The sequence below is a fragment of the Pseudomonas sp. yb_9 genome (assembly GCF_043103635.1).
Lineage (GTDB): Bacteria > Pseudomonadota > Gammaproteobacteria > Pseudomonadales > Pseudomonadaceae > Aquipseudomonas > Aquipseudomonas monteilii.
Window position 1 is genome coordinate 1 of the sequence record NZ_JBICKA010000097.1, and the last position, 111748, is coordinate 111748.

Annotated in this window: 109 protein-coding genes and 2 pseudogenes (1 of these 111 cut by a window edge); 57 read left to right on the top strand and 54 right to left on the bottom strand. The window is 62.1% G+C overall.

The window, feature by feature from the left end:
* Positions 1 to 157: 157 nt before the first annotated feature.
* A complete protein-coding gene (locus tag ACF8MI_RS23865) occupies positions 158 to 1378 on the bottom strand; it encodes a CaiB/BaiF CoA-transferase family protein (protein ID WP_200928934.1) in 1221 nt (406 codons plus the stop codon).
* 14 nt (positions 1379 to 1392) lie between these two features.
* A complete protein-coding gene (locus ACF8MI_RS23870; protein WP_200928933.1) occupies positions 1393 to 2574 on the bottom strand; it encodes an acyl-CoA dehydrogenase in 1182 nt (393 codons plus the stop codon).
* Positions 2575 to 2735: 161 nt separating this feature from the next.
* On the opposite strand from ACF8MI_RS23870, the gene ACF8MI_RS23875 reads away from it, so the two are divergent.
* From ACF8MI_RS23875 to ACF8MI_RS23920, 10 genes are all read left to right on the top strand, one after another.
* Positions 2736 to 3635, top strand: coding sequence for a LysR family transcriptional regulator (locus tag ACF8MI_RS23875; protein ID WP_060499800.1), 900 nt, complete (start codon positions 2736 to 2738; stop codon positions 3633 to 3635).
* Positions 3636 to 4069: 434 nt separating this feature from the next.
* Positions 4070 to 5191, top strand: coding sequence for a Re/Si-specific NAD(P)(+) transhydrogenase subunit alpha (locus ACF8MI_RS23880; protein ID WP_028699520.1), 1122 nt, complete (start codon positions 4070 to 4072; stop codon positions 5189 to 5191).
* A gap of 11 nt (positions 5192 to 5202) precedes the next feature.
* On the top strand, positions 5203 to 5517 hold the full coding sequence (locus ACF8MI_RS23885; RefSeq protein WP_016484308.1) for an NAD(P) transhydrogenase subunit alpha: 315 nt from the start codon (positions 5203 to 5205) through the stop codon (positions 5515 to 5517).
* A 2-nt stretch (positions 5518 to 5519) separates the two neighbouring features.
* Positions 5520 to 6956 carry an NAD(P)(+) transhydrogenase (Re/Si-specific) subunit beta gene (locus tag ACF8MI_RS23890; protein WP_105947046.1) on the top strand — a complete coding sequence of 479 codons (1437 nt, stop codon included), beginning with the start codon at positions 5520 to 5522 and terminating at the stop codon, positions 6954 to 6956.
* A 186-nt stretch (positions 6957 to 7142) separates the two neighbouring features.
* Positions 7143 to 8636 carry an acetyl-CoA hydrolase/transferase family protein gene (locus ACF8MI_RS23895; protein ID WP_016712872.1) on the top strand — a complete coding sequence of 498 codons (1494 nt, stop codon included), beginning with the start codon at positions 7143 to 7145 and terminating at the stop codon, positions 8634 to 8636.
* Positions 8637 to 9039: 403 nt separating this feature from the next.
* A complete protein-coding gene (locus ACF8MI_RS23900; RefSeq protein ID WP_003256968.1) occupies positions 9040 to 9255 on the top strand; it encodes a DUF1127 domain-containing protein in 216 nt (71 codons plus the stop codon).
* Positions 9256 to 9559: 304 nt separating this feature from the next.
* The gene (locus tag ACF8MI_RS23905) at positions 9560 to 9877 is read left to right on the top strand and encodes a DUF2388 domain-containing protein (RefSeq protein ID WP_060499802.1); all 318 of its coding nucleotides are present in this window, start codon (positions 9560 to 9562) and stop codon (positions 9875 to 9877) included.
* Positions 9878 to 9964: 87 nt separating this feature from the next.
* Positions 9965 to 10258, top strand: a complete 294-nt coding sequence (locus ACF8MI_RS23910; protein ID WP_016712870.1) for a DUF2388 domain-containing protein — start codon at positions 9965 to 9967, stop codon at positions 10256 to 10258.
* Between the two features lie 36 nt (positions 10259 to 10294).
* Positions 10295 to 10615 carry a DUF2388 domain-containing protein gene (locus ACF8MI_RS23915; RefSeq protein WP_012316830.1) on the top strand — a complete coding sequence of 107 codons (321 nt, stop codon included), beginning with the start codon at positions 10295 to 10297 and terminating at the stop codon, positions 10613 to 10615.
* A complete protein-coding gene (locus tag ACF8MI_RS23920) occupies positions 10612 to 12567 on the top strand; it encodes a DUF4105 domain-containing protein (RefSeq protein WP_164524012.1) in 1956 nt (651 codons plus the stop codon). Before ACF8MI_RS23915 ends, ACF8MI_RS23920 begins: the two co-directional genes overlap by 4 nt.
* A 65-nt stretch (positions 12568 to 12632) precedes the next feature.
* Here the strand turns inward: ACF8MI_RS23920 and ACF8MI_RS23925 are convergent, their stop codons facing one another.
* Positions 12633 to 13034: a GFA family protein gene (locus ACF8MI_RS23925; RefSeq protein WP_060499804.1), complete on the bottom strand. Its 402-nt coding sequence runs from the start codon at positions 13032 to 13034 to the stop codon at positions 12633 to 12635.
* A gap of 267 nt (positions 13035 to 13301) precedes the next feature.
* Between ACF8MI_RS23925 and ACF8MI_RS23930 the strand changes: the two genes are divergently transcribed.
* The 9 genes from ACF8MI_RS23930 to ACF8MI_RS23970 all read left to right on the top strand — a co-directional run bounded on the left by ACF8MI_RS23930 (position 13302) and on the right by ACF8MI_RS23970 (position 23531).
* Positions 13302 to 14609, top strand: a complete 1308-nt coding sequence (locus ACF8MI_RS23930) for a CitMHS family transporter (RefSeq protein WP_164524010.1) — start codon at positions 13302 to 13304, stop codon at positions 14607 to 14609.
* Positions 14610 to 14680: 71 nt separating this feature from the next.
* Positions 14681 to 15451, top strand: a complete 771-nt coding sequence (locus tag ACF8MI_RS23935) for a TerC family protein (RefSeq protein ID WP_060499805.1) — start codon at positions 14681 to 14683, stop codon at positions 15449 to 15451.
* A 198-nt stretch (positions 15452 to 15649) separates the two neighbouring features.
* Entirely contained in the window at positions 15650 to 17308 is a 1659-nt protein-coding gene (locus ACF8MI_RS23940; RefSeq protein ID WP_060499806.1) for a Na/Pi cotransporter family protein, read from the top strand.
* A gap of 28 nt (positions 17309 to 17336) precedes the next feature.
* Positions 17337 to 18743, top strand: coding sequence for a pitrilysin family protein (locus ACF8MI_RS23945; RefSeq protein WP_200928932.1), 1407 nt, complete (start codon positions 17337 to 17339; stop codon positions 18741 to 18743).
* Between the two features lie 155 nt (positions 18744 to 18898).
* The gene (locus ACF8MI_RS23950) at positions 18899 to 19921 is read left to right on the top strand and encodes a DUF5924 family protein (RefSeq protein WP_104833646.1); all 1023 of its coding nucleotides are present in this window, start codon (positions 18899 to 18901) and stop codon (positions 19919 to 19921) included.
* Between the two features lie 114 nt (positions 19922 to 20035).
* Complete coding sequence (locus ACF8MI_RS23955; RefSeq protein ID WP_200928931.1) at positions 20036 to 21169, top strand: ABC transporter permease; 1134 nt, start codon at positions 20036 to 20038, stop codon at positions 21167 to 21169.
* Positions 21166 to 21957, top strand: a complete 792-nt coding sequence (locus tag ACF8MI_RS23960) for an ABC transporter ATP-binding protein (RefSeq protein ID WP_060499810.1) — start codon at positions 21166 to 21168, stop codon at positions 21955 to 21957. The genes ACF8MI_RS23955 and ACF8MI_RS23960 overlap by 4 nt, the downstream gene beginning before the upstream one ends.
* 3 nt (positions 21958 to 21960) lie before the next feature.
* Entirely contained in the window at positions 21961 to 22899 is a 939-nt protein-coding gene (locus tag ACF8MI_RS23965) for an MlaD family protein (RefSeq protein ID WP_060499811.1), read from the top strand.
* Positions 22896 to 23531 carry an ABC-type transport auxiliary lipoprotein family protein gene (locus ACF8MI_RS23970; protein ID WP_060499812.1) on the top strand — a complete coding sequence of 212 codons (636 nt, stop codon included), beginning with the start codon at positions 22896 to 22898 and terminating at the stop codon, positions 23529 to 23531. The genes ACF8MI_RS23965 and ACF8MI_RS23970 overlap by 4 nt, the downstream gene beginning before the upstream one ends.
* On the opposite strand, the gene ACF8MI_RS23975 is transcribed toward ACF8MI_RS23970, so the two are convergent.
* The 5 genes from ACF8MI_RS23975 to ACF8MI_RS23995 form a co-directional block, all read right to left on the bottom strand.
* Positions 23513 to 24742 (bottom strand): nucleoside recognition domain-containing protein, encoded by a 1230-nt coding sequence (locus ACF8MI_RS23975; protein WP_060499813.1) that lies wholly within the window; start codon positions 24740 to 24742, stop codon positions 23513 to 23515. The two genes, ACF8MI_RS23970 and ACF8MI_RS23975, sit on opposite strands and share 19 nt — an antisense overlap.
* A 153-nt stretch (positions 24743 to 24895) precedes the next feature.
* Complete coding sequence (gltP, locus tag ACF8MI_RS23980) at positions 24896 to 26224, bottom strand: glutamate/aspartate:proton symporter GltP (RefSeq protein WP_060499814.1); 1329 nt, start codon at positions 26222 to 26224, stop codon at positions 24896 to 24898.
* A 745-nt stretch (positions 26225 to 26969) separates the two neighbouring features.
* Positions 26970 to 27440, bottom strand: coding sequence for an inhibitor of vertebrate lysozyme family protein (locus ACF8MI_RS23985; protein ID WP_060499815.1), 471 nt, complete (start codon positions 27438 to 27440; stop codon positions 26970 to 26972).
* Between the two features lie 2 nt (positions 27441 to 27442).
* Positions 27443 to 27604, bottom strand: coding sequence for a DUF1328 domain-containing protein (locus tag ACF8MI_RS23990; protein ID WP_003252966.1), 162 nt, complete (start codon positions 27602 to 27604; stop codon positions 27443 to 27445).
* Between the two features lie 42 nt (positions 27605 to 27646).
* The gene (locus tag ACF8MI_RS23995) at positions 27647 to 27937 is read right to left on the bottom strand and encodes a hypothetical protein (protein WP_060499816.1); all 291 of its coding nucleotides are present in this window, start codon (positions 27935 to 27937) and stop codon (positions 27647 to 27649) included.
* Positions 27938 to 28358: 421 nt separating this feature from the next.
* Between ACF8MI_RS23995 and algB the strand changes: the two genes are divergently transcribed.
* Complete coding sequence (gene algB, locus ACF8MI_RS24000; protein WP_060499817.1) at positions 28359 to 29705, top strand: sigma-54-dependent response regulator transcription factor AlgB; 1347 nt, start codon at positions 28359 to 28361, stop codon at positions 29703 to 29705.
* Complete coding sequence (locus tag ACF8MI_RS24005; RefSeq protein ID WP_104833647.1) at positions 29702 to 31483, top strand: KinB sensor domain-containing domain; 1782 nt, start codon at positions 29702 to 29704, stop codon at positions 31481 to 31483. Before algB ends, ACF8MI_RS24005 begins: the two co-directional genes overlap by 4 nt.
* Positions 31484 to 31534: 51 nt before the next feature.
* On the opposite strand, the gene ACF8MI_RS24010 is transcribed toward ACF8MI_RS24005, so the two are convergent.
* The 7 genes and pseudogenes from ACF8MI_RS24010 to ACF8MI_RS24040 all read right to left on the bottom strand — a co-directional run bounded on the left by ACF8MI_RS24010 (position 31535) and on the right by ACF8MI_RS24040 (position 38646).
* Positions 31535 to 33139, bottom strand: a complete 1605-nt coding sequence (locus tag ACF8MI_RS24010; RefSeq protein WP_060499819.1) for an EAL domain-containing protein — start codon at positions 33137 to 33139, stop codon at positions 31535 to 31537.
* Between the two features lie 78 nt (positions 33140 to 33217).
* The gene (locus ACF8MI_RS24015; protein WP_060499820.1) at positions 33218 to 34006 is read right to left on the bottom strand and encodes an N-acetylmuramoyl-L-alanine amidase; all 789 of its coding nucleotides are present in this window, start codon (positions 34004 to 34006) and stop codon (positions 33218 to 33220) included.
* Positions 34007 to 34087: 81 nt separating this feature from the next.
* The gene (locus ACF8MI_RS24020; protein ID WP_104833648.1) at positions 34088 to 36016 is read right to left on the bottom strand and encodes a GGDEF domain-containing protein; all 1929 of its coding nucleotides are present in this window, start codon (positions 36014 to 36016) and stop codon (positions 34088 to 34090) included.
* A gap of 27 nt (positions 36017 to 36043) precedes the next feature.
* Positions 36044 to 36876: pseudogene (locus tag ACF8MI_RS24025) on the bottom strand (endonuclease/exonuclease/phosphatase family protein).
* 34 nt (positions 36877 to 36910) lie between these two features.
* The gene (dsbA, locus tag ACF8MI_RS24030; RefSeq protein ID WP_060499823.1) at positions 36911 to 37543 is read right to left on the bottom strand and encodes a thiol:disulfide interchange protein DsbA; all 633 of its coding nucleotides are present in this window, start codon (positions 37541 to 37543) and stop codon (positions 36911 to 36913) included.
* A gap of 151 nt (positions 37544 to 37694) precedes the next feature.
* Positions 37695 to 38312 carry a cytochrome c gene (locus ACF8MI_RS24035; protein WP_016712846.1) on the bottom strand — a complete coding sequence of 206 codons (618 nt, stop codon included), beginning with the start codon at positions 38310 to 38312 and terminating at the stop codon, positions 37695 to 37697.
* 31 nt (positions 38313 to 38343) lie between these two features.
* On the bottom strand, positions 38344 to 38646 hold the full coding sequence (locus tag ACF8MI_RS24040) for a cytochrome c5 family protein (protein ID WP_016712845.1): 303 nt from the start codon (positions 38644 to 38646) through the stop codon (positions 38344 to 38346).
* A 201-nt stretch (positions 38647 to 38847) separates the two neighbouring features.
* On the opposite strand from ACF8MI_RS24040, the gene yihA reads away from it, so the two are divergent.
* Positions 38848 to 39480, top strand: coding sequence for a ribosome biogenesis GTP-binding protein YihA/YsxC (gene yihA, locus ACF8MI_RS24045; protein WP_019099202.1), 633 nt, complete (start codon positions 38848 to 38850; stop codon positions 39478 to 39480).
* Between the two features lie 416 nt (positions 39481 to 39896).
* On the opposite strand, the gene polA is transcribed toward yihA, so the two are convergent.
* Positions 39897 to 42644, bottom strand: a complete 2748-nt coding sequence (gene polA / locus ACF8MI_RS24050) for a DNA polymerase I (protein ID WP_200928928.1) — start codon at positions 42642 to 42644, stop codon at positions 39897 to 39899.
* Between the two features lie 75 nt (positions 42645 to 42719).
* On the opposite strand from polA, the gene ACF8MI_RS24055 reads away from it, so the two are divergent.
* Positions 42720 to 43007 carry a DUF2782 domain-containing protein gene (locus ACF8MI_RS24055; protein WP_013970316.1) on the top strand — a complete coding sequence of 96 codons (288 nt, stop codon included), beginning with the start codon at positions 42720 to 42722 and terminating at the stop codon, positions 43005 to 43007.
* 69 nt (positions 43008 to 43076) lie between these two features.
* Positions 43077 to 44027 (top strand): homoserine kinase, encoded by a 951-nt coding sequence (locus tag ACF8MI_RS24060; RefSeq protein ID WP_060499825.1) that lies wholly within the window; start codon positions 43077 to 43079, stop codon positions 44025 to 44027.
* A gap of 48 nt (positions 44028 to 44075) precedes the next feature.
* On the opposite strand, the gene ACF8MI_RS24065 is transcribed toward ACF8MI_RS24060, so the two are convergent.
* A complete protein-coding gene (locus ACF8MI_RS24065; protein WP_060499826.1) occupies positions 44076 to 45032 on the bottom strand; it encodes a zinc ABC transporter substrate-binding protein in 957 nt (318 codons plus the stop codon).
* 18 nt (positions 45033 to 45050) lie between these two features.
* Between ACF8MI_RS24065 and zur the strand changes: the two genes are divergently transcribed.
* The 4 genes from zur to ACF8MI_RS24085 all read left to right on the top strand — a co-directional run bounded on the left by zur (position 45051) and on the right by ACF8MI_RS24085 (position 47916).
* Positions 45051 to 45536, top strand: a complete 486-nt coding sequence (gene zur, locus ACF8MI_RS24070; RefSeq protein ID WP_003253002.1) for a zinc uptake transcriptional repressor Zur — start codon at positions 45051 to 45053, stop codon at positions 45534 to 45536.
* Entirely contained in the window at positions 45533 to 46306 is a 774-nt protein-coding gene (gene znuC / locus ACF8MI_RS24075; RefSeq protein WP_200928927.1) for a zinc ABC transporter ATP-binding protein ZnuC, read from the top strand. Before zur ends, znuC begins: the two co-directional genes overlap by 4 nt.
* Complete coding sequence (gene znuB, locus ACF8MI_RS24080; protein WP_060499827.1) at positions 46299 to 47081, top strand: zinc ABC transporter permease subunit ZnuB; 783 nt, start codon at positions 46299 to 46301, stop codon at positions 47079 to 47081. The genes znuC and znuB overlap by 8 nt, the downstream gene beginning before the upstream one ends.
* A 127-nt stretch (positions 47082 to 47208) precedes the next feature.
* On the top strand, positions 47209 to 47916 hold the full coding sequence (locus tag ACF8MI_RS24085) for a PA5502 family lipoprotein (RefSeq protein ID WP_200928926.1): 708 nt from the start codon (positions 47209 to 47211) through the stop codon (positions 47914 to 47916).
* Between the two features lie 78 nt (positions 47917 to 47994).
* On the opposite strand, the gene katE is transcribed toward ACF8MI_RS24085, so the two are convergent.
* Complete coding sequence (katE, locus tag ACF8MI_RS24090; RefSeq protein ID WP_200928925.1) at positions 47995 to 50130, bottom strand: catalase HPII; 2136 nt, start codon at positions 50128 to 50130, stop codon at positions 47995 to 47997.
* A 226-nt stretch (positions 50131 to 50356) separates the two neighbouring features.
* On the opposite strand from katE, the gene ACF8MI_RS24095 reads away from it, so the two are divergent.
* The 3 genes from ACF8MI_RS24095 (at position 50357) to ACF8MI_RS24105 (ending at position 52870) form a co-directional block, all read left to right on the top strand.
* Entirely contained in the window at positions 50357 to 51364 is a 1008-nt protein-coding gene (locus tag ACF8MI_RS24095) for a methionine ABC transporter ATP-binding protein (RefSeq protein ID WP_060499830.1), read from the top strand.
* Positions 51364 to 52035 (top strand): methionine ABC transporter permease, encoded by a 672-nt coding sequence (locus tag ACF8MI_RS24100; RefSeq protein WP_010951513.1) that lies wholly within the window; start codon positions 51364 to 51366, stop codon positions 52033 to 52035. The genes ACF8MI_RS24095 and ACF8MI_RS24100 overlap by 1 nt, the downstream gene beginning before the upstream one ends.
* Before the next feature lie 64 nt (positions 52036 to 52099).
* Entirely contained in the window at positions 52100 to 52870 is a 771-nt protein-coding gene (locus tag ACF8MI_RS24105) for a MetQ/NlpA family ABC transporter substrate-binding protein (RefSeq protein ID WP_016712836.1), read from the top strand.
* Between the two features lie 92 nt (positions 52871 to 52962).
* Here ACF8MI_RS24105 and ACF8MI_RS24110 read toward each other — a convergent pair whose 3' ends face one another.
* From ACF8MI_RS24110 to ACF8MI_RS24130, 5 genes are read right to left on the bottom strand one after another with little or no spacing between them, the layout of a single operon-like run.
* A complete protein-coding gene (locus ACF8MI_RS24110) occupies positions 52963 to 53595 on the bottom strand; it encodes an SCO family protein (RefSeq protein WP_060499831.1) in 633 nt (210 codons plus the stop codon).
* Positions 53592 to 54485, bottom strand: coding sequence for a heme o synthase (cyoE, locus tag ACF8MI_RS24115; protein ID WP_060499832.1), 894 nt, complete (start codon positions 54483 to 54485; stop codon positions 53592 to 53594). Before cyoE ends, ACF8MI_RS24110 begins: the two co-directional genes overlap by 4 nt.
* Entirely contained in the window at positions 54470 to 55549 is a 1080-nt protein-coding gene (locus ACF8MI_RS24120; protein ID WP_060499833.1) for a heme A synthase, read from the bottom strand. Before ACF8MI_RS24120 ends, cyoE begins: the two co-directional genes overlap by 16 nt.
* 9 nt (positions 55550 to 55558) lie before the next feature.
* Entirely contained in the window at positions 55559 to 56140 is a 582-nt protein-coding gene (locus tag ACF8MI_RS24125; protein WP_200928924.1) for a hypothetical protein, read from the bottom strand.
* Positions 56109 to 56846 (bottom strand): SURF1 family protein, encoded by a 738-nt coding sequence (locus ACF8MI_RS24130; RefSeq protein ID WP_182408723.1) that lies wholly within the window; start codon positions 56844 to 56846, stop codon positions 56109 to 56111. The genes ACF8MI_RS24125 and ACF8MI_RS24130 overlap by 32 nt, the downstream gene beginning before the upstream one ends.
* A 51-nt stretch (positions 56847 to 56897) precedes the next feature.
* Here ACF8MI_RS24130 and ACF8MI_RS24135 point away from each other — a divergent pair, with 51 nt between their 5' ends.
* The gene (locus ACF8MI_RS24135) at positions 56898 to 57101 is read left to right on the top strand and encodes a twin transmembrane helix small protein (protein WP_003258925.1); all 204 of its coding nucleotides are present in this window, start codon (positions 56898 to 56900) and stop codon (positions 57099 to 57101) included.
* A gap of 80 nt (positions 57102 to 57181) precedes the next feature.
* On the opposite strand, the gene ACF8MI_RS24140 is transcribed toward ACF8MI_RS24135, so the two are convergent.
* Genes ACF8MI_RS24140 through coxB form a run of 4 tightly spaced genes read right to left on the bottom strand, consistent with a single transcriptional unit; the run spans position 57182 to position 61423 of the window.
* Positions 57182 to 58069, bottom strand: a complete 888-nt coding sequence (locus ACF8MI_RS24140) for a cytochrome c oxidase subunit 3 (RefSeq protein WP_060499836.1) — start codon at positions 58067 to 58069, stop codon at positions 57182 to 57184.
* A gap of 16 nt (positions 58070 to 58085) precedes the next feature.
* Positions 58086 to 58652 carry a cytochrome c oxidase assembly protein gene (locus ACF8MI_RS24145; RefSeq protein WP_016712829.1) on the bottom strand — a complete coding sequence of 189 codons (567 nt, stop codon included), beginning with the start codon at positions 58650 to 58652 and terminating at the stop codon, positions 58086 to 58088.
* A 10-nt stretch (positions 58653 to 58662) separates the two neighbouring features.
* Positions 58663 to 60252: a cytochrome c oxidase subunit I gene (gene ctaD, locus ACF8MI_RS24150; RefSeq protein ID WP_104833654.1), complete on the bottom strand. Its 1590-nt coding sequence runs from the start codon at positions 60250 to 60252 to the stop codon at positions 58663 to 58665.
* Positions 60253 to 60295: 43 nt separating this feature from the next.
* Positions 60296 to 61423 (bottom strand): cytochrome c oxidase subunit II, encoded by a 1128-nt coding sequence (gene coxB / locus ACF8MI_RS24155; RefSeq protein ID WP_200928923.1) that lies wholly within the window; start codon positions 61421 to 61423, stop codon positions 60296 to 60298.
* A 369-nt stretch (positions 61424 to 61792) separates the two neighbouring features.
* Between coxB and ACF8MI_RS24160 the strand changes: the two genes are divergently transcribed.
* A complete protein-coding gene (locus tag ACF8MI_RS24160; protein ID WP_060499839.1) occupies positions 61793 to 62434 on the top strand; it encodes a hypothetical protein in 642 nt (213 codons plus the stop codon).
* Positions 62435 to 62564: 130 nt separating this feature from the next.
* On the opposite strand, the gene ACF8MI_RS24165 is transcribed toward ACF8MI_RS24160, so the two are convergent.
* From ACF8MI_RS24165 to prlC, 7 genes and pseudogenes are all read right to left on the bottom strand, one after another.
* Positions 62565 to 64097 carry a SulP family inorganic anion transporter gene (locus ACF8MI_RS24165; protein WP_392517921.1) on the bottom strand — a complete coding sequence of 511 codons (1533 nt, stop codon included), beginning with the start codon at positions 64095 to 64097 and terminating at the stop codon, positions 62565 to 62567.
* Positions 64098 to 64287: 190 nt separating this feature from the next.
* The gene (locus ACF8MI_RS24170) at positions 64288 to 65007 is read right to left on the bottom strand and encodes a carbonic anhydrase (RefSeq protein ID WP_060499841.1); all 720 of its coding nucleotides are present in this window, start codon (positions 65005 to 65007) and stop codon (positions 64288 to 64290) included.
* Between the two features lie 273 nt (positions 65008 to 65280).
* A complete protein-coding gene (locus ACF8MI_RS24175) occupies positions 65281 to 66339 on the bottom strand; it encodes a PA0069 family radical SAM protein (protein ID WP_104833657.1) in 1059 nt (352 codons plus the stop codon).
* Between the two features lie 70 nt (positions 66340 to 66409).
* Positions 66410 to 66655: pseudogene (locus tag ACF8MI_RS24180) on the bottom strand (M3 family metallopeptidase); the annotation flags it as partial.
* Positions 66637 to 66786 carry a hypothetical protein gene (locus tag ACF8MI_RS24185; protein ID WP_156342164.1) on the bottom strand — a complete coding sequence of 50 codons (150 nt, stop codon included), beginning with the start codon at positions 66784 to 66786 and terminating at the stop codon, positions 66637 to 66639. The pseudogene ACF8MI_RS24180 and the gene ACF8MI_RS24185, both read right to left, overlap by 19 nt.
* A gap of 110 nt (positions 66787 to 66896) precedes the next feature.
* The gene (locus tag ACF8MI_RS24190; RefSeq protein ID WP_060499843.1) at positions 66897 to 67178 is read right to left on the bottom strand and encodes a YheV family putative zinc ribbon protein; all 282 of its coding nucleotides are present in this window, start codon (positions 67176 to 67178) and stop codon (positions 66897 to 66899) included.
* Positions 67175 to 69226 carry an oligopeptidase A gene (gene prlC / locus ACF8MI_RS24195; RefSeq protein WP_223625205.1) on the bottom strand — a complete coding sequence of 684 codons (2052 nt, stop codon included), beginning with the start codon at positions 69224 to 69226 and terminating at the stop codon, positions 67175 to 67177. The genes ACF8MI_RS24190 and prlC overlap by 4 nt, the downstream gene beginning before the upstream one ends.
* A 102-nt stretch (positions 69227 to 69328) precedes the next feature.
* Here prlC and ACF8MI_RS24200 point away from each other — a divergent pair, with 102 nt between their 5' ends.
* Positions 69329 to 69877 (top strand): gamma carbonic anhydrase family protein, encoded by a 549-nt coding sequence (locus tag ACF8MI_RS24200; protein WP_016712820.1) that lies wholly within the window; start codon positions 69329 to 69331, stop codon positions 69875 to 69877.
* 20 nt (positions 69878 to 69897) lie between these two features.
* The gene (locus tag ACF8MI_RS24205; RefSeq protein ID WP_060499873.1) at positions 69898 to 70548 is read left to right on the top strand and encodes an HAD family hydrolase; all 651 of its coding nucleotides are present in this window, start codon (positions 69898 to 69900) and stop codon (positions 70546 to 70548) included.
* A 43-nt stretch (positions 70549 to 70591) separates the two neighbouring features.
* On the opposite strand, the gene ACF8MI_RS24210 is transcribed toward ACF8MI_RS24205, so the two are convergent.
* The gene (locus tag ACF8MI_RS24210) at positions 70592 to 71665 is read right to left on the bottom strand and encodes an aminopeptidase (protein WP_392517925.1); all 1074 of its coding nucleotides are present in this window, start codon (positions 71663 to 71665) and stop codon (positions 70592 to 70594) included.
* Positions 71666 to 71750: 85 nt separating this feature from the next.
* Here ACF8MI_RS24210 and ACF8MI_RS24215 point away from each other — a divergent pair, with 85 nt between their 5' ends.
* Together ACF8MI_RS24215 and ACF8MI_RS24220 are read left to right on the top strand one after the other, a co-directional pair.
* The gene (locus ACF8MI_RS24215; protein ID WP_104833660.1) at positions 71751 to 72164 is read left to right on the top strand and encodes a hypothetical protein; all 414 of its coding nucleotides are present in this window, start codon (positions 71751 to 71753) and stop codon (positions 72162 to 72164) included.
* 55 nt (positions 72165 to 72219) lie between these two features.
* A complete protein-coding gene (locus ACF8MI_RS24220; protein WP_104833661.1) occupies positions 72220 to 72633 on the top strand; it encodes a hypothetical protein in 414 nt (137 codons plus the stop codon).
* Between the two features lie 35 nt (positions 72634 to 72668).
* On the opposite strand, the gene ACF8MI_RS24225 is transcribed toward ACF8MI_RS24220, so the two are convergent.
* Together ACF8MI_RS24225 and ACF8MI_RS24230 are read right to left on the bottom strand one after the other, a co-directional pair.
* Complete coding sequence (locus ACF8MI_RS24225; RefSeq protein ID WP_060499848.1) at positions 72669 to 72902, bottom strand: DUF1161 domain-containing protein; 234 nt, start codon at positions 72900 to 72902, stop codon at positions 72669 to 72671.
* 73 nt (positions 72903 to 72975) lie between these two features.
* On the bottom strand, positions 72976 to 73401 hold the full coding sequence (locus tag ACF8MI_RS24230) for an OsmC family protein (protein WP_016712814.1): 426 nt from the start codon (positions 73399 to 73401) through the stop codon (positions 72976 to 72978).
* A gap of 154 nt (positions 73402 to 73555) precedes the next feature.
* Here ACF8MI_RS24230 and ACF8MI_RS24235 point away from each other — a divergent pair, with 154 nt between their 5' ends.
* The gene (locus tag ACF8MI_RS24235) at positions 73556 to 74560 is read left to right on the top strand and encodes an LLM class flavin-dependent oxidoreductase (protein WP_392517927.1); all 1005 of its coding nucleotides are present in this window, start codon (positions 73556 to 73558) and stop codon (positions 74558 to 74560) included.
* Positions 74561 to 74598: 38 nt separating this feature from the next.
* Here ACF8MI_RS24235 and ACF8MI_RS24240 read toward each other — a convergent pair whose 3' ends face one another.
* Both ACF8MI_RS24240 and ACF8MI_RS24245 read right to left on the bottom strand, forming a co-directional pair.
* Positions 74599 to 74820, bottom strand: a complete 222-nt coding sequence (locus tag ACF8MI_RS24240; RefSeq protein ID WP_019098081.1) for a DUF1161 domain-containing protein — start codon at positions 74818 to 74820, stop codon at positions 74599 to 74601.
* A 101-nt stretch (positions 74821 to 74921) separates the two neighbouring features.
* Positions 74922 to 75137, bottom strand: a complete 216-nt coding sequence (locus ACF8MI_RS24245) for a dodecin (RefSeq protein WP_003253076.1) — start codon at positions 75135 to 75137, stop codon at positions 74922 to 74924.
* A gap of 150 nt (positions 75138 to 75287) precedes the next feature.
* On the opposite strand from ACF8MI_RS24245, the gene ACF8MI_RS24250 reads away from it, so the two are divergent.
* On the top strand, positions 75288 to 75611 hold the full coding sequence (locus tag ACF8MI_RS24250) for a YqjD family protein (protein WP_016712811.1): 324 nt from the start codon (positions 75288 to 75290) through the stop codon (positions 75609 to 75611).
* Here ACF8MI_RS24250 and ACF8MI_RS24255 read toward each other — a convergent pair.
* Positions 75608 to 76504: a LysR family transcriptional regulator gene (locus ACF8MI_RS24255; RefSeq protein ID WP_060499850.1), complete on the bottom strand. Its 897-nt coding sequence runs from the start codon at positions 76502 to 76504 to the stop codon at positions 75608 to 75610. The genes ACF8MI_RS24250 and ACF8MI_RS24255 overlap by 4 nt on opposite strands.
* Positions 76505 to 76614: 110 nt before the next feature.
* On the opposite strand from ACF8MI_RS24255, the gene trpB reads away from it, so the two are divergent.
* Together trpB and trpA are read left to right on the top strand one after the other, a co-directional pair.
* The gene (gene trpB / locus ACF8MI_RS24260) at positions 76615 to 77832 is read left to right on the top strand and encodes a tryptophan synthase subunit beta (protein WP_015268451.1); all 1218 of its coding nucleotides are present in this window, start codon (positions 76615 to 76617) and stop codon (positions 77830 to 77832) included.
* Positions 77829 to 78638, top strand: coding sequence for a tryptophan synthase subunit alpha (gene trpA / locus ACF8MI_RS24265; RefSeq protein WP_060499851.1), 810 nt, complete (start codon positions 77829 to 77831; stop codon positions 78636 to 78638). The genes trpB and trpA overlap by 4 nt, the downstream gene beginning before the upstream one ends.
* A gap of 120 nt (positions 78639 to 78758) precedes the next feature.
* Here the strand turns inward: trpA and ACF8MI_RS24270 are convergent, their stop codons facing one another.
* On the bottom strand, positions 78759 to 79091 hold the full coding sequence (locus ACF8MI_RS24270; RefSeq protein WP_392517929.1) for a DOPA 4,5-dioxygenase family protein: 333 nt from the start codon (positions 79089 to 79091) through the stop codon (positions 78759 to 78761).
* Positions 79092 to 79114: 23 nt separating this feature from the next.
* The gene (locus ACF8MI_RS24275; protein WP_164523997.1) at positions 79115 to 80014 is read right to left on the bottom strand and encodes a choline sulfate utilization transcriptional regulator; all 900 of its coding nucleotides are present in this window, start codon (positions 80012 to 80014) and stop codon (positions 79115 to 79117) included.
* A gap of 108 nt (positions 80015 to 80122) precedes the next feature.
* On the opposite strand from ACF8MI_RS24275, the gene betC reads away from it, so the two are divergent.
* The 3 genes from betC to ACF8MI_RS24290 all read left to right on the top strand — a co-directional run bounded on the left by betC (position 80123) and on the right by ACF8MI_RS24290 (position 84261).
* The gene (gene betC, locus ACF8MI_RS24280) at positions 80123 to 81640 is read left to right on the top strand and encodes a choline-sulfatase (protein ID WP_104833663.1); all 1518 of its coding nucleotides are present in this window, start codon (positions 80123 to 80125) and stop codon (positions 81638 to 81640) included.
* 14 nt (positions 81641 to 81654) lie between these two features.
* On the top strand, positions 81655 to 82578 hold the full coding sequence (choX, locus tag ACF8MI_RS24285; RefSeq protein ID WP_200928921.1) for a choline ABC transporter substrate-binding protein: 924 nt from the start codon (positions 81655 to 81657) through the stop codon (positions 82576 to 82578).
* Between the two features lie 117 nt (positions 82579 to 82695).
* Positions 82696 to 84261 (top strand): SulP family inorganic anion transporter, encoded by a 1566-nt coding sequence (locus ACF8MI_RS24290; RefSeq protein ID WP_060499856.1) that lies wholly within the window; start codon positions 82696 to 82698, stop codon positions 84259 to 84261.
* A gap of 43 nt (positions 84262 to 84304) precedes the next feature.
* Here the strand turns inward: ACF8MI_RS24290 and aroE are convergent, their stop codons facing one another.
* A complete protein-coding gene (gene aroE, locus ACF8MI_RS24295; protein ID WP_200928920.1) occupies positions 84305 to 85129 on the bottom strand; it encodes a shikimate dehydrogenase in 825 nt (274 codons plus the stop codon).
* A 25-nt stretch (positions 85130 to 85154) separates the two neighbouring features.
* Positions 85155 to 86066, bottom strand: coding sequence for an oxygen-dependent coproporphyrinogen oxidase (hemF, locus tag ACF8MI_RS24300; RefSeq protein ID WP_019098072.1), 912 nt, complete (start codon positions 86064 to 86066; stop codon positions 85155 to 85157).
* Between the two features lie 135 nt (positions 86067 to 86201).
* On the opposite strand from hemF, the gene ACF8MI_RS24305 reads away from it, so the two are divergent.
* A complete protein-coding gene (locus tag ACF8MI_RS24305; protein WP_200928919.1) occupies positions 86202 to 87179 on the top strand; it encodes an NADPH:quinone reductase in 978 nt (325 codons plus the stop codon).
* 127 nt (positions 87180 to 87306) lie between these two features.
* Here the strand turns inward: ACF8MI_RS24305 and ACF8MI_RS24310 are convergent, their stop codons facing one another.
* On the bottom strand, positions 87307 to 87864 hold the full coding sequence (locus tag ACF8MI_RS24310) for an L-threonylcarbamoyladenylate synthase (RefSeq protein WP_060499858.1): 558 nt from the start codon (positions 87862 to 87864) through the stop codon (positions 87307 to 87309).
* A gap of 42 nt (positions 87865 to 87906) precedes the next feature.
* Positions 87907 to 89004 (bottom strand): DNA-processing protein DprA, encoded by a 1098-nt coding sequence (gene dprA / locus ACF8MI_RS24315; RefSeq protein WP_200928918.1) that lies wholly within the window; start codon positions 89002 to 89004, stop codon positions 87907 to 87909.
* Positions 89005 to 89210: 206 nt separating this feature from the next.
* Here dprA and def point away from each other — a divergent pair, with 206 nt between their 5' ends.
* Genes def through ACF8MI_RS24340 form a run of 5 tightly spaced genes read left to right on the top strand, consistent with a single transcriptional unit; the run spans position 89211 to position 93733 of the window.
* Positions 89211 to 89717, top strand: a complete 507-nt coding sequence (gene def, locus ACF8MI_RS24320) for a peptide deformylase (protein ID WP_016712797.1) — start codon at positions 89211 to 89213, stop codon at positions 89715 to 89717.
* Between the two features lie 59 nt (positions 89718 to 89776).
* Positions 89777 to 90709: a methionyl-tRNA formyltransferase gene (gene fmt / locus ACF8MI_RS24325; protein WP_060499861.1), complete on the top strand. Its 933-nt coding sequence runs from the start codon at positions 89777 to 89779 to the stop codon at positions 90707 to 90709.
* Positions 90706 to 92016 carry a 16S rRNA (cytosine(967)-C(5))-methyltransferase RsmB gene (rsmB, locus tag ACF8MI_RS24330; protein ID WP_200928917.1) on the top strand — a complete coding sequence of 437 codons (1311 nt, stop codon included), beginning with the start codon at positions 90706 to 90708 and terminating at the stop codon, positions 92014 to 92016. The genes fmt and rsmB overlap by 4 nt, the downstream gene beginning before the upstream one ends.
* Positions 92017 to 92039: 23 nt before the next feature.
* The gene (gene trkA / locus ACF8MI_RS24335) at positions 92040 to 93413 is read left to right on the top strand and encodes a Trk system potassium transporter TrkA (protein ID WP_016712794.1); all 1374 of its coding nucleotides are present in this window, start codon (positions 92040 to 92042) and stop codon (positions 93411 to 93413) included.
* A gap of 11 nt (positions 93414 to 93424) precedes the next feature.
* Positions 93425 to 93733 (top strand): tetratricopeptide repeat protein, encoded by a 309-nt coding sequence (locus ACF8MI_RS24340; protein ID WP_060499863.1) that lies wholly within the window; start codon positions 93425 to 93427, stop codon positions 93731 to 93733.
* 120 nt (positions 93734 to 93853) lie between these two features.
* Here ACF8MI_RS24340 and ACF8MI_RS24345 read toward each other — a convergent pair whose 3' ends face one another.
* Both ACF8MI_RS24345 and ACF8MI_RS24350 read right to left on the bottom strand, forming a co-directional pair.
* A complete protein-coding gene (locus tag ACF8MI_RS24345; RefSeq protein WP_003253121.1) occupies positions 93854 to 94741 on the bottom strand; it encodes a lysophospholipid acyltransferase in 888 nt (295 codons plus the stop codon).
* Positions 94742 to 94782: 41 nt separating this feature from the next.
* Complete coding sequence (locus ACF8MI_RS24350) at positions 94783 to 95334, bottom strand: DNA-3-methyladenine glycosylase I (RefSeq protein WP_060499864.1); 552 nt, start codon at positions 95332 to 95334, stop codon at positions 94783 to 94785.
* 83 nt (positions 95335 to 95417) lie between these two features.
* On the opposite strand from ACF8MI_RS24350, the gene glyQ reads away from it, so the two are divergent.
* Genes glyQ through ACF8MI_RS24370 form a run of 4 tightly spaced genes read left to right on the top strand, consistent with a single transcriptional unit; the run spans position 95418 to position 99775 of the window.
* Positions 95418 to 96365 carry a glycine--tRNA ligase subunit alpha gene (gene glyQ / locus ACF8MI_RS24355; RefSeq protein WP_003253126.1) on the top strand — a complete coding sequence of 316 codons (948 nt, stop codon included), beginning with the start codon at positions 95418 to 95420 and terminating at the stop codon, positions 96363 to 96365.
* Entirely contained in the window at positions 96362 to 98413 is a 2052-nt protein-coding gene (gene glyS, locus ACF8MI_RS24360) for a glycine--tRNA ligase subunit beta (protein WP_016712790.1), read from the top strand. The genes glyQ and glyS overlap by 4 nt, the downstream gene beginning before the upstream one ends.
* 3 nt (positions 98414 to 98416) lie before the next feature.
* Entirely contained in the window at positions 98417 to 98944 is a 528-nt protein-coding gene (gene gmhB, locus ACF8MI_RS24365; RefSeq protein ID WP_060499865.1) for a D-glycero-beta-D-manno-heptose 1,7-bisphosphate 7-phosphatase, read from the top strand.
* Between the two features lie 45 nt (positions 98945 to 98989).
* Positions 98990 to 99775, top strand: a complete 786-nt coding sequence (locus ACF8MI_RS24370) for a 1-acyl-sn-glycerol-3-phosphate acyltransferase (RefSeq protein WP_019099404.1) — start codon at positions 98990 to 98992, stop codon at positions 99773 to 99775.
* Positions 99776 to 99952: 177 nt separating this feature from the next.
* Here ACF8MI_RS24370 and ACF8MI_RS24375 read toward each other — a convergent pair whose 3' ends face one another.
* Complete coding sequence (locus tag ACF8MI_RS24375; RefSeq protein ID WP_028699544.1) at positions 99953 to 101572, bottom strand: MFS transporter; 1620 nt, start codon at positions 101570 to 101572, stop codon at positions 99953 to 99955.
* Between the two features lie 96 nt (positions 101573 to 101668).
* Entirely contained in the window at positions 101669 to 103315 is a 1647-nt protein-coding gene (locus ACF8MI_RS24380; RefSeq protein ID WP_060499866.1) for a GMC family oxidoreductase, read from the bottom strand.
* A gap of 219 nt (positions 103316 to 103534) precedes the next feature.
* On the opposite strand from ACF8MI_RS24380, the gene ACF8MI_RS24385 reads away from it, so the two are divergent.
* Positions 103535 to 104422, top strand: coding sequence for a LysR family transcriptional regulator (locus tag ACF8MI_RS24385; RefSeq protein WP_200928916.1), 888 nt, complete (start codon positions 103535 to 103537; stop codon positions 104420 to 104422).
* Here ACF8MI_RS24385 and ACF8MI_RS24390 read toward each other — a convergent pair.
* Genes ACF8MI_RS24390 through ACF8MI_RS24400 form a run of 3 tightly spaced genes read right to left on the bottom strand, consistent with a single transcriptional unit; the run spans position 104411 to position 107421 of the window.
* Positions 104411 to 105229, bottom strand: a complete 819-nt coding sequence (locus ACF8MI_RS24390) for a sulfite exporter TauE/SafE family protein (protein ID WP_060499868.1) — start codon at positions 105227 to 105229, stop codon at positions 104411 to 104413. The two genes, ACF8MI_RS24385 and ACF8MI_RS24390, sit on opposite strands and share 12 nt — an antisense overlap.
* Complete coding sequence (locus ACF8MI_RS24395; RefSeq protein ID WP_164523992.1) at positions 105226 to 106497, bottom strand: FAD/NAD(P)-binding oxidoreductase; 1272 nt, start codon at positions 106495 to 106497, stop codon at positions 105226 to 105228. Before ACF8MI_RS24395 ends, ACF8MI_RS24390 begins: the two co-directional genes overlap by 4 nt.
* A 39-nt stretch (positions 106498 to 106536) precedes the next feature.
* Positions 106537 to 107421 (bottom strand): MBL fold metallo-hydrolase, encoded by an 885-nt coding sequence (locus ACF8MI_RS24400; RefSeq protein WP_060499870.1) that lies wholly within the window; start codon positions 107419 to 107421, stop codon positions 106537 to 106539.
* Positions 107422 to 107643: 222 nt separating this feature from the next.
* On the opposite strand from ACF8MI_RS24400, the gene ACF8MI_RS24405 reads away from it, so the two are divergent.
* Positions 107644 to 108936: a sigma-54-dependent Fis family transcriptional regulator gene (locus tag ACF8MI_RS24405; protein ID WP_060499871.1), complete on the top strand. Its 1293-nt coding sequence runs from the start codon at positions 107644 to 107646 to the stop codon at positions 108934 to 108936.
* Positions 108937 to 109065: 129 nt separating this feature from the next.
* Positions 109066 to 109473: an RcnB family protein gene (locus ACF8MI_RS24410; RefSeq protein ID WP_060499872.1), complete on the top strand. Its 408-nt coding sequence runs from the start codon at positions 109066 to 109068 to the stop codon at positions 109471 to 109473.
* A gap of 61 nt (positions 109474 to 109534) precedes the next feature.
* Here ACF8MI_RS24410 and gyrB read toward each other — a convergent pair whose 3' ends face one another.
* Positions 109535 to 111748: the 3' portion of a DNA topoisomerase (ATP-hydrolyzing) subunit B gene (gene gyrB, locus ACF8MI_RS24415; RefSeq protein WP_060499730.1), read on the bottom strand. Its footprint extends 207 nt past the window's final position; only the last 2214 of its 2421 coding nucleotides appear in the window; its start codon lies beyond the right edge, outside the window; it ends in the stop codon at positions 109535 to 109537.

Sequence of the window (111748 nt, forward strand, 5' to 3'; positions counted from 1 at the left end):
TCAAGGAGTTTTTCGTTCCGATGTCGCTGGAAGTGGGGCGCATTATAAGGGGATTCGAAAGCGCGTCAACCCTTAATTTCAAGAAACCTTAACATCGCTGAAAAGCAAAGCGGGGCGGCCTGGCGGCCACCCCGCTTTTCAATAGCATCACGCGCCTCTAGAGCACGCCTGCATCGCGCAAACGTTGCACCTCACCCGCTTCCAGCCCCAATACCTCCTCAAGCACCACCTCAGTGTGCTCACCCAGCAGCGGAGGAGCCCGTCGATACTCCACTGGCGTCTCCGACAACCTTATAGGGCTGGCCACCTGCGGCACGCTACCCGCCAGCGGATGCGCAATGCTCACCGCAAGCCCCCGCGCCAGCACCTGGGGATCCTGGAACATCTGCGCCAGATCATTGATAGGCCCGCACGGCACGCCGGCAGCCTCCAACTGGCTAACCCATTCGGCTGTTGTCTTGAATACCGTGGCCTGGCGGATCAGTGGAATCAGCTCAGCCCGGTTGGCCACCCGCTGCTTGTTGGTCACGAAGCGTGGATCGTCCGCCCATTGCGGCTGCCCAGCCACCTCTGCAAACTTGCGAAACTGGCCATCGTTGCCCACGGTAAGAATGAAGTCGCCATCCGCCGTTGGGAAATCCTGGTAAGGCACGATATTAGGATGCGCATTGCCCAAGCGGCGAGGCGGGTTACCCGTCGTCAGGTAATTCATGGCCTGGTTCGCCAGGCAGGCCACCTGTACATCGAGCAGCGCCATGTCGACATGCTGCCCCACCCCGGCCTGATCCCGGTGGGCGAGGGCAGCGAGCATCGCCACCGTGGAATACAGCCCGGTAAGGATGTCGGTTAGCGCCACACCCACCTTGACCGGCCCTGCACCTTCCTCGCCCTCCGGGCGGCCGGTCAGGCTCATCAGCCCGCCCAGCCCCTGGATCATGAAATCGTAACCCGCACGCTTGGCGTAGGGCCCGGTCTGGCCAAACCCCGTGATGGAGCAATAGATAAGCTGTGGATTAACCGCCTTCAGGCTCTGGTAGTCCAAACCATAAGCAGCCAGACGGCCCACCTTGAAGTTCTCGATGACGATATCGGACTTGGCTGCCAGCTCACGCACCAGGCGCTGCCCCTCAGGCTGGGTGAAGTCGATGGTCACCGAGCGCTTGTTGCGGTTAGCCGACAGGTAATAAGCCGCCTCGCTGGTATTGTCACCCGCAGCATCCCTCAGGAAGGGCGGGCCCCACGCGCGCGTATCGTCACCACTGCCTGGACGCTCGACCTTGATCACGTCAGCGCCCAGGTCAGCGAGAATCTGGCCAGACCAAGGGCCGGCCAACACGCGCGAAAGGTCCAGCACCCGCAGATGTGATAGCGCGCCCATGGGCTGGCTCCTTATTAATAGAAGGCCTGGATACCGGTTTGCGCACGCCCCAGGATCAATGCATGCACATCGTGCGTGCCTTCGTAGGTGTTGACCACCTCCAGGTTGACCAAATGACGGGCCACGCCGAACTCGTCGGAGATGCCATTACCACCCAGCATGTCACGCGCCATGCGGGCAATATCCAGCGCCTTGCCGCAGGAGTTGCGCTTCATGATCGAAGTGATCTCCACCGCAGCCGTCCCTTCGTCCTTCATGCGCCCCAAGCGCAGGCAGCCCTGCAGTGCCAGGGTGATTTCGGTCTGCATGTCGGCCAGCTTCTTCTGGATCAGCTGATTGGCAGCCAGCGGGCGACCGAATTGCTGGCGATCCAGCGTGTACTGACGCGCAGTGTGCCAGCAGGCTTCCGCAGCACCCAGCGCCCCCCAGGAGATGCCATAACGGGCTGAGTTCAGGCAGGTGAACGGACCTTTAAGGCCGCGCACATCCGGGAAGATGTTCTCTTCGGGCACGAACACATTGTCCATGACGATTTCACCGGTGATCGAGGCGCGCAGGCCAACCTTGCCATGGATAGCCGGCGCACTCAGGCCTTCCCAGCCCTTTTCCAGCACAAAGCCGCGGATATCACCGGCATCGTCCTTGGCCCAGACCACAAACACATCAGCGATCGGGCTGTTGGTGATCCACATCTTGCTGCCGGTCAGCCGATAGCCGCCATCGACCTTCCTGGCGCGGGTAATCATCGACCCTGGGTCAGAGCCGTGGTTAGGCTCAGTCAGGCCGAAACAACCGATCCACTCACCACTGGCCAGCTTGGGCAGGTATTTCTGCTTTTGTGCTTCGGTACCGAACTCATTGATCGGGACCATGACCAGCGACGACTGCACACTCATCATCGAGCGGTAGCCCGAGTCGATACGCTCCACTTCACGCGCAATCAGGCCATAGCACACGTAGTTCAGGCCGCTGCCACCATACTGCTCCGGGATGGTGGCCCCCAGCAGGCCGACTTCACCCATCTCGCGGAAGATCGCCGGGTCAGTCTGCTCGTGGCGGAACGCTTCAAGTACACGAGGGGCCAGCTTGTCCTGGGCGAACTGATAAGCGCTGTCACGCACCATGCGCTCTTCTTCAGTGAGCTGCTGATCCAGCAGCAGCGGGTCGATCCAGTTGAAGCTTGCGTTACCGGCCATGAGCGAAATCCTCGAAATAGGGGGCAGTTTCTTGTGCCTTTGAGCCTAGGCCTGATCGGCCGCCGGGACAAACGAGGATTGCGCACCAATTAGTGATAGTTTGTCACTTCGTAAATCGGCAAAACGCCATATTGACAGCCTTACAAGTGAGGTTGACGTACATGCGCCGCAAGATCCCCAGTACCGCTGCCCTGGTTTGCTTCGAGGCGGCAGCACGCAACGAGAGCTTTACCAAGGCCGCCCAGGAACTGGCCCTGACCCAGGGCGCCGTTTGTCGCCAAGTTGGCGGCCTGGAGGCCTTTCTCAATGTGGAACTGTTCCGCCGCTCGCGCCGCGGCGTGAAGCTGACCGAAGCCGGCCTTTCCTACAGCCGTCAGGTTGCCGCCCAACTGGACGCCGTGGAGCGCGATACCTTGTCTGTGATGGGCCAGCAGGGGGCCAGCGTAATCGAACTGGCGGTGGTGCCTACATTCGGCACTCAATGGCTGCTTCCGCGCCTCAAGGACTTCCAGCAACGCCAACCGGAGGTCACGGTCAACCTCACCAACCGAACCCGGCCATTCCTGTTCGCCGACACTTCGTTCGATGCCGCGATCTATTTCGGTGATGCCGACTGGTCCGGCACCCAGTCTCACCGGCTGATGGGGGAAAACCCGGTCCCCGTCTGCAGCCCGGCATTGCTGGCCGGGCAGGGCATGCTTGAAGCACAGCGCGTCGCCCAACTACCCCTGTTGCAGCAAAGCACGCGCCCCTATGCCTGGCGGCAATGGTTCGGCAGCTTGGGGATGAATGTGGAGCGCGACATGACAGGCCCGCGTTATGAACTATTCTCGATGCTCGCCCAGGCGGCCATCCATGAAATGGGGATCGCGCTGATTCCGCCGTTCCTGATCCAGCGCGAACTGGAGGAGGGTAGGCTGGTGGTCGCTAACAGGCATGCCCTCGATAGCGACAAGGCCTACTATCTGATGATTCCTGAGCGCAAGGTGGAGTCGGCATCACTACGCGCCTTCCGGGACTGGCTGGTAAGCCAGGCCCACGCCTACACCGCAAGAAAATGAGCAATGCGACAAGTTGACCCTGTAGTCAATTATTTTAAACACCTACAGATGTATGTATTTGTCGCATATGCGTAAACTGTTATGCAAGCCAGAAAATACCCTTTAACCCTGCTAAGCACGCGGGCTTGCGGGTTATTTTGCGACACTTACCGTGCCGTAAGCGAAATGACCGAAAAATTTTTGTTTTTTTCTCCTAATCTGCCAATAGCCCATGTTTGACGGGCTACAGCCTTATTACTGCGACAAGCGGTCACAGGGTGACTTGTAGTTTTAACTTCGTTTCGCTCCAGAACCGGTTGAAGGCCCCTTGGTTCGTCTGCAAAATGCTTCGCCCGCCCGGGAACTGGCGGATCGGCGCTCCACAGCCGCCCCAGCGCACCATCCGAAGTGTGCTGGCTTTTACAAAGACAAAAGGTCACCGCAGGAGAAAAGTCGTGCACATAGGTGTTCCTCTCGAGACGCAGACCGGTGAGACAAGGGTCGCTGCGACCCCGGAAACCATCAAGAAACTGATTGGCCAGGGCCATCAGGTCACCGTCCAACGGGGGGCAGGGCTTAACGCCGCCATTCCGGACAGTGCCTATGAGGCCGTGGGTGCTTCCATGGGGAATGCCGCCGACGCCTACGGCGCCCAATTGGTACTCAAAGTGGTCGCCCCCAACGACCAGGAACTGGCCCTGATCAACAGTGGCAGCCTTCTGGTGGGCATGCTCAACCCCTTCAACAGCGAACTCATCGGCAAAATGGCCGAACGCGGCATTACCGCCTTCGCCCTGGAAGCCGCACCGCGTACATCGCGGGCGCAAAGCCTGGACGTGCTGTCGTCGCAAGCCAACATCGCCGGTTACAAGGCTGTGTTACTGGCGGCCCATCACTACCCGCGCTTCATGCCCATGCTGATGACCGCTGCCGGTACCGTTAAGGCCGCGCGCGTGTTGATTCTGGGTGCGGGCGTTGCCGGCCTGCAGGCCATTGCCACGGCCAAGCGCCTGGGCGCAGTGATCGAAGCGTCCGACGTACGCCCGGCGGTGAAAGAGCAGATCGAGTCGCTGGGCGCCAAGTTCATCGACGTGCCCTACGAGACCGATGAGGAGCGCGAATGCGCCGAAGGGGTGGGTGGTTACGCCCGCCCGATGCCGGCCAGCTGGATGCAACGCCAGGCCCAGGCCGTGCATGAGCGCGCGAAGCAGGCGGATATCGTCATCACCACCGCACTAATCCCCGGCCGCAAGGCGCCGACCTTGCTCAGCGCCGAAACCGTCGCGCAGATGAAGCCCGGCTCGGTGGTCATCGACCTCGCTGCTGCCCAGGGCGGCAACTGTCCGCTGACGGTTGCTGACCAAGTGGTGCAGGAAAACGGCGTGACCATTGTCGGCCCGACCAACCTGCCAGCCCAGGTGGGTGCCGATGCCTCGGCGCTGTATGCACGCAACCTGCTGGACTTCATGAAGCTGCTGTTCGACAAGGACGGCGCACTGGTCATCAACCTCGAAGACGACATCGTCGCGGCCTGCCTCATGTGCCGCGATGGCCAGGTCGTCCGCAAGAACGGCTAAGGAGCACGACAATGGAAGATATGCTGATTTCCCACGGCATCTACAACCTGATCATCTTCGTGCTGGCCATCTATGTGGGCTACCACGTGGTCTGGAACGTCACCCCGGCACTGCACACCCCATTAATGGCGGTCACCAACGCCATCTCGGCAATCGTTATCGTCGGCGCCATGCTGGCCGCGGCCCTGACCGTTACCCCGGCAGGCAAGCTGATGGGCACCCTGGCCGTGGCCCTGGCTGCGGTCAACGTGTTCGGTGGCTTCCTGGTCACCCGCCGCATGCTTGAGATGTTCAAGAAGAAAGCCAAGAACGAGGGGCAGAAGTAAGCATGAGCATGAATCTGGTAACACTTCTGTACCTGGTTGCGTCGATCTGCTTCATCCAGGCGCTCAAGGGCCTGTCGCACCCGACCACTTCGCGGCGCGGCAACCTGTTCGGCATGATCGGCATGGGGATCGCCATCCTCACAACCGTCGGCCTTATCTATAAGCTGGGGGCAGAGCTTGCTACTGCCGGCATCGGCTACGTAATCGTCGGCCTGCTGGTTGGTGGTACCGCCGGTTCGATCATGGCCAAGCGCGTCGAAATGACCAAGATGCCGGAGCTGGTCGCCTTCATGCACAGCATGATCGGCCTGGCTGCGGTGTTCATTGCCATCGCCGCCGTGTTGGAGCCGCAGTCGATGGGCATCGTTGCCGCCATCAGCGACCCTATCCCTACCGGCAACCGCCTGGAGCTGTTCCTGGGTGCTGCAATCGGTGCCATTACCTTCTCCGGTTCGGTAATCGCCTTTGGCAAACTGTCGGGCAAGTACAAGTTCCGCCTGTTCCAGGGCGCACCGGTACAGTTCGCCGGCCAGCATAAGCTGAACCTGATCCTCGGCCTGACCACCATTGCCCTGGGCCTGCTGTTCACCTTCACCGGCCACTACAGTGCCTTCACCCTGATGCTGGTTCTGGCCTTCATCATGGGTGTGCTGATCATTATTCCGATCGGTGGCGCCGACATGCCGGTGGTGGTGTCGATGCTCAACAGCTACTCGGGCTGGGCTGCGGCCGGCATCGGTTTCTCGCTGAACAACTCGATGCTGATCATTGCAGGTTCGCTGGTCGGTTCGTCCGGTGCCATCCTTTCGTACATCATGTGCAAGGCGATGAACCGTTCGTTCTTCAACGTCATCCTTGGCGGCTTCGGCGGGGACACCGATACGGGTGCGGCGCAAGGCTCCAAAGAGCAGCGCCCGGTGAAGTCCGGCTCGGCCGACGACGCCACTTTCCTGCTCAGCAACGCCGACAGCGTGATCATCGTGCCGGGTTACGGCCTGGCGGTGGCCCGTGCCCAGCACGCGCTGAAGGAGCTGACCGAAAAGCTGACCCACAACGGCGTAACCGTGAAGTACGCGATCCACCCAGTGGCAGGCCGCATGCCCGGGCACATGAACGTACTGCTGGCCGAGGCCGAAGTACCTTACGACCAAGTGTTCGAAATGGAAGACATCAACGCCGAGTTCGGTCAGGCCGACGTGGTGTTGGTGCTGGGTGCCAACGACGTGGTCAACCCGGCGGCGAAGAACGATCCGAAATCGCCCATTGCCGGCATGCCGATCCTCGAAGCCTTCAAGGCCAAGACCATCATCGTCAACAAACGCTCCATGGCCAGCGGCTACGCCGGCCTGGACAACGAACTGTTCTACCTGGACAAGACCATGATGGTGTTCGGTGACGCCAAGAAAGTGATCGAAGACATGGTCAAGGCGGTGGACTGATACCCACGGCTGAAAACCAGCTGATATAAAGGAAGCCCCGGTCAGAATCTGCCGGGGCTTTTCTTTTATTGATCCGGATCAACGGCTCTACTTCAAGCCTTCTCATACGACCATGGTCGTGGGACGGCAATGGGCGAAATCTCTAGACTGCGCTGCAGTAGTTTCAGTAGCCCGAGATAACAATCCATGTACCGTGATCGTATCCGCTTGTCCTCCCTGCACAGCAAGGTAATGAGTGCGGCTGATGCCGCTGGTCTGATCGAGGACGGCATGACCGTCGGCATGAGCGGTTTCACCCGCGCCGGCGAAGCCAAAGCCGTACCGCATGCACTGGCCGAACGTGCCAAGCAGTCGCCACTGAAAATCAGCCTGATGACCGGCGCCAGCCTGGGCAACGACCTGGACAAGCAACTGACCGAGGCCGGCGTGCTGGCTCGCCGCATGCCATTCCAGGTCGACAGCACCCTGCGCAAGGCCATCAACGACGGCCAGGTGATGTTCATCGACCAGCACCTGTCGGAAACCGTCGAGCAACTGCGCAACCAGCAGCTGAAACTGCCGGACATCGCCGTCATCGAAGCCGTGGCCATTACCGAGCAAGGCCACATCGTGCCAACCACATCGGTAGGCAACTCGGCCAGCTTCGCGATCTTCGCCAAGCAGGTGATTGTCGAGATCAACCTCTCGCACAACCCCAACCTGGAAGGCCTGCACGACATCTATATCCCGACCTACCGCCCGACCCGCACGCCAATCCCGCTGGTCAAGGTCGACGACCGTATCGGCAGCACCGCCATCCCGATCGACCCGGCCAAGATCGTCGGCATCGTCATCAGCGACCAGCCGGACTCCCCATCCACCGTGCTGCCGCCGGATGACGAAACCCAGGGCATTGCCGACCACCTGATCAACTTCCTCAAAAAAGAAGTTGAAGCTGGCCGCATGACCAACAAGCTCGGCCCGCTGCAGGCCGGTATCGGCAGCATTGCCAACGCCGTAATGTGCGGCCTGATCGAATCGCCGTTCGAAGACCTGACCATGTACTCCGAAGTACTGCAGGACTCCACCTTCGACCTGATCGATGCCGGCAAACTGAGCTTCGCTTCGGGCAGCTCGATCACCTTGTCCACTCGCCGTAATGCCGACGTATTCGGCAACTTGGAGCGCTACAAGGACAAGCTGGTGCTGCGCCCGCAAGAAATCTCCAACCACCCGGAAGTGGTGCGTCGCTTGGGCATCATCGGTATCAACACCGCACTGGAGTTCGATATCTACGGCAACGTCAACTCCACCCACGTGTGCGGCACCAAAATGATGAACGGGATTGGTGGCTCGGGTGACTTCGCCCGTAACGCCCACCTGGCTGTGTTCGTCACCAAGTCGATTGCCAAAGGCGGCGCGATTTCCAGCGTGGTGCCGATGGTCAGCCATGTCGACCACACCGAGCACGACGTGGACATCCTGGTCACCGAGCAGGGCCTGGCCGACCTGCGTGGCTTGGCACCACGTGAGCGGGCACGGGCGATCATCGACAACTGTGTGCACCCAGACTACCGCGCTGCGCTGAACGATTACTTCGATCGTGCCTGCCAGCGTGGCGGCCATACCCCGCACATTTTGCGTGAAGCGCTGAGCTGGCACGAAAACCTGGAAGAAACCGGGCGCATGCTGGCGAGCTGATCAATTCGTGATCCGGAACAGCGTGTGCTGTTCCGGTCACGCTCCCTGTAGGAGCGGCTCTAGCCGCGAATACCGGCACAGCCGGTGCCATCCTGCTTGTCGCCTGATTCGCGGGCAAGCCCGCTGCCGCAACACTCTCACAATCATCATTAAAAACTGTTCTACTGTACTGGTATTTCTGCCAGCCCCTTCCTCGTGAAATCATCCTGTCAGCCAAAAATGCACCAATACCGTGCAGACCAGTACAGTTGCGCTTGTTTCGGGTGCAACAGTAGGGTTACACAGTTAACTGAGCCATCGTCTTTCAACTGAACTGTATCTACTGTTATGGACGACAGAGGAGGATCATTGGCATCAGTTAAATCACTACCTAATCCCGCCATAAGCGGAAGGATGAAGCATCATGGAACGTACCCTCAGTTCCGGTCTGGTTTTTGAAAGCAACGCCCAGCAATCCAACGCCTCGCTGCCGCTGCGCGCACTGTCTACCCTGCTGCTGTGGCAGCGCCGTATGGCTAGCCGCCGTCAACTGGCTCGCCTGGACGCCCGTCTGCTGGCCGACGCTGGTATCAGCGAGTCGCAACGTTACGAAGAGCTGAGCAAGCCTTTCTGGCGCTAAGCACCGGCTTGCCGGCTTCGGCCGGCACCGCGAATTCCCAAAACCCGTTGCAGGTAACTGCAACGGGTTTTTTGCATCCAGGCCGCATGCTAGAGCTTCTCTCAAACGAACAGGTACAGTTTTGATAATCCAAAAAACATATAGGTACAGTTTGTTGGCGCGCTTTTCATTAACATCCGGAAACACCGGCGCGTGATACGCTTGGCTTCACAGTCTGGTAGAACCCACTGTTAAAGTACCGTGACGAGCTGTGCGAGCGTCCGATAAGCAGAACCACCCGACCCTAGTCCAGGAGTCCACGATCATGTCCCGTAAATACCTGATTGGCGCCGCCCTGATGCTGAGCCTGGCCGGCACCGCAAACGCCACCAGCTTCGTTGTCACCACCGACGCCGTCGTTGGCGCGGTAGCCGCGTCCACCGATGCAACTTCCGATATTTCCTCCTCGTTCAAAGACGACAAGATCGTCAAGGCCGCCCGCGACGATGCCGCTGCCTTTGTTGGCAGCCATGGCGACATCCGCGGTGCCAAACTGGAAAGCGCCTTCTTGCACATCCGCTCGCAAGCACCCGCGTTGCAGGCCAGCGATGCCCAACTGGCCCAGGCCATCCTGGCTCTCTGACGCCAGCTGAGCCCTCTGGCTGTGCTGGTCACTACCAGCACAGTCATCCAGCCTTTGCGCCCCATCTTTCCAGCTGTTGTAGAGCCCATGCGTTATCTGTTGCCGCTGCTGTTTTCCGTTGCAGGCATGGCCAGCGCCCATGCCATGGATACCACCACGCAAAGCCTGGTCATTACCGGCTATGTCACCAGCCAGGTCACCACTGCACCCTTCGATCGCAAACTGGTCCGCCAGGCGCGCGACGATGCAGCGGCCTTCGTGGCCAGCGACGGCCAGATCCGCGGTGTGCGGCTGGAAGCTGCGCTGGAATCATTACGCCACAATTGTGCACGGCACGCCGTCGGCGATCTGGAACTGGCGCAGGCAATTCTCGTCCAATAACTACATCTGACTCCCTGTATTTTTCGGAGATGCTCCATGCGTAAACCGCTGATTGCCGCTACCCTCGGCATGCTGCTGCTGGCCGACCTGGCCCAGGCACAGACCCTGGTGGCCACCAGCAATATCATCGTGCGTGCCTTTGGCCGCTCGATCGACTTCACCTCGGACACCACCACCTCGATTCGCGACTCCAAAGTGGTGCGCGAAGCCCATGACGACGCTGCCAGCTTCGTCGCCAGCAACGGTGACATTCGCGGCGCCCAGCTTGAGGCGGCCTTCAACACCTTGCGCGAGCGCGTGCCAGAAGCGCGTGGCGCCAGCGACCAGGTACTGGCCGAAGCCATCCTCGCACTGTGAAACGCGTGCGTGCCTGGCTGCTCGGCTGCGCCCTGACGCTGCCCGGCACGCCCGTATTGGCCGACCTGCAGCTTCAGCTGCAGGCAACCGGCCTGGACCCGCAGCAAACCCAAGCCACCCAGGCCCTGCTCGATGAGGCCTTGGGCAAGCTGCCTCCCCGATTCAAGCAGCAGCTGGACCGCCGCGTGCGGGTCAGCTGGAGCGACAGCATGCCGGCGGATGCCTACGGCCAGGCATCGCTGGTGTCCACCCTTGAGCTCAATCGACACCTGCTGCCCGGACTCACCGACGGCAGTGCTGCTACCGAACGCACCCACCGCCCCCATGGCACAGTGCGCGAAGAATTGCTGGCCACCGTGCTGCACGAGCTTACCCATATCTACGACCGTGCCCGCCTGTGGCCCACTGCCGAGCATTCGCTGATTGCCCGCTGCAAGCGCCAGCAAGGCACGCTGGGCAAAATCGGCCTGCCCGAAGCGTGCCGGGGCCAGGCCGAGCGCCGCTTCACCCTTAGCGACGACCCGCGCTTGCTCGACCTGGCGGGTTGGCAACAGTACGTAGGCCGTCGTGGCGAGCGCGAGCAGCACAATGGTCAGTTCGTGCGCAGCCCAGACAGTTATGAGCTGAGCAGCCCCAAGGAGTTTATCGCGGTCAACATGGAGTACTTCCTCCTCGACCCGAGCTACGGTTGCCGCCGCCCGGCGCTGAACCAGTACCTGCGCGAGCACTTCGGCTGGGCACCGCAACAGGACACCTGCGCCAAGGGCCTGCCGTTCATCAATGCCGGCAGCGACTTTGCCCGCCAGCCGCTGGGTGAAATCGACCCTGAGCGGGTCTATGAAGTGGACTACCTGCTGGCTGAAGCCAACCAGAACCTGGTCAGCCGCTGGGGCCACAGCATGCTGCGCCTGGTGATCTGCAAGCCGGGCCGCCCGCGCGGGCCGGACTGCCGCCTGGACCTCGACCAGAGCCTGGTGCTGTCGTACCGCGCCTTCGTCAACGATGTACAGCTGTCCAGCTGGGACGGCCTGGTCGGCAACTACCCCTCGCGGCTATTCGTGTTGCCGCTGGGCCAGGTAATCGACGAATACACCAAGACCGAGTTGCGCAGCCTTGCCTCAGTACCGTTGAAGCTCAGCCGCAACGAAATCGAGGAGCTGGTACGCCAGGCCGCCGAAATGCACTGGAGCTATGACGGCAACTACTGGTTCCTGTCCAACAACTGTGCCGTGGAGTCTTTGAAATTGCTGCGCAGCGGTACCGCCAACCCACGCCTCAACGACCTCGACAGCATCATGCCCAACGGCTTGCTGGCGGTGCTCAAGGGCAGGGGACTGGCAGACACCAGCGTGCTGGATGACCCGCGTGAGGCGCTGCGCCTGGGCTACCGGTTCGATTCCTATCGCGACCGCTACCAGGCCATGTTCGAGGTGCTGCGCAAACAGCTGCCGATCAAGCAGGCCCTGGTCGAAGACTGGCTGGCACTGGATGCCGAGCAGCGCCGCCCATGGTTTGCCAAAGCCGACCTGCGCACCAGCGCCGCGTTACTGCTGCTCGAACAGGCCAGCTTGCGCCGGCAACTGCTGCTGGCCCAGGACGAGGTCAAGCAGCGCTACCTGAATGCCGCTGCCTTGAAAGATGGCAGCGTCAGCAAGGCCGATGCGACCCTCAAGCAGATGCTCGCCAACAGCGGCTTTCTCAGCCGCCCGGCAGAACTGCTCGATGCCAAGGGCTACGGGCTGCCGCAGCCCGAGGAGCGCAAGCACCTTGAGCAGGTGAGCAGCGAACGCCAGGCACAGTTGTTGCGTTTGAGCACCAGCCTGGACAAAGAGGTGAGGGCGCTGCTGGAGCCGTCGCGAGCCAAGGAAATTGCGGCTGTCGAGGCCAACGTGAAGCAGATTGGCGAACATTTGCGGGCACTGCACAAGGCTGCGGGTGGCCTGCAGTTGTAAGTGTTGTCTCTACGGGCCTCTTCGCGGGCAAGCCCGCGAAGAGGCCCGCACAGGCTACACAAGGCCTAGAGATTTTCCTCTGCCTCCGAAGGCAAATCCTCATCCAGATGCAACCAAGGCAACCGGCTACCCACCCAGATATGCCGGTTGGCCCTGACCCGCTCCGGGTGATCCAGCGTCGCCACCGTCACATCGACCGTTTCCGGGCTATGGGTAGTCATCAGCGCCACATGCGCCCCGCACTGCCCACAGAAGTACCGGCTGCAACTGGCCGGCGCCACATAGCAGCTCGGCTCACCCGCCAACCACTGAAACCCGGAGCGGGGCAGGGTGAGCCAGGTCACTACCAACCCTCCGCTTACCCGCCGGCAAATCGAACAATGGCAGTGGGCGATGTCTGTCAGGTCACCCACCAGCCGGTAACGCAAGGCGCCACAATGGCAGCCCCCTTCGGTTACATACTGCATCACCTACCTCTCGTCGCCTTTGCTTCGGCGAAAGCTGGCTGAAAGCTTGCGCTCATAGGATAGCCCCCACTACCGGCACAAGACCGGTCAGCCAGGGCACCCGGTAATTGCCGAGCCCGGCCCAATCAACAACAACAATGGTGATTCTGATGTATTCCTGTGCCCGCCTTTCTGTAGCTCCCCTCCGCATGCTCCCTGCGCAGCGCCCGACGCGCTGATCCGCCCGAATCGACATTCCTTTCGCCGCGCCACGCCTGGAGTATTGCCATGCTGACCTTCCTCGGCTTTGCCATGGTCATCACCTTCATGTACCTGATCATGACCAAGCGCCTGTCGGCCTTGATCGCGCTGATTCTGGTACCGATCCTGTTCGCCGTGTTCGGCGGTTTCTCCGCCAAGATCGGCCCCATGATGCTAGAGGGCATCAGCAAGCTCGCGCCAACCGGTGTGATGCTGATGTTCGCCATCCTCTATTTCGCCTTGATGATCGACTCCGGCCTGTTCGACCCGGCCGTACGCAAGATCCTCAAACTGGTCAAGGGCGACCCGCTCAAAGTTTCTGTCGGTACCGCCGTGCTGGCCCTGGTGGTCTCGCTCGACGGTGATGGCGCCACCACCTACATGATCTGCTGCGCCGCCATGCTGCCGATGTACAGCCGCCTGGGTATGAGCCCGCGGATCATGGCCGGCCTGATCATCCTGGCCGGTGGGGTGATGAACATGACCCCGTGGGGTGGCCCGACCGCCCGCGCCGCCAGTGCCCTGCACGTAGACCCGTCGGACATTTTCGTACCGATGATCCCGGCCATGCTGTTCGGCGTGCTGGCAATTCTGGCCATCGCCTACATGTACGGTAAACGTGAACGTGCCCGCCTGGGTGAACTGCACCTGCCAACTGACGACATCGACCACAGCGAAATCACCGTTTCGCAGTACCCTGACGCGCGCCGGCCCAAGCTGCTGTACTTCAACGGTGCCCTGACTGCTGCCCTGATGGTCGCACTGATTGCCGGTGTGCTGCCGCTGCCCGTGCTGTTCATGATTGCCTTCAGCATCGCGATGATCGTCAACTACCCGTGCCTGCAGCAGCAAAAGGATCGCATCGCCGCCCACGCTGGCAGCGTGCTGGCCGTGACCGGGCTGATCTTCGCCGCCGGTATCTTTACTGGCATCCTGTCGGGTACCGGCATGGTGGATGCCATGTCCAAGAGCCTGCTGGCCGTCATCCCGGAAGCACTGGGCCCTTACCTGGCGGTGATCACCGCGATCGTGAGCATGCCGTTCACCTTCTTCATGTCCAACGACGCGTTTTACTATGGCGTGCTGCCGGTACTGGCCGAAGCCGCCAGCCACTACGGCATCACCCCGGTGGAAATGGCCCGTGCATCGATCGTCGGGCAACCGGTACACCTGCTTAGCCCCTTGGTGCCGTCGACCTACCTGCTGGTGGCCCTGGCCGGCATCGAGTTTGGCGATCATCAGCGCTTCACGCTCAAGTGGGCAGTGCTGGTATGCCTGTGCATAATGTTCGCCGCGCTGCTGATGGGCATTTTCCCGCTGTTCAGTAGTCTTTAATAAACACGTATTAGTCTGACGCGACGCGCCTCGACAGGGGCGCGTCGCCTTTATCGTTCGAAGGAAAACACATGGAATGGCTGACCAGCCCGGAAATCTGGGTTGCCTTTTTCACCCTTACCGCGCTTGAGATCGTCCTCGGTATCGACAACATCATCATGATCTCGATTCTGGTCAGCCGCATGCCCAAGCACATGCAGCCGCGCACCCGGATCTTCGGCCTGGCCCTGGCCATGGTCACCCGTATCATGCTGCTGCTATCGATTACCTGGGTCATGCGCCTTACCGCCGACCTGTTCGTGGTATTCGGCCAAGGCATCTCCGGACGTGACCTGATCCTGTTCTTCGGTGGCCTGTTCCTGCTGTGGAAAAGCTCGCAAGAGATCTACCACGGCCTGGAAGGCGAGGACGAAAACGCCGAGGAGCCGAAAGGTGCGGGCGGCAAATTCTTCTACACCATCATCCAGATCGCCATCATCGACATCGTGTTCTCGCTGGACTCGGTCATTACTGCGGTGGGTATGGTTTCCCACGTACCGGTGATGATTGCCGCCATCGTCGTTGCCGTGCTGGTGATGATGTTGTGCGCCGGCGCCATCAGCGATTTCATCGACAAGCACCCGTCGCTGAAGATGCTCGCGCTGTCATTCCTGATCGTGGTCGGTACCGTGCTGATCGCCGAAGCATTCGACGTGCATGTGCCAAAGGGCTACGTCTACTTCGCCATGGCCTTCTCGCTGGCGGTGGAGGCCATCAACATCCGCATGCGCACCGCCCTGGCCCGCAAGGAAGGCAAAGAGCATGACCCGGTGAAACTGCGCAAGGACATTCCGGGTCAATAAGACCAGGAAGCGCAAAACACAAAGGGCCCTTCGCAGGGCCCTTTTTCATGTCTGATCGGTTTCAAACACATGACAGCCATGCGAAGCTGGCGACAGCTGCGCAAAACAACTAAAGCTTTGAGTGAGCACCGAAAATTCTTCAAACGCTCACGTTTCTTTTCTTGGCCCACTGGGCCAGTGCAACAGGGGGCTTTCGCCATGCTGACCCTGCTCAACCTACTCTCGGCCGTGACGCTTCTGGTCTGGGGCACCCACATCGTACGTACTGGCATTCTGCGCGTGTTCGGCTCAAACCTGCGGCGCATCATCAGCCAGAACATGGACAAGCGCCCGCTGGCGTTCATTGCCGGCATACTGGTCACGGCCATGGTGCAGAGCAGTAACGCCACGGCCATGTTGGTCACGTCCTTCGTCGGCCAGGGCCTGATGGCCATGACCCCGGCCCTGGCGATCATGCTGGGTGCCGATGTGGGTACCGCGCTGATGGCCCGGGTACTCACTTTCGACCTGTCCTGGCTATCACCCTTGCTGATATTCCTGGGTGTGATCTTCTTCCTCTCGCGCAAGCAGACACGGGCTGGCCAGCTGGGCCGTGTCGGTATTGGGCTTGGCCTGATCATCCTGGCACTGGAGCTGATCGTGCAGGCAGCTGCGCCAATCACTCACGCCCAAGGCGTTAAAGTGCTGTTTGCTTCGCTGACCGGCGACATCATGCTCGACGCCCTGGTCGGCGCCATGTTCGCCATGATTTCCTATTCCAGCCTCGCCGCCGTGCTGCTTACCGCAACATTGGCCGGTGCCGAGGTCATCAGCCTGCCAGTGGCCATCGGCCTGGTGGTCGGTGCCAACATCGGTAGCGGGTTACTGGCCTTTATCAGCACCAGCATGCAGAACGCTGCCGGGCGCCGCGTGGCGTTGGGCAGCTTGCTCTACAAGCTGATCGGCCTGCTGCTGATCATCCCTGTGCTGCACCCCTTGGTGGAGTGGATGGACTCGCTCAGCTTCAGCCCGCAAGAGCTGGTCATCGGCTTCCATCTGCTCTACAACACCCTGCGCTGCCTGCTCATGCTGCCCACGGTCAAACTGATGGGCCGGCTGTGCAACAGCCTGCTGCCCGAGCGGGAAAACGGCAACGGCCAGATCCGCCCGCGCCACCTCGACGCCTCGGCGCTGGAAACACCCAGCCTGGCGCTTGCCAACGCTGCCCGCGAAACCCTGCGCCTGGGCGATATCGTCGACAGCCTGCTTGAAGCCATGCTGGGTGCCCTGCGCGGCACCCAGACCGCCTTGCCACAGCAGGTTCGCGCCCTGGGTGAAGATGCCGAGGCCCTTTATAGCGCCATCAAGCTCTACCTTGCGCAGATGTCGCGCGAAGACCTCAGCGAGCAGGACAACCGTCGCTGGGCCGAGATCATCGAGCTGGCCATCAACCTCAAGCTCGCCTGCGACCTCATCGAGCGCATGTTGCGCAAGGTCCAGCAGCAGAAAACCAGCCAGCGCCGGGAGTTTTCCCAGGTGGGGCTGGAAGAACTGACCGGGCTGCAAGAGCAATTGTTAGCCAACCTGCGCCTTGGCCTGTCGGTATTCCTTAGCGCCGACCCGGAAAGCGCCCGTTTGCTACTCAAGGAAAAACGCCGTTTTCGCGCCCAGGAACGGCGCCTGGCGCATGCCCACGTCAGCCGCTTGCAGCGTAAGGTGGTGCAAAGCATCGAAACCAGTTCGCTACACTTGGAGCTGATCGCCGACATGAAGCGGTTGAACTCTTTGTTCTGCAGCAGTGCCTATGTGGTACTGGGCGGCTCCGACACCGGCGGGCTGATGCTCGACAGCGTGCCGGACGAAGCCCGTCTGCCGTGAATGCCTACCTGAGGACCGAAGCTCGCCCATGCGTTGCCTGATGTTCGTTTGCCTGCTGATCTGCAGCCTGCCCTCATTGGCCCTCGACCGCTCGCGGGTTGAGGGCTACCTGCTGCCCAACGGCCTGCAGGTCATTCTGAAAAACGGCTACGAACGCGACCATGTGGCGATTCGCCTGGTGGTCGGGGTGGGCCTGGACGACTTCGATTGCGAACAGAAAGAGCTGCCGCATCTGCTTGAGCACCTGCTGTTCAGCGGCATCGACGAAACCGGCGAGGGCGGCCTGGAAGAGCGCCTGCAATCGCTCGGCGGCGAGTGGAATGCCTACACCAGCAGCGCCGACACCACGTTTGTCATCGAAGCCCCCGCACGCAACCAGCGCAAAGTGCTCGACCTGCTGCTGGCGGTAATCCGCGACACCCGTATCGATGCCAAAGCCCTGGCCACCGCCAAGCGCATCATCGAGCGCGAGGATGGCGGCCACTATGGGCACCTGCAGCGCTGGCTCGACCGCCAGGATATCGGCCACCCTGCCAGTGACCAGCTGGCGACCGAGCTGGGCCTGAAATGCCCCGAGCGCTCCAATATCGACGACATGACCCTGGAGCAGGTACAAGCCTTGCGTGACCGCTGGTACGCCGCCAACAACATGACCCTGATCATGGTCGGCGGCCTCGATCGCTTGCTGCCAGCCTACCTGGAACGCACCTTTGGCGAACTGCCAGCCACCGAGCCGGAGGAACGCCGCAACCTGGAAAGCATCACCCATCAGGCCGAGCAGCGCCGCGACCTGACCCGGGGCTGGTTGGGCGATAGCGTCAAGCTGCATTGGCTGTTCATCGAGCCGGTGCTGGACAACGACCACCAGGCCACGCTCGACCTGCTGTCACGTTACATGGACTCGGCGCTGTACGACCAGCTACGCCTGCGCAACGGGCTGTCCTACGGGCCATCGGTGCAGCGTGAAAGCTTTGGCGATACCGGCCTGCTCAGCCTCAATGCCGACCTGGAACGCGATGACATCGACAAGGCGGTGAAGGTGATGCAGGCATTGTTCGAGCACCTGCGCAAGGAAGGCCTCGACCCGGACACCTTCGCCCGCGTCAAGGACGCCAGCGTTGCCAAGGAAAGCTGGAGCACCCAGGGCAACAGCGCCTTGGCCGACTACTACTGGGGGGCACTGAACGACTACACCGACGGGCGCTTTGCCAACCCGGTGCGCAAGTTGCGGCAGGTTAGCCTGGAGCAGGCCAATGAGGCGCTGAAGGCGTTGCTGAAGGAAGAGGGTTACTTGCGTATCGAGAAGCCATTGCTCGGCTATGACGAGCTGTACGGGCTGGCCGCCTTGCTGATGGGCCTGGTCCTGGCGGCGGGTCTGCTGCGTTGGCGACGGCATGGCCCTGAACGGCCCAGTGGTGCTACACGACAGCGGTGAATCGGCGGTATCCTTTTGCCAGTACCGGCCCTTTCGCGGGTAAACCCGCTCCCACAGGATCACCACAACCTCAAAACCTGTGGAGACTCTGTGGGAGCGGGTTTACCCGCGAAGAGGCCGGCACAGCCACCTAATCCTCTCCTGTTGCAGACCCAATGCCCCAAATCCCCCATATCGTCCAACGCATCATCGAACTGCTCAAACGCTACCCCGGCATCATCGCGCTCTGTGGTTTCCTCTCTGGTATCGGCAGTTTCATCCTGGTCGACCGCCAGGCCGGCCTGGCCAGCTGGGTAGCTGTGCTCATGCTGGTCAGCTGGGTCTGGCTGATGCTGGAGAACACCCTGACCGGCCTCTTCGCCCGCACCTTCAATCGCGAAATCCCGCAGCCGCTGCTGCGCTACGCGACGCAGATGATCCACCAGGAAACGCTGTTCTTCGTGCTGCCATTCTTCTTCATCACCACCACCTGGAACAGCGGCCAGCTGGTGTTTACCGGTTTGCTCGGCGCCGCAGGCCTGATTTCGATCACCGACCCGCTGTACTACAAGTGGCTGGCGCCTCGGCGCTGGCTGTTCCTGGCGCTGCATACCCTGACATTGTTTGCCGCCCTGCTGACCGCGCTGCCGATCATCCTGCACCTGACCACCGCGCAAAGCTTCAAGCTGGCGCTGATCGCCGCCATGGCCCTGTCGTTCCCCAGCCTGGCCAGCAGCTTCCCGATCAACACCTGGCGGCGTGGCATCGCCCTGGTGCTGGTTACCCTGTCCGTGGGTGCCGGGGGCTGGCTGCTGCGTTCCTGGGTACCGCCGGCCACCCTGTGGATGACCGAAGTGGCGGTGAGCACCGAAGTGCTGAATCGCCAACCGGGCGACTCGCTGGACGAAATTGCTGCCAGCCGCATTCGCAACAGCGGCCTGTACGCCTACACCGCCATCAACGCACCACGCGGCCTGAACGAGCGGATTTACCACGTGTGGCAAAAAGATGGCAAAGAGGTCGACCGCATTGCCCTGGACATCCACGGCGGACGCAAGGAAGGCTACCGAGCCTGGACCCACAAGCAGAACTTCCCGCCAAACCCGGTGGGCAAATGGCAGGTGCGGGTGCTGACCGAGGATGGCCAGGTGATTGGCGTGCTGCGCTTCAAGGTGGTCGATGACGCACCGGCACAGTGATTGAAAGGGGGCCGCTTTGCGGCCTCCAAACCCAACAGACAGCACATAATCACCAAACAGCCCATGCCTGCTGCGCTATGATCAGCCCCTAAGCCTTAGCGCCGAGTCAATTGCATGGAGCCTATGACCCCCCCCAGCGCCACCCTGGACGCCAGCAGCCAACCGCCCTGCCTGCGCATAACCGGTGACTGGACCCTGGCGCACTACGCCAGCCTCAGGCGCGAGAGCGAGCAACTGCGCGCGCAATACCCTGCCGACACCGTCGCCGACCTCAGCCAGCTGGGCCGCCTGGACACTGCGGGCGCCTCGTTGCTGGCCGAACTGCTGGGTTCCGAGCGCCTGTCCCACTGCACCCAAGACCTGCCCGAAGCCAGCCGTGCGCTGGTCAAGAACGTTTACTGCTCGGTGCAGGACTACTGCATCCCGGTCAAGGAACCCGAGCGCAATGTGCTGATGTTGCTGCTGGAACGCATCGGCTGCGCCGTCGGCACGTTGTGGCAGGACAGCATGCAATTGCTGGGCTTTGTCGGCGTAATCCTCGAAACCTTGCTGCGTCGTGCCCTGCAACCACACCGCTGGCGCATTACCCCGGTTGTGGCCCACATCGAGCAGACCGGCCTGGACGCGGCTCCTATCGTCGCCTTGCTGACCTTCCTGGTGGGGGCGGTGGTGGCCTTTCTCGGCGCCACGGTGCTGGCCGACTTCGGTGCAACGGTCTTCACGGTCGACCTGGTGGCATTCTCGTTCCTGCGCGAGTTCGCCGTGCTGCTCACCGCCATCCTCATGGCCGGCCGCACCGCCAGCGCGTTCACCGCGCAGATCGGCTCGATGAAGGCCAACGAGGAAATCGACGCCATCCGCACCCTGGGCCTGAACCCGATGGAACTGCTGGTGGTTCCAAGGGTACTTGCACTGCTGATCTCACTGCCACTGCTCACCTTCGTCGCGATGATTTGCGGCATTGTCGGTGGCGCAGTGGTATGCGCCCTGACGCTGGATATCTCACCGGCCATGTTCCTGTCACTGCTGCAAAGCGACATCGGCGTGCAGCACTTCCTGGTGGGCCTGGCCAAGGCGCCGTTCTTCGCCTTCCTTATTGCGGCCATCGGCTGCCTGGAAGGCTTCAAGGTCAGTGGCAGCGCCGAGTCGGTAGGCGCGCATACAACATCGGCAGTGGTGCAGTCGATTTTCGTGGTCATCGTGCTGGACGCGGTGGCTGCCCTGTTCTTCATGGAGATGGGCTGGTGAGTGGCCAGGAAACCGTTATCGAGGCGCGCGGCATCTGCAACCGCTTCGGCCGCCAGGGGGTGCATGAAAACCTCGACCTGGACCTGTACCGCGGCGAAATCCTCGCCGTGGTAGGCGGTTCGGGCAGTGGCAAGTCGGTGCTGCTGCGCAGCATCATTGGCCTGCGCCGGCCCAATGAAGGGCAGATCAAGGTGTTTGGCCAGGACCTCGCCGGCCTGCGTGAAGAGGAACGCTCTCTGGTCGAGCGGCGCTTTGGCGTGTTGTTCCAGAAGGGCGCACTGTTCTCTTCGCTGACCGTTACCGAGAACGTGGCCTTGCCGCTGATCGAGCACGCCGGGCTGTCCCGCGCCGACGCCGAACACCTGGCCGGCGTGAAGCTGGCCCTGGCCGGGCTGCCGATATCCGCCGCCGACAAGTACCCGTCTTCGTTATCGGGAGGCATGATCAAACGTGCCGCGCTGGCCCGAGCCCTGGCACTGGACCCTGACATCCTGTTCCTCGATGAACCCACCGCAGGCCTGGACCCGATCGGCGCTGCCGCGTTCGACCAGCTGATCCTTACCCTGCGCGATGCCCTTGGCCTGTCGGTGTTCCTCATCACGCACGACCTCGACACCCTGTACACCATCACCGACCGCATCGCGGTGCTGTCACAAAAGAAGGTTTTGGTGGCCGGCCCGCTGGCTGAAGTCGAGCAGACCAACGACGCCTGGATTCAAGAATACTTTCATGGCCCCCGCGGGCGTGCAGCCGAGCAGGCCGCCACCCGTGCCGGGCAGGAGCGCTGAGCAATGGAAACCCGAGCCCATCACGTACTAATCGGCCTGGTCACCGTCCTGGTGGTAGCCGGCGCCATGTTGTTTGGCCTGTGGCTGACCAAGTCCAGTGTCGACGACGCGTTCAAGGACTACGAAGTGGTGTTCAACGAGGCCGTTTCCGGCCTGTCCCGTGGCAGCCCGGTGCAGTACAACGGCATCAAGGTGGGCGATGTGTCCACCTTGCGCCTGGACCCGAAAGACCCGCGCCGGGTACTGGCCCGCGTTCGCCTGAGCGGGGATACCCCGGTGAAGGAAGACACCCAGGCCAAGCTGACCCTGGCCGGCGTGACCGGCAACGCGTTCATCCAGCTCAGTGGCGGTACGCCACAGAGCCCCGAGCTGAAGGGCAAGGACGGCAAGCTGCCGGTCATCATCGCCTCGCCGTCGCCCATCTCGCGCCTGCTCAATGACAGCAGCGACCTGGTCACCAACATCAACATGCTGTTGCACAACGCCAACCAGATGTTCTCCGAAGACAATATCGGCCACCTCAGCAGCACCTTGGCCAACCTCGACAAGACCACCGGTGCCTTCGCCGGCCAGCACGGCAGCATCGCCGAGGCCATCGAGCAACTGGTGCAGGTGGGCAAGCAGGCCAGCGCCACCCTGGCCGAAACGCAGGCGCTGATGCGCAATGCCAACGGCCTGCTGGGCAGCGAAGGCAAACAGGCGATCGGCAGCGCCGAGCAGGCCATGCAGTCGCTGGCCGAAAGCACTGCCACCATCAACAATCTGCTGAAAAACAACAGCGAGGCTATCGGCGACGGCGCCCAGGGCCTGAACCAGCTCACCCCTGCCATTCGCGAACTGCGCGAAACCCTTAACGCACTCAAAGGTATTTCCCGGCAACTGGAGGCCGACCCCAGCGGCTACCTGCTCGGCCGCGACAACAACAAGGAGTTCCAGCCATGAAACCGTCGCTGCGCCTGCTGGCCCTGGCGGCCGCGCTGAGCCTGGCCAGTGCCTGCTCGATCCTGCCCAAGAGCGAACCCGTCGACCTCTATCGCTTGCCGGTTAACCAGCCCAGCCGCACGGCAGCGCCGCTGGACTGGTCATTGCGGCTGAACAAGCCGCTGGCCAGTGAGGTGCTGGCCGGCCCGCGCATTGCCGTGATTCCACAGGGCGATGTGGTCAGCAGCTACAAAGGTGCGCGCTGGAGCGATGCGGCCCCGGTGCTGCTGCGCAACCGCTTGCTCGATGGTTTCCAGCGTGATGGCCAGGTACAGCGCCTGAGCGCCGACGACAGCAACCTGCAGGCCGACTACGAGCTGGCTGGCGAGCTGCAGGCATTCCAGAGTGAGTACCGCCCGGGCGGCGCGGTGGAGGTGGTGATTCGCTATGACGCTCGGCTGGTTCAGGGCCGCAACCAGCGTATCCTCGCCAGCAAGCGTTTCGAGATCCGCCAGCCGCTGGCCGACAAGCAGGTGTCAGCGGTGGTCGCCGGTTTCGGCCAGGCCAGCGACCAGCTGGTGGGGCAGATTGTGACCTGGACCGTCGACCAGGCCAGCCAGGCACAACGCAAGGTTCAGGCGAAGAACCAGTAGCAGACGAAGATCGCAGCGACCACGCCTGAGAACTCGGCCAGCAGTGCGCAACCGACCGCGTGGCGCACGCGCTGGATACCCACCGCGCCAAAGTACACGGCCAGCACGTAGAAGGTCGTTTCAGTACTGCCCTGGATGGTCGCCGCCACCAGGGCCGGGAAGCTGTCTACACCCTGCGTCTGCATGGTCTCGATCAGCATGGCCCGCGCTGCGCTGCCAGAGAACGGCTTGACCAGGGCTGTGGGCAGGCCCTCGACGAAGCGGGTGTCCAGGCCCAGCCAGTTCACCGCATGGCGGATACCGTCCAGGGCCAGCTCCAAGGCGCCTGAAGCACGCAGTACACCCACCGCCACCAGCATCGCCACCAGGTAGGGCAGCAGGTTCTTGGCCACATCGAAGCCTTCCTTGGCCCCTTCGACAAAGGCTTCATACACCTTCACCCGCTTCAGTGCGCCAATCACCAGGAACAGCATGATCACGCCAAACAGTGTGAGGTTGCCCAGGACCGACGACAGGCTGGCCAGCGCGGCGGCCGACAGGGTGCCGAGAAACGCCATGAAGCCTCCCAGCAGCAACGCGCCGGGAATGAAGTAGGCGAGCACCACCGGGTCCCACAGGCGCAGGCGCTGCATCACCGCCACCGACAGCAGGCCGACCAGGGTCGAGACACTGGTGGCCAGCAGGATGGGCAGGAACACCATGGTCGGGTCTGGCGCGCCTTGCTGGGCCCGGTACATGAAGATGGTCACCGGCAGCAGCGTCAGCGACGAGGCGTTGAGCACCAGAAACAGGATCTGCGCGTTGCTGGCTGTGGTGCTACTGGGGTTGAGCTCCTGCAGCGCGCGCATGGCCTTCAGGCCAATCGGCGTAGCGGCATTGTCCAGCCCCAGGCCGTTGGCCGCGAAGTTCATGGTGATCAGGCCCAGGGCAGGGTGGCCGGGCGGCACTTCCGGCATCAGGCGGGCGAACAGCGGGCCTAGCATTTTGGCCAGCCATTCGACGATACCGGCCTTTTCGGCGATCTTGAGAAAGCCCAGCCACAGGGTCAGTGTGCCGAACAGCAGCACCATCACCTCGACCGACAGCTTGGCCATGGCGAAGATGCTTTCGACCATTGCCGCGAAGATCCCGGCATTACCACCCACCAGCCATTGGGCCAGGGCGGACACTGCCGCCACCAGGAAAAAGCCAAGCCAAAGGCCGTTGAGCATCCGCGTATTCCCCCTGAAAAATGCCCGAATGATAGCGGAAGTTGCCTGGACCGGCCTCATTGCCGGCGATGAGGCCGGTGCAGGTGCCCGCGATCCTTACAGACAGCAAAAAGCCCCGACAAGTCGGGGCTCTTCGTCATACAGCTATCAGGCTTAGCGCTTGGCGGCTTCGCCAACCACTGCGGCTTCCTGCTTGTTGGCCATCAGCGAGGCGTAGTACTTCTCGCCCTTGGCGGCATCGTACATGCCTTCCCAACGCGCGATGACCAGTGCTGCCAGGGCGTTGCCTACAACGTTCAGCGCGGTACGGGCCATGTCCATGATGCGGTCGACACCGGCGATGAAGGCCAGGCCTTCCAGCGGGATACCCACGCTGCCCAGGGTGGCCAGCAGCACCACGAACGATACGCCCGGCACACCAGCGATGCCTTTGGAGGTGACCATCAGGGTCAGCACCAGCAGCAGCTGCTGGCTCCACGACAGGTCGATACCGTAGAGCTGGGCGATGAAGATGGCCGCGATGCTCTGGTACAGGGTCGAACCGTCGAGGTTGAAGGAGTAGCCGGTCGGTACCACGAACGAGCAGATCGACTTCGGCGCACCATACTTCTCCATCTTCTCGATCACGCGCGGCAGCACGGTTTCGGAGCTGGAGGTGGAGTAGGCCAGAATCAGCTCATCTTTCATGATGCGCATGATCTTGATCACCGAGAAGCCGAACACGCGGGCAACCAGGCCCAGCACCATGAAGGCGAAGAAGGCGATGGCGAAGTACACCAGCAGTACCAGCTTGGCCAGTGGCAGCAGCGAGCTGAAGCCGAAGTTGGCCACGGTCACGGCGATCAGGGCGAACACGCCGATCGGGGCGTAGTTCATGATCATGTGGGTGACCTTGAACATGGTTTCCGATACGGCCTGGAAGGTGCGTACCAGTGGGTCGCGCAGCTCGGCCTGCAGGCTCGACAGCCCCAGGCCGAACATGACCGAGAAGAAGATGATCGGCAGCATTTCGCCACGCATCAGCGCTGCGAAGATGTTCGACGGAATGAGGTTCAGCAGGGTCTCGATGAACGCGTGCTCATGCTGCACCTCGGCCGCAGTGGCCTGGTACTTGGAGATGTCCACGGTACCCAGGGTGCTCATGTCGATGCCGGCGCCCGGGTGGAACAGGTTGGCCAACACCAGGCCCACGACGATGGCGATGGTGGTCACCACTTCGAAGTAGATGATGGTCTTAAGGCCGATGCTGCCGAGTTTCTTCGCATCGCCAACCCCGGCGATACCCACGATCAACGACGAAATCACGATCGGGACGACGATCATCTTGATCAGGCGAATGAAGATGTCACCGGCGGGCTGGAGGACGTTGCTGATCCACCATGCCTTTTCTGCACTGAAATGATTCAGTAGCGCGCCGATTGCAACGCCCAGGACCAGACCGATGACGATCTGCCAGGCGAGGCTAAGTTTTGCCTTCTTCATGTCTTTACCCTTTGTTCTAGTGGTCATGGCACCCGACGAAAACACGCGTAACAGAGCCATTGGCAAGGCCTCTGGCTTCAAGCGCACCCGTCTGGCGACTTCATGTAAGGACACCGCAGGCGAGCGACAGGGCGCTCTGACCAGCGAAAAAGGCGGCAACTATTGCGATGGGAAAGGGGGAAATCTAATGCCGGAAGCGCATGCCCCATACCGATTATGCATAATATTTCATGCCAAAACAGAGGGTTCGCAAGTGCTTGATTTATAACGTTCGGAATCCCGAACAAGACCAAACCGCCATATTTCGGCAGATTTGACGGTACACAAAGGGCATGAAAGATGGCTTGTTCGACAATCCGAATGGCCGAAATGCCACTTGAAGAAGGACCCGCAAGGCCGAAAAAAATTTGATGTACGGTCGAGACAAAATGTGTCTCAGGGATGAAATCGCGCAAGGAAGAGGGCGATTCCTACATGGCTCCTCGGAAGTCAGGTCTGGTCAGGTATCCCTGTGACACCGCCGACCTGATACTTCCGATTCCGCCTTTCCTGACCCGGCCCATCGCTGGAGGCACTCCCTGTACCCCTAGGCCACTCCGATCCTGCAACAATCAGAACAGCCCGGCCCCTTGGTCATGTGCTGCCCCTCCTCGGGGCGGCGCATCATAGAAGGCTGAAATATAGAAAGGTTCAGCTTCTATTACGTGACAGTCGATGACCTTTCATCCTTACCGGCAATAAATGCTCAGTACCAGTTCGGGTCACGCTTTAGCTGCTCCTGCAGCATTGCCTTCATGCCGTCGTCAGGGTCGCCCAGCCAGCGATATTGCGCATGGCGTGTAGGCGACTTGTCGCTCGGCAAGCCTTCGGGTACCTCCACGAGCATCCCGTAGGCATCCTCCTTGTCCCAGCTGAACGCAACGATCAGCCGCTTGTACGTGCAGTTGTCCTGCGCCTCGCACAACGGGCCGACCAGGTACTTGTCACCATCTTCGGTAGTGGCGGACATCTGGTGCTGGGCACTGCCGGTGAGATTAACCACCCAATCGGGCAGGCGTTCCTCGCCTTTGATCGTGTCCTGCCAGGTTTCCCGGTACTCCGGGTCCGAGCCGAGCAACTGGTCGACCCGGACCTGGCCGTCATTGGCCGCCATCGCCGCCGCACTGCCGCCCAACAACAGGGCGGCAGCCAGGGCTGTACAAAGCTTCCTGCCCATCTTCAACCTCGTCCACGTCCAAAGAAGAAGGAGGCTACGAACAACACTAGGAAGACAATGAACAGGATCTTCGCGATACCCGTTGCAGCGCCCGCGATACCACCGAAGCCCAGTACGGCAGCGACAATGGCGATGATGAGGAAAGTGATAGCCCAGCTCAGCATGGTGGTTCTCCTTTCTTTTTCAGAATCGGTGCGGCCGGCAGGTCAGAAGACCCAACGGTCCTGGGGTACGACATTTTCCAGGGTGGCCGGTGAGGCAGAGGCCTGGCCGGCCGGCAATGGGTCAGCTGCCTTGACCAGGGTATTGGCACGGGTTGCCTGAATCTGCGTCAACAGCGCAGTCTGCGCGGCCACTTGCTCAGCCAAGCGCGCGGTCTGCCAGCTGTAATAGAAGAGGCCAGCGGCCAAGGTCAGCAGCAGCGCCATGCCGACAGACAACATCTGGCGCAGGGGCAGGGCGACGTTCTGCGAGCGGTTGACGGATTGGCGGTTCATGCCGGCTCCTCCTGCTGTAATTGTTGTTCAAACCTGAACAGGTAATTGCAGCCTGCATGCCAGCCTTTGGATTTTAAAAAATACCTTTAAAATCAATAAGTTAGTAGTTACATAACCGTTCGACAGGGACGTATCCTGCACGATGCCGCCTGTATGGTCGTGCGAATTGCACGATCGGCCCTGGAAGTCAGCATCACGGGCGGAACAAAGCGAGAGGCCGTTTTTTGTAGGCAAAAACAAAAAACCTCCGCAACCAATGTGCCATCCCGTGCCTCTAAGCAAATCATCGGGTTAACGCAGCTTCCACGCGTCAATCGGCCATTGGCTAGCATGCAGAGGACAGAATCCTTCAGAATCGACCATGCAACTTGCCCGATTTTTCCCACACTAAATGAAGATCTATCCCTAAGGAGCGTAGGAAATGGAATCAGCCCAGGACAACCAAGGCCGCATTCTGCTGGTGGATGACGAGTCCGCGATCCTGCGCACCTTCCGCTACTGCCTGGAAGACGAAGGCTACAGCGTGGCCACAGCCAACAGCGCCGCCCAGGCCGAAACGCTGTTGCAGCGCCAGGTGTTCGACCTTTGCTTCCTGGATTTGCGCCTGGGCGAGGACAACGGCCTGGACGTACTGGCGCAGATGCGCATTCAGGCACCCTGGATGCGCGTGGTGATCGTGACCGCGCATTCGGCAATCGATACAGCGGTGGATGCCATCCAGGCCGGCGCCGCCGACTACCTGGTCAAGCCATGCAGCCCCGATCAGTTGCGCCTGGCCACCGCCAAGCAGCTGGAAGTGCGCCAGCTTTCAGCACGCCTGGAGGCCCTGGAAGGCGAAATGCGCAAACCCAAGGACGGCCTGGACTCGCACAGCCCGGCCATGATGGCGGTGCTGGAAACTGCCCGCCAGGTCGCCACCACCGATGCCAACATCCTCATTCTTGGCGAGTCCGGTACGGGTAAAGGCGAGTTGGCCCGGGCCATCCATGGCTGGAGCAAACGTGCCCGCAAAGCCTGCGTGACCATCAACTGCCCGTCGCTGAACGCCGAGCTGATGGAAAGCGAACTGTTCGGCCACACCCGCGGCGCCTTTACCGGTGCCAGCGAAAGCACGTTGGGGCGGGTCAGCCAGGCTGATGGGGGTACGTTGTTCCTCGACGAGATCGGCGACTTCCCGCTGACCCTGCAACCCAAGTTGCTGCGGTTCATTCAGGACAAGGAATACGAGCGCGTGGGCGACCCCGTGACACGGCGTGCAGATGTGCGCATCCTGGCCGCCACCAACCTAAACCTCGAAGAAATGGTGCGCGAAAGCCGCTTCCGCGAAGACCTGCTATACCGCCTGAACGTCATCACTCTGCACCTGCCGCCCCTGCGCGAGCGCAGTGAAGACATCCTGACCCTGGCCGACCGTTTCCTTGCCCGCTTCGTCAAGGAATACTCCCGCCCCGCCCGGGGCTTCAGCGACGAAGCGCGCACCGCCCTGCTCAACTACCGCTGGCCCGGCAACATTCGCGAACTGCGTAACGTAGTAGAGCGGGCCAGTATCATCTGCCCGCAGGAGCGCGTGGAAATCAGCCACCTCGGGATGGGCGAACAGCCGGCTGGCAACGCCCCGCGCGTGGGTGCCGCGCTAAGCCTGGACGAGCTGGAGCGCGCCCACATCGGCGCGGTGCTGGCTGCCAGCGACACCCTCGACCAGGCCGCCAAAACCTTGGGCATCGACGCCTCCACCCTGTACCGCAAGCGCAAGCAGTACAACCTATGAAGGGGCCGCCCATGAAGCTGCGCACGCGGCTTTTCTTGAGTATCTCGGCACTGGTCACGGTGGCCTTGCTCGGGCTGCTGCTGGGCCTGGTCAGCGTGCTGCAGATGGCAACCGTGCAACAGCAGCTGGTGCGTGACACCACCCACGCCCTAGAAGTGGGGCTGAAGTTGCGGCAGAACCTTGGCGAACAGTTGACCCTGATCCTTGATGAAGACACGGCCCCGGAAAACCTGCGGCTGCTGCAAGAAAATTTCCAGGCCTTGCTGAACCAGGGCCTGGAACAAGGCGGAGAGCGCACTGGCTTCAGCAAGGCCGGCAGTAACTACCAGGCGTTCCTGCAAGCCTACCGTGACAGCCCCGCGCCCGCGCGTAGCATGGGTGTCGACCAACCCTTGGGGGCCGCCTTCAACCAGGTGCGTACCGACCTGATCGATTCCCACAAGCAGACGCTGGACCTCATCACCCGCAGCGAGGAATACAGCCGTGACCGCGCCCTGCTGGTCAGCGGCGTGCTTGGCCTGACGGGCCTGGTGGTGCTGGTGCTGGGCTTCATTACTGCACACAACATCGCCCGACGTTTTGGCCAACCGATCGAAGCCTTGGCCAAAGCAGCCGACCAGCTGGGCAAGGGCAACTTTGACGTCACCCTGCCAGTCACCCAGGCCACCGAGCTGAACCAGCTGACCCGCCGCTTTGGCCTCATGGCCGATGCCTTGCGCAAGCACCAGGCCACCAACGTCGACGAATTGCTGGCCGGGCAGCAGCGCCTGCAGGCCGTGCTCGACAGCATCGACGATGGCCTGCTGATCATCGACCGCCAAGGTCGCCTGGAACACCTCAACCCGGTAGCGCAGCGCCAGCTCGGCTGGAATGATAGCCGCGTGGGCAGCAGCCTGGCCGAAGCCCTGCGGCGGCCGGAGCTGGAGCAGCAGCTGCGTCAGGTGCTGCGCGGTGGCAGTTTGGACCGCCCGCCGGAAGACCTGACCATGGAGGTGGATGAAGAAACGCGCCTGCTGACTTACAGCCTGACCCCGGTGAGCCATCCGCAAGGGCCGATCCTTGGCGCGGTGATGGTGCTGCACGATGTGACCGAGCAACGGGCCTTCGAACGCGTGCGCAGTGAGTTCGTGCTACGCGCGTCCCACGAACTGCGCACCCCGGTAACCGGCATGCACATGGCCTTCGGGCTGTTGCGCGAGCGGGTCAAGTTTCCGCCTGAGGCACGCGAGAATGACTTGCTGGACACCATCGGCGAAGAAATGCAGCGGCTTACCCAGCTGATCAACGACCTGCTCAACTTCTCTCGTTACCAGAGCGGGCTGCAGAAACTCGACCTGGCCCCCTGTGCCATCGACGAATTGCTGGAGCGCGCACAACTGCGTTTTGCCGAACAGGCAGCAAACAAGCAGGTTGAACTGATTAAGGCACTCGAACCACCGCTCCCACGTATTCAGGCCGACGTTGCGCAACTTGATCGGGTGCTGGACAACCTGCTGCACAACGCCATCCGCCATACCGCCAACGGCGGGCGTATCCGCCTGCATGCGCGGCGGCATGCGGAGCGGGTGATCATCAGCGTCGAAGACACAGGCGAAGGGATTGCCTATGGGCAGCAGGGTCGCATTTTCGAACCGTTTGTGCAGGTAGGGCGCAAGAAGGGCGGTGCAGGGCTAGGATTGGCGCTGTGCAAGGAAATCGTGCAACTGCATGGTGGGCGCATGGGGGTGTTTTCCCGGCCGGGGCAGGGGACACAGTTCTACATGGCGCTGCCAGTTTGAGTATCGCCTGTACAGGCCTCATCGCCGGCGATGTGGCCGGGGCAGGATCACTCAGTGCTCCACCCGCCGGGGCAGCTGCCCCCGGGTTACCAGCTCGGCAAACTGCCGGGCGTTTAGCGGTCGGGCAAACAGCCAGCCCTGGCCGTAATTGACCCCTTCACTGTTCAGCAACACCGCCTGGTCCTCGCATTCGATGCCTTCGGCAATCACCCGCAGGTGCAGGTCATGCGCCATGCGGATGATGTGCGGGGCAACGCCGCTGCTAGCGGCATCATGGCCCAGCGCATCGATGAAGGCCTTGTCGATCTTCAGGCAGTCCACCGGCAGGGTTTGCAGATAGGCCAGGCTGCAATAGCCGGTACCGAAGTCGTCGATCAGCACCTGATGCCCCACGGCGCGCAGCGCCTGCAGGTTGTCACGAGCCACCACCACGTCGATCAAACCGCGCTCGGTCACCTCGAACGCAATCTGGCTAGCGGCCACCCGGTGCAGGGCCAGCAGGCGTGCCGCCACCCGGCCAATACGCGGCACCATCACATCGCAGGCGGCGAGGTTCACCGATATGTACAGTTTGGGGTGCGAGCGCAGAAGCTGCCCCAGCTGTTCAAGGACGCGCTGCAGAACAAAGTCAGTGATCTGGCGTATCTGCCCGGTATTTTCCGCCAACGGGATAAACAGGTCCGGGCTGGTCAGCGTGCCATCCGGGCGGCGCCAGCGCACCAGGGCCTCGGCGCCTACACAGCGCCGTGTGTCGAGCTCGAAGATCGGCTGGTAGAGCACCTGCAGCTCTCCACGGCGCAAGGCATTCTGCAACTCCGAGCTCATCGACCGCCGTTGCAGGATCAACTGCAGCACCAGCCAGCCGATGCAGCAGGCAGCCAACACGCTGCCAGGGAACAGCAGCCAGAGCATGCCATTCATTCTCAGCGGAAGGCTGGCCCGTGGGGCAATCAGCACCAGTTGGTAATCCGGCGACTTGGTGGGCATGCGGTAGATTAGCCGGTCACTGAGTTGGAGCAATGACTTGTGGCTGGTCGACCAGGCCGAGGGCGGCGGCCACACCTGTGGCGGGCCGAGCACGGGTATGGCCCGGGCACCGTTGTCCAGCACCACCACCAGGCTGCCGCCCGGTGGCAGGTCGACCACGTCGGTCAGGTGCCCACGCGAGGTGGAGACCACGAATTTGCCCCGGCCCAGCATCAACGCAGCCAGGTTCTCGTTCGGCTCGGTCGTGGTGTTCAACCAGTAGCTGTAGGTCGGCCCCTGGATGTCGGGTGCCCGCAAAGGCTCGAATGCCCGCTCATCGCCACGGTTGGAGCAGGCGACGTCACCATCCACATAGGCCGCTTCATAAATGAACCGCGAACTCAGGCCAACCTGCTGCAACGCCGCCAACATCGCCGGGCTGCAGCCACGCAAGGGCTGAGCCTGCAGCAGGTCGACCCCTTCGCGCAGCTGGCCGAAAACCTGCTCGAGGCGGTCGAGAAAACGCTCGCCCTGGGCGTTCATCTGTTCGCTCTCGCTTTGCTTCATCTGCTGCAGGGCAATGCCGATGCTGGCAGTGAGCAAAAGTGCTGCGCTGGCCAATGCTGCCAAGGTGGCCAGCATCCAGGGACGGTAAAAAAATTGGCGCAGCGTAGAAATGAGAGCTGACATCGAAGGCATCCAGTTGATTACCAAGGTATAGCAACTGGATCAAAAATCATCCTCGCCGTTTAGCGCCTCGCTGCAGGCTCAACGCATCCGGTTGAGCACCTGCAGCATCGCCGCCGTCTGCGCATCGGGCATGCCGTCGAAACGCTGCGGACGGAAGCGCATCTGGAACGCAGCAATCACGTGGCGGGTGGCGACATCCAGCACCCCGGTCTGCTCGACTTGATAGCCAAACCGCGCCAGTTCCTGCTGGTACCAGCCAACGCTTGGCGGGTTGACGCTGAAGTAGGCCTGTTGGCGTGCCACGGCATTGGCATCAGGCCAGATACCCAGCCCGGCATCGGCCAGGCGCTTCCACGGGAACAGCGGGCCCGGGTCCAGCTTGCGTGATGGTGCGATATCACTGTGGCCAATGATGTGCCGAGGCTCGATGTTGTTACGTTTGACGATGTCCTTGAGCAGCGCGATCAGCGACTGGACCTGCGCTTCGCTGTAAGGGTGCCAGACCCGGCCATTCGGCGTGTCGGTGAAGCCCGGGTTGACGATCTCGATCCCGATGGACGACGAGTTCAGCCAGGTGCGCCCCTGCCACTGGCTGTCGCCGGCATGCCAGGCACGACGGTTTTCATCCACCAGTTGATACACCGTGGCCGGGCCGTCGCCGATCAGGTAATGGCTGCTCACCTCACCCTGGGTAAGCAACGCCAGGGAGCGCTCCAGGGATGCATTGGTGTAATGCAGTACAACGAACTGGATGCGGTTATCCTGGTTGGCCGAGGGGTGGCTGCGGTCGATGCGCAACCCCGTCGAACATCCGGCAACAGACAACAGCAAAAAGGAAATCAGCGTTATTTTAAGCGTGGAAAGCACGTCAATGGCCTCAGTTAATGAGCGCTACAGTATAACGTGCTCCCCATGGCCGCGCTTATCGTGAGTCAGTGTCAGCAAACGCTAGCTCTGCTCGACGCGGTTACGTCCCAGCGCCTTGGCCCGGTACAGCGCCGCATCGGCGCGTTTGAGCACCTGGTCGCCACGCTCGCCAGAGCGAAACGCCCCCAGGCCGATCGAAGTGGTGATCACCACCCGCTCACCCTTGAAGTGGAACGGGCAGGCCTCCACGGTGGCGCGCAGTACTTCCGCCATTTGGGCCGCTGCCGCGGGTGACGTCTGCGGCAGCAACAGGACAAACTCCTCGCCCCCGAAACGGGCAATGAAGTCACGACCACGCAGGCGTTTGCTCAGCTGGTCAGCGACAATCTTGAGTACCTTGTCCCCGGCCAGGTGCCCATAGCTATCGTTTATGCGCTTGAAGTGGTCCAGGTCGAGAATCGCCATGGCCAGATGGCCGCCGGCCTCTTGCCATTCAAGTATTTCGCGTTCTACCCGCTCGCTCCAGGCCGCACGATTGGGCAAGCCGGTGAGCGGGTCGAGCAGGGCTTTCTGCCGTTGCTCTTCCAGGTGTTCACGGTAACCGAGCGCTTCATGCTCCATGTTCGCCACCCGCTCCGACAAGCCTTGCAGGCGGCCTGCCAGCTCCTGCTCGCGGCGATCACGCTCAAGCTTGTGCTCGTCCATGGTGACCAACAGGCCTTCCAGCCGGTTTTCCAGGATGTGCTTGAGGCTGTCCACATCGGCGGCGCCTTGCACACTGCTTTGCAAGCCGTCGACGTGCTCGCGCAGCTGGGTATCCAGTTCACGGGCAGCACTGCTGTTGTCGGCATGGCCGGCGCTGGCCTCCTGCAGGTGGCTCTGGAAGCCTTCCAGGCGTTCGTTGAGCTGTTGCAGGTAGGTTTCGAATTCGTGCTGGCCGCTGTCGGTTATTGCCAGCATCAGCACAGCCAGGTCATCCAGCACCGGGATCAGCTCGTACCAGTTCAGGCCACGGGCAACCCGCTCGCGCATTTCCAGCGCCTGGGCCTTGTGCCGCTCGGGCAGGCTGAGGTCATCAAGCAGCCCGATCAGGGTCTGCTCGATGTGGGAGGCAACCTGGCTGTAGGGGGGTTCGACGGCATAGGGCAGGGCATAAGGGCCGTCTTCGCCGAACGTCTCTTCGAGCGTGGGTGTCGATTGTGCTGCTGCCACGGGTTCGCTGGCGGTCGCGTCGGGCTCCGACACGTTTTCCTGCAGCGGTTGCTGGGCGGCGGGTGTTTCAGCCGTTTCGATCAGCGCTGGGCCCTGTAGCTCCGGCTCGGGTTCGACCGCTGCGCTCGCTTCAGGGACAAGGGCCGGCAACGGTTGCAGCGCATCCATATCGTCGGGCTGCGGGGCTTCGAGAGGGGGCTGCGCAACCTGAGGCGGCGCTTCGGCAGCAGGCACTGGCACCGGCTCAGGTATTGGCTCGCCTTGCGGGTCATCCTCGCGGCTACCGAACAAGCGCTGCAAGAAACCGGGCCGGGCCTCATCCTCCGGCTTACCAAGCGCCGACAGGGCGCGGCCCTGCAAGCCACTCAACTCGCCCAGCAGCGGCGGCAGATCGCGGGACTGGGCAACGCCACCCTCGAGCTTCTTCGCCAGTTTTTTCAGCGCACGCGAGATATCGCTGGGCAACGACAGGCCTTGCAATTGGCCAACCAGCGCGGCGAGCGCATCACTGACCTGGTTCATGCGGGTTTCACGGCGCTGTTCGGAGTCCAGCACCGCCTTTTCAAGGCGCGGGATCAAACCGGCGAGGCCGGCGTCCATGTTGTCACTGCGGATGACTTCGCGCATTTCCTTCATGCACGCGTCCACCACCTTGTCACTGCCTTCTGCAGCCAGGCTGCTGCGCACCAGGCCACGACGAAGCAGGTCGAGACGGGCGTCCCACCGGCGTTCGAGCTTTTCTTGCTGCTCGATGCTTTTAAGGTATTTTTCTTTCCAGCGCTCAGCGTCTTCAGTCATGCCCGGGTCCGCAAACGGTGATGGCAATTAGCTCAAGACCGGCAGCGTATCCACAGTCAATGCATCAGGCAATCGAATCTCGACTGCAACGGGAAGGTGGTCGGAAATTGGCCGTGCCAGCACCTCGACACGCTCCAGCGTGAGGCTTGGGCTGAGCAGGATATGGTCCAGGCAACGCTGTGGTCGCCAGCTGGGGAAGGTGGCCTCGACTTGCGGGGCAATCAGGCCCAGGTCGCGCAGCGGCGAGTGTTCCAGCAGGTCGGTGGCATGGGTGTTCATGTCGCCCATCAGCACCTGATGACGATAACCACCAATCAGCTCGCGGATATAACCCAGTTGCAGGGCTCGCGTCTTGGCGCCGAGCGCCAGGTGCATCATCACCACGACCAGCGCATCTTCGCCTTCGCCAAAGCGCACAAGAATCGCCCCGCGACCGGCCGGGCCAGGCAACGGGTGGTCTTCGAGCACCTGCGGCTTCAGGCGGCTGAGGACGCCATTGCTGTGCTGGGCGAGACGCCCGAGGTTGCGGTTGAGCTGCTGGTACCAGTAGGGAAAGGCCCCCAATTGCGCCAGGTGCTCGACCTGGTTGATGTAACCCGAGCGCAGGCTGCCACCGTCGGCTTCCTGCAAGGCCACCAGGTCGAAGTCGCCCAGCAGTTCGCCGATTTTCTGCAGGTTGCCGGCCCGACCATTGTGCGGCAGCAAGTGCTGCCAGCTGCGGGTCAGGTAATGCCGGTAGCGCTCGGTGCTGATGCCGACCTGAATATTGAAACTGAGCAGCCGCAGCCGACCATCCTCGGGCAGGCCAGAAGCCTGCAAGTGATGCTCGTTGACCTGCGGCTGGTGCAGGCCAATGCCACGCGTGGCTCGGAAGCGGGGCATGGGTTACGCCGCTTACTTAGCGGCGCGCTCCTTGGCGATCAGTTGGTCGGCAACGTTCAGCACGCCTTCCGGCCCGCCAGCGGTGCCCAGGTCGAAGCGGTACTTGCCGTTGACCACCATGCTCGGTACGCCGGTGATTTCGTACTTTTTCGCCAGTTCTTTGGCCTGGTTGACCTGGCCCTTGATGGCGAACGAGTTGAAGGTGGCGAGGAACTTGTCCTTGTCCACGCCTTGGGTGGCGAGGAAGTCGGCCATGTCGTTAGGGTCGGTCAGGCGCTTGCGCTGGTTCTGGATGGCATCGAACACTGCCGCGTGAACATTGTGCTCGACGCCCATGGCTTCGAGGGTGAGGAACATCTGGCCGTGTGCGTCCCATGGGCCGCCGAACATGGCCGGTACGCGCTTGAAGTTGACGTCCTTGGGCAGTTTTTCGACCCATGGATTGATGACCGGCTCGAAGTGGTAGCAATGTGGGCAGCCGTACCAGAACAGCTCGACCACTTCGACTTTGCCAGGCACGGAAACCGGAACAGGGTTGCTCAGCTCGATGTATTCCTTGCCGGCGACAGGCTCGGCGGCCTGGACGGCTGTCATACCGAACACGCTGGCGGCGACCAGCGCAGCGCTGAGAATCAGTTTACGCATGCTTTACTCCTGAGCAGTCATGGGTCGCCACGACGCGACCTGCAATAGGACAGGCCGGGAAGGGCTCGAGTTCTGTAGTGTAACGGCTGCGGACTGAAAAAAGGGCGGCCCGGCCGCCCTTTCATCATTGGCCTACAACATTAACTGAAAGTTAATGCAGGCCCTGGATGTAGCTGGCCAACGCTTCGATGTCGTGGTTGCTCAGCTTGCCGGCGATGGTGCGCATGGTCATCGCATCGCCATCGTTGGTGCGGTTGCCTTCGCGGAAGTCCGTGAGCTGCTTGGTCACGTACTGCGAATGCTGCCCGCCCAGGTGCGGGAAGCCAGCCAGGGCGATGCCCGCGCCATTCGGCGAGTGACAGCCTGTGCAGGCCGGCATTCCTTTTTCCAGGTCGCCGCCGTTGAACAGCGCACGGCCACGCTCGACCAGCTTGGGATCGGCGGCCCCCACGCTGCCTTTCTGGCTGGCGAAGTAGGCGGCAATGTCAGCCAGGTCCTGGTCGCTGAACGCGGCCAGCATGCCGGTCATTTCCAGCACGGTGCGCTTGCCCGACTTGATGTCGTGCAGTTGTTTTTCCAGGTAACGCTGGCCCTGGCCGGCCAATTTGGGGAAGTTCGGTGCCAGGCTGTTGCCGTCGGGGTTGTGGCAGGCGCCACAAACGGCGGTCTTGGCCTGGCCGGCGGCGGCATCGCCTTTGATAGGTTGCGCAGCAGTGGCCGCACCTGCGACACCCAGGGTCAACAGCAGACTCACGACTAGTTTGTTCATCAGCTAATCCAACACGGCTAAGGGTGAAATGTTATGTATCGGGACTGCCGCTCATCCAAAGGATGACCAAACGGTAGTCCTCGGCACTGCAGTCCATGCACAATCCACGCGGCGGCATAGCCTTGAAACCCTGGGTCACGTGCTTCACCAGTACCTCCATGCCTTGCGCCAGCCTTGGCTCCCATGCTGCCCGGTCACCCCGTCTGGGTGCCTGTGGCAACTGCCCGGTGTGACAGGCCGCACACGTGCGGTTGTACAACACCTCGGGATCCTGTGTAGCCTGTGCGCTGAAAACCGGCAGGAACATACCGACAGCAAGCAGCCATTTCGCCATGCGGAACGACCTTCAGGGTTGGGGGCCGCGCTGCGTTCTGTTGCGCGAGCTATTGTTCGACACCCCATGCTCCTTCCCCTTCGCTGGGAGAATGAGCACACAAAAACTGGGGCATTATATACTTCCGCCATCCAAACGGAAACGACACCGCTTGCCAGGCTCGGGCCTTCAGAGTCAGGCAACACCCACATCGGATATCCCATGCAAGTCAAGAACCCCATCCTCGGCCTCTGCCAGAAAGCCAAATTCGCCCTCAGCGCAGCCAAGGTCGAACAATGCCCGGACGACCAGGGTTACGAGGTGGCTTTCGCCGGCCGCTCCAACGCCGGCAAATCCAGCGCCCTCAACACCCTGACTCATGCCAGCCTGGCGCGTACCTCGAAAACCCCCGGGCGCACCCAGCTGTTGAATTTCTTCAGTCTGGACGATGAACGGCGTTTGGTCGACCTGCCGGGCTACGGTTATGCAAAAGTGCCGATCCCGCTCAAGCAGCACTGGCAGAAACACCTGGAAGCCTACCTGGGCAGCCGTGAGTGCCTGCGTGGCGTGATCCTGATGATGGACGTGCGCCACCCAATGACCGACTTCGACAAAATGATGCTCGACTGGGCCAAGGCCAGCAGCATGCCGATGCACATCCTGCTGACCAAGGCCGACAAGCTGACCCACGGCGCGGGCAAGAACACCCTGCTGAAAGTGCAGTCGGAAATCCGCAAGGGCTGGGGTGATGGCGTGACCATCCAGCTGTTCTCGGCGCCCAAGCGCCTGGGCGTGGAAGACGCCTACCGGGTGCTGGCGGATTGGATGGAGCTGGAAGACAAGCCGGTAGCCTGAAGGCGAGGGCGACCACCCTGTGGGAGCGGGCGTGCCCGCGAAGAATCCAGCGCGGAGCATGGCCTGGGCTTCGCCCAGGTTCGCGGGCACGCCCGCTCCCACAGGGTTCTTCACCAGGCCTAGGTCAAATTCCGGGCAAAAAAAACCCCGGACTTCGTATGGGGAGGGGGAAGTTCGGGGTCCAAGTCCGGACCGCTAGGGCGGGGTCCAGATATCTGCCAACACTTAACACAACATAGGAGCATCGAAGGGCTTCACCAGCCATTCAGTTACTCTGAGTTCCGGTTCACCGGTTTAGTTCCAAATCCCTGAAAACTATTTGCGATAGTTTCATGAAACTTCAGCACCAATGGCACTGAGCAGTGCCAGGATCCGCGTCACTCCGCCGCAGATCCTACACAGCTTTCCCCGCTCAATCAGTGAGCTTCGTCCCAATTCGCGCCAATTCCTGCTTCCACCAGCAGCGGCACATCCAGTTCCGCCGCCTTGCTCATGTGCTGGCGAATTTCATCTTTCACCTGCTGAACCAGGTCCTCACGCACCTCAAGTACCAGTTCGTCGTGTACCTGCAGGATCACCCGGGCATCCAGCCCGCTCTCGCTCAGCCAGTTGTCCACATTGACCATGGCCCGCTTGATGATGTCGGCTGCGGTACCCTGCATCGGTGCGTTGATCGCCGTGCGCTCGGCGCCTTTGCGCAGGGCCGGGTTCTTGGCGTTGATGTCCGGCAGGTACAGCCTGCGGCCGAACAGGGTTTCGACAAAGCCTTGCTCGGCAGCCTGGGCGCGGGTGCGCTCCATGTAGGCCAGTACGCCCGGGTAGCGGGCGAAGTAACGGTCGATGTAGTCCTGCGATTGCTTGCGGTCGACACCAATCTGCTTGGCCAGACCAAAGGCGCTCATGCCATAGATCAGGCCGAAGTTGATGGCCTTGGCCTTGCGGCGTTGGTCGGTTGTGACGTCTTCCAGGGCCACACCGAACACTTCCGCCGCCGTGGCGCGGTGTACGTCCAGGTCATTGCGGAAGGCATGCAACAAGCCTTCGTCCTTGGCCAGGTGGGCCATGATGCGCAGCTCGATCTGCGAGTAGTCCGCCGCCAGCAGCTTGTAGCCCGGGCTGGCAATGAACGCCTGGCGGATGCGGCGGCCTTCGGCGGTGCGGATCGGGATGTTCTGCAGGTTCGGGTCGCTCGACGACAGCCGGCCAGTGGCTGCCACTGCCTGCTGGTAGGAGGTGTGGATACGCCCGGTGCGCGGGTTGATCTGGCCCGGCAGCTTGTCGGTGTAGGTGCTCTTGAGCTTGCTCAGGCTGCGGTACTGCATCAGCACCTCAGGCAGCGGGTAGCCTTGCTCGGCCAACTCGTCGAGTACAGCTTCGGCGGTGGATGGCTGGCCTTTGGCCGTCTTGCTCAGTACCGGCATGCCCAGCTTGTCGTAAAGGATCGAGCCCAGCTGCTTGGGCGAGCCGAGGTTGAATTCCTCACCGGCCAGCTCATAGGCGCGCTGTTCAAGTTCGGCCATCTTCACACCCAGCTCACCACTTTGTACCTGCAGCAGTGCGGCATCGACCAACGCCCCCTGGCGCTCGATCTTGGCCAGCACCGGCACCAGCGGCATTTCGATGTCCATCAGCACCGGCTGCACACTCGGCGTCTGCGCCAGACGGGCTTGCAGTGCGTGATGCAGGCGCAGGGTGATGTCGGCATCTTCGGCGGCATAGGGGCCGGCCTTGTCCAGGTGGATCTGGTTGAAGGTGAGCTGCTTGGCACCTTTGCCGGCGATGTCCTCGAAGGCGATGGTGGTGTGATCGAGGTACTTCTGCGCCAGGCTGTCCATGTCGTGGCGGGTAGCCGTGGAGTTCAGCACATACGACTCGAGCATGGTGTCGTAGGCCACGCCGCGCATCTCGATGGCAGGCGAGCCGTTAGCCAGAATGTTGATGTCGTACTTGGCGTTCTGCCCGACCTTGGCCTTGGCCGGGTCTTCCAGCAACGGCTTCAGGGCCAGCAGCACGGCCTCGCGGTCCAGCTGGGCCGGCGCGCCTTCGTAATCGTGGGTCAAGGGCACATAGGCTGCTTCATGTGGCTCGACGGCGAACGACAGGCCAACCAGCTGCGCCTGCTGGGCGTCCAGGCCGGTGGTCTCGGTGTCGAAGGCAAACAGCGGCGCCTGGCGCAGCTTTTCCAGCCAGGCATCGAAACGGGCCTGGTCGAGGATGGTTTCGTACTTGGGTTCGGCCTTGGCGGCTGGCACCTCGACCGGTGCCACGTCATCACCGGCCTTGGCCGCGTCACGCTGCACCTCGGCGACCCAGCTCTTGAACTCCATCTCGGTGTACAGCGCAAGCAGCGCTTCACGGTCCGGCTCGCCACACACCAGTGCATCCACTTCGACATCCAGCGGCACGTCGACCTTGATGGTGGCCAGCTCATAGGACAGAAACGCCGCATCGCGGTGCTCTTCCAGCTTGTTCGGCAAGGTCTTGGCGCCCCGAATGGCCAGCGCCGGCACCTTGTCCAGGTTGGCGTACAAGTCGCTGAGGCCACCACCGATGCCGGTCAGCAGGCCCACGGCGGTCTTTTCGCCCACGCCCGGCACGCCAGGAATGTTGTCGACCTTGTCGCCCATCAGGGCCAGGAAGTCGATGATATGTTCCGGGCCGACGCCAAATTTCTCGTGCACGCCAGCCACGTCCAGCACACTTCCGGTCATGGTGTTGACCAAGGTAATGTGCCCGTCCACCAGCTGTGCCATGTCCTTGTCACCGGTCGAGATGATCACCGGGCGCCCTTGTGCGGCGCTGCTGCGGGCCAGGGTGCCGATGACGTCGTCAGCCTCGACACCCTCGACGCACAGCAACGGGTAGCCCAGCGCCTTCACGCTGGCATGCAGCGGCTCGACCTGCACCCGAAGGTCGTCCGGCATGCTGGGGCGGTTGGCCTTGTACTCGGCGAACATGGCATCGCGGAAAGTGCCGCCTTTGGCGTCGAACACCACCGCGAACAGGCTGTCGGGGTATTGCCTGCGCAGGCTCTTGAGCATGTTCAGCACACCCTTCACCGCACCGGTCGGCATGCCCTTGGACGTGGTCAGCGGCGGCAGCGCGTGGAAGGCGCGGTACAGGTAGGAGGAACCGTCCACCAGGACGAGGGGCGCTTGGCTCATGAGCAGAATCAACCTTTTCGACGGGTCCGGCGCTAGAATAGCCAGAATCATTGACGACAAAGGGACTAGGTTATCATGCGTACACTCAATCGCCTGTTACTACTCGGCCTGTTGGCAACCATGCCTGTCGTTACCCTGGCGGCGGACGACGCCCCCTCGGCCGATCCCGAGGTGACCATTCGCACGGAAGGCGACAAAACCATCCAGGAATACCGGCAGAACGGCTTCCTGTATGCGATCAAGATCACGCCGAAAAACGGCAAGCCTTATTTCCTGGTACGCGCCGATGGCTCTGATGGCAATTTCATTCGTTCCGACCAGCCGGACATGCTGATTCCGTCCTGGAAGATCTTCGAGTGGTAATCTGACGCGCACCGTTCACATCAACCCGGCACTTCCCGGCGGAAGTGCCCGTATGGGCAATTTTTCATCATGTCAGTCTTCACCCCCGTGACCCGGCCTGAGCTGGAAACCTTTCTGGCGCCGTACGAGCTGGGCCGTCTGCTCGACTTCCAGGGCATTGCCGCCGGCACCGAGAACAGCAATTTCTTCGTCAGCCTCGAACAGGGGGAGTTCGTCCTGACGCTGATCGAGCGTGGGCCGAGCGAAGACATGCCGTTCTTCATCGAGCTGCTCGACACCCTGCACGCTGCCGACATGCCGGTGCCCTATGCCCTTCGTGACCGCGACGGCAACGGCCTGCGCGAACTGTGTGGCAAGCCTGCGCTGTTGCAGCCACGGTTGTCGGGCAAGCACATCAAGGCGCCGAACAACCAGCACTGCGCCCAGGTAGGCGAACTGCTGGCGCATATTCACCTGGCCACCCGCGAGCACATCATCGAGCGCCGCACCGACCGGGGCCTGGACTGGATGCTGGCCTCGGGTGCCGAGCTGCTGCCACGCCTGACTGCCCAACAAGCCGCACTGCTGCAGCCGGCACTGGATGAGATAACCGCGCACAAGGCGCAGATCCTGGCCTTGCCACGGGCCAACCTGCATGCCGACCTGTTCCGCGACAACGTGATGTTCGAAGGCACCCACCTGACCGGTGTGATCGACTTCTACAACGCCTGCTCCGGCCCGATGCTGTATGACATCGCCATTACCGTGAACGACTGGTGCCTGGATGAACACGGCGCGATCGATGTGCCACGCGCACAGGCGCTGCTGGCGGCCTATGCGGCGCTGCGGCCGTTCACGGCGGCCGAGGCCGAGCTGTGGCCGGAGATGTTGCGGGTAGGGTGTGTGCGCTTCTGGCTGTCGCGCTTGATTGCGGCGGAATCGTTTGCCGGGATGGATGTGATGATCCATGACCCGAGCGAGTTCGAGGTGCGTCTGGCGCAGCGCCAGCAGGTGGCTTTGCACCTGCCGTTCGCTCTCTAGACCGCGTCTGCTTCTTCGCGAGCTTGCTCGCGAAGGGCCGGAACAGGCTTACAACTGCTCCAGACACCCAGCCAGGTCACCACCCAGCTTCTCCAGCAAGCGCTCATAGCCCTTGCCATCCACCGGGTCTGTCCCGCCCAGCGCATCCAGCTCGGCCAGGCGTACCGGCAACCCGGCGGTCAGGGTCTCGGCCAGCCGCGGCCGCAGCGGCGGTTCGCTGAACACACAAGTTTTACCCACTTCCTGCAAGCGCTTACGCATAGCAGCAACATGTTGCGCGCCAGGCTGTACCTCGGAGGCCACGCTGAACACGCCCGTGTGTTTCAGGCCGTACTCGGCCTCGAAGTAGTCGAACGCTTCGTGGAAAACGAAGTACGGTTTGTCGGTGATACCCGCCACACGGGCCTTGATACGACCATCCAGCGCATCCAGGCGCTCATCGAACGCCTTGAGGTTACTCTGATAGCGGGCAGCGTTGGCCGGGTCTACCTGAGCCAGGTCCGCAGCCATTTTCGCCGCGATTACCCGCGCATTGACCGACGACAGCCACAAATGTGCATCGAGACTACCTGGGCGGTGATCGTGGTCATGATCGTCGTGATCCTCTTCCTCATGGGAGTGGCTGTCCTCGCCAAAATGACGCAACTTCATGCCCGTCAGCGACTGCACCGCCACCGTGGGCTTGCTGCGGCTGCCCAGCACCCGCGGCAGGAAGTTCTCCATGTCCGGGCCGACCCAGTACAGCAGGTCGGCATCGCCTACCCGCCGCACATCGGAAGGGCGCAGCGCGTAGTGGTGGGGTGAAGCGCCTGGCGGCAACAGCACATCAGGGCTGCCAACGCCATCCTGCACAGCGGCGGCAATCTGCTGCAGGGGCTTGATACTGGTGAGCACACGCACATCGGCCTGAGCGGAAAATGCGATGAAAGCGACAAACAGAGCTAGGAATCGGGACACGGTGGATACTCGAGTCGTCAGAAACAGGTAACATAATAACGTCTCCATCCAGAACCGTCGCTGCCCATGTCCATCACGCCGCTGGCCAACCGTCCTCACGATCACTCCCATTGCGTACACAGCGCACTGGCTGAAGCCGACGCCTTGTGCACCCGCCAGGGCCTGCGCCTGACCGCGCTGCGCCGCCGTGTGCTGGAGCTAGTGTGGCAAAGCCACAAGCCGCTGGGCGCCTACGACATCCTCGCCGTGCTCAGCGAGCAGGACGGCCGCCGCGCCGCCCCGCCTACGGTATACCGCGCGCTGGACTTCCTGCTGGAAAACGGCCTGGTGCACCGCATCGCCTCGCTCAACGCCTTCATCGGCTGCAGCCACCCCGAGCACGTGCACCAGGGCCAGTTCCTGATCTGCCGGGCCTGCCATGTGGCCATCGAGCTGGAGCAAAGCAGCATCAGCGAAGCCATCATCAACAGCGCCAAGGGCGTGGGCTTCACGGTCGAGACCCAGACCGTGGAAGTGGTCGGCCTGTGCGGCAATTGCCGGAGCGCGGCATGAGCGATGCGCTGATCCGCCTGGAACAGGTGGGCGTTACCTTTGGCAGCGAGGCAGTGCTCGACAGCATCGACCTGTCGGTCGCACCGGGCCAGATCGTCACCCTGATCGGCCCCAACGGGGCGGGCAAAACCACCCTGGTGCGCGCCGTGCTAGGGTTGCTCAAGCCGCACCGCGGCAAGGTATGGCGCAAGCCGAAACTGCGCATTGGCTACATGCCGCAGAAGATCCAGGTCGACGCCACGCTACCGCTGTCGGTGCTGCGCTTCCTGCGCCTGGTGCCCGGCGTGGACCGCGCGGCAGCCTTGTCGGCGTTGCAGGAAGTGGGCGCGGAGCAGGTCATTGACAGCCCGATCCAGACCATTTCCGGTGGCGAGATGCAGCGCGTGCTGCTGGCCCGTGCTTTGCTGCGCGAACCTCAATTACTGGTACTCGACGAGCCGGTGCAGGGCGTGGACGTGGTCGGCCAGACCGAGCTGTACAACCTCATCACCCGCCTGCGCGACCGCCACGGCTGCGGCGTGCTGATGGTGTCCCACGACCTGCACCTGGTGATGAGCGCCACCGACCAGGTGGTGTGCCTGAACCGCCATGTGTGCTGCTCGGGCCACCCTGAGCAAGTCAGCAACGACCCGGCCTTCGTCGAACTGTTCGGCCAGAACGCCCCGAGCCTGGCCGTTTACCACCACCATCACGACCACAGCCACGACCTGCACGGCTCGGTCGTCGCCCCCGGCACCCATGTTCACGGAGAGCACTGCAAGCATGGCTGATTTTCTTCTTTACGCCTTGCTTGCGGGATTGTCCCTGGCAGTAGTTGCGGGCCCACTCGGTTCTTTCGTGGTGTGGCGGCGCATGGCGTATTTTGGCGATACCCTGTCCCACGCCGCGTTGCTGGGCGTGGCAATGGGTTTCGTGCTGGACGTGAGCCCAGCCTTGGCGGTAACCGTCGGCTGCCTGCTGCTGGCGATCCTGCTGGTGACCCTGCAGCAACGCCAACCGCTGGCCTCCGACACCCTGCTCGGCATCCTCGCCCCCAGCACCCTGTCGCTGGGCCTGGTGGTACTGAGCTTCATGCACGATGTGCGCATCGACCTGATGGCCTACCTGTTCGGCGACTTGCTGGCCATCAGCAGCACAGACCTGGCCTGGATTCTCGGCGGCAGTGCGCTGGTCCTGCTACTGCTCGCCGTGCTGTGGCGGCCGCTGCTGGCGGTCACCGTGCACGAGGAACTGGCCATGGTCGAAGGCCTGCCCGTTGCCGGCCTGCGCATGGCATTGATGCTGCTGATCGCAGTGGTCATTGCCGTGGCCATGAAGATCGTCGGCGTGTTGCTGATCACTTCGCTGCTGATCATCCCCGCCGCTGCGGCGCAACGTCACGCCCGCTCCCCCGAGCAGATGGCCCTGGGCGCCAGCCTACTGGGCGTCACCGCCGTCTGCGGTGGCCTGGCCATGTCCTGGTTCAAGGATACCCCCGCCGGCCCGTCGATCGTGGTCTGCGCGGCGGTGCTATTCTTGCTGAGCCTGGCCCTGCCAAAACGCTGAAAGACAGGGCGTGTGATGGCACGCCTTGCAACCTTTTGCCGGGTAAAGGGTTTGTAAGACCTGTTTTCGAGCGTGCGCACCTGGGTGTAGACTTGCTCGCTTTTTGCGCAAATAGAGAGTCGCAGGAATGAAGCCGTTCGCCTCCCGTTATCTGCTTGTTGCCGCGTTTTCCCTGTTCCTGGCTGCCTGCTCCAGCGCGCCGGTCGAACAGGCCGCGGTACCTGCCCAAGCCGATGCATGGCAGCAGTTGCAACAAAACATCGCCAGCAATGAGCTGGCCACCGCCGAAGACCAGCTGGCAGCGCTGCAGGCCCAGTCGCCTGATGACGCGCGCCTGGAGCAATACCAGCGTCAGCTGGCCGAAGCCTATCTGCAACGCAGCCAAATCGTCCTGCAAAAGGGCGATGTGAACGCAGCAGCTACCGCCCTGGCTCGCGCCCGCGCATTGATGCCACAAGCCCCGGCAGTAACCGGTGGCGACCCACTGTCCCAGGCACGCAAGGCCGAACTGGAGAAGGCAGAGGCTGCCTTGAAAGCCGCCGAAGCCAGGCCCAAGGCACGCATCATCGACCCGACAGCGCCAAGCACGGTGGTGGCCTTGAAAACCACCGATAGCCGGGCCATGCGCCGCCAACTCGATGACATTGCGGCCGATGTTGTGAGCTATGACTGCGAGGTGGTGTTCCAGGTACCGCGCATCGGCGACGCGCCGTGGCTGAAGACCTTGCTGGAGAAGCGCGTGCGCAAGATCGACAGCGAGTACGAGCTGAAGCAGAAACATGAAATCCAGCGTTCGCTGCCGGCCCAAGTGGTGTTGGTACCGCACCAGCAGTAAAAAACTTCGCGGGTAAACCCGCTCCTACAGGGTTAGCGTTATCCCTGTAGGAGCGGGTTTACCCGCGAAAGGACCCTATCAGGCAGGAATAGATTCCGCAGCTGCCTCCCGCTCCCAGACCCGATGCCCCTCAACGGCTTTGACAAAGGCATCCACGGCTTTCTGGTCATCCCCCAGCAGCAACCCCTTGTCCTCCTTGAGCCCCAGACCAGTCGCCAGCTCTTTGGTCAACACCAGCGCCTTCAGGTGCTTGTAGCCTTCCAGCAAGAAGTGCTTGGCAAGCCCGCTAGCTGCCAAGGCATCCGTCGAAGCCTTACCTGATGGCACGACAATCCCGTCGAACATGATCGATGGCATCCCCTCCATCGATGCATCCACCGGCAGTTGCTTGCCATCCGTCGCCGTTACCGGCGCCGAGGTCGGCCCCAACAGCATCGGCCGGGCACTGCGCGCCTCCAGGGCTTTGACCAATTTGTCCACGCTTGCAGCGTCCACGCCATTAGCCACCAGCACGGCAATCTTGCGCCCCTTGATACCCACTGAACCTGGGTGGTTCATCTGGCTCAAGGCCGGTGATTGCGCCAGCTGGCTGCCCTTCACCTGCACCGTACCCGCTTTCGGCGCAGGCAGGCCCAGGTTCGCTGCAACCGCCGCCGCCAGCTTCAAATCGATATTGGCGAGAATTTCATTCACTTCCCGGGCGCGGATATGTTCGCGCTCCACTTTGCCCAACTCGAAGCTGTAAGCCTTGATGATGTGCTGCTGCTCGGTCGGGCTCATGCTCTGGAAGAACAACCGGGCTTGCGAGAAGTGATCACCGAACGACTCGCTGCGCTGACGGATCTTGTGCGCATCGATACGCTCCTGGTAGCTCTCGAAACCCCCGTCCTGCGCCGCTGCCGGGGTTTCCTTTGGCCAACCACCGTCGATCGAGTTTGGCTCGTAGGACGCCCGCCCCTTGTGCACGACATGCTGGTGCAGGGCATCACGCTGGTTGTTGTGGTTAGGCGCTACCGGGCGGTTGATCGGGATCTGATGGAAGTTCGGCCCGCCCAGGCGGCTGATCTGGGTATCGGTGTACGAGAACAGCCGGCCCTGTAGCAATGGGTCATTGGTAAAGTCGATTCCCGGCACGATATGGCCTGGGCAGAACGCCACCTGTTCGACCTCGGCAAAGAAATTGTCCGGGTTACGGTTCAGCACCATCTTGCCCAAGGGCGTTACGGGCACCAGCTCTTCCGGGATGATCTTGGTAGGGTCCAACAAGTCGAAGTCAAACTTGTGCTCGTCGGCCTCCGGCACGATCTGCACGCCGAGTTCCCATTCCGGATAATCGCCGGTATCGATCGCCTCCCACAAGTCACGGCGCTGGAAGTCAGTGTCCTTGCCCGCCAGTTTCTGCGCCTCGTCCCACAGCAGTGAATGCACGCCCTGGCGCGGCTTCCAGTGGAACTTGACGAAACTGGCCACGCCCTCGGCGTTGATCAGCCGGAAGGTATGCACCCCAAAGCCTTCCATCATGCGCAAGCTGCGCGGGATAGCCCGGTCTGACATGGCCCACATCACCATGTGGGCCGATTCCGGCACCAGTGAAACGAAATCCCAGAACGTATCGTGGGCCGAGCCACCGGTAGGAATCTCGTTATGCGGTTCGGGTTTGACCGCATGCACAAAATCGGGGAACTTGATGGCGTCCTGGATGAAGAACACCGGCATGTTGTTGCCGACCAGGTCGAAATTGCCCTCGTCGGTATAGAACTTGACCGCGAAGCCGCGCACATCACGCACGGTATCCCCCGAACCACGGGGCCCCTGCACGGTGGAAAAGCGTACAAACACGGGTGTGATCTTGTCGGGGTCTTGCAGGAAACCGGCTTTGGTCAGATCCGCATGCTTGCCATAACTCTGGAAGTAGCCGTGCGCCCCGGTACCACGGGCATGCACGATGCGCTCCGGAATGCGCTCATGGTCGAAGTGGGTGATCTTCTCGCGCATGATGAAGTCTTCGAGCAGCGAAGGCCCGCGTGCGCCAGCCTTGAGGCTGTTCTGGTTGTCGGCAATCTTCACCCCCTGGTTGGTGCGCAGGGCCTGGCCGGTAGCGTCGCTGCGGAAAGTTTCCAGGCTCTGCAACTTGGCATTGGTATTGGCCCGGTCCGGGGTCTGGGTGCCAGCGGCTTCACTCTGCTTGGGCGCGTCCGTTTTCTTGCTGGGCATGGTCGGCTCTCCTCATCAGTCTTCAGGCGTGCCCGTTGCGGGCGTGTTCAACTAGTGACTGGCAGGCTTTGCCGAGCGTTCAATCAGGATTACCGGTTGTCGCGATATGCCCGATGGATTGGTGCATTACGAAATAAATGCTAAGAACAGCTATGGGAAAAGGCTAAAATGCGCGACCCCAGCTAACCGCTGACCCAAATTTCATGCGCCCCACAAGGTTCGCTACGTGATCGAGTTCCAACAGGTACATAAAACCTACCGCGTTGCCGGTAGGGAAATCCCCGCACTGAATCCGACCAGCCTGACCATCGAAGATGGCCAGGTGTTCGGCCTGATCGGCCATTCCGGCGCTGGCAAAAGCACCATGCTGCGCCTGATCAACCGCCTGGAAGAACCTTCCGGCGGCAAGATCATCGTCGACGGCGAAGACGTCACCGCGTTCAACGCCAGCCAGCTGCGCGGCTTCCGCCAGCAGGTCGGGATGATTTTCCAGCACTTCAACCTGCTGGCCTCCAAGACGGTCGCCGACAACGTCGCCCTGCCACTGACCCTGGCCGGCGAGCTGTCGCGCAGCGCAATCGACAAACGCGTGACCGAGCTGCTGGCCCGTGTCGGCCTGCAAGACCACGCCAAAAAGTACCCGGCGCAGTTGTCTGGCGGCCAGAAGCAGCGTGTCGGCATCGCCCGCGCCCTGTCCACCAACCCGAAGATCCTGCTGTGCGACGAGGCCACCAGTGCCCTCGACCCGCAAACCACGGCCTCGGTCCTGCAATTGCTGGCCGAGATCAACCGTGAGCTGAAGCTGACCATCGTGCTGATCACCCATGAAATGGACGTGATCCGCCGTGTCTGCGACCGCGTGGCAGTGATGGACGCCGGCCAGATCGTCGAGCAAGGCTCGGTGGCCGATGTGTTCCTGCACCCGCAGCACCCCACCACCAAGCGCTTTGTCCAGGAAGACGAGCAAGTCGACGAAGGCGAGCAGCGCGACGACTTCGCTCACGTACCGGGCCGCATCGTGCGCCTGACCTTCCAGGGCGACGCCACCTACGCGCCGCTGCTGGGCACCGTAGCCCGCGAAACCGGTGTGGACTACAGCATCCTCGCCGGGCGTATCGACCGCATCAAGGATGTCCCCTATGGCCAGCTCACCCTCGCCCTGATCGGCGGTGACATGGAAGCGGCATTCGCCCGCTTCAAGGCAGCTGACGTACATATGGAGGTACTGCGTTGATGGACGCCCTGAATTTCTTTGCCAACGTCGACTGGGCCGAAATCTGGCTGGCCACCGTCGATACCATGATCATGCTGTTCGGCTCGCTGTTCTTCACCGTGCTGCTGGGCCTCCCGCTGGGCGTGCTGCTGTTCCTCTGCGGGCCTAAGCAGATGTTCGAGCAAAAGGGCGTGTATGCATTGCTGTCGCTGGTGGTGAACATCCTGCGTTCGCTGCCGTTCATCATCCTGCTGATCGTGATGATCCCGTTCACCGTGCTGATCACCGGCACCTCGCTGGGCGTTGCCGGCGCCATTCCGCCGCTGGTGGTAGGTGCCACGCCGTTCTTCGCGCGCCTGGTGGAAACCGCCCTGCGTGAAGTGGACCGCGGCATCATCGAGGCTACCCAGTCGATGGGCGCCACTACCCGCCAGATCATCACCAGCGCGCTGCTGCCCGAGGCCCGCCCGGGCATCTTCGCGGCCATCACCGTCACCGCCATCACCCTGGTGTCGTACACCGCCATGGCCGGTGTGGTCGGTGCCGGTGGCCTGGGCGACCTGGCCATCCGCTTCGGTTACCAGCGCTTCCAGACCGATGTAATGGTGGTGACCGTGGTACTGCTGCTGGTACTGGTTCAAGTACTGCAGAGCGTGGGCGACAAACTGGTCGTGCATTTTTCCCGTAAGTAACCCCAATGGGGTCGGCCCGGCCGACCCGTTCGGGGGCCGTCGCGGCCCTCACAAGGAGTGATTGATGAAGAAGCTGCTTGCTGTTGCTGCCGCTGTCGCGGCCTTCTCGGCCCACGCCGATACCCTGACCGTTGCCGCCACACCGGTGCCGCACGCCGAGATCCTCAACTTCGTCAAACCACAGCTGGCGAAAGAGGGCGTGGAGCTGAAGGTGAAGGAGTTCACCGACTACATCCAGCCGAACGTGCAGGTGGCCGAAAAGCGCCTGGACGCCAACTTCTTCCAGCACCAGCCGTACCTGGATGAGTTCAACAAGGCCAAGGGTACCCAACTGGTGAGCGTAGCCGGCGTGCACATCGAGCCGCTGGGCGTGTACTCGACCAAGATCAAGAAGCTGGACGAGCTGTCTTCCGGCGCCACCGTGGTCATCCCCAATGACGCCACCAACGGCGGCCGCGCCCTGTTGCTGCTGGACAAGGCCGGTGTGATCAAGCTGAAGGACAACAAGAACATCCTGTCCACCGTGAAGGATGTGGCCGAGAACCCGAAAAGCATCAAGTTCCGTGAGCTGGAAGCGGCCACCATCCCGCGCGTGCTGACCCAGGTCGATGCCGCCCTGATCAACACCAACTACGCGCTGGAAGCCAAGCTGAACCCGGAGAAGGACGCGCTGGCCATCGAAGGCAGCGACTCGCCTTACGTGAATATCCTGGTTGCCCGCCCGGACAACAAGGACTCGGAAGACATGAAGAAGCTGGCAGCTGCGCTGCACTCGCCTGAGGTGAAGCAGTTCATCGTCGAGAAGTACAAGGGCGCTGTGGTTCCGGCGTTCTAAGCCGAACATCGCGCTGGATTCTTCGCGGGTAAACCCGCTCCTACACAAATCGTTGTAGGAGCGGGTTTACCCGCGAAGCTTTTGGGGCTCACTCAATCCCGCTTCACAAGCCCGGGCAACTGCGCCACCAGCTTCTGGTTGTTGAACGGCGCACGAATGAACCCGCGCTGACGCCCATCCGGCCCCACAACCGCCAGGTTACCGCTGTGATCCACGGTATACCCCGGCTTGCTGGTATCCGCCGGAATGAATGGAATGCTCAAGGCATTGGCCAACTTCTGGGTATCCTCGATCGACCCGGCCACGCCGACAAAATCCTTGTCGAAATAGCCCAGGTACTGCTTCAGCTGGTTCGGCGTGTCGCGGTTCGGGTCCACACTCACCAATACCACCTGCAGCCGGTCAACGGCTTCCTTGGGCAGCTCGCTCTTCACCTGGCGCAACTGGGCCAAGGTAGTCGGGCAGATGTCCGGGCAGTAGGTGTAGCCGAAGAACAGCAGCGACCATTTGCCCTTCAGGTCATCCAGTTGCACTGGCTGGCCATCCTGGTTGGTCATGGTCACATCCGCCACGGTACGGCTCTGCGGCAGCAGGATGATGCCGGCGTCGATCAGCTCGGTAGGGTTGGGCTGGTCGCGGCCATTGAGCACCTTGTTGACGGTCAGGCCCATGATCAGCGCGACCAGGGCAACGAGGATGAAGACGGTTTTCTGGGTTCGGGTCATAGGTTCAGCAACAGGTAGTGGTCGAGGAGCAACGCGATGAACAGCACGAACAGGTAGCCGATAGAGTACTTGAAGGTGCCGATCGCCGCGTGCGGCCGGCTGCCACGGTACAACACCCAGGCCCATTGCAGGAAGCGCAGGCCCAGTGCCAGGGCACAGGCCAGGTACAGCGGGCCGCTCATGTGGATGGCATACGGCAACAGGCTGACCGCCAGCAATACCAGGGTATACAGCAGGATATGCAACTTGGTGTAGCGCTCGCCGTGGGTCACCGGCAGCATCGGGATATCGGCTTTGGCGTATTCTTCCTTGCGGTGGATGGCCAAGGCCCAGAAGTGCGGTGGCGTCCAGGCGAAGATGATTAGCACCAGCAGCAAGGGTTCGGCGCTGACATGGCCGCTCACGGCCACCCAGCCGAGCAGCGGCGGGGCGGCGCCGGCCAAGCCACCGATAACGATGTTCTGTGGCGTGGCACGCTTGAGAAAGCCGGTATAGAGCACCGCATAGCCGAGCAAGGACGCCAGGGTAAGCCAGGCGGTCAGGGCGTTGGTGAACACCAGCAGCAGCGCCATGCCCAGCAGTGCCAGCGCCAAGGCGAACGACAGTGCGGGCAGTGGCTCGACCCGGCCCTGGGCCAGCGGCCGCTTGTGGGTGCGGGCCATCAGCGCATCGATGCGCCGATCCACCACATGGTTGACCACCGCTGCACCACCTGCACACAAGCCGATGCCCAGGTTGCCGAACAGCAGCACGCTCCAGCTCACGCCCGCGCGGGTGGCTAGGAACATGCCAGCCAGCGAGGTAATCAGCATCAGCACCACCACCTTGGGCTTGGTCAGCTCCAGGTAATCGCGCCAGCTGGCCCGCCGTGCGCTCAGAAGCGTCGCCACGAATCATTCCTCATGTGATGGGAAGTGCCCACGCCGGCCACCGGCCGCAGGCGCCAGCCGTGGCCGACACCCACGCGCACCTTGTCGACCACGCGAATGCGGTAATTCACCAGCACCATGCTCAACAGCAAGAGCGCCCCACCCGCGTTGTGTGCCACGGCCACCGCCAGCGGCAGGTGGAACAACACGTTGCTGATGCCCAGGCCCACTTGCAAGGCCAGCGCCAGCAGCACCAGCCGCGCCAGGCCGGGAAGGCCACAGCGGTACAGCTTCCAGCTCAGCATCAAAAGCACGCAAGTCACCAACAATGCCCCCAGCCGGTGGCTGATGTGGATGGCCGTGCGTGCATCACTGTCCAGTTGCCCGCCCAGGTAGTTGGGGCCCACATGCTGGGTCAGGTGAAAGCCGTTGCTGAAGTCCGCCGCCGGCCACCACTGGCCATGACAAGTGGGCAGGTCAATGCAGGCGACCGCTGCGTAGTTGGCACTGACCCAACCGCCCAAGGCGATCTGGCCGATCACTACCAGCAGGGCCAATGCAGCGATCCGGCGCAAGCTCAACGGCAACTTGGGCAATGGCGCAAAAGCCCGGGATAGACGCAGGGATAGCAGGAACAGCAGGCTCAACGTGGTGAACCCGCCGAGCAAGTGCGCGGTGACCACCTGTGGCCACAGCTTCAGGGTAACCGTCCACATGCCGAAAGCCGCCTGGGCAAGCACCACACCCAATAGCAACACAGGCAAGCGATAGGGCTGGCCATCGCGGGCATGCCGGCGCACCGCCTGGAAGGCGAGCAGGGCAATCACCACGGCCAGCGTGCCGGCGAAGTAGCGGTGGACCATCTCGGCCCAGCCCTTGGCCTCTTCCACGGGGTGATCAGGGAAGTGCAACTCGGCATGGGCCAACTGGGCCTCGCTCTTGGGCACGCTGATGAAGCCGTAGCAACCCGGCCAGTCCGGGCAGCCCAGGCCAGCGTGGGTCAGGCGGGTATAGGCGCCGAGCAGGACGACCAGCAGTGCCAGAAGGGTGGCGAATACAGCCAAGCGGAATCCAGGTCTGGCCATGGCAGGCTCCTAGCCGATGTTGGACAGCTTGAGCAGGTGGCGCAGGTCGTCCAGCACATGCTTGCCGTTGACCTTGCCGTCGTAGCGCAGCACCAGGTTGCCGTGCGGGTCGACGATCCACAGCTGCGGGCCAGGCTCGCCAACCTTCTGCGAGTAGTGCCGGACATCCAGCGGGTAACGTTGCAGTTGCGGGTACTCACGGCCAAGCAGCGCCTGGTAGTCGGCGCTCAGCGGCTGGGCGGCGGCCAACGCATGGCTGGCGCGGCTGGCATCGCGGCCCAGGCCGACCTGGATCTGCCGGGCCAGGTACACCAGGCGCTGGCAGTCTTCGGCGCAGGCCTCGGGCGCGCTGACCAGCAGCTGCCAGCGCTCGTCTTCACCTGCCACGCCGATATCGGCACGGCTTTCACCATTGCCGATCATGGCGCCGTGGTAGCTGCGGCCTTCCGGTACCCAGAACTTGAGCTTGTACATGCTGGTGGCCAGAATCATCGGCCCGAGCACCACCAGCAAAATCAGCAATAGCTGCAAACGCCCGCGGGCTCTGGGTTTGCCACGTTCAGGCACGTCCAGTGGAGTGGCGGTGGCCATGGCGTTTCTCCTTGTTGTGGTGCCAGCCGAAGTAGAGGTAAAGCAGAACCAGCGCAGTCGCCAGGGCAAACCACTGCACGGCGTACCCCAGGTGTTTTTCCGGGCCCATGGCAACCACCGGCCATTCCAGCCGGTAGGTTGCCGGGCCGGGCTCCAGGCGCAACTCATGGGCATAGCCTTCGCGGCCTAGCTGTGGCCATAGCTGCGCGGCATCAACGGCAGTAAGCAGATGGGGCCATTGGCCACCTTCAGGGTCGGGATGCAGCTGAAACGTGCTGCCGGGTGATACGTAGACTGAAGCGTCCAGTGCCAAGGCGTTGGAGGGGGTATCGAAATGCACCGGCACGCGACGGTCTGGCCATGGCAGCCAGCCGCGATTGACCAACAGCCACAGGCCGCTGGGCTGGTCATGGAAGGGTTGCAGCAGTTCGACACCGGCCTGGCCGTCGCGCATGCGGTTGTCCAGCAGCAGGCTGTGTTCGGCGTCGAAGCGGCCAAAGAGGTGCACGCGGCGGAAGGCGTTGTCTTCGTTCGATGCCAGCTGAGCCGTGGCGATTGGCGCGTCGACCCGCCGCTCGGCATAGGTGGCCAGCAGCACGCGCTTTTCCTCGGCGCGGCCCAGTTGCCAGCAGCCAAGCGCAATCAGGCCCGGCAGCAGCGCAAGCACCACCAGGGTCGGTACCCAACCTGGGCGAAACGGCCTCACGGGCGCCTCGCTATACTTATCCACATCACCGCATCCCCCCGGAGTAGCGCCATGCTCAAGGCCGCGATTGTCCTGATGCTGTTGGCCACGATTGCCAGCCTGTTCAGTGGCCTGGTGTTTCTGGTCAAGGACGATGAAAACTCGACCCGTTTGCTGAAAGCGCTGACCGTGCGGGTGACCCTGGCGGCCCTGACCATCGGCCTAGTGGCCTGGGGCTTTATCAGTGGTCAGCTGGTTTCACATGCTCCCTTCTGACATTCACATCTAACCCTGTGGGAGCCACTGTCTTGCACAAACCTAAAAGCTGACGCTCCCACAGGGTTCTCTATTCGCCTTCAAAGCACATATACAAAGATGAACAACCCCACCCACACCACATCGACGAAGTGCCAGTACCAACTGGCCGCCTCGAAGCCGAAGTGTTTATCCGGGTTGAAATGCCCACGCAAAATGCGCACGAACATCACGATCAGGATGATCGTGCCCAACGTCACGTGGGCGCCGTGGAAGCCGGTCAGCATGAAGAACGTCGCCCCGTAGATCCCCGAACCCAGCGTCAGCCCCAGCTTGGTATAGGCCTCGTGGTACTCGTAGGCCTGCAACGTAATGAAGCTGATACCCAGAAGAATGGTCAGCGTCATCCAGAATTTCAGCGGTCCTCGGTGATCACGGCGCAGCGCATGGTGCGCGATGGTGATGGTCACACTGGAACTGACCAGCAGGATGGTGTTGATCAGCGGCAGGTGCCACGGGTCGATCACTTCCTTGGGCGGCGGGAACAGTTTCGGGTCGGGCGTGTGCAGCAGCGGCCAGGTGAATTCGAAGGTCGGCCACAGCATGTGCGCAACCCCTTTGGCCCCTTCGCCCCCCAGCCAAGGCCCGGCCAGCACTCGCACGTAGAACAGCGCACCGAAAAAGGCCAGGAAGAACATCACCTCGGAGAAGATGAACCAGCTCATGCCCCAGCGGAACGAGCGGTCCAGCTGCGGGCTGTACAACCCCGCGCGGCTCTCCTTAACCACAGCGCCGAACCAGCCGAACAGCATGTAGGCCAGGAACAATGCACCCACGAAGAAAATCAGCGGCCCGTGCGATTCCGGGTGGCCGGCCTTCATGTCATTGAACCAGGTGCCCAGGCCGAACACCGTGATGAACATGCCGATGGTGGCGATGATCGGCCACTTGCTCTGCGCCGGGACGTAGTAGTGCTCATGACTTGCCATTGCTGTTCTCCTTCCCTTAACGGGCGCCCTGGACGTCCTGGGCCGCAACATGCGCGACCGGCGGGTGGCGAGCGGTGATGTCGAACAAGGTGTAGGCCAGTGTCAGGTGCTTCACGCTGGCCGGCAGGTCGCGGTCGACGATGAAGCGCACCGGCATCTCGATGCGTTCGCCGGGCTGCAGCACCTGCTGGGTAAAGCAGAAGCACTCGGTCTTGTGGAAATACGCCGCGGCCTCGGCCGGGGTAATGCTGGGTATCGCCTGCGCACTCATCGGCCGGTCGGTCGGGTTGTGGGCAATGAAAATCATCTGGTTTACCGCACCCGGGTTGACCTCCAACTGGTCAGCCGTTGAGTAGAAGTCCCAGACCATGTCGCTGGCATTGGTCGACATGAACTGCACCCGCACCGAACGCGACGGGTCGCTGACCTGGCTGCCTTCGTATTGCCCGCCAGTCTTGCCGTTGATGCCAAACGCCTTGCACATCACGTCGTAGATCGGCACCAGGGCGAAGCCGAAGGCGAACATCACCACCGTCAGCATCAGCAGGCGCGTTACCAGGCGTTTGAGCGACAGGCCGTTCATGGCGGGCTTCCTATTTCACTTCCGGTGGCGTCTGGAAGGTGTGGTAGGGCGCAGGCGAGGGGATCGACCACTCCAGGCCCTCGGCACCATCCCAAGGCTTGGCCGGTGCCGGCGCGCCGCCACGGATGCACTTGATGACGATGAACAGGAAGAAGATCTGCGTGGCGCCGAACATGAAGGCCCCGATCGACGACACCATGTTGAAGTCGGCGAACTGCAGGTTGTAGTCCGGAATGCGCCGTGGCATGCCGGCCAGCCCCACGAAGTGCATCGGGAAGAAGGCCATGTTCATGCCGATGAACGATAGCCAGAAGTGCAGCTTGCCGAGGGTTTCGTCGTACATGTGGCCGGTCCATTTCGGCAGCCAGTAGTAGGCCGAGGCAAAGATGCCAAAGATCGCCCCGGGCACCAGCACGTAGTGGAAGTGTGCGACCACAAAGTAGGTGTCGTGGTACTGGAAGTCTGCCGGGGCGATGGCCAGCATCAAGCCGGAGAAGCCGCCGATGGTGAACAGGATGACGAAGGCGATGGCAAACAGCATCGGCGTCTCGAAGGTGAGCGAGCCTTCCCACATGGTGCTGACCCAGTTGAACACCTTCACCCCGGTGGGCACGGCGATCAGCATGGTGGCGTACATGAAGAACAGTTCGCCCACCACCGGGATGCCGACCACGAACATGTGGTGGGCCCAGACGATGAACGACAGGAAGGCAATCGCGCCGGTGGCGTACACCATCGAGGTGTAGCCGAACAGCGGCTTGCGCGAGAACGCCGGGATGATCGAGCTGACCGCACCGAAGGCCGGCAGGATCATGATGTACACCTCGGGGTGGCCGAAGAACCAGAACACATGCTGGAACAGCACCGGGTCACCGCCGCCAGCGGCACTGAAGAAGCTGGTGCCGAAATGGATGTCCATCAGCATCATGGTCACCACACCCGCCAGCACCGGCATCACCGCAATCAGCAGGAACGCGGTAATCAGCCAGGTCCAGACGAACAGTGGCATCTTCATCAGGGTCATGCCGGGGGCACGCAGGTTGAGGATGGTGGCGATCACGTTGATCGCGCCCATGATCGAGCTGATGCCCATCAGGTGGATGGCAAAGATGAAGAAGGTGACGCTGGCCGGTGCATAGGTGGTGGACAGCGGGGCGTAGAAGGTCCAGCCAAAATTCGGCCCGCCGCCAGGGCTGAACAGGGTCGACACCAGCAACAGAAACGCCGCCGGCAACAACCAGAAGCTGAAGTTGTTCATGCGTGGCAGGGCCATGTCGGGCGCGCCGATCATCAACGGGATCATCCAGTTAGCCAGGCCGACGAAGGCCGGCATCACCGCACCGAACACCATGATCAGGCCATGCATGGTGGTCATCTGGTTGAAGAACGCCGGCTCCACGATTTGCAGCCCGGGCTGGAACAGCTCGGCGCGGATCACCATGGCGAACGAGCCGCCAAGCAGGAACATGAGGAAGGCAAACCACAGGTACATCGTGCCGATGTCTTTGTGGTTGGTGGTCAGCACCCAGCGCATCAGGCCCTTGGCCGGGCCGTGCGCATGGTCATGGCCGTGGGCGTGGTCGTCGATCACTGTGCTCATGTCCTGTCTCCTGCAACCCATTGATTGCCGCGAGTAACCCGGTTCACTTGGCTTCTGCCTGCTTCAGCGCCAGCACGTCCTTCGGCGTGACCATGTCGCCCTTGTTGTTGCCCCAGGCGTTGCGCTCGTAGGTCACCACGGCGGCAATGTCCACTTCCGAGAGCTGCTTGCCGAACGCCGCCATGGCGGTGCCTGGCTTGCCGTGGAAGACGATGCTCAAGTGGCCTTCCTTCGGCCCGGTTGCGATCTTCGAGCCCTTTAGCGCCGGGAACATCGGCGGCAGACCCTGGCCTTCGGCCTGGTGACAGGCCACGCAAGTGGTGTGGTAGACCTTGTCGCCACGCTCTACCAGTTCTTCCAGGGTCCATTCCTTGCTGGTCAGCTCCTTGAGCTTGGCGGCTTCGGCTTTGCGCTCACCCAGCCAGGTGTCGTAGTCGGCCTTGGATTTCACCTCGACCACCACCGGCATGAAACCGTGATCCTTACCGCACAGCTCGGTGCACTGGCCACGGTAGATGCCGGGCTTTTCGATACGGGTCCAGGCTTCGTTGACGAAGCCGGGGATGGCATCGCGCTTGACCGCAAAAGCCGGCACCCACCAGGAGTGGATAACGTCGGCGGCTGTTACCAGGAAGCGCACTTTGACACCTACCGGCAGCACCAGCGGTTGGTCGACTTCGAGCAGGTAGTGCTCGTCTTTGGGGGCCTTGTTGTGAATCTGGTCAGCGGGGGTGGCCAGGTTGCTGAAGAACTCCACGTCCTGGCCCAGGTATTTGTAGTGCCACTTCCACTGGTAGCCGGTGACCTGAATGTCGATGTCCGACTCGCTGGCGTCGTAGATGTCGATCAGGGTCTTGGTGGCCGGGATGGCCATGGCCACCAGAATCAGGAAGGGCACCACGGTCCAGAGGATTTCCACCCAGGTATGCTCGTGGAAATGCGCGGCCTGCTGGCCGGTGGAACGGCGGTGGATGACCATCGACCAGAACATCGCGCCGAATACCACGATGCCGATGATCACGCAGATCCAGAAGATGGTCATGTGCAAGTCGAAGACGGCGTTGGAGACATCCGTCGCCCCCGGGTGCATGTTCACGGTCCAGGCCGCATTGGCCTGACCAAAAACCGACCACAACAGGAGGCCCATCCAGACATGTGGATGTCGCATCATTGCGGGTTCCCCTTCTAATTCTTGTTGTCCCGGAGGCGTGGCCTGCGGCAAGAGGGAACGGCGGTCAAGACTGCCTGGCTTCGACGACCGAGCCCCTGCTAAAAGCAGTCGGGCCTCATCAACGAATCACGTTCACCGGGAGTATAGACAGCGACCAATGGCACGCAATGAAGCCTGTGAAATGAAGTTCACGAAATGGCCAAATTGCCTGAAAACCGCACGCTTGAGAGGGTATGGCGCAATAATGGCACCTTGATATACCTGAGAGCGCACACGTTTGCGAAATTTATAACAAATAGGTCTTAGGTATTCTGTATACCGAGCTAATTTAGTGTCTTCCGTTTGAAACGTAATGTCCCTGGAGTTGTCATGAACATCGCTGCTGTACGCGAGCAGGTAAGCCAAGCCCATCAACACGAAGGCCAGACTGGCCAATTGAAACAGCGTCTCGAGCTGCAACTGCCCCACCTGCACCCCTCGATCCAGCTGCCCGAGCAGGACGCCCAGGGTACTTTGGCGCGCTTCGTCAGCGCCTACATCGACCAGGTACCGGAACTGCTGGAGGCCGCACATGCGGTTGCCCGCGAGGCCGGGATCGAGTCGCAGATCAAACCGGTACTGAAAATTGCCGAAGCCTACTTCCTGCAGCCGCCCAGTGTGATGGAAGGGCATGTGGGCCTGGACTGCCTGCTGGACGAGGCCTATCTGGCGCACCGGCTGGTGGAGGAAGTGAATGACTTGTACATCCGTCACTTCCAGCAGCCGCTGATCCCGGTCGACACCACCGTCGCCAACCTGATTGCCCACCAGTTGATCGGCGAGGAATTTGCCAACCAGCTGGATGAAGTGGTGCATCACTCGGTTGACGAAATGCTCAATGACGAGAGTTTTGCGGTGGAGTCAGTGGAGGCTTATCGCGAGAAGCTAAGCAGCCCGGCGACCGGCGAGGCGTGGAAGCGCTGGCCGTGCCTGTCTCGGCAGCTGGGTGTCGAGCTCGGCCAACCGGCCTGATTATCCTGTTCCGGCCTCTTCGCGGGCACGCCCGCTCCCACAGGTTCTGCGCTGGTTTGAGCTAAAGCGCAATCCTGTGGGAACGGGCGTGCCCGCGAAAGGGCCAGATCAGACAACTAATCCCTCGGCTCTATGCCCCAACCCCCGCAGTAGTGCGCAATCGCCCCTCGATCCGCCGCTTCAACCGCCGCTGTTCTATCAGCAACCGCGACCCATTGGCCGCATTACTGCGGTTCCAGTCCTCCAGCAGCTCAAGGCACGAATGGTCGATGTAGCTCAGGTTACCCAACGGCACATGCAACGTAGTGCCCGCCGGTACGGTATCCAGCACCTGGGTCAGCGCCGGCACCTTCAGGAACGTTGCCGCACCACTTAACCGCAGCTCCATATGCCCAGCCTTCTCCAGGCCCACCAAGTTGATCTTCAGCCGCGCCGCCTTGAACGCCAGTTTCAGCAAAGTCAGGGCAAAGCCCAGCAGCACGCCGGTCAGCAGGTCGGTAAAGATGATCGCCAGCGCTGTCGCCGCGTAGGTAAACATCGGCATGCGGCCATAACGGCCCAAACCTCGAAACGCCTTGAAATCAACCAGCTTGACCCCGGTGAACACCAGCACACCCGCCAGACTCGCCACCGGAATCTGCTGCAGCACGCTGCTCAACACCACCACGAACGCCAGTAGCCACAAGCCATGGAAGATCGCCGATGCCCGTGTCTGTGCCCCCGCCTGCACATTGGCCGAGCTGCGCACGATCACACCCGTCATCGGCAAAGCACCCAACACACCGCAGAGCATGTTGCCGATCCCCTGGGCCGACAACTCACGGTTGAAGTCCGAGCGCTGGCCGCTGTGCATGCGGTCCACCGCCGCAGCCGACAGCAGGGTTTCCGCACTGGCAATGAAGGCCAGGGCGAAGGCAGCGACCAGCAGGGTAGGGTCGGCCAGCTGCATCAGGTCATCCGGGCGGATCCAGTCGATGGCCTGGGAAAGGTCTGCCGGTACTTGCACTCGGTTGACCGGCAAGGCCAGCCACATACTGATGCCGGTCATCGCCGCAACACCCAGCAGGGCACCCGGGACGAAGCGCAGCCGCTGCGGCCGCAAGCGCTCCCAGCCCCACATGATGGCGATGGTACCCAGGCCCAGCGCACCGGCCATCCAGCCGGTACCGGCGCTTTCCTGTGGCAGGGCTGCGGCCACGGTTGCCGGGAACTCCACCAGGTTCTGCATACCGGAAGGCTGGGGCGCGGTGTCGAACATGACATGCACTTGCGACAGCACGATCAGCACGCCAATCCCCGCCAGCATGCCGTACACCACCGCTGGCGCAGTAACGCGGAACCAGCACCCCAGGCGCAGGCGCCCGGCCAGCAGCTGCAGCACCCCGGCCAACAGCAAAATCGGCCCAAGCATGGCCATGCCATGTTGGCGCACCAGCTCGAACACCAGCACTGCCAGGCCGGCAGCCGGGCCGCTGACTTGCAGCGGCGAACCGGCGAGGAAACCCACGACAATGCCGCCGATAATGCCGGTAATCAGGCCTTTGGCCGGCGGCATGCCCGAGGCGATCGCAATGCCCATACACAACGGCAAGGCCACCAGAAAGACCACCACCGACGCCAACAACTCACGCGGCAGGGCCGCTTTCAACTGTGTAATGTTCACCGTGTTTCTCCATTCTCAGTCACACGGCCATTCCCCTGGCCGTGGGCACGTTTGCCCCTGACGAGCGCGCAGGCGCGGGCCGCCAGCGAGCGTGCCGGCAGGGCAGTCAGGGAATTCAAGGCAGCAGAAGGCCGTGCCACACCCTGAAGGGTGCAGCCGGCTATCAAGGTTCTAGCGGTGGATGGGTCGCTTAGTAGCGGCCTCTCGGGGTAGCGCAGGGGACCGGCTCGCCAGCAGCCAGGGGCAGGAAGCTGTCGCTGGCGGCATCGTAAGCTTCGATCTTGCTGGTCTCGATGTCGTAGACCCAGCCATGGATGTACAGCTCACCGGCTGCCAGGCGCGAGGCAACCGAAGGGTGGGTACGCAAGTGATGCAATTGGGCGATGACGTTTTCCTTGGTCAGTACCTGCATCGTCTCGTGTTCGCTACCGCACGAGCAGTTGTTCTCGACCACGGTACGCGCCACTTCTGCATGGCGTAACCAGGCGGAAACGGTTGGCATCTTGGTCAGCGATTGCGGGTTCAGTACCGCACGCATTGCGCCGCAGTCGGAGTGGCCACACACGATGATGTGGTGCACTTTCAGTGCAAGTACGGCGTACTCGATCGCACTCGATACACCACCATTCATCTGGCCATAAGGCGGTACCACGTTACCGACGTTACGGGTCACGAACAGGTCGCCTGGCGAGCTCTGGGTGATCAGCTCGGGGACGATGCGCGAGTCGGCACAGGTGATGAACATGGCGCGTGGCGTTTGCGCGGTGGCGAGCTTCTTGAACAGCTCTTGCTGCTCGGGGAAGACGTCATGGTGAAAGCGCAGGAAGCCGTCGACGATGTGCTTCAGGGCAGCATCGGCGCTTTCCGCGGGGACCTGCGGGACGACCTTGGATGGGTCCTTGACGGGCATGATTCATCCTCTTGACGGTGTGTAGGTAAATCCATTTTACCGGTGAAAGATTCTGGCTATGCAGGGATTTAGATGACACGCACGGGCCATTGATCACAGTCGGTGTGGACTGATTTACTACGCTAGCGGGGAAACCTTAACTGAAACTTAATTCGAAGGCTCTAGAACGGGCGTTCCAGACAAGAAAGGCGGGATCTGGATAATAGCAAAAAAGCATCAGTTGCCAATATGGATTAGCAAAATTATTGGGTGTTATTAGCTGAGTTGCAGCCATCAGAACAACGCCATCTGGCCCCCCGGTGGGCAGAATGCCGAGCAATCCAGTGCCTGCGCTTCCCGCCCCTCAAAGTTCAGCCGCTTCATGGCCTTGGCAAAACGCTGGGCCAACAGCTCGGCAAACACCCCTTCACCGCGCATGCGGGTACCAAACCGGCTGTCGTACAGCTCGCCGCCCCGGCTCTGGCGGATCAGGCTCAGTACATGCGCCGCCCGTTGCGGGTAATGGTCCTGCAGCCACTGCTCGAACAGTGGCGCCACTTCCAGCGGCAGGCGCAGCATCATGTAGGCCGCGCTCTGCGCGCCGGCTTCCCTGGCAGCCTCCAACAGGCGTTCCAGTTCGCTGTCGTTGATCATCGGAATCATCGGCGAACACAACACACCCACCGGCACACCCGCTTCGCGCAATACCCGGATGGCCCTCAACCGGGCGCCGGGAGAGGCCGCGCGTGGCTCCAGCACCCGCTTGAGATCATCGTCCAGCGTGGTCAGGCTGATCATTACCCGCGCCAGGCGCTGGCGGGCCAGCTCGGCCAGCAGGTCGAGGTCACGCAACACCAGCGAACCCTTGGTGACAATGGTCACCGGATGGCGAAAACGCAGCAATACCTCAAGCAGGCGCCGGGTGAGCATGTGCTCCCGCTCGATCGGTTGGTAAGGATCGGTATTGGAGCCCAGGTTGATCGGCGCGCACACGTAGCCCGGTTTGCTCAATTGTTGCGCAAGCACCTCGGCGGCGTTGGTCTTGGCAATCAGCTTGGTCTCGAAATCGAGGCCGGGGGAAAGGTCCCAATAGGCGTGCGAGGGGCGGGCATAGCAGTAGATGCAACCATGCTCGCAGCCACGGTAAGGGTTGATGGAACGATCGAAGGGCAGGTCTGGCGAGGTGTTACGACTGATCACCGACTTGGCGGTCTCGACCCGCACTTCAGTGCCTTGCGTCTGTGGCACTTCCTGGTACCAACCATCATCCACTGCCACCGAATGGCTCGGGGCAAAGCGGTTATGGGGGTTGTGCGCCGTGCCACGGCCCTTTTGCGGTGCTGGCGGAATCATGGCTCACCTCTATACTGTATCTATATACAGTATAATGCGCGCCAGAATCTTTCCAGCACCTCTGGTCTGGCTACTTCAGGCCATGCCAGCTCAGGTACGCTGCCTGGTCAGATTGCCGACCAAGGAACACCTTGATGCCTTCGCGCAATGGGCGCGATGCGCCTGGGGATAACAGCGCATCCTGCAGGGCCTGGCCCGTGGTCCGGTTCAGCAGGCCCTCGGCCTCGAAGCGCGTGAACACGTCAAAGGCATGCACATCCGACCACAGGTAGGCGTAGTAACCCGCATCGTAACCATTCACCAGGTGGTCGAAGGATCACGGATCATGCGCTCGATCCCTTGCTCATGCGCCAGTAGCACATGGTCGAAAGCCGCACGCATGTTTTCAAGGGTGACGGAAGGGTAATCGACGGGGATGTGGCTAGCTTGCAGCAGGGGGTTGTCCATGGCGCGTCACTTTGCTCGTGGAAAGGAGCAAGAGAGCGTGCATGGCCAGCGTAGGCCAGCAGGCCTGACTATCTACCACCCGGGCCTTGCACCCGGGTGGCACCACAGCATTACTCAGCCGGTTTCTTCAGCTTCGGATTCGGGAAGAACTGCACCGTCTGTACCTTGGCCGGCGAAGCCTTCGGCGCCAGGTGATTAACCCGGGTGCCAAGCTCCTTGGGCACCGAAAGCCCCTGCTCGTTGAGGGTATCGGTGAAGCCACAGGCAACACACTCGCGGTGCGGGGTGTCGTCTTCGCTCCACATCATCAGCTTGTCAGGCTCGCTGCACGCCGGGCATACCGCCCCAGCAATGAAGCGTTTCTTGGTCTTGATCACGGCTACCTCGCTCATGCTGCAGCGCTCTCGGTGAGGCCACTGTGGCGCAGCAACGCATCGATGGAAGGCTCACGCCCACGGAAGTCGACAAACAGCTCCATTGGCTCGCGCGAACCACCACGGGCCAGGATCGCCTCACGGAACGCGCGGCCAGTTTCGGCATTCAGCACGCCTTCTTCCTCGAAACGCGAGAAGGCGTCGGCCGACAGCACTTCAGCCCACTTATAGCTGTAGTAGCCGGCTGCGTAACCGCCCGCGAAAATGTGCGCAAAGCTGTTAGGGAAGCGGTTGTACGCCGGTGGGCGCATCACCGACACCTCGTCGCGCACCCCTTCGAGCACCTGCAGCACACTGCGGCCGTCGCCATGGGTGGCATGCAGTTCGAAGTCGAACAGCGAGAACTCCAGCTGGCGCACCATCATCATGCCCGACTGGAAGTTCTTCGCCGCCAGCATCTTGTCCAGCAGGTCCTGGGGCAGGGGGGCGCCGGTTTCGTAGTGGGCGGAGATCAGCGCCAGGCCTTCCGGCTCCCAGCACCAGTTTTCCATGAACTGGCTCGGCAGCTCGACCGCGTCCCAGGCCACGCCGTTGATGCCGGAGACACCGGCATGCTCGATGCGGGTCAGCATGTGGTGCAGGCCATGGCCGAACTCGTGGAACAGGGTGGTGACTTCATCGTGGGTCAGCAGTGCCGGCTTGCCGGGTGCGGCCGGGGTGAAGTTGCACACCAGGTTGGCCACCGGGCTCTGCAAATCACCAGCGGCAGTGCGACGACGGTCACGGGCGCCGTCCATCCAGGCGCCGCCGCGCTTGTTGGCGCGGGCGTACAGGTCGAAGAAGAAGCGACCGACGTGCTGGCCGTTTTCCTTGATCTCGAACAGGCGCACATCCGGGTGCCAGCTGTCGAAGCCCTTGAGCTCCGCGATTTCGATGCCATACAGGCACTGCACGATACTGAACAGGCCGTTCAGCACCTTGTCGATCGGGAAGTAAGCACGCAGGGCTTCCTGCGACACGCTGTAGCGTTGCTCGCGCAGCTTCTCGCCAAAGTAGCCGGCGTCCCAGCTGGCCAGCTCAGGGCAGCCTTGATCGGCGGCGTAGGCCTTCAGCTGTTCCAGGTCCTGGGCGGCAAACGGCTTGGAACGCTTGGCCAGGTCACGCAGGAAGTTCAGCACCTGGTCGCTGGACTCGGCCATCTTGGTGGCCAGGCTCAGCTCGGCGTAGTTCTTGTAGCCCAGCAGCTCGGCCAGCTCCTGGCGCAGGCCGAGGATTTCCTGCATCACCGGGCCGTTGTCGAACTGGCCGGCGTTCGGGCCCTGGTCCGAGGCGCGGGTGCAGTAGGCGGCGTACAGCTCTTCGCGCAAAGCGCGGTCGCTGGCGTAGGTCATGACTGCGTAGTAGCTGGGGAATTCCAGGGTGATCAGCCAGCCGTCGAGGCCCTTGGCCTGGGCCGCGGCGGCCATCTGCGCCTTGGCCGAGTCGGTCAGGCCAGCCAGCGCGGCTTCGTCGGTGACATGCTTGGTCCAGGCCTGGGTAGCATCGAGCAGCTGGTTGGAGAAGCGGCTACCCAGCTCGCTGAGCTTGCTCTGCACTTCGGCGTAACGCTGCTGCTTGTCTGCCGGCAGGTCGATACCCGACAGGCGGAAGTCACGCAGGGCGTGCTCGAGGATAGTCTTCTGCGCCACGTCGAAGCTTGCGGCTTGCGGGCTGTCGATCAAGGCCTGGTAGGCTTCGAACAGCGCACGGTTCTGGCCCAGTTCGGTCGAGTAGGCGCTCAACGCCGGCAGGCATGACTCATAGGCCTCGCGCAGTTCAGCGCTGTTGCACACCGCATTCAGGTGGCTGACCGGGCTCCAGGCTGCGCCCAGGCGGTCGTTCAGTTCATCCATGGCCAGCACCAGGCCAGCCCAGGTGGGGTGCTTGCCCTGTTTTTCGAGGATCTCGGCAATGGCTTTACGGTTGTCGGCCAGGATCGCTTCGATCGCCGGCAACACGTGTTCGGCACGGATTTGCGAGAAGGGCGGCAGATCGTGGGATTGCAGAAGCGGGTTGTTCGCAGTCACGGTTTGGATACCTTGGCAGAAGAAACACTGCCCCATCTTAATTACAATCGACGCCGACCGCAGCAGGCAGCCTGCCTATCGGCACAGATGAGAGACGCTATCATGGCCATCCGAAGCTTCCAGCAACACACTCCGAAAGTTGGATCACGGGCCTTTATCGACCGTTCGGCGGTAGTGCTGGGCGATGTGGAGATTGGCGAAGACAGCTCGGTCTGGCCGTTGACCGTGGTGCGCGGCGACATGCACCGCATCCGCATCGGCGCACGCACCAGCGTGCAGGATGGCAGCGTGCTGCACATCACCCATGCCGGCCCTTTCAACCCGGACGGTTTCCCGCTGATCATCGGCGACGAAGTGACCATCGGCCACAAAGTGATGCTGCACGGCTGCACCCTGGGCAACCGCATCCTGGTCGGCATGGGCAGCACCATCATGGACGGCGCCATCGTCGAGGACGAAGTGATCATCGGCGCCGGCAGCCTGGTGCCGCCCGGCAAACGCCTGGTCAGTGGCTACCTGTACATGGGCAGCCCGGTGAAACAGGCGCGCCTGCTGAATGACAACGAGCGCGCCTTCTTCTCCTACAGCGCCGGCAACTACGTGAAGCTCAAGGACCAGCACCTGGCCGAAGGCTACGACCAACCGGAATGATCCCGATTACCGAGACGAACATGTACCAGCAAAACATCCTTTTCGACCTCGACGGCACCCTGACCGACCCACGCCTGGGCATCACCCGCTCGATCCAGTACGCCCTGGCCAAGCTGGGTATCGATGAACCGGACCTGACCCGCCTGGAGCACTTCATTGGCCCACCCTTGCTGCAAGCCTTCATGCAGTTCTACGGCTTCGACGAAGCCAAGGCCTGGGAGGCGGTGAACTTCTACCGGGAGCGCTTCCGCGTCACCGGCCTGTACGAGAACCTGGTGTTCCAGGGTGTGCCGGAGTTGCTTGAAGCCCTGAACGGGCAAGGCCGCACGCTGTACATCGCCACCTCCAAACCCTGGGAGTTCGCCCGTGAAATCGCCCGGCACTTCGCCTTCGACCACCACTTCAAGGTGATCTACGGCAGCGAGCTGGACGGCACCCGCACCAACAAGGTCGAGCTGATTCGCCACCTGCTGGACGAAGAAGGGCTGGACCCGGCACAGACGCTGATGATCGGCGACCGCAAGCATGACCTGATTGGCGCGCGCAGCAATGGCGTGCAGGCCGTGGCAGTAGGGTATGGGTTTGGTAGCCAAGAGGAGTTGAAGGCGGAAGAACCGGCCTACCACTTTGCGACCTTGGCCGAAATGCATCAGGCATTTCTCAAGGCTTGATGGCCCTGGGGGCTGCTTTGCAGCCCATCGCGGCCCCAAAATCTCACTGGTTAACCATCAAGCGCTGCAACGCCGCCTTCCTGTCAGCAATCGGCAACCGCCCCAGTTGCTCGACCCGCTCATAAAACCGCCCCCAATCCCTGCCCACCTCGCGGAACAGCGCCTCAAACGCCGGCACCCATTGGTCATAAAGCCCGAACGGCAACAATTTGGCATTGTTCAGCGGCCCATACACCCAGACGTCATAGCGTTTGTCACCCCCCCACTGGCCATCACGCACCTGCCGGTACTCGCGCCTCAAGCGCTCGAACTCGGCCCGCTTGGCCTGCCGCTTGTGCGCTTCATCCAATGGGCCAGCATAGATCGCCTGCAGCCGGTCACGGCTGGCCAGCACCAGCCGGATGAACTGCTCACGCGGCTGTCCCTGATCCCCGCCAATGGCGGCAAGCCCACGCGCCACGCGCCATTGCCGCGTGCCTTCCTGCTCGACGAAGGAGGCAAACGACTCGTTGAACTCGGTGTCGTTCTGCACATAAAAGCGCTGGTGAGCCAGTTCATGGAAGATCAGCGTGGCCAGGCGCTCGTCGCCCCAGCCCACCATCGAAGAGAGAATCGGGTCATCGAACCACCCCAGCGTCGAGTACGCCTCCACACCGCCAACGTACACATCCAGCCCGTCTTGCCGCATCAGCGCCGCCGCCCCACGGGCCGCGCCTTGCTGGTAGTAGCCGCGATACGCCACGCACCCCGCAATCGGGAAGCAGTGCGTAACAGGCTGCAACGACAACTCGGGCGTGGCAAAGACGTTCCACACCACATAAGGCCGGCCAATGTCGGCGTACACCCGGTAGCTTCGGTTATCCGGCAGCTTCAGCTGCTGGCTGGCGAAGACCCGCGCCTGTTCAGCGTGCGCCAGGTGCGTTCGTAATTGCGGGGGCGTCGCCGGGTCGGCTATCACCTGCGCGACAGGCTGTCGTGCACGCAGCAATTGCCACTGCCCCTCAGCCAACTGCCCATAGTAGGCAACGCTGCTGCAACCGTTCAGCAGGAGCGCGGCCAGCAGGGGAACCAAACGAATGAAAACGCGGTCGAGTGCCCCAGGGCCTGAGCGCTGCATAGGAAAAAGTCGAAGCATCCGGGACTGTCTGACTCGCTCAAGGCCGATTCACTCCAAGACTATCTCGCCAAGGGGGAGTTTCGCCATGCGTGCATTGTTGGTCGCCGGTTCACTGTTGCTGCTTTGTGCCTGTTCAACGTTGCCAGACCCGGACCCGAACCAGGCCTGGATCGACCTCACCCCCTACGACAACACGTCGCTGCACGCCGTGCAGGTCGACGAACGAGAGTGGGTCGACAGCCGCTATTTTGAGGTACCACCTGGCAGCCACGAGCTGACCGTGCGCTACCAGTTTCCGGTTACCCCCAGCAATATCGGCCCGGTCGATGAGCCGCTGTGGCGCGATTGCCAGGTCAAGCTGACCTTCAAGGACTTCAGCGCCGGGCAGCGCTACCAGCTGCAAGCCGGCAGCATTGGCTTCCGCCCCTGGATCAAGCTTTACGACCAGCAGCAAAAACTGCTCGGCCAAGGCCTGCCTGCAGGCTGCCAACGCACCTGAACCCCGCAAACGGCGCTATGCTTGTACCGTGTACATCGCAAGTGGGAGTCTTGCCATGCGCCAGCCCATGATGCTGATCGCCCTCAGTGCACTGGGGGCTTGCGCCAGCCCCTTGCCGCCCGTCGACCCCAAGCAGGCCTGGGTCGACCTCTACACCATGACCCCCGGCCGGGTGATCATGGCCGACCGCCTGGACGGAAAACGCCTGGAGGATGGCCGTTACTTCCAGGTAACGCCCGGCAAGCACGAACTGGTGGTGCGCTTCGACTATGAGATCTACTCCGGCGGCATCATGAGCCAGCCCCGGGACCGCACCTGCTACCTGACCGTGCGCTTTGACAACTTCAAGGCCGGCGAGCGCTATCGCCTGGAGGCACGGGCTCCGGTGATGGAGCCGCAGGTGCTGCTGTACGACGCCAGCCGCAAGGTGCTGGTGAACGAGCCTAGCGAAGTGTTCTGTATTCCGTGAAAGCCGGGGCTGCCAGGCAGCCCCGGGTCTCAAAGCTACTGGTCATTCTTTTGGTAGATGATCTTCTTCGTCCCGCCATCGCAGGTCCCGACCACCATATTCGGGTCCTTGACCTCGCTGTTGGGCACGATCTCCAAGGTGTAGGAAGGCACGCCCTGCGCCTGGATCTTGGCCTCGATCTCGGCTTTCAGCTCCTCGCACGGTTTCACTGCCGCCAACGTGGAGGTGGCAACCAGGGAAGCCAACACGGCGATTGCTACGCGAATCATGGAACGGCTCCTGAAGAGGCAGCGTGCTGCCGACGCTGGTTAGACTACAGCAAACCGCCACCGTTGCGCCGCTTCAGCCAACCAGCGCGGCATCCAGGCTGATCTTCGCGTTCAGCACCTTGGACACGGGGCACCCTTCCTTGGCCTTGTTGGCTATCTCCAGAAACTGCGCTTCGCTTGCACCAGGCACCTTCGCCCTGAGCACCAGATGCACGGCGGTAATGGCAAACCCATCGGGCAGCTTGTCGAGCGTCACTTCGGCAGCGGTGTCGATCCGGTCGGCAGTAAGCCCGGCTTCGCCCAGCATCATCGACAATGCCATCGAAAAACAGCCCGCATGCGCTGCACCAATCAACTCTTCCGGGTTGGTGCCCGGCGAGCCTTCAAAACGGGTATTGAAGCCGTAAGGGTTCTGCTTGAGCGCGCCGCTTTCGGTAGAAAGCAGGCCGGTGCCGTCCTTCAGGCCACCTTGCCAGATCGCTGATGCTGTCTTTTTCATGCTGCCTCCTAGTCTTTCGGTTACGAGCTTATGGGTTCAGAGGCCTGTCGCCTGCAGCAAGTTCAGACCAATCGCACGGCAAGCATTGAATCCCCCGAATGTGCCCATACAGAGTTGAAAAGGCCGCTGGCCAACCACCTTTGCGGAGGCTCCAATGACGCAGCTGCGTGACCTGAAGATTTCCACCCTCGACCTGGTGCCCGTGCGCGCCGACGCCGGCCCGGCGCAATCGCTGCGCAATTCGCTGGACCTGGCGCAACACGTCGAGCGCTTTGGCTACAACCGCTTCTGGGTGGCCGAGCACCACAACATGGACGGCATCGCCAGTTCGGCCACCTCGGTGCTGATCGGTTACCTGGCCGGGGGGACGTCGACCATTCGCGTGGGCTCAGGTGGAGTGATGCTGCCCAACCACGCGCCACTGGTAATCGCCGAGCAGTTCGGCACCCTGGCCAGCCTGTACCCCGGGCGAATCGACCTGGGACTGGGCCGTGCACCAGGTTCCGACCAGATGACGGCTTACGCCTTGCGCCGCGACCGCGCCGGTGGCCCGGACGACTTCCCTGACGATGTCGAGGAGCTGTCGCGCTACCTCGGCCCACGCACCGATGATCAAAAAGTGATCGCCGTACCGGGGCATGACACCGACGTACCCCTGTGGTTGCTGGGCTCCAGCCTGTTCAGCGCCCAGCTGGCCGGGATGCGCGGCATGCCCTATGCCTTCGCCTCGCACTTCGCACCGCGCTACATGCACGAGGCCATCCGCGTTTACCGCAACCACTTCAAACCATCGACCACGCTGGACAAGCCGTATGTGATGCTGGGCATCCCCATGGTGGTGGCCGAAACCGATGAAAAGGCCGAGTACCTGGCTACCTCGGTTTACCAGCGCATTCTGGCGCTGATTCGCGGGCAGAGCCTGATGCAAAAGCCGCCGGTCGAAAGCATGGATGGATTGTGGCTGCCCCATGAGCGGGATGCTGTGGGCAGCTTCCTGGGCCTGGCGATGATCGGCAGCCCGCAGAAGGTACGGGCCAAGGTGGAGGTGCTGCTGCAGCAAACCGGAGCGGATGAGCTGATCTTTACCTGTGACCTGTATGAACATGCAGACCGGGTGAGATCTTATGAGCTGTTGGCGCAGGCCTTGAAGACCGCATGAACTTCTTCGCGGGCTTGCCCGCGAAGAATCCAGCACAGTTAGCCGCGGCGGTACACAATCTCCTTGGTACCGGCCTCGCAGCTACCAATTACCTTGCCCGCCGGGTCCCCCTTGTTGACGATCTCCAGGGTGTACCCCTTCACGCCCTTGGCATCGAGCTTGGCCGCAATCTCCGCCTTCAGCTCTTCGCACGGCTTGCCCGCCGCCATGGCACCGCCAGCCAGGGTCATCAGGCCCAGGGCCAGAATCAGTTTGTTCATCGATCGCTTTCCTTGTGCAGATGAAATCAGAAAGGGCGCCCGCCAAGGCGCCCCCTTCCTAAATACCCCATCAAGACGGGATCATCTACCCCGGCGCAACATCAGCTGTTGGCGATACGGAAACCGACTTTCAGCGTGACCTGGAAGTGCGCGGCCTTGTTATCGCGGATATGGCCACGGGTATCGACCACCTCGAACCACTCCAGGTGCTTGATGCTCTTGCCCGCTTCGGCCAGGGCATTGTTGATCGCCTCTTCGATGCTGGTAGGCGAAGACCCCACCAGTTCGATCTTCTTGTACGTGTGATGATCGGTCATGAGCGCTCTCCTTGGGTGACGATGAAATTGAGCCTAGCAGCGCAGGCCTGGTTTATCTGCGAACCGTCACCCATGCACAAAGTTCGATCGCACTTTCACGCAAGCCAACGGTCGCACTTCTTACAGCCCATACTGCAAAGGAGAGTCAACATGCACCGTAATTCGCTGCGTAAAACGTCCCTGGAAAGCATGGAAGCGGAGATCGAGAGCCTTCTGAAAAGCCTGGAGAACCTCAAGCACGATGCGTCGGAAGAGTCCCAGAAGTCGGTGAAGGCAATCCGCAGCAACGCTGAAAGTGCCCTTCGTCATTCGCGCAGCCTGCTGAGCGATGCCTACGAAGAGGTGAAACAGCGCACCCGTCAGACCGGCATCGCCACCCGCGACTACGCCCAGGAACACCCGTACACCACCGCTGGCGTGGCCATTGGCGCACTGGGCCTGCTGGCGGCCTACCTGATGTGCAAACGCAACTAGGCGCTCTGCCGCGCCAATTCGGCACGTAGCCACTGCGCCAACTGCTCGGCGCGCCCGTCTGCGGCGCGCCTGGGCACCCACAGCGCCAGCGCGGCAGGCGTAGGGGAAAAGCCCCACGGCGCACTCAAGCGGCCCGCACGCAGGTCATCAGCGACCAATGGCTGTGGCGCAATCGCCACACCCAAACCTGCCACAGCGGCTTCCAGCAAGTAATACAGGTGCTCGAACGCCTGGCCATAGTGAATGGTTGCAGGGTCCAGCCTCTGTTCCAGCGCCCAGGTGGGCCAGGCCTGCGGGCGCGAGGTGGTGTGCAGCAGAGCTTCACCCAGCAACGCCTTGGCGGGCGCCCCCTGCAAGCGTTCAAAGCCGGCGTAATGGGGGCTCACCACTGGCCCGATACGTTCCTCGGCCAGTACATACACCTGCATGTCCGCAGGCCACGGCGGCTCGGCATACACCAACAGCGCGTCCAGCCCGGGTCGTCGCGGGTCGAGGTCTCCTTCACCCGCCGACAGGTGCAGGCGCAGCTCGGGCAAATCCGCCTGTAGCCGCCCCAGCCGTGGGATGAACCAGCGCGCCAGCAGGCTACCGGAGCAACCCAACACGAACGGCGCTTCGCTGACATCACGGCTGAGCTCGGCACACACGCTGCGCAGCCGGTCGAAGGCTTCGCCACTGGCATCGCGCAGGCGCACCCCGGCATCTGTGAGTTTGATGCCGCGCCCGTCCTTGACGAACAGGGCCACGCCCAAGTGCTCTTCAAGCACCTTGATCTGCCGGCTGACGGCACCGTGGGTAACATGCAGGGCTTCGGCCGCCTGGCTGACACTGTTCAGCCGGGCGGTGGCTTCGAATGCCCGCAGTGCGTTGAGGGGAGGGAGGTCGTGGGCCATTTTACCTGTGAGTTTTTCTGACAAGTTTGCGCAATCTTATCGGTTTTCAGCCGGGCTTGCCGTGGTTAGAGTAAAGCCCATCACTCATCCATTACGCCCTGGAGCGCCCCATGACCCAGTCCCAATACCGCCCCGGCCCCGACGCCAACGGCCTGTTCGGCTCGTTCGGCGGCCGCTACGTGGCCGAAACCCTGATGCCACTGGTGCTGGACCTGGCCCGCGAATACGAAGCGGCCAAGGCAGACCCCAAGTTCCTCGAAGAGCTGGCCTACTTCCAGCGCGACTACATCGGCCGCCCGAACCCGCTGTACTTCGCCGAGCGCCTGACCGAACACTGTGGCGGCGCCAAGATCTTCTTCAAGCGTGAAGAGCTCAACCACACCGGCGCACACAAGGTGAACAACTGCATCGGTCAGGTGCTGCTGGCCAAGCGCATGGGCAAGAAGCGCCTGATCGCCGAAACCGGCGCCGGCATGCACGGCGTGGCCACCGCCACCGTCGCCGCCCGCTTCGGTCTACCTTGCGTGATCTACATGGGCGCCACCGACATCGAGCGCCAGCAGGCCAACGTGTTCCGCATGAAATTGCTGGGCGCCGAGATCGTCCCGGTCACGGCCGGCACCGGCACCCTGAAAGACGCCATGAACGAAGCCCTGCGCGACTGGGTCACCAACGTCGAAGACACCTTCTACCTGATCGGTACCGTGGCCGGCCCACACCCGTACCCGGCCATGGTCCGTGACTTCCAGTCGATCATCGGCAAGGAAACCCGCGCCCAGCTGCAAGAAAAAGAAGGCCGCCTGCCAGACAGCCTGGTTGCCTGCGTGGGGGGTGGTTCCAACGCCATGGGCCTGTTCCATGAATTCCTCGAAGAGCCAAGCGTGCAGATCATCGGCGTCGAAGCCGGTGGCCACGGCGTGCACACCGACAAGCACGCCGCCAGCCTGAACGGCGGTGTACCGGGCGTGCTGCACGGCAACCGCACCTACCTGCTGCAGGACGAAGACGGCCAGATCACCGACGCCCACTCGATTTCCGCAGGCCTGGACTACCCGGGCATCGGCCCTGAGCACGCCTACCTGCACGAAGTGAAGCGCGTCGAGTACGTCAGCATCACCGACGACGAAGCGCTGGATGCGTTCCACGCCACCTGCCGCCTAGAAGGCATCATCCCGGCCCTGGAAAGCTCCCACGCCCTGGCCGAAGCGATCAAGCGCGCACCGAAGCTGCCCAAGGACCACCTGATGGTCGTGTGCCTGTCGGGCCGCGGCGACAAAGACATGCAAACCGTCATGAACCACATGGCCGCCCAGGAGAAACAGGCATGAGCCGTCTTGAACAACGCTTCGCCGAACTGAAAGCCGAAGGCCGTTCGGCACTGGTCACCTTCGTCACCGCAGGCGACCCGGGCTACGACGCCTCGCTGCAGATCCTCAAGGGCCTGCCGGCCGCTGGCGCCGACGTGATCGAACTGGGCATGCCGTTCACCGACCCGATGGCCGACGGCGTGGCCATCCAGCTGGCCACCCTGCGCGCCCTGGAAGCTGGCCAGACGCTGGCCAAGACCCTGCAGATGGTTCGCGAATTCCGTGTGGATAACCACACCACGCCGATCGTGCTGATGGGCTACTACAACCCGATCCACCGCTTTGGCGTGGAAAAGTTCGTGGCTGAAGCCAAGCAAGCCGGGGTCGATGGCCTGATCATTGTCGACCTGCCGCCAGAGCATGATGCCGAATTGGCTACCCCGGCCCAGGCCGCCGGCATCGACTTCATCCGCCTGACCACCCCGACCACCGACGATGCGCGCCTGCCGCGCGTGCTGGAGCGCAGCTCCGGGTTCGTCTACTACGTGTCGGTGGCGGGTGTAACCGGTGCCGGCTCGGCGACCACCGAGCACGTGACCGAGGCCATTGCCCGCCTGCGTCGGCATACCGATTTGCCGATCAGCGTTGGTTTCGGCATTCGTACGCCGGAGCAGGCCGCGAACATCGCCCGCTTGGCGGATGGTGTGGTGGTGGGGTCGGCGCTGGTCGACAAAATTGCCCAGGCCACTAGTGCCGACCAGGCAGTGAATGATGTGTTGAGCTTGTGCTCGGCATTGGCAGAAGGCGTGCGCGCCGCTCGTCGCTAAACCGCATCGCCTTCTTCGCGGACAAGCCCGCTCCCACAGGGACTACACAGATGCTGAATTTTGTGGAGGACTTGTGGGAGCGGGCTTGCCGGCGATGAGGTCATCACAGGCAACTGAGATTTACCCACCAAAAATTGACAGATCCAAAGGCCGCACAGCCCCCATCCAGATCGCATGGTCCCGGTGATCCGCCAGCTCATCCCCGGTGAGCGGGTGCATGAACACCACCAACCCCTTGCGGTACAGCGCCAACCAAGGCAACACCACCCCGATAAATTCCGGCTCGAACGCCAGCTGGCAACTCCAGTCCGGGTGCGGCCCAACCGGCTTCTGGTGCATACGCCCCATGGTCACAGGGAACAGCCGCGCCGCCTCCTCACACAGCTCACGTGCCTGATCCATCGTTGCCGGGTCGTAATAAACATGTGCGTGGTAACCCTTGATTCTTTGCACGATAACTCCCGATTACACCGCCATCAGCCACTGCGCTCCTGCTCCAGCCAGCTGACGAACCGCTCGATCAACGCCCCGCGCCGCTTGCGCGGTGGCAAAACCAGAAAATAGCCCCGACTCGACGTCAGGCTCCCCTCTAATGGCCGACATAGCAAGCCTTGATCCACCAGGCCATCCACCAGGTGCCGCCAACCAATCGCCACACCCTGACCGGCAATCGCCGCCTGGATCAGCAAGGTGTAGTTGTCAAAGCGCAACTGCCCCGCAGGTGGCGGACTGGCCACGCCAAACCCGCGAAACACCCCCGCCCAATCAAACCAGCGGCTGGCCTGCTCGCCCTTCAAATGCAACAGGGGCAACTGTTGCAAAGCCACGGCTGAAAAGGGTTTTCCATGGGTCAGGCGGGGGCTGCACACCGGGAACACTTCCTCATCGAACAGCCAGCGGCTTTCGCCCTGGTGAAAGCGCCCATCGCCAAACAGCACCGCCACATCGATGTCCGGCCGCAACATGCCCTGGCTGCGCTCACCGGTCACCAGGCTCACATCCACCTGTGGATAAGCTTCGTGAAAGCGCTGCAACCGGGGCATCAGCCAAAACGCCGCAAAAGCAAAGTCGGTGGCCACCTGCAGCACTTCGCGCTGGCCACGCCCGCTGACTTGGGCAATGCCATCATCCATCGCCTGCAAACCCTGATGCACCTGCTCGAACAGCACCTGTCCGGCTTCGGTCAGCTCGATGCCCCGGTAGATCCGGTCGAACAGGCGCGTGCCCAACTGCGCTTCCAGGCGCTTAACCTGCTGGCTCACGGCCGGTTGTGTGGTACCCAGCTCCAGCGCGGCGGCAGTAAAGCTGCGCAGACGTGCTGCCGCCTCGAACACGCGCAAGGTATCCAGTGACAGCTCGGCGAGGTGCTCAAACATAAGCTTGGCTAATCCCAGTCATTGCCCGCCATGGGCTTTACCCATGTTAGCCACAGTCGCATCTTGGTAGGCAAGCGGTTCGCATAACCCTCAACGATGGAAGCCACCATGACACGCCCGAATATCCTGTTCATCATGGCCGACCAGATGGCCGCACCTTTGCTGCCGATCTACGCCCCTTCGCCCATCCAGATGCCGCACCTTAGCCGCCTGGCCGAGCAGGCGGTGGTGTTCGACTCGGCCTACTGCAACAGCCCGCTGTGCGCGCCGTCGCGCTTCACCCTGGTCAGCGGCCAGTTGCCCAGCCGCATAGGCGCCTACGACAACGCCGCCGACTTCCCCGCAGACGTGCCAACCTATGCCCATTACCTGCGCCGGCTGGGCTACCGCACGGCACTGTCGGGCAAGATGCACTTCTGCGGCCCGGACCAGCTGCACGGCTATGAAGAACGCCTTACCAGCGATATCTACCCCGCCGACTACGGCTGGGCAGTGAACTGGGACGACCCGGATGTGCGCCCCAGCTGGTACCACAACATGTCCTCGGTGCTGCAGGCTGGCCCATGCGTGCGCACCAACCAGCTGGATTTCGACGAAGAGGTGGTGTTCAAGGCGCGCCAGTACCTGTACGACCATGTGCGCGAGAGCGATGGCCGGCCGTTCTGCCTGACCGTGTCCATGACCCACCCGCACGACCCGTACACCATCCCCAAGCGCTACTGGGACCGCTACGAGGCTGTGGATATCCCCATGCCCCACGCCGGGTTCAGCCAGTCGGAACTCGACCCGCACTCTCAGCGCCTGCTCAAGGTCTACGACCTGTGGAACAAACCGCTGCCTGTGGAAAAGATCCGCGATGCCCGCCGCGCCTACTTTGGCGCCTGCAGCTACATCGACGACAACATCGGCCAGCTGCTGCAAACCCTGGAGGAATGCAACCTGGCAGACGATACCGTGATCGTGTTCTCCGGCGACCACGGCGACATGCTCGGCGAGCGGGGCCTCTGGTACAAAATGCACTGGTTCGAGATGTCGGCACGGGTGCCATTGCTGGTTCATGCGCCGAAGCGCTTCGCAGCAAGCCGGATCAGTGCCTCGGTTTCCACCTGCGACCTGTTGCCAACCCTGGTCGAACTCGCTGGCGGCGCTGTGGATAACCACCTGCACCTGGATGGCCGCTCGCTGGTAAACCACCTGCAAGGGCAGGGCGGCCACGACGAAGTGATCGGCGAATACATGGCCGAAGGCACCGTCGGCCCGCTGATGATGATCCGCCGTGGGCCGTACAAGTTCGTGTACAGCGAAGACGACCCATGCCTACTCTATGACCTGAGCCGCGACCCGCACGAGCGGGAGAACCTCACCGGCAGCCCGGACCACCAAGCGCTGCTGCAGGCATTGGTCGATGAAGCACAGCAGCGTTGGGATATCCCCAGCCTGCGCCAGCAGGTGCTGGCCAGCCAGCGCCGCCGCCGCCTGGTGGCCGAAGCGCTGGCCATCGGCAAGCTGAAAAGCTGGGACCACCAACCGCTGGTGGACGCCAGCCAACAGTACATGCGCAACCACATCGATCTCGACGACCTCGAGCGCAAGGCACGTTATCCACAGCCCGCACCCATGGATTGAGAAGAGAGGCCGCCATGCACACGTTCTCCACCGCCGTATTCGCCCTGGCCCTGGGCGCCGCCACGGCCCACGCCGCCGACAGCGACGCGCAATGCAGCACCGTGAAAATGGCCGACCCCGGCTGGAGCGATATCGCTTCGACCAATGCCGTGGCCCGCCTGTTACTGGAAAGCCTGGGCTATCAGGTGAAAATCGACAGCCTGGCCGTACCGATCATCTACGGTGGCCTGAAGGACGGCCGTGTCGACGCCTTCCTCGGCAACTGGATGCCGGCACAGCAAGGCTTCCATGACAAGTTCATCGCCAACGGCGATGTGCAGCAACTGTCGCGCAACCTGGAAGGCACCGAGTTCACCCTGGCCGTGCCCGACTATGTGTGGAATGCCGGGGTGAAAGACTTTGCCGACCTGCAGAAGCATGCCGACCAGTTCGACAAGAAGCTGTACGGCATTGGCTCCGGCGCACCGGCCAATCTGTCGCTGAAAGAAATCATCGACAAAAATGAATTCAACCTTGGCCAGTGGAAGCTGGTGGAGTCCAGCGAGCAGGCGATGCTGGCCCAAGTCGACCGGGCGGTGAAGAAACAGCAGTTCATTACCTTCCTCGGCTGGACACCGCACCCGATGAACGTGAAGCTGAAAATGCACTACCTGACCGGCGGGGAGAAGTGGTTCGGCAGCAAAGGCGAGGTGTATACGCTGACCCGCAAGGGTTATCTACAAGCCTGCCCGAATGCGGCGAAGCTGTTGGGTAACCTTAGGTTCACGCTGGACATGGAAAACAGCATCATGGCTGAGGTTGTGGACAAGAAGATCAGTTTTGATGAAGCAGCCAAGGGCTGGGTGAAGGCACATCCCGAGCTATTGAATGATTGGTTGGCTGGGGTAACCACAAAAAGTGGTGCCGATGCCCGCGAAGCAGTAATGACAAAGCTGTAAACCGATCCCTGTGGGAGCGGGTTCACCCGCGAATGCGATAGTGGAGCAACAGACGCATTCGCGGGTGAACCCGCTCCCACAGGGAGGACAGTGCACCTCTAGGAATCTGGGTAACCCATGCATCGCATCATCCACCTGCTGCCCTTCCTCACTTGGCTCCCCCGCCAATCGGGCCGCAGCCTGCGCCAGGACCTGCTGGTGGGCCTGAGCGGTGCCATCCTTGCCCTGCCGCAATCCATCGCCTACGCCCTGATCGCCGGCCTGCCCGCCGAATATGGCCTGTACGCCGCCATCGTGCCGGTGCTGATCGCTTGCTTATGGGGTTCATCCTGGCACCTGATCTGCGGCCCGACCGCTGCCATTTCCATCGTCCTCTACGCCAGCATCAGCCCGCTGGCCGTGGCGGGCAGCGCCGATTACATCACCCTGGTGCTGCTGCTGACGTTCCTCGGCGGCATCTTCCAGCTACTGCTGGGGCTTTTGCGGTTTGGCGCGCTGGTCAATTTCGTCTCCCATTCCGTCGTGCTCGGTTTCACGCTGGGTGCTGCCATCGTCATTGCCCTGGGTCAGATGCCCAACCTGCTGGGCATGGACTTGCCCAGCCAGGCTACTGCACTGAAGACCGTGCAGGATCTGGCCAGCCACGCCGGAGAAGTCGACCTGCCTTCACTGGTGCTTGGCCTGGCCACCGTGCTGCTCGGCGTGACCTTGAAACTCTGGCGCCCACGCTGGCCGAGCCTGTTGATAAGCCTGATCCTGGTCAGCCTGCTGGCGTGGCTGTTGCCGGGCTTCTTTGGCCATGTACCACGAGTAGCGGCCTTCACCGGGCAACTTCCCCCCTTTAGCCCGCTGCCCCTGCTGGACGTGGAACTGTTGCTGCGCCTGCTGCCCAGCGCCGTGGCAGTGGGCATGCTGGGGCTGGTCACCAGCCTGTCGATTGCCCGCTCTCTCTCGGCACGCTCAGAACAGCTGATCGACCCGGATCAGGAAATACGTGCGCAGGGCCTGTCGAACATCGCAGGGGCGTTTTTCTCCGGTTACCTTTCTGCCGGCTCCTTCACCCGCTCGGGCCTGAGCTATGAAGCGGGTGCCCGCTCGCCCATGGCCGGGGTGTTTTCGGCGCTGTGGGTAGCGTTGTTCGCCGTTACCGGCGCCGGGTTGATCGCACACCTGCCGATACCCGCCATGGCCGGCAGCATTTTGCTGATCTGTTGGGGGTTGGTGGACCATCGGGGGATTCGCGCGCTGTTCCGGGTCAGCCGCTCGGAGTTTCTGGTAATGGCACTGACGGCGGCGGCGACCTTGCTGCTGGAATTGCAGACGGCGATATATGCCGGGGTGCTGGCGTCGCTGTTCTTCTATCTGAAGCGCACGTCACGGCCACGGGTACAGCAGAGCCGTGAAGGTGATGCGGATGTATTGCGGGTGGGCGGGTCGATCTTCTTTGGTGCGGCGCATTACCTGCAGGTGCGCTTGCAGCGTTGCCAAGGGCCGCATGTGGTGATCGATGCGCGGCAGGTGAATTTTATCGATTACTCGGGTGTGGATATGTTGCACCGCGAGGCGCGGCGGTTGCGGCGGTTGGGCGGGAGTTTGACCCTGCACCGGGCCAGGCCGCAGGTGATCGAGGAATTGCAGAAGCTGGAAGGGGTGGCGTTGTGCCCGATACGGTTTGAAGAGTGAGGTTGGGTTGAGATCTTGGGGCCGCTTTGCGGCCCCGACAATCTCAGCCTCGAGCCAGTTGCCGGCGCAGTTCAGCCAAAACCGGCGCCGTATCCGGCCGAACCCCACGCCAGATAAAGAAGGCTTCAGCCGCCTGCTCCGCCAGCATCCCCAACCCATCCAGCACCTTGGCCGCACCCAGCTTGGTAGCCCATTGGCAAAACGGCGTCGGCTCCTTGCCATACATCATGTCGTAGCAAACCGTACGCCCCGCCTCGACCAGGCTATCCGCAATCGGCGGCAATTCACCGGCCAGGCTCGCCGAGGTGGCATTGATGATTACATCCACCGGCTCCTGCAACCAGGCAAACCCACTGGCCACTACCGGCCCCAGTTCATCGAACTCATGTGCCAGTTGCTCGGCTTTTTCCACGGTACGGTTGGCAATCACCAGCGACTGCGGCTGGTGCGCCAGTATCGGCTCCAGCACGCCACGCACGGCGCCACCGGCCCCCAGGATGAGAATGCGCTTACCGGCAAGCTCGACCCCGGCATTCACCGTCAAGTCGCGCACCAAGCCAGCGCCATCGGTATTGTCGCCCTGCAGGGTGCCATCAGCCAGCTTGATCAGCGTGTTCACTGCGCCAGCGCGCTGGGCACGCGGGGTCAGGCTGTCGCACAGGCGGTAGGCCTCTTCCTTGAACGGCACCGTGACGTTGCCGCCAATGCCTTGCTTGAAGAAGCCGCGCGCGCAATCGCTGAACTCGTCCAGTGGCGCCAGCAGGGTGGCGTATTCCAGGTCCTGGCCGGTCTGCTCGGCGAACAGGCGGTGGATCAGCGGCGACTTGCTGTGGCCGATGGGGTTACCGAAAACGACGTACTGGTCCATGGCGGCTCCTTGGTTGTCCACAGGCTTACTGGCCAAGCCAGTCGCGGTCTTGCAGGAAGTACTCGGTCAGGCGCGCTTCTTCGCTGCCGGGCGCAGCCTTCCAGTCGTAGCCCCAACGTACCTGCGGCGGCAGCGACATGAGGATGGACTCGGTACGGCCACCAGACTGCAGGCCGAACAGGGTGCCACGGTCGTAGACCAGGTTGAACTCCACGTAGCGACCGCGACGATATTCCTGAAACTCGCGCTGCTGCGGGGTGTAGGGCGTGTCCTTGCGGCGCTGGATGATCGGCAGATAGGCGTTGACGTAGGCATCGCCGATGGCGCGGATGAAGGCGAAGCAGGTGTCGAAATCCCACTCGTTCAAGTCATCAAAGAACAGCCCGCCAATGCCGCGTGGCTCACCCCGGTGCTTGAGGTGGAAGTAGCGGTCGCACCAGGCCTTGTAGCGCGGGTACACGTCGGCGCCGAACGGCGCGCAGGCCTGCTCGGCCACGCGGTGCCAGTGGATGCAGTCTTCTTCATTGCCGTAGTACGGGGTCAGGTCGAAGCCACCACCGAACCACCACACGGCTTCTTCACCTTCCTTTTCGGCGATAAAGAAGCGCACGTTGGCGTGAGAAGTGGGCACATGCGGGTTGTGCGGGTGAATCACCAGCGACACGCCCAAGGCCTCGAAGCCACGGCCCGCCAGCTCAGGGCGGTGGGCACTCGCCGAGGGCGGCAGACCCGCACCGAACACATGGGAGAAGTTGACCCCGCCTTTCTCGATCACCTTGCCGTCGCCGATCACCCGCGTGCGGCCCCCGCCACCGGCTTCGCGCACCCAGGCGTCCTCGACGAAGCGGGCGCCGCCGTCTTCAGCTTCGAGGGCAGAGCAGATGCGGTCTTGCAGGTCGAGCAGGTAGGCTTTCACGGCCTCGGTGCGGCTAGTCATCGGGTCACCAGGAACGGGCAGGGAAGAATTCGCCGCGTAGCATACCACCGCCAGCGCGCGCGCCGCAGTTGACGGCGATCAAGCAAAGGCGTCCGATAGAAGGCCTTTTCCCGATCCCGACGACAGGAGTGCGAGATGGCCAAGCGTATCCAGTTCAGCCAGCATGGCGGCCCGGAAGTGCTGCAGTTTGTGGAATTCGAACCCGCCCCACCGGGGCCGCAGCAGGTGCGCGTGCGTAACCATGCCATCGGCCTGAACTTCATCGATACCTACTTCCGCAGCGGGTTGTATGCGCCGCCGACCCTGCCTTCGGGCCTGGGCACCGAGGCCGCAGGTGTGGTCGAGGCCGTGGGCGAAGGCGTTACTCGGTTGAAGGTAGGGGATCGCGTGGCCCATGCCGGTGGCCCGCTGGGTGCGTACAGCGAGGTGCATACGCTGCCGGAGGCCAACCTGGTCAAGCTGCCCGACAGCATCAGCTTCGAGCAGGCAGCGGCGGTGATGCTCAAGGGTTTGACCGTGCAGTACCTGCTGAAGCAGACCTATGAGGTGAAGGCGGGTGACGTGATCCTGTTCCACGCGGCGGCTGGCGGTGTGGGTTCGCTGGCGTGCCAGTGGGCCAAGACCTTGGGTGCCAAGCTGATCGGAACCGTGAGTTCTGCCGAAAAGGCCGAGCGGGCCAAGGCGCTGGGGGCGTGGGAAACCATCGACTACAGCCGTGAAGATGTGGCCAAGCGCGTGCTGGAACTGACCGATGGCAAGAAATGCCCGGTGGTGTACGACGGCGTGGGCGCCGATACCTGGCTGACCTCGCTGGATTGCCTGCAACCGCGCGGGTTGATGGTGAGCTTCGGCAATGCCTCGGGCGCGGTGAGCGGGGTGAACCTGGGGATTTTGGCGCAGAAGGGCTCGCTGTATGTCACCCGGCCAACTCTGGCGAGCTATGCCAACAATGCCGAGAATACCCAGGCCATGGCTGATGACCTGTTTGCAATGATTGCGAGTGGCAAGCTGGTTGTGGATATCCAGCAGCGGTATCCGCTGAGTGAAGCGGCCAAAGCGCAGGCGGAGCTGTCGGCGCGCAGGACCGTGGGCTCGACTGTACTGATCCCCTGAGCCAGACACTTCACCCTGTGGGAGCAACTGTCTTGTACAAGACCTAAAAGCTGGCGCGATCATTGTGGGAGCGGGCGCGCCCGCTCCCACAGAGGCCCGAACCCACCCGCGAGCGCTGTGGATAGATTCAGCCCGGGCGCACCACTTCGCCAGTTGCCAGGTTACGAATCACACTCGGGTTCTTCCGCCCCCCCAGCGCGCCGCCCAGCACCATGTCCAGCTGGCCATGGAAATACTGCTCCACCCGCAACCGGGTCTTCGCCGCCGGGCGCCCGCCCGGGTTGCACGAGGTGGAAATCAGCGGCCCCACCAACGCGCACAGCTCACGCACCACCGGGTGATCACTGACCCGCAGCGCCACGGTGTCATGCTGCCCTGTCACCCACTCGGGCAACAGGTCCTGGTGCGGCACCAGCCAGGTGTTCGGCCCCGGCCAGGTGCTGCCCATGCGGTCGATCCAGTCTTCGGGGAAGTCCTCGAACAGGAAGTCGAACTGGCGGATGTTGTCGGCGATCAGGATCAGCCCTTTATCCACAGGCCGCGATTTCAGCGCCAGCAGGCGATACACCGCGTCCTCGTTCCACGGGTCGCAGCCCAGGCCCCAGACCGCTTCCGTCGGGTAGGCGATCACCGCGCCCGCCCGTACCTCACGTGCGGCTTGTTGCACACGAAAACTGCTCACCATTGCTGTCTCTCCGCCTATATACCTTGCTTGTGTGCAGTGTACTTAGCCCGCACGGGCAAACCAACGCCCGGCTTCATTGCTGACCCGGCCTTCCAGCTCCAGCTCGGTCAGTTGCACCAGCACTTCGGCCAGCGGCAGCTCGCTGCAATGCGCCAGGCTTTCGCTGGTTTGCGGCGCGGCATGCAGCAGGGCAAGCAGGGGATGGTCGAATTTGTCCACAATGGCGGGCGGCAGGTTTTGCCAACCCTGCAAGCTTTCCAGGATCTGATCCACGCTTTCCACCAGCAGCGCGCCATCACGGATCAACTGGTGGCAGCCCTTCGAACCCGGGTGGTGAATGGAGCCCGGTATCGCATACACCTCGCGGCTTTGCTCGGCCGCCAGGCGGGCGGTGATCAGCGAACCACTGGCCAGGCTGGCTTCGACCACCAGCACGCCCAGCGACAGCCCACTGATGATGCGATTGCGCCGCGGGAAGTTACCGGGCAATGGCCCGGCATTCAGCGGGTACTCGGAAACCAGTGCGCCGCCATGGTCGATCATCGCCTGTGCAAGCTCCAGGTGCCGCTGTGGATAAAGTTTTTGCAACCCCGTGCCAAGCACGCCAATCGTGCCCCCACCAGCCTGCAACGCAGCCCGATGAGCGGCACCATCGATACCCACAGCCAAGCCGCTGGTGATAGTAAAACCGGCCTGCGCCAGGTAGCGGGAAAATGCCGCAGCGGTGTCGAGCGCCGGTGGTGTGGCACGCCTGCTGCCCACAATGGCCAGCTGTGGACGTTCGAGCAACGCAGGTTCGCCAGCCACGAAAAGCAGCGGCGGCGCATCGTCGATTTCCGCCAACAATGCAGGGTAATCGGGGCCGTCCCACATCAGTAAATGCTGGCCAGGTCGCTCTAGCCAGGCCATTGCGGCCAGTGCGCCATCGCGCACTTCGGCACTGCGCCGCGCGTCGATGGTGATCTGTGGGATGCCCAGTGCACGCCAGGCCGAACCCGGTGCACTGAGTGCAGAGCAGGCACTGCCAAAGGCATCGAACAATATGCGAAAACGTCGCAGTCCCATCCCGGTAAGGCAGTGCAGGCGTAATCGTGCATCCAGTTCGGCAGGCGAACAGAGCGACGAATGGTGAATTGGCATAGGGATCATCCTTGATCGAAACAGGGCCATTTACGTGGCACAACCTGTGGATAACTCTGTGAGTAACACTTTGAAAAGCTGTCCATTGATTGAAGGCTATCAAGCCCATAAACACCCTAGACGAGCTTGCCAGGTGCCGAAATCCCCGTTTCCCTTTATTATGTGTGCTCAGTTTTCAACCGAACGCACAGTGACTGCCTGACCTTATGGCCATCTTGAACATTCTCGAATTCCCGGACCCGCGCCTGCGCACCATCGCCAAGCCGGTGACGGTGTTCGACGACGCCCTGCGTCAGCTGATCGACGACATGTTTGAAACCATGTACGAAGCCCCTGGCATCGGCCTGGCCGCCACCCAGGTGAACGTGCACCTGCAGGTCGTGGTCATGGATCTCAGCGAAGACCGCAGCGAGCCGCGCGTCTTCATCAACCCCACGGTCGAAGAGCTGACCCATGACATGGGCCAGTATCAGGAAGGCTGCCTGTCGGTACCGGGCTTCTACGAGAACGTCGACCGCCCGCTGCGCGTACGGGTCAAGGCCCAGGACCGCGACGGCAAGCCGTACGAGCTGGAATGCGAAGGCCTGCTGGCGGTGTGCGTGCAGCACGAATTCGATCACCTCAACGGCAAGCTGTTCGTTGACTACCTGTCGCAGCTCAAGCGCGACCGGATCAAGAAGAAGCTGGAAAAGCAGCACCGCCAGCAAGCCTGATCCCCACCTTCCAGAAGGCTTGCTCCGGCAAGCCTTTTTCTTTTTGAAGCGAGAACTCCATGCGCATCGTCTTTGCAGGCACTCCAGAGTTTGCCGCCGAACACCTCAAGGCCCTGCTCGACAGCCCGTACGAAATCGTGGCTGTCTACACCCAGCCAGACCGCCCTGCCGGCCGTGGCCAGAAGCTCATGCCAAGTGCGGTCAAGGCGCTGGCCGTGGCCCATGACATCCCGGTGTTCCAGCCACAGACACTGCGCAATGCCGAAGCGCAGGCTGAACTGGCCGCGCTCAAGCCAGACCTGATGGTGGTGGTCGCCTACGGCCTGATCCTGCCCCAGGTGGTGCTGGATATCCCGCGCCTGGGCTGCATCAATAGCCATGCCTCGCTGCTGCCACGCTGGCGCGGTGCCGCACCGATCCAGCGTGCCGTGGAAGCTGGCGACGCCGAGAGCGGTGTAACCGTGATGCGCATGGAAGCAGGCCTGGACACCGGCCCGATGCTGCTCAAGGTGGTGACCCCGATCAGCGCCGACGACACCGGCGGCACCTTGCACGACCGCCTGGCCGAAATGGGCCCGCCTGCCGTGGTACAGGCCATTGCCGGCCTGGCCGACGGCTCGCTGCAAGGCGAAGTGCAGGACGATGCCCTGGCTACCTACGCGCACAAGCTGAACAAGGACGAAGCCCGCATTGACTGGAGCCGCCCGGCTGTCGAACTGGAGCGCCTGATCCGCGCCTTCAACCCGTGGCCGGTGTGTCACAGCACCCTTGATGGCGAAAGCGTCAAAGTGCTGGCCGCCAACCTGTCCACCGGCAAGGGCGCCCCTGGCGAAATTCTGTCAGCCAGCAAGGACGGCCTGGTCGTCGCCTGCGGTGACCGGGCGCTGAGCCTCACCCGCCTGCAACTGCCCGGCGGCAAGGCGCTGAACTTCAGCGACCTGTTCAACAGCCGCCGCGAGAAGTTTGCCGCCGGCAAGGTGCTGGGCCAATGAACCCACGCCTCGCCGCCGCCCGTGCCCTTGCCGCTGTACTTAGCGGCAAGGCTTCGCTGAACAGCTCGCTGCCGGCGCAGCTGGACAAGGTCGACGAGCGCGACCGTGGCCTGACCCAGGACCTGGCGTTCGGCACCGCGCGCTGGCAGCCTCGCCTCGACCTGCTGGCCGCGCAACTGCTGCAAAAGCCGTTCAAGGCCGCCGATGCCGATGTGCAGGCGCTGCTGCTGGTCGGCCTGTATCAGTTGTTCTACACCCGTATTCCCGCCCACGCCGCCATCGGCGAAACCGTCGGCTGTGCCGACAAGCTGAAGAAGCCGTGGGCCAAAGGGCTGCTCAATGCCGTACTGCGCCGCGCCCAGCGCGAAGGCGAGGAGCTGTTGGCAAGCATGGAGCGCGACCCGGTGGTACGCACCGCCCACCCGCGCTGGCTGCAAAAGTCGCTGAAAGCGTTCTGGCCGGAGCAGTGGGAAGCCATCTGCGCCGCCAATAACGCCCACCCTCCGATGATTTTGCGGGTAAACCGCCGTCATCACAGCCGCGATGCCTACCTGGCATTGCTGACCGAGGCGGGCGTCAGCGCCAGTGCCTGCCAGTACAGCCGTGACGGCATCGTGCTGGCCGAAGCTTGCGACGTACGCGGCCTGCCAGGCTTCGCCGAAGGCTGGGTGAGCGTGCAGGACGAAGCTGCGCAGCTGTCCGCCGACCTGCTCGAACTGGCTCCCGGTCAGCGCGTGCTGGACGCCTGCTGCGCCCCGGGAGGCAAAACCTGCCACCTGCTCGAAGCCGAAGCCGGCCTGGCCCACGTAGTGGCCATCGACCTGGAAGCCAAGCGCCTGACCCGCGTACGCGAGAACCTTGACCGCCTGCAACTGGACGCCGAGCTGATCGCCTGCGATGCCCGTGACACCGCCAGCTGGTGGGACGGCAAGCCATTCCAGCGCATCCTTCTCGACGCCCCGTGCTCGGCCACTGGCGTGATCCGCCGCCACCCGGACATCAAGCTGACTCGCCAGGCCGACGACATTCCGGCCCTGGCTTCACTGCAAGGCGAGCTGCTGGATGCCCTGTGGCCGACCCTGGAAGTAGGCGGCATGCTGCTGTACGCCACCTGCTCCAGCCTGCCGACCGAGAACACCGAAGTGATCGACGCCTTCCTGGCCCGCACCCCGGGCGCCCGTGAGCTGGGCCTGGCCACCGAGGCCGGGCTGCGCCAGCCCCACGGTCGCCAGCTGCTGGCCCAGGAAGGCGGCCACGACGGTTTCTACTATGCCAAGCTGATCAAGATCGCCGCCTCGCGCGGATAAGAACAAAAGGTAGGGAGTAGCGGATGAAGATCATCATCCTCGGCGCAGGCCAGGTAGGCGGTACGCTGGCAGAGCACCTGGCCAGCGAAGCCAACGACATCACCGTGGTCGACACCGATGGCGACCGCCTGCGCGACCTGGGCGACCGCCTGGACATCCGCACCGTGCAAGGCCGCGGCTCGCTGCCGACGGTGCTGCGCCAGGCCGGTGCTGACGATGCCGACATGCTGGTAGCGGTGACCAACAGCGATGAAACCAACATGGTCGCCTGTCAGGTAGCCTATTCGCTGTTCCACACCCCGACCAAGATCGCCCGTGTACGCGAGTCGGCCTACCTCACCCGCGAAGAGCTGTTCGACAACGACCATATCCCGGTCGACGTGCTGATCAGCCCTGAGCAGGTGGTGACCAACTACATCAAGCGCCTGATCGAACACCCGGGCTCGCTGCAGGTGATCGACTTCGCCGAAGGCAAGGCCCAGCTGGTGGCGGTAAAGGCTTACTACGGTGGCCCGCTGGTCGGCCAGCAACTGCGCCAGATTCGTGCCCACATGCCGAACGTCGATACCCGCGTGGCAGCCATCTTCCGCCGCGACCGGCCGATCACCCCACGGGGCGACACGGTAATCGAAGCCGACGACGAAGTGTTCTTCATTGCCGCGAAGAAGGACATCCGCGCCGTGATGGGCGAGCTGCGCCGCATCGACGAAACCAACAAGCGCATTGTCATCGCCGGGGGCGGGCAGATCGGCGAACGCTTGGCCGAGGCCATCGAAAGCCGCTACCAGGTGAAGATCATCGAGATGAGCCCCGCCCGTTGCCGGCACCTCTCCGATACCCTGGAAAGCACTGTGGTGCTGCAGGGCAGCGCTTCGGACAAGGACCTGATGCTCGAAGAGAACATCGCCGACGCCGATATTTTCCTGGCGCTGACCAACGACGACGAAGCCAACATCATGTCGTCGCTGCTGGCCAAGCGCCTGGGCGCGGGCAAAGTGATGACCATCATCAACAACCCGGCCTATGTCGACCTGGTGCAGGGCGGCGATATCGACATTGCCATCAGCCCGCAGCTGGCCACCATCGGCACCCTGCTGGCGCACGTGCGCCGTGGCGACATTGTCAGCGTGCACTCGCTGCGCCGTGGCGCGGCCGAGGCCATCGAAGCGGTGGCTCACGGGGATTCGAAGTCAAGCAAGGTGGTGGGCAAAGCCATCGAAGACATCGCCCTGCCACCGGGTACCACCATTGGCGCAATCATTCGTGACGAAGAAGTAATGATTGCCCACGACGACACCATGATCGAGTCGGGTGACCATGTGATCCTGTTCGTTGTGGATAAAAAGCATATTCGGGATGTGGAGAAGCTGTTCCACGTCGGCTTGAGTTTCTTCTAGGAGAAGAAGGCATGCGCGAATCGCTGGAGAAGATGCTGGCCAAGGGTGTGGATAACCCGCTGCTGAGGTTTGGCCTGGGCAAGGCCTGGCTGGATGAAGGCAACGGCGCTGAAGCGGCGGAGCACCTAGCCCGGTGTGTTGAGCAGGATCCGAAGTACTCCGCAGCCTGGAAGCTGCTGGGCAAGGCGTATCAGTTGCAGGGCGACCTGACGGCGGCGCGCAAGGCCTGGGAGGAGGGGATCGAGGCAGCGCTGGCCCATGGGGACAAGCAGGCCGAGAAAGAGATGGCCGTGTTTCTGAAGAAGCTCAACAAAGTCTGAAATTACCGGGGCGGCTTTGCCGCCCATCGCAGCGGTTCGTTGCCACGACAAGCCAGCTCCCACAGGGACCGAGTGGGAGCTGGCTTGCCTGCGAATGGGGCGCGAAGCGCCCCGAAAATCTCAGTACCAGCGCGGCTCGCCCGCCGGGCGCTTCTTGAAGCGCTTCATGCTCCACATGTACTGGCTCGGGTACTCGCGCACATAACGCTCGACCACCTTGCTCATTGCCGCGGCCGACACGTTCACGTCGGTGCTGTACATCTCTTCTGGCGCAGCTTCCAGGAACACTTTGAAGCCCGAGCCATCCGGCAGCCGCAGCGCATGCAGGAACACCCCCACCGCCTTGCCACCGGCCAGCATGTTCGGCACGAACTTGCTGGTCAGCGCCTGGGTGCCGAGGAACGGTACGAACACCCCCGCCGATTCCGCTGGCTCCGGGTCGGCAGGAATACCCACCTGGCCACCCCGGCGCACTTCCTTGATCACGCTGAGAATGCCTTCCTTGGTCGAAGGCGCCACGCGGTTGCCCATCTGCACGCGCTGCTCGCGCAGCAGGTCATCCACTGCCTTGAGCTTGGGTGGGCGGTAGAAGATGATCGGTTTGCACTGGTTGCAGTAGAAGTGGTTCAACACCTCCCAGTTGCCCAGGTGGCTGGTGATACCCACCACACCCTTGCCCGAGGCCAAAGCCTGTTCCAGCACTTCCAGTCCATGCACTTCCTTGACCAGCTCCAGCGAACGCTGCGGCGGCCAGATCCAGGCACAGGCACTTTCGACAAAGGACTTACCAATATCCCGTAGCGCCTGGCCGACCAGTTGCTCACGGGCAACCGGGTCCATCTCCGGGAAACACTTGGCCAGGTTGATGCGCACCACGTTGCGCGAACTGTTGGGGATCTTCCACATCAGCCAGCCAATACCCGCGCCGACGCGCTGCACAGCACCCCAGGGCAGCTTGGCAAACAGGCGCAGCACCCCGACCATCAGGGCGCCCTTGAACTTTTCCACAGGCGAATTCCTTATTTCAGCAAGGCGCGCATTGTAACCCCTCAGCGCAGCAAGGCGGCGTAGCGATCGCAATCGGTGGTGTGGTCCATGACCATGCCGGTAGCTTGCATGAAGGCGTAGCAGATGGTCGGGCCGACGAACGTGAAGCCGGCTTTCTGCAGGGCCTTGCTCATGGCCTTGGCTTCATCGGTGACCGCCGGCACATCGCTACGGCCCGCGAAATGGTTGACCTTCGGCTCCCCGCCAACGAACGACCATAACCAATCGGCGGGGTTATCCACAGCCAGCCAGGCCTGCGCGTTGCGCCGGGCGGCCTTGAGTTTGAGCCGGTTGCGGATGATGCCGGCATCCTGCATCAGTTCTTCGATACGTTCGTCGCTCATGGCGGCCAACTGCACAGGGTCGAAGCCGTACATCACCTCGCGATAACGCGCGCGTTTGCGCAAAACAGTGATCCACGAAAGCCCCGCCTGGAACCCTTCGAGCAAAAGCATCTCGAAGAGCAACGCCGGGTCGCGCTGTGGCGTTCCCCATTCCTGGTCATGGTAGGCCTGGTACAACGGATCGTCGGTACACCAAAAGCAGCGTGGCATAAGGCTCCAATGAGTAGAGGGCGAGGCGAATCAGGTTATACTCCCGCTCTTTACATCCGCATCCCCAGATACAGGTGAATTTCGTGAGCCAGCCTACGCCAGCCGTGCGTACCTTCCAAGACCTGATCCTCGCCCTGCAAAACTACTGGGCAGCTCAAGGTTGTGTGGTGCTTCAGCCCTACGATATGGAAGTAGGCGCCGGCACTTTCCACACCGCTACATTCCTGCGCGCCGTGGGTCCAGAAACCTGGAACGCCGCCTATGTGCAGCCTAGCCGTCGCCCTGCCGACGGGCGGTATGGCGAAAACCCCAACCGCCTGCAGCACTACTACCAGTTCCAGGTGGTGCTCAAGCCGAACCCGGCCAACTTCCAGGAGCTTTACCTCGGCTCGCTGAAAGCCATCGGCCTGGACCCGCTGGTGCACGACATCCGCTTCGTCGAAGACAACTGGGAATCGCCAACCCTCGGCGCCTGGGGCCTGGGCTGGGAAATCTGGCTGAACGGCATGGAAGTGACCCAGTTCACCTACTTCCAGCAGGTAGGCGGCATCGAGTGCTACCCGGTCACCGGTGAAATCACCTACGGGCTGGAGCGCCTGGCCATGTATATCCAGGGCGTCGACTCGGTGTACGACCTAGTGTGGGCCGACGGCCCGTTCGGCAAGGTCACCTATGGCGACGTGTTCCACCAGAACGAAGTGGAGCAGTCGACCTACAACTTCGAACACGCCAACGTCGACAAGCTGTTCGAACTGTTCGACTTCTACGAAAGCGAAGCGAACCGCCTGATCAAGCTGGAGCTGCCGCTGCCGACCTACGAAATGGTCCTGAAGGCCTCGCACACCTTCAACCTGCTGGACGCCCGCCGCGCCATCTCGGTTACCGAGCGCCAGCGTTACATCCTGCGTGTACGTACCCTGGCCCGGGACGTGGCGCAAAGCTATCTGCAAGCCCGCGCACGCCTGGGCTTCCCGATGGCCACCCCTGAACTGCGTGACGAAGTGTTGGCTAAGCTGGAGGCTGCACAATGAGTGCTCAAGATTTCCTGGTAGAACTGGGCACCGAAGAGCTGCCACCGAAAGCCCTCGCCAGCCTCGGCGAAGCCTTCCTGGCCGGTATCGAGAAGGGCCTGCAAGCTGCTGGCCTGAACTACACCGGCAAGCAGGTGTATGCCGCACCGCGTCGCCTGGCCGTGCTGATTCGCCAGCTGGATGTGCAGCAGCCTGACCGCAGCATCAACATCGACGGCCCGCCCCTGCAGGCTGCTTTCAAAGACGGCGAGCCGACCCAGGCTGCCCTGGGCTTCGCCAAGAAGTGTGGCGTGGAACTGGCCGAAATCGACCAAAGCGGCCCCAAGCTGCGCTTCTCCCAGCACATCCCGGGCAAGGCCACTGCCGGTCTGCTGCCAACCATCGTCGAAGATTCGCTCAACGACCTGCCAATCCCCAAGCGCATGCGCTGGGCGGCCAGCCGTGAAGAGTTCGTGCGCCCAACGCAATGGCTGGTGATGCTGCTGGGCGACCAGGTGGTCGACTGCACCATCCTGTCGCAGAAGGCCGGCCGTGAATCCCGTGGTCACCGCTTCCACCACCCGGAGAACGTGGTCATCACCACCCCGGCCAACTACGTCGAAGACCTGCGCAAAGCCTACGTGCTGGCCGACTTCGCCGAGCGGCGCGAGCTGATCAGCAAGCGTACCGCCGAGCTGGCCATGCAGCAGGAAGGCACTGCCATCGTGCCACCGGCGCTGCTGGACGAAGTGACTGCCCTGGTCGAGTGGCCGGTGCCGCTGGTGTGCTCGTTCGAGGAGCGCTTCCTCGAAGTGCCGCAGGAAGCCCTGATCACCACCATGCAGGACAACCAGAAGTACTTCTGCCTGCTGGACAGCGAAGGCAAGCTGCTGCCGCGCTTCATCACCGTGGCCAACGTTGAAAGCCGCGACCCGAAGCAGATCGTGCAGGGCAACGAGAAGGTCGTGCGCCCACGCCTGACCGACGCCGAGTTCTTCTTCAAGCAAGACAAGAAACAGCCGCTGGAAACCTTCAACGAGCGCCTCAAGAACGTGGTGTTCCAGGCCCAGCTGGGCACTGTATACGACAAAGCCGAGCGCGTCTCCAAACTGGCCGCCTTCATCGCCCCGCTGATCGGCGGCGACGCCCAGCGCGCCGGCCGTGCCGGCCTGCTGTCCAAGTGCGACCTGGCCACCGAGATGGTTGGCGAATTCCCTGAAATGCAGGGTGTTGCCGGTTACTACTACGCGCTCAACGACGGTGAGCCGGAAGATGTGGCCCTGGCCCTGAACGAGCAGTACATGCCGCGCGGTGCTGGCGCCGAGCTGCCGCAGACCCTTACCGGGGCTGCCGTGGCCATCGCCGACAAGCTCGATACCCTGGTGGGTATCTTCGGCATCGGCATGCTGCCAACCGGCAGCAAAGACCCGTACGCCCTGCGCCGTGCTGCCTTGGGCGTGCTGCGTATCCTGATCGAGAAGCAGCTGGACCTGAACCTGACCGGCGCGGTCGAGTTCGCGGTCAAGCAGTTCGGTGCCAAGGTCAAAGCTGCCGGCTTGTCGGAGCAGGTGCTGGAGTTCATCTTCGACCGCCTGCGTGCACGTTACGAAGACGAAGGCATCGACGTGGCCACCTACCTGTCGGTGCGTGCCCTGCAGCCAGGCTCTGCCCTGGACTTCGACCAGCGCGTACAGGCCGTGCAGGCCTTCCGCAAGCTGCCGGAAGCCGAAGCCCTGGCCGCGGTGAACAAGCGTGTGTCGAACCTGCTGAGCAAGGCCGAAGGCGCCATCGCCGAACAGGTCGAGCCCAAGTACTTCGACAATGCCAACGAGTTCTCCCTGTACTCGGCCATTCAGCAGGCCGACCAGGCCGTGCAACCGATGGCTGCTGCACGCCAGTACAGCGAATCGCTGGCCCGCCTGGCGGCCCTGCGTGACCCGGTGGACGCCTTCTTCGAGGCGGTGATGGTCAACGCCGAAGACGCCAAGGTACGCGCCAACCGTTATGCCCTGCTCAGCCGCCTGCGCGGTCTGTTCCTGGGCGTGGCCGACATTTCGCTGCTGGGGTAAGCCTTGAAACTGCTGATTCTCGACCGTGACGGGGTGATCAACCATGACTCCGACGCCTATATCAAGACGCTGGAAGAGTGGGTACCGATCCCGGGTTCGGTCGAAGCGATCGCGCAGTTGAGCAAGGCGGGCTGGAAGGTGGCCGTGGCCACCAACCAGTCCGGTATTGCCCGTGGCTATTACACGCTGGCAACCCTTCAGGCCATGCACGCGCGCCTGCGCGCGCTGGTGGCCGAGCAGGGCGGCGAGGTGGGCCATATCGTGTATTGCCCGCATGGGCCGGACGAAGGCTGCGGTTGCCGCAAGCCCAAGCCTGGCATGCTGCGGGCTATCGCCGAGCATTACCAGGTCGGCCTTGAGGGCGTCTGGTTTGTTGGCGATAGCAAAGGTGACCTGGAGGCCGCCCTGGCCGTCGGTGCACAACCCGTGTTGGTGAAAACCGGCAAGGGCGAGCGGACCCTGGAAAAAGGTGTCCCGGAAACTACACTGATTTTCGACGATCTGGCAGCTATCGCCAGAGAACTAATTTAAACAGTGCGCTTCTGGCGCACTTTTCTCAGGCGGGCATGCCCCGCAATGGTACAAGCCACTATGTCGATCCTGCAGGCGATCAGAATCTTTCTTTTTTACCTGCTGCTGGGCACCAGTTCGCTGCTGTGGTGCTCGCTGAGCTTTTTCGTCGCGCCGTTCCTGTCGTTCCCCAAGCGCTACAAGTTCATCAACGTATATTGGTGCCGCTGCGCGCTGTTCCTGGTGCGCACCATCCTCGGCATCGACTACAAGATCACGGGTGCCGAGAACGTGCCCAATGAGCCTTGCGTGATCCTGTCGAACCACCAGAGCACCTGGGAAACCTTCTTCCTGTCCCAGTACTTCTCGCCGTTGAGCCAAGTGCTCAAGCGCGAGCTGCTGTATGTGCCGTTCTTCGGCTGGGCCATGGCCATGCTGCGACCGATCGCGATCAACCGCGACAACCCCAAGGAAGCCCTGCGCCAGGTAGCGAGCAAGGGTGACGAGCTGCTCAAGCAGAAGACCTGGGTGCTGATTTTCCCGGAAGGCACCCGCGTGCCCTTCGGCACGGTGGGTAAGTTTTCCCGTGGCGGTACCGCTCTGGCGGTAAATGCCGGGCTGCCGGTGCTTCCGATTGCCCACAACGCGGGCAAGTTCTGGCCAAAGACGGGTTGGGGCAAACGCTCTGGCACCATCGAGGTGGTCATTGGCGAACCCATGTACGCCAACGGCAGCGGGCCACGTGCCATTGCAGAGCTCAACGACCGCGCCGCAGCGTGGAACGAGGCGACTCAGCGGGCCATGGGTTCGCTGCCGCCAGCAGCGGAAAAACCCCAGGAACAGACAGCTTGATTTTCTGTGGATAACTTGTGAGCAGTTTTTCGATCGAATGCTTCAAGTGATCTCTAAGTAATTGAATTAACTGTTTATTTCCACGTATGACATTTTTCTTAAAATCGTGCATAAGTTTTTTCGGGGCATAAAAAAACCGGCTTTTACAGCCGGTTTTTTTATGGCGTGTGGACAGCATCAGACCTTGTCGATATCCACATCCTTGGTTTCTTTGAGGCAGAAGATACCCACCACCAGGCTCACCCCGGTCACCAGAATCGGGTACCACAGCCCGTAGAAAATATCACCGGTGTACACCACCAGCGCGAACGAAACCGTCGGTAGGAAGCCGCCGAACCAGCCGTTGCCAATGTGGTAGGGCAGTGACATCGAGGTGTAGCGGATACGGGTCGGGAACAGTTCGACCATTACCGCCGCCAAGGGGCCGTAGGTCATGGTCGCGATCAGAATCATCGCCACGATCAGCACCACCACCATCACCTGGTTGACCTGCGCCGGGTCGGCCTTGGCTGGGTAGCCCGCCTGCTCGATTGCCGCGCGCATGGCGGTTTCGTCGAAGCCATTGATGGCCTTGTCGCCAATATTCACCACTACATCACTGCCCGCCACGCTTACCGATTTGTACGGCAAGCCCTGCTTGACCAGGAACGTCTTGACCTTGTCGCACGGGCTGTCGAAACGCGCTTTGCCCACCGGGTCGAACTGGAAGGTGCAGCCTTGCGGGTCGGCGGTTACCACGATCGGCGCCTGGCGGCTGGCGGCATCAATCTGCGGGTTGGCGTAGTGGCTCAGAGCCTTGAACAGCGGGAAGTACAACACGGTGGCCAGCAGCAGGCCGAGCATCAGAATCGGCTTGCGACCGATACGGTCGGACAACCAGCCGAAGAACACGAAGAACGGCGCACCAATCACCACACTGATGATCAGCAGGGTGTTGGCCTGTGCCGGGTCCATCTTCAGCATCTGGGTCATGAAGAACAGCACGTAGAACTGTGCCGTGTAGAAGGTCACGGCTTGCCCGGCGTTGATGCTGAACAGAGCGGTAAGTACCACTTTCAGGTTTGGCCAGGAGGTGAACGACTCACGGATCGGCGATTTGCTCACCTTGCCCTGGGCCTTCATTTTCACGAACGCCGGCGATTCGTGCATGCTCATACGAATCCAGGTGGAGATGGCCAGCAGCACGATCGACAGCAGGAACGGCAGGCGCCAGCCCCAGGTTTCGAACTGGTCGCCGCTGATATAGCGGCTGCCCAGTACCACCAGCAGCGACAGCAGCAGCCCAAGGGTGGCGGTGGACTGGATGAAACCGGTGTGGAAGCCACGCTTGCCAGGCGGTGCGTGTTCAGCCACATAAGTGGCAGCACCGCCGTACTCACCGCCCAGTGCCAGCCCCTGCAACATCCGCAAAATCACCAGGATGATCGGTGCTGCGATGCCGATGCTGGCATAGGTGGGCAACAGCCCCACTGCGAAGGTGGACAGGCCCATCAGCACGATGGTGACCAAAAAGGTGTACTTGCGCCCGATCATATCGCCCAGGCGGCCGAACACCAGCGCACCGAAGGGCCGCACCAGAAAACCGGCGGCGAAGGCCATAAGGGCGAAGATGAAGGCAGTGGTGTCGTTCACACCCGCAAAAAACTGCTTGCTGATGACCGCTGCCAACGCGCCATAGAGAAAAAAGTCATACCACTCGAAAACTGTCCCGAGGGATGACGCGAAAATGATCTTGCGTTCTTCACGGCGGCTGGAGCTGCTGGCCGCCGCACCCTGCTCTTGGATGTAATCCGACATCGTTGCTGTCCTCGGCCCGCAGGCCACAGTGATTATTCTTGTTGTTCCACTGTCGGCAGCCTCTGACCGCAAGCCGCCGGTACTGCACGCACCCGGTCAGGGCGTCGGTAAGGCGTCTTCATTCAGATAGGTTTGGGTCGCAGCTCCTTTGAGAATCAGTTGCGCCGCCTTTTCGGCGATCATGAGGGTGGGTGAGCAGGTATTGCCCGAAGTGATCTGCGGCATGATCGAGGCATCCGCTACGCGCAGGCCGGGGATGCCGTGTACGCGCAGCTGGTTATCCACAACGTCCAGGGCGCCGGTGCCCATGCGGCAGGTACCGACCGGGTGGAAGATGGTGGTGCCGATTTTGCCGGCGGCCTCGAACAGTTCTTCCTCGGTTTGCAGGGCCGGGCCCGGCAGGTATTCCTTGGGCTCGAACGCCGCGAGGGCAGGGGCCTGGACGATGCGCCGGGTAAGACGAATGGCTTCGGCAGCGACGCGCAGGTCTTGTGGGTCACTGAGGTAATTGGGGTCGATCAGCGGCGTGCTGTTCATGTCGGTGCTGCGGATATCGATACGCCCGCGGCTGGCCGGGCGCAAGTTACACACCGAAGCGGTGAACGCCGGGAACGGATGCAACGGCTCGCCGAAGCGCTCCAGTGACAGCGGCTGCACGTGGTACTGCAGGTTGGCAGTGGCCTGATCCGGACTTGAACGCACAAATGCACCCAATTGACTCGGCGCCATGGCCAGCGGGCCACTGCGGTCATAGAGATAACGCAGGCCCATTCCCATCTTGCCCAACAGGCTGTTGGCCATCTGGTTCAAGGTGCGGGTGTTGCGGATCTGGTAGATCAGGCGCAGTTGCAGGTGGTCCTGAAGGTTGCCGCCAACGCCCGGCATGTCGTGGCGAACGCCGATACCCAGGCTTTCCAGCAGCTGTCGCGGGCCGATGCCGGAGCGCTGCAGAATGCCTGGTGAACCAACGGCGCCGGCGCAAAGGATAATCTCGCGGCGCGCCGCAAACTCGTGCCAAGCGCCTTGCCAAAATGCTTTCACCGCCCGCGCCCGGGTATTGTTGAGCAGTACCTGATCAACCTGAACGCCGGTCAGCACGGTGAGGTTGGCGCGGTCCTTGATCGGTCGCAGGAAGGCTTTGGAAGCATTCCAGCGCACGCCGCTGCGCTGGTTGACCTGAAAGTATCCACAGCCTTGGTTGTCGCCGGTATTGAAGTCATCGACCTTGCCGACGCCGCTTTGCTCGGCGGCATCGCGGAAAGCATCGAGAATCGGCCAGCTGTAGCGCTGGCGTTCGACCCGCCATTCGCCATCACCGCCGTGGTGCTCGCTGGCGCCGGCAAAGTGGTTCTCGCTGGCCTTGAACAGCGGCAATACATCTTTCCAGGCCCAACCGTCGTTACCTTGCTCGGCCCAAGCATCATAGTCGGCCGCCTGGCCGCGCATGTAGATCATGCCGTTGATCGAGGAGCAGCCACCAAGCACCTTGCCGCGCGGGTAGCCCAGTGCGCGACCGCCAAGACCAGCCTGGGCCTCGGTCTTGAAACACCAGTCCGTGCGCGGGTTGCCTATGCAGTAGAGATAACCCACGGGAATGTGGATCCAGGGATAGTTATCGCGGCCACCCGCTTCCAGCAGCAAGACGCGGCAGGAAGGGTCGGCGGACAAACGATTGGCCAGCAGGCAACCGGCGGGACCGGCCCCTACGACCACGTAGTCGAAGACAGAATCGGCTGATGGCATGTGCAACCTCGGGCCTGTTTTTTATTCTTGTCCCGATCCATCTTAGTGAGTAATTTCGTGGAGGAAACACGAGATTTCGCGCAGCCGCTGTGCGTTTTAGCACAGTGGTAAGCCTGTACTGGCCTCTTCGCGGGCACGCCCGCTCCCACAGGGATCGCGTTACCTTGGGAGCGGGCGTGCCCGCGAAGAGGCCGGAACGAACTGCCAAAAAGGACAAGCATGTTCGACTGGAACGATCTGCGGTTTTTCCTCGAGTTGCAGCGCAGCGGCCGCCTACTCACTGCCGCCAAGCGCCTCAACACCACCCACAGCACCGTGGCTCGGCACATCGAGAATATCGAGCAAAGCCTGGGTACCGCACTGTTTGTACAACATGCCCAAGGTTATGAGCTGACCCCTTCAGGCCAGGCCCTGCTCAAGCACGCCGAGGCCATGGAAAATGTCGCGCTGCTGGCGCAGGAAGAAATCACCCAGGCCATCACTCCGTTGGGCAAGATTCGCCTGGGGGTGACCGAAGGCATCGGCATCATGTTCTTCACCCCGCGCATGAACGCACTGTTCGAGCGTTACCCCGGCCTGGAAGTGGAGCTGGTCGCCGTACCGCGTTTCGTCAGCATCCTCAATCGCGAGGCAGAAATCAGCATCCACCTGGAACGGCCCAATGCCGACCTACTGATTACCCGCAAACTCACCGATTACCGCCTGGCCCTGTACGCCAGCCAGGACTACCTGGACCGCGCGCCGCCCCTGCGCAACCGCGAAGACCTGGCCAGGCACAGCTGGATCGGCTACGTAGACGACCTGCTGTTCAGCCAGGAACTGCTGTTTCTGAACAGTTTCTGCCGGGCGCCGAATGTGGTGTTTCGCAGTACCAGCGTCATCGCCCAACAGGCCGCTGCCCGTGCCGGCCTGGGCATCGCCGTGCTGCCCAACTACATGGCTCGCCACGACCCGACACTGGTGCGCGTGCTGCCGGGCGAAACCATCCAGCGCAGCTACTGGATCTGCACCCGGCGCGAGTTGCACAAGTCGGTGCGCCTGCGGGTGGTGTGGGACTACCTGCTGGCGCTATGCGCGGCAGAACAGCACGAGCTGCTAGCCCAATAGTGCCTTGCCGGCCAGCAGCAAGGCCGCCACCCAACCAGCCGCTGCAAACATCTGCTGCAAACGCGGCCCGGCCAGCCTGGCCGTCAATGGCCGTGCCAGCAGCAAACCAAGCACCGCGCCGGCAGCGAACGGGGCGCCTACCTGCCAATGCATGACCCCCGCCAGGCTGGCGCTGACCACACTTCCGGTGGATACCAAGGCGATTACTGCCAACGAAGTGGAAACGATGCTGGCCATGCGCAGGTTGGTATAGCGGTTCAACGCAGGGATGATGACGAAGCCACCACCCACACCCAACAGGCCGGACAGTAACCCGGACAACGCCCCGGTAAATGCCAGGGCACGCGCGCAGGGAAGGGTCCAGCGCAAACGGCCCTGCAAAGGGTTCAACACACAGGGTTCGATGTAGCGATGGGCGTCATTGGCCTCACCGCGCAGCTCCTTGGCAGCCTTGCGCCAGATACGCAGGCAGGCATACACCAACACACCCGCGAACACCAACTGCAAGGGTGTGTTCGGCAAGCGGTGCGCAAGCATCAGCCCGAACGGCGCGGCAACCACACCCACCATCGCAATGAACAGCGCCGCCCGATAACGCACCAGCCCCTGTCGTAGCCCCAGCACCGCGCCAACCGCTGCAGCCAGGCCTACGGCCAGCAGGCCGACCGGAGCCGCCTCGACCATCGACAGCCCCAGCCCGAACACCAACAAAGGCACTGCGAGAATGCCACCGCCTGCGCCGGTCAATGCCAGGACCGCGCCGATGATCGCGCCCAGGCCCGCCCCCAACAATTGATGCTCGATCACTTCCCACCCTCGGCACCCAACGGCTGCGGCCGAGCCAGCCACTCGCGGCCCTTCAGCATGCCTTGCCAGTACAACGGTGGCAGCGCTTGCGCCTTCAGCAACCAGGCCAGGCGCGTTGGTTTGCGGCCATCCAGCAACCAGCTGGGGAAGCTCGGTGCCAGCTTGCCGCCATAGGTGAACTCGGCCAGGACGATTTTGCCGCGCTCTACAGTCAGCGGGCACGAACCATAGCCGTCGTACTGGGCGAGGGTAGGCAACCTGCCCAATGCCACCAACACGTTGTTGGCCACGACCGGCGCCTGCTTACGGGCAGCCGCAGCAGTCTTGGCATTGCTGGTGTTGGCCACATCACCCAGGGCATGGATGTTGATGTATTTGCGGTGGCGCAGGGTATGCGGGTCGACATCGACCCAGCCAGCGTTATCGGCCAACGGGCTTTCACGAATGAAGGCCGGCGCCACCTGGGGAGGGACCACATGGAGCATGTCAAAAGCCTCGATGTGCGTTTCGCTGCTGCCGTCGGGCAGGGTGCACACGAAGGTGGCGCGCTTGTTCGGACCATCCACGGCCACCAGTCGGTGGGAGAAATGGAGGTCCACGGCGTATTTGTCTATGTACTTCATCAGCGCAGGCACATAGTCCGCCACACCGAACAACACAGCGCCAGCATTGAAGAAGCTGGCTTTCACGGCCCCCAGATGGCCGTGGCGTAACCAGTGGTCGCAAGACAGGTACAAAGCCTTCTGCGGCGCGCCCGCACATTTGATCGGCATGGGCGGCTGGCTGAATATGGCCCGGCCTTGCTTGAGCTTGTGCACCAGCTCCCAGGTATAGGGCGCCAGGTCGTAGCGGTAGTTGGAGGTGACACCGTTGCGGCCCAGGGTTTCGCTGAGCCCATCAATGGCCGCCCAGTCCAGCGTAAGGCCGGGACAGACTACCAGCTGTTCATAGCTGATGGCGCGACCGTCCTCGAGGACGACCAACTGGCCCAGCGGATCGAAAGCCTGCACCCGCGCCTTGACCCAGCGTACCCCGCGCGGAATGGTCGAGGCCATGGTGCGGGCAGTGCTCGGTGCCTTGAACACACCGGCACCGACCATGGTCCAGCCGGGTTGGTAGTAATGCACTTCGGCGGGGTCGATCACGGCAACGTCCAGCGACGGGTCACGGCTGATCAGGCTGGCAGCGGTAGCGATACCGGCGGCACCGGCACCGACGATGACCACTTTGTGATGGTCGGTATTGGCAGGGGACAACAAGGCAGGCATGGCGGTAAATCCTGGAAATCTGATTATGGGGCAGGGCGGTTACAGCGTGTTCAGCGGAATCTTCAGGTAGCTCACGCCGTTCTCCTCCGGCGCGGGGAAATGGCCGCTGCGCATGTTCACCTGCACCGAAGGCAGGATCAGCACCGGCATGTCGAGGGTCTTGTCGCGCGCTTCACGCATGGCGACAAAACTGTCTTCGTCGATGCCCTGATGAATGTGGATGTTGCTGGCACGCTGTTCGGCCACGGTAGTGACATACTGCATGTCGCGGCCACCCGGTAGGTAGTCGTGGCACATGAACAGCCGTGTCTGGTCGGGGAACGCCAGCAGACGACGGATCGAGCGGTAGAGGGTGCGGGCATCAGCCCCCGGGAAGTCGCAACGGGCGGTGCCGTAGTCGGGCATGAACAGGGTATCGCCGACGAACACCGCAATTTCACCCGCGTCTTCGATCATGAAACTCATGCACGCCGGCGTGTGCCCTGGGGTGTGCAGTGCACGGGCATGCAGGTTGCCAATACGGAAACCTTCCTCGTCTACCAACAGTACATCGAACTGGCTGCCATCCCGCGCAAAGCCAGGCTCAGCGTTGAACAGCGCACCGAACACTTTCTGCACCTGGGTGATGTGAGCACCGATAGCGGTGTGGCCACCCAGCTTTTCCTTCAGGTAGGCAGCCGCCGAGAGATGGTCGGCGTGCACATGGGTTTCCAGCACCCACTGAACGTCAGCGCCAAGCGCCTTCACCCGGTCGATCAACTGGTCCGCCGAGACGGTACAGGTACGCCCTGACTTGGGATCATAGTCGAGGACACTGTCGATCAATGCACACTTGCGCGTTTCGCCATCCATGACCAGGTAGCTAATGGTTGAGGTCGCCTTGTCGAAGAAGGCTTCCACGTGAAGGTTGTTGCCGATGATCATCACGTTCTCCAGATTATCCACCGCGCCTTGTACAGGCGTAGGCAGTGAAAGGAGGTTTATCAAGATGCATGCCAGGCTTTTTACTGCGTATGGGCCAATGAAATCGGCCAGGTACCGATAACTGACAGCAATACTGACAACCCATATGGCAGTCGACTGACAGCCAATGGCAGTGTTTGGCAGTCCTTGTTACCCTGCGCCGGTAATCCATACGGTGTCGTCATGCCCCAAACCCATCCCCTCATCCTAGCGCTGGTTTCCTACCTTGAGCACGATGCCCTGCCGACCATCGTGCTGGACACCGACTACAACATCCTGGCCGCCAACGCCGCCTATCGCCGCCAGTTCGGTCACCACGAGCAGGCCCCGCTGGGCGAAAAATGCCACAAGGTATCGCACCACTACGCCGTGCCCTGCGACCAGGCCGGCGAGCATTGCCCGATGCGCAAAGCCTGGGACAGCAAGGTGCCGGAGCGGGTATTGCACATTCATCACACACCACGTGGCCCCGAGCATGTCGATGTCGAACTGCGCCCGATCCTGGATGAGCAGGGTAGGGTGGTGGCCTTTGTCGAGCGCCTGACCACCATCGCCCTCGCATCGGCTCAGCCTCAGGAACAAGGCCTGGTCGGCCGGGCACCCGCATTCAAAGTTGCCTTGTCCAGCCTGCAGCGCGCAGCGCCGGCGCAGATCCCGGTTTTATTGCAGGGTGAGTCAGGTACCGGTAAAGAGCTGTTCGCGCGCGCGCTACACATGGGCAGCCCCAGAGCCAACGGCCCATTGGTGGTGGTCGATTGCACCGGCTTGACCGAGTCGTTGTTCGAGAGTGAGTTGTTCGGCTATGAGAAGGGCGCATTCACCGGCGCCAATCAGCGCAAGATCGGCCTGGCTGAGGCCGCGCATGGCGGTACCCTGTTCCTCGATGAAATCGGCGAAGTACCGTTAGCGATGCAAGTGAAACTGTTACGCCTTATCGAGTCCGGCAGCTTCCGTCCGGTGGGCAGCCTGCGCACGGTGCACTCGGACTTCCGCCTGGTTTCTGCCACACACAAACCGCTCAAGCAAATGGTCGCGCAGGGCACCTTCCGTGAAGACCTGTATTACCGCATCAGCGGTTTCCCCATTCGCCTGCCTGCGCTGCGCGAGCGGGTTGAAGATCTGCCGCTGCTCGCGCAAAGCCTGTTACAGCGAATGGCTGGCAAGCCTACGCCCAGCCTGAGTAAGGATGCCTTGCAGCAGCTTGGGTTACATCCATTTCCGGGCAACATCCGCGAGTTGCGTAACATTCTGGAGCGCGCCCGTTTGTTTGCCGATGACGGGCTTATTCGGCCGGAGCATTTGCCGGAAGATATCGGGCCTACCCAGGTGGTCAAGGGACAAGGCCGTCGCAATGGCTTGGGTGAACTTGCGCAGGCGCTTGAGCAGTTCAAAGGCTCACGCAGCGAATTGGCCAGTCATCTTGGCATGAGCGAACGCACGCTCTATCGCCGTTTGAAGGCGCTCGGGCTGAATTGAAAGGGCGGCAGACTTTACCGGACCTTTACCTGCGCCCTGACATTAAACGTAAAAAATCGTGGTCTGATCAGTTAACCGAACCTGGCAGTCAGCACTGGCCAGGCGATAACAGGCAGAGGACCGTCTCAAATGAAGAAAACCCTAAGCGTGATCTGCGCCGCGCTCATGCTCAGCGCACCGTTGGCCAGCTTCGCACAACCGGGCCCACCCGACCGGCACGATGATGGCCCATCGCACCAAGGCAACCCGCCGCATGGCCAGCCAAAGCAGCAAGGCCGCCATGACAACGGCCGTGCACCCGATTACCGCAACCCCAACTTCCGCCCGCAACCAGGCATGCCGGTGCCTCACCAGCAGTGGCAACGAGGGCATGTGGTTGACCCCCACTACCGTGGCGACCGCTACTGGGTGACTGACTGGAAAGCACGCCACTTGTATGCGCCACCGCGTGACCATCGCTGGTTGTATGTAAATGGCGACTACGTGCTGGTGGCTATTGCCAGTGGGGTGATCGTTAACATTCTCAGCGGTTACTGATTTTCAGGCACTAAAAAGCCCGCATCAGCGGGCTTTTTAGTGCCTGGCGGATCACACCTGATCAGAAGTCCAGGTTCGACACCGACAGCGCGTTGCTTTCGATGAAGTCACGGCGCGGCTCGACCGCATCACCCATCAGGGTGTTGAAGATCTGGTCAGCTGCGATCGCATCCTCGATGGTGACCTTGAGCATACGGCGGACGGTCGGGTCCATGGTAGTTTCCCACAGCTGCTCAGGGTTCATCTCACCCAGCCCTTTGTAGCGCTGGATGGTGTGGCGCTTGGTGGTTTCGTTCATCAGCCAGTCCAGGCCTTCCTTGAACTCGACGATTGCCTTACGGCGCTCACCGCGCTGAACGTAAGCACCTTCGCCCAACAAGCTGGACAGCTTGGCACCAATGTTGACTACGGTACGGTAGTCATTGCTGCCGAAGAAGTCCCGGTTGAAGGTGACATAGCTGGCCAGGCCGTGGGAGGTAACTTCCACTTCCGGCAACCATACGTTGCGCTCTTTGTCTTCGCGCAGGCTGGCTTTGTAAACCAGGCCGGACTTCTGGCTGTTGCTCAGGCGCTCTTGGAACTTGGCCAGCCAGGCTTGCATCAGAGCGTGGTCACCCAACTGCTCCACAGCCACTTCCGGCAGGTAGATGAAGTGCTCGGTGATATCTTCCGGATACAAGCGCGACAGGCGCTTGAGTGTTTTCATCACGCCGCGGAATTCATTCACCAGGCTTTCCAGCTGCACACCGGAAACCGCTGGCGCCGACTCGTCCAGGTGCAGGCTGGCATCTTCCAGGGCCGACTGGGTCATGTACTCTTCCATGGCCTCGTCGTCCTTGATGTACTGCTCCTGCTTGCCTTTCTTCACCTTGTACAGTGGTGGCTGGGCAATGTAGATGTAGCCGCGCTCGACCAGCTCCGGCAGCTGACGGAAGAAGAAGGTCAGCAGCAGAGTGCGGATGTGCGAACCGTCAACGTCAGCATCGGTCATGATGATGATGTTGTGATAACGCAGCTTGTCGATGTTGTACTCCTCGCGGCCGATACCGCAGCCCAGTGCGGTGATCAGCGTGCCCACTTCCTGGGACGAGATCATCTTGTCGAAGCGGGCTTTCTCAACGTTGAGGATTTTACCCTTCAGCGGCAAGATCGCCTGGGTACGACGGTTACGGCCTTGCTTGGCCGAGCCACCGGCGGAGTCACCCTCCACCAGGTACAGTTCGGAAAGGGCAGGGTCCTTCTCCTGGCAGTCCGCCAGCTTGCCTGGCAGGCCGGCGATGTCCAGCGCACCTTTGCGGCGAGTCATCTCACGGGCTTTACGTGCTGCTTCACGGGCACGGGCGGCGTCGATCATCTTGCCAACGACAGCCTTGGCCTCGTTCGGGTTCTCCAGCAGGAAGTCGGCGAAGTACTTGTTCATCTCCTGTTCCACGGCGGTTTTCACCTCCGAGGAGACCAGCTTGTCTTTGGTCTGCGAGCTGAACTTGGGGTCCGGCACCTTCACCGAGATGATTGCGGTCAGGCCTTCACGGGCATCATCGCCAGTGGTTGCCACCTTGTTCTTCTTGGCCAGGCCCTCCTGCTCGATGTAGCTATTCAGGCTACGGGTCAGCGAGGAACGGAAGCCCACCAGGTGAGTGCCGCCGTCACGCTGCGGAATGTTGTTGGTGAAGCACAGCAGGTTTTCGTTGAAGCTGTCGTTCCATTGCAGAGCAACTTCAACACCCACACCATCGTCACGCTGGACGTTGAAGTGGAACACCTGGGAGTTGACCGGAGTCTTGTTGGTGTTCAGGTACTCGACGAATGCGCGCAGGCCGCCTTCATACTTGAAGAACTCTTCCTTACCGCTGCGCTCATCCTTCAGCAGAATGCCAACGCCCGAATTGAGGAACGACAATTCGCGAATACGCTTGGCCAGGATGTCCCAGCTGAAGTGAATGTTCTTGAAGGTTTCAGCTGAAGGCTTGAAGTGGATGTGGGTACCGGTGGTTTCACTGTCACCGACAACCGCCATAGGCGCTTGAGGAACACCGTGAACGTAAGTCTGTTCCCAGATTTTTCCGCTACGGCGAACGGTCAGCACCAGCTTCTCGGACAGCGCGTTCACGACCGAAACCCCTACGCCGTGCAGGCCGCCGGATACCTTGTAGGAGTTATCGTCGAACTTACCGCCGGCGTGCAGCACAGTCATGATGACCTCGGCTGCGGAAACGCCTTCTTCTTTATGCACGTCGACCGGAATGCCGCGACCGTTGTCGCGCACACTGATGGA

Excerpts from the sequence above, each read along its gene's own strand:
- ACF8MI_RS23865 (WP_200928934.1), bottom strand. The coding sequence starts at position 1,378 with ATGGGCGCGCTATCACATCTGCGGGTGCTGGACCTTTCGCGCGTGTTG.
- ACF8MI_RS23870 (WP_200928933.1), bottom strand. The coding sequence starts at position 2,574 with ATGGCCGGTAACGCAAGCTTCAACTGGATCGACCCGCTGCTGCTGGAT.
- ACF8MI_RS23875 (WP_060499800.1), top strand. The coding sequence starts at position 2,736 with ATGCGCCGCAAGATCCCCAGTACCGCTGCCCTGGTTTGCTTCGAGGCG.
- ACF8MI_RS23885 (WP_016484308.1), top strand. The coding sequence starts at position 5,203 with ATGGAAGATATGCTGATTTCCCACGGCATCTACAACCTGATCATCTTC.
- ACF8MI_RS23890 (WP_105947046.1), top strand. The coding sequence starts at position 5,520 with ATGAGCATGAATCTGGTAACACTTCTGTACCTGGTTGCGTCGATCTGC.
- ACF8MI_RS23895 (WP_016712872.1), top strand. The coding sequence starts at position 7,143 with ATGTACCGTGATCGTATCCGCTTGTCCTCCCTGCACAGCAAGGTAATG.
- ACF8MI_RS23900 (WP_003256968.1), top strand. The coding sequence starts at position 9,040 with ATGGAACGTACCCTCAGTTCCGGTCTGGTTTTTGAAAGCAACGCCCAG.
- ACF8MI_RS23905 (WP_060499802.1), top strand. The coding sequence starts at position 9,560 with ATGTCCCGTAAATACCTGATTGGCGCCGCCCTGATGCTGAGCCTGGCC.
- ACF8MI_RS23910 (WP_016712870.1), top strand. The coding sequence starts at position 9,965 with ATGCGTTATCTGTTGCCGCTGCTGTTTTCCGTTGCAGGCATGGCCAGC.
- ACF8MI_RS23915 (WP_012316830.1), top strand. The coding sequence starts at position 10,295 with ATGCGTAAACCGCTGATTGCCGCTACCCTCGGCATGCTGCTGCTGGCC.
- ACF8MI_RS23925 (WP_060499804.1), bottom strand. The coding sequence starts at position 13,034 with ATGCAGTATGTAACCGAAGGGGGCTGCCATTGTGGCGCCTTGCGTTAC.
- ACF8MI_RS23930 (WP_164524010.1), top strand. The coding sequence starts at position 13,302 with ATGCTGACCTTCCTCGGCTTTGCCATGGTCATCACCTTCATGTACCTG.
- ACF8MI_RS23935 (WP_060499805.1), top strand. The coding sequence starts at position 14,681 with ATGGAATGGCTGACCAGCCCGGAAATCTGGGTTGCCTTTTTCACCCTT.
- ACF8MI_RS23940 (WP_060499806.1), top strand. The coding sequence starts at position 15,650 with ATGCTGACCCTGCTCAACCTACTCTCGGCCGTGACGCTTCTGGTCTGG.
- ACF8MI_RS23945 (WP_200928932.1), top strand. The coding sequence starts at position 17,337 with ATGCGTTGCCTGATGTTCGTTTGCCTGCTGATCTGCAGCCTGCCCTCA.
- ACF8MI_RS23950 (WP_104833646.1), top strand. The coding sequence starts at position 18,899 with ATGCCCCAAATCCCCCATATCGTCCAACGCATCATCGAACTGCTCAAA.
- ACF8MI_RS23955 (WP_200928931.1), top strand. The coding sequence starts at position 20,036 with ATGGAGCCTATGACCCCCCCCAGCGCCACCCTGGACGCCAGCAGCCAA.
- ACF8MI_RS23965 (WP_060499811.1), top strand. The coding sequence starts at position 21,961 with ATGGAAACCCGAGCCCATCACGTACTAATCGGCCTGGTCACCGTCCTG.
- ACF8MI_RS23970 (WP_060499812.1), top strand. The coding sequence starts at position 22,896 with ATGAAACCGTCGCTGCGCCTGCTGGCCCTGGCGGCCGCGCTGAGCCTG.
- ACF8MI_RS23975 (WP_060499813.1), bottom strand. The coding sequence starts at position 24,742 with ATGCTCAACGGCCTTTGGCTTGGCTTTTTCCTGGTGGCGGCAGTGTCC.
- gltP (WP_060499814.1), bottom strand. The coding sequence starts at position 26,224 with ATGAAGAAGGCAAAACTTAGCCTCGCCTGGCAGATCGTCATCGGTCTG.
- ACF8MI_RS23985 (WP_060499815.1), bottom strand. The coding sequence starts at position 27,440 with ATGGGCAGGAAGCTTTGTACAGCCCTGGCTGCCGCCCTGTTGTTGGGC.
- ACF8MI_RS23990 (WP_003252966.1), bottom strand. The coding sequence starts at position 27,604 with ATGCTGAGCTGGGCTATCACTTTCCTCATCATCGCCATTGTCGCTGCC.
- ACF8MI_RS23995 (WP_060499816.1), bottom strand. The coding sequence starts at position 27,937 with ATGAACCGCCAATCCGTCAACCGCTCGCAGAACGTCGCCCTGCCCCTG.
- algB (WP_060499817.1), top strand. The coding sequence starts at position 28,359 with ATGGAATCAGCCCAGGACAACCAAGGCCGCATTCTGCTGGTGGATGAC.
- ACF8MI_RS24005 (WP_104833647.1), top strand. The coding sequence starts at position 29,702 with ATGAAGGGGCCGCCCATGAAGCTGCGCACGCGGCTTTTCTTGAGTATC.
- ACF8MI_RS24010 (WP_060499819.1), bottom strand. The coding sequence starts at position 33,139 with ATGTCAGCTCTCATTTCTACGCTGCGCCAATTTTTTTACCGTCCCTGG.
- ACF8MI_RS24020 (WP_104833648.1), bottom strand. The coding sequence starts at position 36,016 with ATGACTGAAGACGCTGAGCGCTGGAAAGAAAAATACCTTAAAAGCATC.
- dsbA (WP_060499823.1), bottom strand. The coding sequence starts at position 37,543 with ATGCGTAAACTGATTCTCAGCGCTGCGCTGGTCGCCGCCAGCGTGTTC.
- ACF8MI_RS24035 (WP_016712846.1), bottom strand. The coding sequence starts at position 38,312 with ATGAACAAACTAGTCGTGAGTCTGCTGTTGACCCTGGGTGTCGCAGGT.
- ACF8MI_RS24040 (WP_016712845.1), bottom strand. The coding sequence starts at position 38,646 with ATGGCGAAATGGCTGCTTGCTGTCGGTATGTTCCTGCCGGTTTTCAGC.
- yihA (WP_019099202.1), top strand. The coding sequence starts at position 38,848 with ATGCAAGTCAAGAACCCCATCCTCGGCCTCTGCCAGAAAGCCAAATTC.
- polA (WP_200928928.1), bottom strand. The coding sequence starts at position 42,644 with ATGAGCCAAGCGCCCCTCGTCCTGGTGGACGGTTCCTCCTACCTGTAC.
- ACF8MI_RS24055 (WP_013970316.1), top strand. The coding sequence starts at position 42,720 with ATGCGTACACTCAATCGCCTGTTACTACTCGGCCTGTTGGCAACCATG.
- ACF8MI_RS24060 (WP_060499825.1), top strand. The coding sequence starts at position 43,077 with ATGTCAGTCTTCACCCCCGTGACCCGGCCTGAGCTGGAAACCTTTCTG.
- ACF8MI_RS24065 (WP_060499826.1), bottom strand. The coding sequence starts at position 45,032 with ATGGAGACGTTATTATGTTACCTGTTTCTGACGACTCGAGTATCCACC.
- zur (WP_003253002.1), top strand. The coding sequence starts at position 45,051 with ATGTCCATCACGCCGCTGGCCAACCGTCCTCACGATCACTCCCATTGC.
- znuC (WP_200928927.1), top strand. The coding sequence starts at position 45,533 with ATGAGCGATGCGCTGATCCGCCTGGAACAGGTGGGCGTTACCTTTGGC.
- znuB (WP_060499827.1), top strand. The coding sequence starts at position 46,299 with ATGGCTGATTTTCTTCTTTACGCCTTGCTTGCGGGATTGTCCCTGGCA.
- ACF8MI_RS24085 (WP_200928926.1), top strand. The coding sequence starts at position 47,209 with ATGAAGCCGTTCGCCTCCCGTTATCTGCTTGTTGCCGCGTTTTCCCTG.
- katE (WP_200928925.1), bottom strand. The coding sequence starts at position 50,130 with ATGCCCAGCAAGAAAACGGACGCGCCCAAGCAGAGTGAAGCCGCTGGC.
- ACF8MI_RS24100 (WP_010951513.1), top strand. The coding sequence starts at position 51,364 with ATGGACGCCCTGAATTTCTTTGCCAACGTCGACTGGGCCGAAATCTGG.
- ACF8MI_RS24105 (WP_016712836.1), top strand. The coding sequence starts at position 52,100 with ATGAAGAAGCTGCTTGCTGTTGCTGCCGCTGTCGCGGCCTTCTCGGCC.
- ACF8MI_RS24110 (WP_060499831.1), bottom strand. The coding sequence starts at position 53,595 with ATGACCCGAACCCAGAAAACCGTCTTCATCCTCGTTGCCCTGGTCGCG.
- ACF8MI_RS24120 (WP_060499833.1), bottom strand. The coding sequence starts at position 55,549 with ATGGCCAGACCTGGATTCCGCTTGGCTGTATTCGCCACCCTTCTGGCA.
- ACF8MI_RS24125 (WP_200928924.1), bottom strand. The coding sequence starts at position 56,140 with ATGGCCACCGCCACTCCACTGGACGTGCCTGAACGTGGCAAACCCAGA.
- ACF8MI_RS24135 (WP_003258925.1), top strand. The coding sequence starts at position 56,898 with ATGCTCAAGGCCGCGATTGTCCTGATGCTGTTGGCCACGATTGCCAGC.
- ACF8MI_RS24140 (WP_060499836.1), bottom strand. The coding sequence starts at position 58,069 with ATGGCAAGTCATGAGCACTACTACGTCCCGGCGCAGAGCAAGTGGCCG.
- ACF8MI_RS24145 (WP_016712829.1), bottom strand. The coding sequence starts at position 58,652 with ATGAACGGCCTGTCGCTCAAACGCCTGGTAACGCGCCTGCTGATGCTG.
- ctaD (WP_104833654.1), bottom strand. The coding sequence starts at position 60,252 with ATGAGCACAGTGATCGACGACCACGCCCACGGCCATGACCATGCGCAC.
- coxB (WP_200928923.1), bottom strand. The coding sequence starts at position 61,423 with ATGATGCGACATCCACATGTCTGGATGGGCCTCCTGTTGTGGTCGGTT.
- ACF8MI_RS24160 (WP_060499839.1), top strand. The coding sequence starts at position 61,793 with ATGAACATCGCTGCTGTACGCGAGCAGGTAAGCCAAGCCCATCAACAC.
- ACF8MI_RS24170 (WP_060499841.1), bottom strand. The coding sequence starts at position 65,007 with ATGCCCGTCAAGGACCCATCCAAGGTCGTCCCGCAGGTCCCCGCGGAA.
- ACF8MI_RS24175 (WP_104833657.1), bottom strand. The coding sequence starts at position 66,339 with ATGATTCCGCCAGCACCGCAAAAGGGCCGTGGCACGGCGCACAACCCC.
- ACF8MI_RS24185 (WP_156342164.1), bottom strand. The coding sequence starts at position 66,786 with ATGGACAACCCCCTGCTGCAAGCTAGCCACATCCCCGTCGATTACCCT.
- ACF8MI_RS24190 (WP_060499843.1), bottom strand. The coding sequence starts at position 67,178 with ATGAGCGAGGTAGCCGTGATCAAGACCAAGAAACGCTTCATTGCTGGG.
- ACF8MI_RS24200 (WP_016712820.1), top strand. The coding sequence starts at position 69,329 with ATGGCCATCCGAAGCTTCCAGCAACACACTCCGAAAGTTGGATCACGG.
- ACF8MI_RS24205 (WP_060499873.1), top strand. The coding sequence starts at position 69,898 with ATGTACCAGCAAAACATCCTTTTCGACCTCGACGGCACCCTGACCGAC.
- ACF8MI_RS24210 (WP_392517925.1), bottom strand. The coding sequence starts at position 71,665 with ATGCAGCGCTCAGGCCCTGGGGCACTCGACCGCGTTTTCATTCGTTTG.
- ACF8MI_RS24215 (WP_104833660.1), top strand. The coding sequence starts at position 71,751 with ATGCGTGCATTGTTGGTCGCCGGTTCACTGTTGCTGCTTTGTGCCTGT.
- ACF8MI_RS24220 (WP_104833661.1), top strand. The coding sequence starts at position 72,220 with ATGCGCCAGCCCATGATGCTGATCGCCCTCAGTGCACTGGGGGCTTGC.
- ACF8MI_RS24225 (WP_060499848.1), bottom strand. The coding sequence starts at position 72,902 with ATGATTCGCGTAGCAATCGCCGTGTTGGCTTCCCTGGTTGCCACCTCC.
- ACF8MI_RS24230 (WP_016712814.1), bottom strand. The coding sequence starts at position 73,401 with ATGAAAAAGACAGCATCAGCGATCTGGCAAGGTGGCCTGAAGGACGGC.
- ACF8MI_RS24235 (WP_392517927.1), top strand. The coding sequence starts at position 73,556 with ATGACGCAGCTGCGTGACCTGAAGATTTCCACCCTCGACCTGGTGCCC.
- ACF8MI_RS24240 (WP_019098081.1), bottom strand. The coding sequence starts at position 74,820 with ATGAACAAACTGATTCTGGCCCTGGGCCTGATGACCCTGGCTGGCGGT.
- ACF8MI_RS24245 (WP_003253076.1), bottom strand. The coding sequence starts at position 75,137 with ATGACCGATCATCACACGTACAAGAAGATCGAACTGGTGGGGTCTTCG.
- ACF8MI_RS24250 (WP_016712811.1), top strand. The coding sequence starts at position 75,288 with ATGCACCGTAATTCGCTGCGTAAAACGTCCCTGGAAAGCATGGAAGCG.
- ACF8MI_RS24255 (WP_060499850.1), bottom strand. The coding sequence starts at position 76,504 with ATGGCCCACGACCTCCCTCCCCTCAACGCACTGCGGGCATTCGAAGCC.
- trpB (WP_015268451.1), top strand. The coding sequence starts at position 76,615 with ATGACCCAGTCCCAATACCGCCCCGGCCCCGACGCCAACGGCCTGTTC.
- trpA (WP_060499851.1), top strand. The coding sequence starts at position 77,829 with ATGAGCCGTCTTGAACAACGCTTCGCCGAACTGAAAGCCGAAGGCCGT.
- ACF8MI_RS24275 (WP_164523997.1), bottom strand. The coding sequence starts at position 80,014 with ATGTTTGAGCACCTCGCCGAGCTGTCACTGGATACCTTGCGCGTGTTC.
- betC (WP_104833663.1), top strand. The coding sequence starts at position 80,123 with ATGACACGCCCGAATATCCTGTTCATCATGGCCGACCAGATGGCCGCA.
- choX (WP_200928921.1), top strand. The coding sequence starts at position 81,655 with ATGCACACGTTCTCCACCGCCGTATTCGCCCTGGCCCTGGGCGCCGCC.
- ACF8MI_RS24290 (WP_060499856.1), top strand. The coding sequence starts at position 82,696 with ATGCATCGCATCATCCACCTGCTGCCCTTCCTCACTTGGCTCCCCCGC.
- aroE (WP_200928920.1), bottom strand. The coding sequence starts at position 85,129 with ATGGACCAGTACGTCGTTTTCGGTAACCCCATCGGCCACAGCAAGTCG.
- hemF (WP_019098072.1), bottom strand. The coding sequence starts at position 86,066 with ATGACTAGCCGCACCGAGGCCGTGAAAGCCTACCTGCTCGACCTGCAA.
- ACF8MI_RS24305 (WP_200928919.1), top strand. The coding sequence starts at position 86,202 with ATGGCCAAGCGTATCCAGTTCAGCCAGCATGGCGGCCCGGAAGTGCTG.
- ACF8MI_RS24310 (WP_060499858.1), bottom strand. The coding sequence starts at position 87,864 with ATGGTGAGCAGTTTTCGTGTGCAACAAGCCGCACGTGAGGTACGGGCG.
- dprA (WP_200928918.1), bottom strand. The coding sequence starts at position 89,004 with ATGCCAATTCACCATTCGTCGCTCTGTTCGCCTGCCGAACTGGATGCA.
- def (WP_016712797.1), top strand. The coding sequence starts at position 89,211 with ATGGCCATCTTGAACATTCTCGAATTCCCGGACCCGCGCCTGCGCACC.
- fmt (WP_060499861.1), top strand. The coding sequence starts at position 89,777 with ATGCGCATCGTCTTTGCAGGCACTCCAGAGTTTGCCGCCGAACACCTC.
- rsmB (WP_200928917.1), top strand. The coding sequence starts at position 90,706 with ATGAACCCACGCCTCGCCGCCGCCCGTGCCCTTGCCGCTGTACTTAGC.
- trkA (WP_016712794.1), top strand. The coding sequence starts at position 92,040 with ATGAAGATCATCATCCTCGGCGCAGGCCAGGTAGGCGGTACGCTGGCA.
- ACF8MI_RS24340 (WP_060499863.1), top strand. The coding sequence starts at position 93,425 with ATGCGCGAATCGCTGGAGAAGATGCTGGCCAAGGGTGTGGATAACCCG.
- ACF8MI_RS24350 (WP_060499864.1), bottom strand. The coding sequence starts at position 95,334 with ATGCCACGCTGCTTTTGGTGTACCGACGATCCGTTGTACCAGGCCTAC.
- glyS (WP_016712790.1), top strand. The coding sequence starts at position 96,362 with ATGAGTGCTCAAGATTTCCTGGTAGAACTGGGCACCGAAGAGCTGCCA.
- ACF8MI_RS24370 (WP_019099404.1), top strand. The coding sequence starts at position 98,990 with ATGGTACAAGCCACTATGTCGATCCTGCAGGCGATCAGAATCTTTCTT.
- ACF8MI_RS24375 (WP_028699544.1), bottom strand. The coding sequence starts at position 101,572 with ATGTCGGATTACATCCAAGAGCAGGGTGCGGCGGCCAGCAGCTCCAGC.
- ACF8MI_RS24380 (WP_060499866.1), bottom strand. The coding sequence starts at position 103,315 with ATGCCATCAGCCGATTCTGTCTTCGACTACGTGGTCGTAGGGGCCGGT.
- ACF8MI_RS24385 (WP_200928916.1), top strand. The coding sequence starts at position 103,535 with ATGTTCGACTGGAACGATCTGCGGTTTTTCCTCGAGTTGCAGCGCAGC.
- ACF8MI_RS24395 (WP_164523992.1), bottom strand. The coding sequence starts at position 106,497 with ATGCCTGCCTTGTTGTCCCCTGCCAATACCGACCATCACAAAGTGGTC.
- ACF8MI_RS24400 (WP_060499870.1), bottom strand. The coding sequence starts at position 107,421 with ATGATCATCGGCAACAACCTTCACGTGGAAGCCTTCTTCGACAAGGCG.
- ACF8MI_RS24405 (WP_060499871.1), top strand. The coding sequence starts at position 107,644 with ATGCCCCAAACCCATCCCCTCATCCTAGCGCTGGTTTCCTACCTTGAG.
- ACF8MI_RS24410 (WP_060499872.1), top strand. The coding sequence starts at position 109,066 with ATGAAGAAAACCCTAAGCGTGATCTGCGCCGCGCTCATGCTCAGCGCA.